This window comes from Nocardia sp. NPDC056564 (assembly GCF_042793755.1).
Taxonomy (GTDB): Bacteria; Actinomycetota; Actinomycetes; order Mycobacteriales; family Mycobacteriaceae; genus Nocardia.
The window spans coordinates 111,356-226,111 of the sequence record NZ_JBHTUR010000014.1; the positions used below are offsets into that span (position 1 = coordinate 111,356).

The window sequence follows — 114,756 nt, forward strand, 5'->3', positions numbered from 1 at the left end:
ATGTCCAGGCAGATCCGGGACACCACCGTGGTCAGCCAGCCGACCAGGTTGTCCGGCTCGTCGGCGTCCTGCCGGGCCAGCCGCAACCAGGCCTCCTGCACGGCATCGTCGGCCTCGCTGACCGAGCCGAGCATCCGGTACGCGACCGCCCGCAGGTGGCTGCGATGCGTTTCGAAACGCCGCGCCAGCAGGTCCTGAGCGGGCATCGGTCACCTTTCCGTTCGGTCATCCGTCACACGGTCGACCGAGCCGGCGCCGGTCTGCCATCACGATCGCAGACCGGCCAGCGCACACAACAGGAGGGTGTTGCCCATGTCCATCGCTTACCTCATCGTCACCATCGCCGCGGCGGCCGCCGTGCTGATCGCGTCCGGTATCGACGTGTTCCGCGCGCAATGGGTGCGGAACAATATGCGCAGTTACGGCATCCCGGACTGGACGCTGTATCCGTTGGCGGTGATCAAGGCGGCCGGAGCCGCGGGCCTGCTCGTCGGATTCGCCATCCCGCCACTGGGATTGGCCGCCGCGATCTGCCTGGTTCTCTACTTCCTCGGCGCGATCCTCACCATCGCCCGGGCCCGCGGCTACGGCGACCTGGCCTATCCCGTGCCCTATCTGGCCTTGGCCGCCGCGTCGCTGGTGTTGTTCGTCGCGTCCTGAACTACCCGTTCCGGATGAACTTGGCCGCCTGCTCGCCGATGAACACCGAGGGCGCGTGCGTGTGCCCGCGGATGAGCAGCGGCATCACCGAGGCGTCGGCTACTCGAAGACCCTGCACGCCACGCACTTCCAGGTGCGGCGTGACCACGCTGGCCACGTCCGTGCCCATCCGGCAGGTGCCGACCGGGTGGTACAGGGTGTGCGAGTAGCCGTTCAGGGTGAGTTCGAGGGTGGCCTCCAATTCCGCAGGGGCCTGCGGCGGGTAGATGATCGGTCCCAGTACGGCTTTCATCGCCGGGGCGGCGGCGATGTCGGTGCAGGTGCGCAGCCCGGACATGAGCGCGGCGCGGTCGATGCCCGCGCTGTCGGACAGGTAGCGCGGGTCGATCAGCGGTTTGGCGGCCGGATCGGCCGAGGCCAGGGTGATGCGGCCGCGGCTGTGCGGGCGCAGCAGCACGGTGGCCAGGATGACGCCGTGCTCGGTCGGATCGACCAGGCCCTCGTAGTAGAAAGGTGCCGGGGCGAAGATCAATTCGAGGTCGGGCAGGTCCAGATCGGGCCGGCTGCGCACGAATCCGTACGCCTCGCCGACGTTGGACGTGAGCATGCCGCGATGCCGGAGCAGGTAGTCGAGCAGCTGGCGCGGCTTCTCGGCGGCGAACAGCGAGTCCCCGGCCACGCCGTAGCCGACGCCGGTGACCAGATGGTCCTGCAGGTTCGCGCCGACCTCGGGCGCGTGCCGCAGCGCGCGAATTCCTTGACGCGCCAGCTCGTCCCGGTCGCCGATGCCCGACAGCATCAGCAACTGCGGGCTGTTGATCGCCCCGCCGCACAGCACCACCTCGCGGCGCGCGGTCACCGTGTGCGGGCCGCCGCCCTGGTGGTATTCGACGCCGACCGCGCGGGTGCCCTCGAACAGCACGCGGGTGGCCAGCGCCTCGCTGCGGACGGTCAGGTTCGGCCTGCGCAGCGCCGGGCGCAGGTATCCGTCCGCGGTGCTCCAGCGCCGGCCGCCGTGCTGGGTGACCATGGTTTCGCTGAAGCCCTCCGGCTCCGGGCGATTCGGCGGCTCGACGTCGAATCCCGCCTCCCGGACCGCGGCCAGGTACGCGGCGGTCAGCGCCCGGGGACTGCGCTGGCGGGAAATATGCAAAGGCCCGTTGGCGCCCTCGTCCGGATACTGTGCGTCCTCGACGCTTTCGATCCGCCGGAACTGCTCCACCGCGGCCGCGAAACCCCATTCGTCCCCGGCCAGCAACGCCCACTCGTCGTAGTCGGCGCGGAAACCGCGCACCCACATCATCGCGTTCATCGATGACGAGCCGCCGAACATCTTGCCCCGCGGCCAATAGATCTGCCGGTTCTTCAGTTCCGGCTGCGGTTCGGTCAGGTAGTCCCAATCCACTTCGGAGCGAAAGAGTTTCGCGAATCCGGCGGGAATGTGGGCGAATTTGTTCTTGTCCGCCGGCCCGGCCTCCAGCAAGACGACCGAGGTATTCGGATCGGCACTGAGTCGATTGGCCAGCACCGCGCCCGCGGATCCGGCGCCGACGATCACGTAGTCCGCGGTAAGCCCACCTGGTTGCACTATCCACTCCGATCTGCGCTGCCTACGGCAAAGATACGAGCAAGGGGTGGACCGGGGTTCGATTTCGGCGCATCGGGATAGAAGTCACCGAGTGTGGCGGTAGTGGAGCGGATAGAGTAGTGAGGCGCGTGAGGACAGTCACAAAACGATCGATCGGTCGTATTGATTGATAGTCTCGGTAGAGACCATGCGGTTCCCTTTGATCGAGAGGCTGTGATGGACATGTACGACGAAGAGCGCGAACGCAAGATCGGGATGATCGAGCAGTTCTACGAATTCGTCTCGACGGCGCGGTACGAGCAGATGTACGAGTTGTGCACCGACGACGTCCGGATGTCCATTCCGTACCAGCTGCCCGGATTCCCGAATCAGGGCGCGGGCAAGGACGATCTCCGGCAATTGAACGGGGCGATGGACAATTACTCGTCCACCGCGCAAACGGTGATCGATGTCGAACCCATGCTGAATCCCGACAGTTTCCTGGTCGAGGTCAAGGGCGACATGGTCGTTCGGGAAACCGGCAGGCCGTATCGCAACGACTATCTCAATGTCTTCCGCTTCCGCGACGGCAAGATCTGCGAATGGGTCAGTTACCACGACCCGGTGCGTCAGCTGGTCGCGTTCGGCTTCACCGAATTGCCGATTCCCGCCGAATCCTGATCGTCGGTCGCCGCGTACGCCACCCGGAACCGCGACGGCGACGTGCCATAGCGGTCGACGAAAGCCTGCCGCAGCGTTTCGGCCGAGCCGAATCCGCAGCGGGTGGCGATTCCGGCGATCGGCAGCCGCGTGCCCGCCAGCAGCTGGGCCGCGGCTTCGGTGCGGGACCGGCGGACGAAGCGACCGGGAGTCTGTCCGAGCTCGGCGGCGAACAATCGGGTGAGATGCCGTTCGCTGACCCCGATTTCGGCCGCCAGGACGCCGGCGGACAGTTCCTGGTCGAGGTGGCTGTTGATGAAGGAGACCGCGCGCCGGACCAGGTCGTGATCGGCGGGCGGCGGCGCGACGAACATGCTCATCTGCGCCTGATTGCCCGGGCGATGCAGGTAGGTGACCTGCGCCCGGGCGATCTGCCGGGCGAGCTCGGCGCCGTGGTCGTCCTCGATGAACGCCAGCGCGAGATCGAAGGCGCTGGTCACGCCCGCGGCCGTGGTCACGTTCTGCTGCCGGATGTAGATCGGGCCCGCGTCCACGGTGACCGCCGGATAGCGGGCCGCCAGCCAGTCCGCGAAGATCCAGTGCGTGGTGATCCGCTTGCCGTCGAGCAGCCCTGCGGCGGCCAGGATTTCGGCGCCGGTGCAGACCGAGGCGACCCGGGTGCTGGCGGCGGCGAGGCGGCGGACGTGGCCGACCGTGCGGGCGCTGTCCGCGGCGATCCGGCTGCCGAAGCCGCCGACCACGATCAGGGTGTCGAGTGGGCCGGTGAGGCGTTCGAGGCAGGCTTCGCCGCGCAACACCAGCCCGGATTGCGTGCTGATGTCGTGGCCGCCGGGCGTGGCCAGCCGCACCCGGTACTGCGGGTCGGCGCCGAGCCGGTTCGCCACGTCCATGCAGCTGGATACCGCGGAGATCTCGACCAGCTCGCTGTCGTGGTAACCGACGATGACGACTTCGTGCGCGCGCACCCGTCCAGCCTACGTCGAACGACCGGCATCCCAAGATTTCGGACATCCTCGGGCGATGCCGTTGTCCTGCGGTCCGGACGCGGGCACGGTGACGCCATGGTCTTCGAATCGACTACCGCCGCCCCGGTTCCCGCGTCGCCGGGCAATGCCCTGCGCGCCGTGGTGAGGCGACGCTGGCCGACGCTGCTCGGCCTCGCCATGGTTCTCGGCTTCGCCGTCGCGGCCCCGGACGCGTCCTGGATCGGTGTGCTGGTCCTGATCCTCGCCGCGCTGGCCTATCCGGCGTTCGGCCTGTACCGCAGGCACTTACACGGCAGCCGGGTGCTGCTGGTGCAGGCGGCGGCGCTGTTCGGCTTCCTCGGTCTGGCGACGGTCCTGCTGTTCGTCGAGGGCACGGCCGGTCGGCTCCTGCTCGCCGCGGGCTTTCTCGCGCACGCGGCCTGGGACTTCGCGCATCACCGCGCGGACCTGATGGTGCCGCGCTGGTACGCGGAGTTCTGCGCGGTGGTCGACGTGCTGGTCGCGGCGGCTCTGGTGCTGGGCGTCGTCACGGCAGGATGAGCAGCGCGGACTTCTCGATGCGGTCGGCGATCTCGGAGTAGGACGCGTAGCCCATGCCCGCGCGGACCAGGGCGCCCGCGTACAGCAACTCGAGTGACTCGACCACATCGGGATCGGCATTCTCGCCCAGCGCCCGGATGATCCGCTTGCGGATCTCGGCGCCGATGCGGCCGCGCAGGTGCACCACATCGGGGTCGCGGCCGAGCAGGGCGCTGGTCACCGCGCCGGAGAGTTCCTGCTCGTCGGCGACGAGCAGCGCGATATTGCGCAGTTCGGCGACCACCCGGACCGTCGGGTCCCGATCGTCGCTGGCCGGGGACGGGGTGGAAACCAAACGGCGCCAGAAGATCTCGGCGACCAGGTGTTCCTTCGAGGAGAAATAGGTGTAGGCGGTGGCCGCCCCGACGCCGGCCGCGGCGGCGACCATCCGGATCGTCATGCCCGCGAACCCTTCGCGGGCAAGCACTTCCACCGCCGACCGGGTGAGCTTGTCGACGGTGTCGGCCTGTTTCCCGGACAGCCTGCGGCGGGTCGCCTCGAGAATCACGGAATCGGGTTCGGACATGTGTCTGGATACTACTCCCGCCGGCGGTTCAGTTCTTCGCGGCGGCGACGCCGGCCCGGCGGCCGTAGAAGCTGCCGTCGCCCAACGACGCCCCGCTGACGTACCCGCCTGCGCAGAGCCCAGAGGTGCAGCGGCCGGCGGCGAACAGGCCGGGGATCGGCTCGCCGGAGACGTGCAGCACCCGGGAGTCCAGATCGGTGCGCAGTCCGCCGAGCGTGAAACCCGCCGTGAATCCGCGCATGTCGAACGCCGCCAGGGAACCGCGCAGGGGCCGAACCCATTCCGGCTTCTTGCCGAGCAGCGGGTCCTTGCCGTCGGCGGCGTGCAGGTTGTAGCAGTCGACGGTGGCCTGCAACGCCAGCGTGGGCAGGCCCATGTCGGCCTCCAGCTCGGCCACCGTTTCGGCCGCCCAGGTGGGCGGCTGCCGGAAGAACGGGGTGGAGGTCTCGGTGGCGAGTCCGGCCTCGTAGGACGCCTCGTCGATGACCAGGAACGCCTGGTTCTCCTGCTGGATCAGCGTCGCCTGGCCGATCCGGCCCGGGTAGGTGTCCTCGGCGATGAACCGCTGGCCGCGCCCGTTGACCAGGATGCCGCGCGCCATCAGCTGCGGGTCGCCGAAGAAGGCCACCTCGGTCGCGTCCATGTGCGCCAGCTCCGCGCCGAGCGCCTGCGCGACCCGGATGCCGATGCCGTCGTGTTCCTCGATCGCGGCGGCGGGCCTGCCGATCAGCCGCGGTGCGTAGCCCTCGATCATCTGCTGGTGATAGGCGAAGCTGCCGGTGGCCAGGACCAGGCCGCGGTCGGCGCGGATCGCCACCTCCTTGCCGTAGCGCTTGGCGACGACCCCGACGACCCGATCGTCGTCGTCCACGATCAGCCGACTCAGCCGCAGGTCGTATTCGACGCGGACGCCGAGCGATTCGGCGGTCTCGGCCAGCGGTTTCATCAGCATGTAGCCGCCGCTCTTGCGGCCGATCTTCTTGTCCGCCATCTGCGGAACATGGCCGCGCGGAGCGGGTTTCGCGATCGCGTTGAACGGCGCGGCGTTCTCGCCGCCGGAGTACATCAGGCCCTCGTCGTGCGGCGGCTCCCAGCCGGGCTCGCCCCAGAACGCCTCGCGGAACGGCACGCCGTTGGCGACCAGCCAGTTGTAGTGCTCGACGCTGCCGCGGGCGTAGTCGGCGATCTTGGCCCGGTCCACGCCGGGGCCGAGCGCCGCCAGCAGGAACGTCTCCATGTTCTCTGGGGTGTCCTCGAAGCCGAGTGCCCGCTGCAGCGGCGTGCCGCCGCCGAGGTAGATGAACCCGCCCGCCATCGCGGCCGCGCCGCCCCAGCCGCCGGTGCGCTCCAGGATCAGCACGTCGGCGCCCGCGCGGGCGGCCTCGATCGCCGCGCAGACCCCGGCGATGCCGTAACCGGCGACGACGACGTCGGCCTGCTGGTCCCACTCGGTGACGCTGCTCGCGCGCAGCGGTCGAAGGGTGTTGGCATCAGACATGTTTCGGGTCCTTCACTCGGTGCTTTCGGCGGTCTGCCGACGGGCGGCCTTCTTCTGTTGCGCCACAATGGTGCCCACCAGGAGGTCGAGTTTGGTGCCGTTCGGCCAACCTACGTAGTGGCAGAGGAACACGGCGATCTCGTGCAGCTGTTCCTCGGTCAGTTCCTCGTTGCGCAGCGCGGCGCCGATCTGGATGCCCGCGGTGTCGATCGCGCCCTGGGCGGTGAGCGCGCCGAGCAGGATCAGCCTGCGGTCACGGACGGACAGCTCGGGACGGGACCAGATGTCGGCGAACAGGTGGTCGGCGGTGACGGCGAAGTGGCTGCCGGGATAGTCCTGGAACTCGGTGCCGTACACCTCGGCCATCTTGGCCAGGCCGCGCTCGCGCACGGAATCGGCGGAACCGTTGTCGCTCATCAGGATTGCCTTTCGGAGGTGCCGACGCCGAGTCCGGGGCCGAGCCGGTCGAGGGCGAGTTCGGCGAGGGGGAGCGGGAGGTCGAGGCGGGCGGCCAGGTCGAGGGCGAGGCGGAGGTCCTTCTCGCCGAGCTCGCGCACGTGCTGAAAGATCGGCAGCCAGAAGTCGCCGTCCTCGATCGGTGCGGTGTTCTTGCGCAGCATGATGGCGCCGGGGCCGCCGGTGACGGCGTCGGAATGCCGGACGACCTCGCCGAGCACGGTGATATCGATGCCGGCGGTCTCGGCCAGGCGCAGCGCCTCGGCGGCGGCGGTGAAGGAGACGAAGTGGACCAGGTTGCGCGCCAGCTTCATTCGGGTTCCGGCGCCGACGGGACCGGCGTGCACGATCAGGTCGGCGAAGCAACCGAACGGTGCTCGCACCCGCTCGAACGCCGCCGCGCTGCCGCCGACCATCACCGCGAGCCTGCCCTTCGCCGCACCAGGGCGGCCACCGCTCACCGGTGCGTCCACGAATTCGACACCGTGCGTCGCGCATTCGCGGCCGAGGTCCTCGGCAGTCCGGTCACTGATGGTCGAGTGCACGGCCACCACGGTTCCCGGTGCGGCACTGCGCAATATCCCCGCTTGGCCGGTGACCACCTCGCGGACCTGCGCGTCGTCCACCACCGCCACCGAGATGATGGTCGCCCGGTCGGCGACCTCGGCCGGTGTGGCACCGGAACCGGCCCCGGCCTCGGTATACGGCCGCACCGCCTCCGCGCGCACATCGCAGACGGTCAGCCCACCCGGCCAGTCGAGCAGCCGCTTGGCCATCGACGCACCCATCGAGCCGAGCCCGATGAACCCGATCCTGGCATCTGTCATGATCGGAACACCTGTCCGCCATCGACATTGAAGATCTGGCCGGTGACCCAGCTCGCCTCGTCGGAGAGCAGGTAGAGGCATGCGCCGACGAGGTCGGCCGGTGTGCCCATCCGCTTGAGCGGCAGACGGTTCACCATGTCCTCGACGATGGCCGCGGGGGTGACCGTTTTGGTAGCGTCGGTGTCGATGGGGCCGGGGGCGATGGCGTTGATCCGGATGTTCGAGCCGCCGAGCTCGAACGCCAGCTGCTGGGTGAGGCCGTTGACGCCGACCTTGGCCAGGCCGTAGAAGCTGGAGTAAGTCCACGCGGCGGTAGAGGATTGGTTGACGATCGAGCCGCCCGCCTTGCGCATGTGCGGCCAGACCGCGCGCGTCATGTTCAGCGCGCCGTCCATGTTCACGCTCATGAACGTCTTGTAGTAGTCCCACGGCACGGTGAGCAGCAGGTTGAGTTTCATCTCGCCGTAGATGGCGGCGTTGTTGACCAGGTGATCGATGCCGCCGAACTCGGCGACCGTCCATTCGGCCAGGGCGGCGGCGGATTCGGGCTCGGCGACGTCGACCTGGCCGAACAGTGCGGTGCCGCCGTCGGCGGTGATCTTCGCCACGATCGCCCGGCCGCCCTCGGCATTCTTGTCGGCGACAACGACTTTCGCGCCCTCGGCGGCCAGCGCCGCGGCGTAGGCGGCCCCGATGCCCTGGGCGGCGCCGGTGACGATGACGGATCTTCCCGCGAAACGGGCCATGAAGTGTGCTCCTCTTATCCAGCGGTCGCGATCAGCTTGGTTTCCAGGTATTCCTCGAACCCGGCGATGCCCATCTCCCGGCCGATGCCGGACTGCTTGTACCCGCCGAACGGCGCGTCGGCGGAATACCAGACGCCGCCGTTGACGCTCAGCGTCCCGGTGCGAACACCGTTGGTGACGTGGCGAATTCGGTCCGGGTCGGTGCCCCAGACCGAGCCGGACAGGCCGTAGGGCGAATCGTTGGCCAGCCGGATGGCGTCGTCGTCGCCGTCGTGGGGAATGACGACGAGGACCGGGCCGAAGATCTCCTCGCGGGCCACGGTCGCGGTGTTGGGCACGTCGGCGATCAGCGTGGGTTGGATGAAGAAGCCGCGCTCCCGGTGCTTCGGGCGGCCGCCGCCGACCACGATGCGGCCGCCTTCGGCGCGGGCGATATCCAGGTAGCGCTCGACGCGGGCGCGTTGCCGTTCGGAGATCAGCGGCCCGCACACCGTGCGCGACTCGGCCGGATCCCCCGGCGCGATCCCGGCCATGGTCGCGGCCGCCGCCTGCACGGCCTCGTCGTAGGCGGCGCGCGGAACGAGCAGCCGGGTGGTGATCGCGCAGCCCTGCCCGGCGTGCACACACACCGAAAACGCCGCCACCGCACAGGCTCCCGCGATATTCGCGTCGTCGAGCACGATGAACGCCGACTTGCCGCCCAGTTCCAGGAACGCCTTCTTGAGGCTCGTCGCGGCACCGCGCATCACCGCGCGCCCGGTCTGCGTCGAGCCGGTGAAGCTGATCAGGTCGACCGCCGGGTGCTCGGTGAGCCGAGCACCGAGCCCGTGATCGGCGGAGGTCACGATATTCACCACACCGGCCGGGATATCGGTCTCCTCGGCGAGGATCGCGCCGACCGCCGCCGCGCACCACGGGGTGTCCGGAGCGGGCTTGAGCACCATCGTGTTTCCGGCCGCCAGCGCGGGACCGAGCTTGGCGAAGGTGATCTGGTGCGGGAAGTTCCACGGGGTGATCGCGCCGACCACGCCGACCGGCTCGCGGCGCAGCACCCTGCGGGTCTTGATGCCCATCGGTTCCGCGGTGCCGAGATCCGTTTCCCAGCTGTAGGTTTCGGCCAGCGAGGCGGAGTAGGCGAGGTCGGCGACCGGACCCTCCAGCTGCGGGCCGCGGGTGAACATGGCGGGCGCTCCCGCTTCGGCGATGGTCAGCGCGCGCAGTTCTTCGATGTGCGATTGCAGTGCGGTGCGCAGCTGTTCGAGGCAGTGTGCGCGGAAGGCGGGGTCGCGGGACCAGTCGGTCTCGTCGAAGGCGGTGCGGGCGGCGGTGACCGCGGCGTCCAGGTCGGCGGCGTTCGCGTTCGCGGCCTGGCCGAGCACCTCCTCGGTGGCCGGATTGATCGTGGCGAAGCCGCCGTCCCCGCCCTCGACGAGCTTGCCGCCGATCAGCAGGCGCGCACCGTCGCCGGGCAGAAGGCTGGTCATGCGATTCTCCGATGCTGTCTGGACAGGTGTACGGAATATAGTCTCCGGCGTCGATTTCAGGCAAGAACAGGTTCTAACTCTGCCATTCTGGACCACGACACCGGGCATCGTTGTCGAATCTCCGCGGTTCTCGGGCGAGTCGATGGGTTCGTGCGCAATGGTGTTGGTAAACCACCGGAAACGTTGTCGGAGGTGGCGACCGATGGTACCGTCCAGACACATGTCCAGCTATGTGTCTCCGTCCGATTCGGCCCGGGTCAACGGTCGGGAGAACGTGTTCTCGAATGGTGGGTGGGTGTCGTGACGGCCGCGTTGGAGCCCTTGACGTTCGACCCGTACGACTACCGATTCCACGAGGACCCCTACCCGACCTATCGCCGGTTGCGCACCGAGGCGCCGCTCTACTACAACGCCGAGCTGGATTTCTGGGCGCTGTCCCGGCATGCCGACGTGACCAACGGGTTCCGGGACAGCGCCAGGTTGTCGAGCGCGAACGGCGTCTCCCTCGATCCGGCCGCCTGGGGTCCGCACGCGCACCGGGTGATGTCGTTCCTGGCCATGGACGATCCGCGGCACCTGCGCCTGCGCCGACTGGTCTTCAAGGGATTCACACCGAAGCGGGTGGCCGAAATGCAGGGCCGGATCGAGGAATTGACGCTGTCCTATCTCGAACCCGCCATCGCCGCGGGGTCCTTCGACTGGATCGACGAGGTCGCGGGCAAGCTGCCGATGGATGTCATCTCCGAGCTGATGGGCGTGCCCGCGAGCGACCGAGTGGAGATCCGCAGGCTCGCCGACCTGGTCGTGCACCGCGACGACGGCGTGCTCGACATTCCGCCGGCGGCGGTCGAGGCCTCGATCACACTGCTCACCTACTACACCGAGATGGTGGCCGAGCGGAAACGCAGGCCGAGCGCGGATCTGACCTCGGCGCTGCTGGACGCCGATGTCGACGGTGACACCCTGTCCGACGAGGAGATCATCGGATTCCTCTTCCTGATGGTGGTCGCGGGCAACGAGACCACGACCAAGCTGCTGGGCAACGCGCTGTACTGGGGCGCGCGCAATCCGGGGGAGTACGCCAAGGTGGCGGCGGAACCCGCGCACGTGCCGGATTGGGTGGAGGAGACGCTGCGCTACGACACCTCCAGCCAGGTCATCGCGCGCTCCGCCACCGCGGATCTCGACTATCACGGCGGCACCATCCCGGCCGGTGCGAAGGTGCTGCTGCTGATCGGTTCGGCCAACCGCGATCCGGCCGTGTTCGACGACGGCGACAGCTATCGGATCGATCGGGCGGACCAGGCCGGGCTGGCGAGTTTCGGTGCGGGCGTGCACTACTGCCTCGGCGCGCATCTGGCCCGGCTGGAGGCCACGGTGGCGTTGCGCGAGTTCGCGTCCCGGGTGCGGTCGTACGGCGTCGTCGAAACCGGTGTCGTGCGCGTGCATTCGTCGAATGTGCGCGGCTTCGCCAAGCTCCCGATCGTCGTGGCGGCGCGCTGATGCCCCGATTCGAACCCCACCCGCAGCGCCGCCCGGTGCTGGTCGCCGGCGCGTCGTCCGGCATCGGCGCGGGCACCGCCGCCGCGCTGGCCGAACTCGGGTACCCGGTCGCGCTCGGCGCCCGCCGGGTCGAACAGTGCGCGGAACTGGCGGAGAAGATTCGCGCCGACGGTGGCGAGGCCTTTGCGCACCGCCTGGACGTCACCGACGCCGCGTCGATCGACGAATTCGTCACGGCAGCCGAGAATGCGCTGGGCCCCATCGAGATCCTGGTCGCCAGCGCAGGAGATATCGAGTTCTCGCCGGTGCACGAGATGGACCCGGAACGCTTCCTCGCGCAGGTCGACGTGCACCTGATCGGCGCGCACCGGTTGGTGCACCGGGTGCTGCCCGGCATGCTCGCGCGGCAGCGCGGCGACATCGTGTTGATCAGCTCGGACTGCGCCCCCGAACCACGCCCGCGCACCGGCGCCTACAGCGCCGCCAAGGCAGGCCTGGAGGCCATGGCGCAGCAGATGCGCATGGAATTGGAGGGCACCGGGATTCGCGCCTCCCTGGTGCGGCCCGGGCCGACGCTGACCGGCATGGGCATGAATTCCACGCCGGAGGTCGTCGGGCCGCTGCTCGAGGCGTGGCAGCACTGGGGCTTCGCCCGGCATCCGAACATGTTGCGGCCGAGCGACCTTGCCGCGGCGGTGGTGGCCGTGGTGGCCACCCCGCGCGGTGCGCATCTCGTACTCGTCGAGGTCCAGCCGGAAGCGAAGGTGAAACAGTGAGAGTCGTCGCCGATCTGGACCTGTGCCAGGGACACGCGGTCTGCCAGGACGAGGCGCCGGAGGCGTTCCGGGTGCCCAAGCACGGGCAGGTCGAAATCCTGGTGGACACAACGGAATCCGCCGGCCGCGCCGACATCGAGCGGGCCGTCAAGTACTGCCCGACGCAGGCGCTGTCGTTTGCTCCGACGGAAGGTGACCGGTGATGGTCGCGCGCGACGAACTGGACGAGATGGTCCGCCGCTGGCTGCTGGAGAACCGGCGCTGCGAGGAGATGGGCGACTGGAAGCCGCTGGCGCAGATGTACACCGAGGACGCCACCTACGGCTGGAACTACGGACCGGCCCAGGAATTCATGGCCGTCGGGCGGGACGAGATCCGCGACCTCGCCCTCGGTCAGGAGATGCAGGGACTCGAGGGTTGGACCTATCCGTATCAGGAGTTCGTCGTCGACGACCGCAGCGGCACCGTGATCGGTTTCTGGAAGCAGGTGTCGGAGGTGAAACGCCCGGACGGGCGGCCGTTTTCGCCGGAAGGCATCGGCGGCAGCTGGTTCCGCTACGGCGGTGACTACCAATGGTCGTGGCAGCGTGACTTCTTCGACTTCGGCAACGTATCCCACATGTTCCTGGAGATGATCACCGGCAAGGTGTTGCCCCCGGGCATGCAGAAGCGCATCGAACGGGCCGGCGCCGGACCGCTGCCCGGATGGTATCCGGTCGGCGAAGGGCCGGCCTCGCTGTGGTGAATGCCGTGCCGCAGAGCAACTTCGAGCAGCTGTCGCGGGCACAGCTCGCCACCCTGCTGCCCGAACTGCTGCTGTGCGGGCATCTGATCGACCGCTCCGGCATGGCCCACACCATCGCGGCGTTCGGCCGGGACGGGATGACCGCCGTCGCGATCGAGGAGTGGCAGCTGGCCAGTCCGATCTACACCCGGCGCATGCAGCGCGCGTTCGGGTTCACCGGCGACGACGTGGTCACCATCTTCAAAGGTTTGCAGCTGGATATCGGCGCGCCACCGCAATTCATGGACTTCCGGTTCCGGGTCGACGACCGGGACCACGGCGAGTTCTGGCTCGATCACTGCGGTGCGCTGCTGGACGTGGAGCCGATGGGGGACGACTTCGTCCTCGCCATGTGCCACGACATCGAGGATCCGACCTTCGACGCGACCGCGCTGGCCACCAATCCGCACGCGCGGGTCCGGCCGATCCACCGTCCGCCGCGCCGGCCCGCCGATCGAAAGCCGATGTGCGCGTGGACGGTCACCATCGACGCCGCGCACGCACCGCCGCAGGTGCCGCCGAACACCGCTCGGATCGCGAAATCCGCCGCCGCCCGGCTGGTGCTCGCCGACATCGATGCCGAGGACGAGGGGCGCTCCGACTACGCGGGGCCGCTGCTGAGCGACCTTCGCTTCGCGGACTTCTCCAAGTCGGCGCTGGTGCGGATGGCCGATGAGGTGTGCCTGCAACACCATCTGCTGACCCTCGGCTTCCTGATCGCGCTGCGCTCCCGGCTCGCTCCGGCGGCGGCGATCGAGCTGTGCCGCAAGCAGTTCGCGGGCATCGCCGGGCTCACCGCCGAGCGGCTGCGCAAGGCGCTGCACCTCGGCGCCGACGCGTCCGCGCTGGCGACCGTGCTCGCGCTGCATCCGGCGTGGAATCCGCTGCTCTACACCGGCATTCGCGTCACCGATGGCGACCACGTCCGAGTGATCGTTCCGCGCGCGAGCGACGCCGGGTCCGACGGCGCCTGGCCCGCCCTGATCGACGCCGCGCAGCTCGCGCCCATCGACGCGATGGCCCGCGCGGTGAACCCCCGATTCGTCGCGCGCACAGTCGATTCCACCGACCGGGAGCTGACCGTGGAGATCACCCTCGGGGAGCAGCCGACCCGGGAGTCGGCCGAGGTGGCGCTGACCCGGTTCAGCACCGGCGCCGCCTTCGTCTTCGCCGATCGCGGCATCCCGCTGCCGCTGACGGTGCTGTGAGATCCAGATCGAGAGAGTGAATCGCCGTGGCACGTAACTTCGCCGACCTGTTCGAGCACTCCGTCGACGCGATGCCCGATCGGGTGGCGCTGCTGGCCGGTGACCGCCGATTGACCTTCGCCGAGGTCGACGCGCGCGCCAACCGGCTGGCCGCGCACCTGACGGCCGCGGGCATCGGCGCGGGCACCCACGTCGGGTTCCAGATGCACAACGGCATCGAGACCATGGAGACGCTGCTCGCCTGCTTCAAGGTCCGCGCCGTGCCGATCAACATCAACTATCGGTACGGCGTCGAGGAACTGCGCTACGTCTACGCCAACGCCGACCTCCGCGCGCTGGTCTACCACTCCACCTACACCACCGCGGTGCACGCGGCCGCGGCGCAGGTGCGCTCGCTGCGCCACCGGATCGTGGTGCCCGACGACACCCTCGACACCGATCCGCCGGTCGACGCCGTGCATTACGAAGACGCGCTGGCGGGCGGCTGCGCCGAGCGCGATTTCCCCGAGCGCAGCGGTGACGACCTGTTCATGATGTACACCGGCGGCACCACGGGCCTGCCCAAAGGCGTGATGTGGCGGCAGGAAGACATGTGGCGGGTGCTCGGCGGCGGCATCGACTTCCACACCGGAGTCCCGGTCGCCGACGAATACGAGCAATCCCGGGTCGGTGCGCAAGGGGTGCAGAGCACCTGGTTCGTGCTGCCGCCGCTGATCCACGCGGCCGCCATGATGCCGACCTTCGCCGCGCTCTGGTCCGGCAACGCCGCGCTCTTCCAGCCACGATTCGACCCGAACCTGGTGTGGCAAACGGTCGTTCGACACCGGCCGCAGGTCATGGTCATCACCGGCGACGCGATGGCGCGGCCACTGCTCGACGCCTACCGCGCCGCGCCCGTCGACGCGTCCGGATTGCTGGCCATCGGCTCCGGCGCCGCGCTGCTGTCGCAGCCGGTGAAGAACGAACTCCTGGAACTGTTTCCGGCGCTGGTCGTCACCGATTCCATCGGCTCGTCGGAAACCGGTTTCGGTGGAATGGGTTTCGTGCAGAAGGACGACGATCCCGGGCGCGGGCCGCGGGTGCGGATCGGGCGTGGGTCGATCGTGGTCGACGACGACGGGCATCCCGTGCGACCCGGGGAGGAGGGGTGGCTGGCGAAGGGCGGCTCGATCCCGCTCGGCTACTACAAGGACCCGGTCAAGACCGACAAGCTGTTCAAGACGGTCGACGGGATCCGGATCGTGGTCACCGACGACCGCGCGCGGATCGAGGCGGACGGGTCGGTCACGCTGCTCGGCCGGGGCAACATGGTGGTCAATACCGGCGGCGAGAAGGTGTTCGTCGAAGAGGTCGAGGGCGTGGTCAAGGCGCACGACGGCATCTACGACGCGGTGGTCGTCGGCGTTCCGCACGAACGGTGGGGTCAGCAGGTCGCGGCGGTGATCGCGGTGACGGAACCGATCGATTTCGCGGAGCTGACCGCGCATGTGCGCAAACACCTGGCGGGATACAAGGTGCCCAAGCGGATCTGGCAGGCCGAGGTCATCGCGCGTGCCCCCAGCGGCAAGCCGGACTATCGCTGGGCCAGGGACTACACCGCGCGGCACGCGCCGGACTATCAGGCGGACTGAGCCGTGAGACTGCGCGAACGCCCACGCCGGACAATAGGAACGTGTTCTAATTCGGAGAGAGTACCGGCCCGATACCTCGCGGCGATTCCGCACGTCATGGAGAAGTCCCGATGACCACTGAGACCACCGACAGCCCGGCGGCGACGCTGCCCGCCCGGATCACCGGAGCGCTGATCGACCGGTTGACCGGCCTGGTCGTCGCCGACGGTACCGTCGCACCGTACTCGATGACGGAGGTGTACACCGGCGCCGCGGTCGGTGACCTCCCGCAGTCCAGCCCGGACGACGTCGTCGCCGCGGCCGCGGCCGCCCGTGCGGCACAACCGGAATGGGCCGCGCTGCCGGTGCGCCGCCGGCTCGAGGTGTTCGAGCGGATGCACGAACTGATCCTCACCGAGGTCGAGACCATCGCCGATCTCATCCAGATCGGGTGCGGCAAGACCCGCAGGATGGCCGTCGAGGAGTCGTGCGACGTGCCGATGGTGATCAGTCACTACCTGAAAACCGCACGGCGCGTGCTGCGTTCGCGGCGGCGCGGCGGCGCGATGCCGATCATCAGCACCTCGACCGAGGAACACCGGCCCAAGGGCGTGGTGGCGGTGATCGCCCCGTGGAACTTCCCGTTCGCCATCGCGCTGTCGGACGCGATGCCGGCGCTGATGGCAGGCAACGGGGTAATTCTGAAGCCGGACAACAAGACCGCGCTGTGCGTCCTGTTCGGCGTCGAACTGCTGCACCGGGCCGGCCTGCCGCGCGGGCTGGTGCAGGTGGTGTGCGGCGAGGGGCCGGATATCGGTCCGAGCCTGATCGGCGCCGTCGATTTCGTCATGTTCACCGGCTCGACCGCGACCGGACGGGTGGTCGGCGAGCAGGCCGGGCGCAACCTCATCGGTTGCAGCCTGGAGCTGGGCGGCAAGAATCCGATGCTGGTGCTCGCGGACGCGAACCTGGACGAGGCGATCGCCGGTGCCACCTTCGCGGTGTTCGCCAACTCGGGCCAGGCGTGTATGCACATCGAGCGGATCTATGTGCACCGCAGCCGATTCGACGAGTTCGTGCGTGGATTGGTCGCCGCCGCCGACGAATTGAACGGAAAGATCGGGGCGGCCTACGACTACACCCCGGAATTCGGTTCGCTGGTCTCGGCGCAGCACCGGGATCGGGTCGCCGAGCACGTCGAGGACGCCCGCGCCAAGGGGGCAACCGTGCTGACCGGCGGCAAGATTCGTCCCGACGTCGGTCCCGCGTTCTACGAGGCGACCGTGCTCACCGGCGTCACCCCGGAGATGACGCACGCGACGCTCGAGACCTTCGGCCCGGTGGTGAGCGTCTACCCGTTCGACGACGAGCAGGAGGCGATCCGGCTCGCCAACGACACCGACTACGGCTTGAACGCCAGCGTGTGGAGCCGCGACCTGGCCCGCGCTCATCGCATCGCCGCGCAGCTCCAGGCGGGCAATATCAACATCAACGACGGATTCGTGGCGACCTACGCGGCCAAGGCCACCCCGTCCGGCGGGGTGAAGCAGTCCGGCGTCGGCACCCGGCACGGCGATCAGGGTCTGCTCAAGTACACCGACACGGTGAACATCGGCGCGCTCAAACGGCAAGTGCTGTCCGCGCGTTCGGGCCAGCCGTACGAGAAGCAAGTGAAGACGACGCTGATGTCGCTGCGGCTGATGCGCCGGATGAGGCTGCGCTGAGCTCAATCGCTGCGCCGAGGGGCGCGGTTCGCAGGACCACCTGAGGAGGTAGCCGTGGCGACACCGTCGTTGCCGGCCGGATTCGACTTCACCGATCCGGCGCTGTGGGAGACGCGAAGGCCCATCGAGGAATTCGCCATGCTGCGCCGGACCGCTCCGGTCTGGTGGCAGCCGCAGGAGGACGACCGCTCCGGTGGCTTCCGCGACGGCGGCTACTGGGTGGTGAGCACACTGGCCGACGTCAAGGAGATCTCGCGCAACCCGGAGTTGTTCTCCTCCGAACGCAAAGGCTCGATCATCCGGCCGTCCGACACCACCACGCCGGAGCAGTCGGCCGCGGCGAGCGTGCTGCTGGTGAACATGGACCCGCCGAAGCACTCCAAGTTCCGCAAAATCATCACGAAGGGTTTCACGCCGCGCGCGGTGGAGGGCTTGCGGGCGGCGCTGACCGAGCGAGCGCATGCCATTGTGCACGAGGCGAAGAAAACGGGCGGCGGCAATTTCGTCGAACAGGTCGCGTGCGAGTTGCCGTTGCAGGCGATCGCCGAGTTGATCGGCGTGCCCCAGCAAGACCGGCGCAAGCTGTTCGACTGGTCGAATCAGATGCTCAGCTACGACGACCCGGATTACGGTGATCCCGCGCTCGCCTCCGCCGAAATCCTCGGTTATGCCTGGAACCTGGCCGAGCAGCGGCGCGGTGCCCCGGCGGGGGATATCGTGTCCGAACTCGTGCACGCCGACGTCGACGGCGAGTCGCTCGGCTCCGACGAATTCGGTTTCTTCGTGATCCTGCTTTCGGTGGCGGGCAACGAAACGACACGCAATGCCATTACGCACGGCATGAAGGCATTCGTGGACCATCCCGAGCAATGGGAGCTGTACCAGGAACGGCGGCCGCGCACGGCGCCGGACGAGATCGTCCGGTGGGCCACGCCGGTGACCGCGTTCCAGCGCACCGCCACCGCCGATACCGAGCTCGGTGGCACACCGATCCGGCAGGGTGAGCGGGTCGGACTGTTCTACGGTTCGGCCAACTTCGACGAGGACGCGTTCGACGATCCGTTCACCTTCGACATTCTTCGCGACCCGAATCCACATGTCGGGTTCGGCGGCACCGGCGCGCACTACTGCGTCGGCGCGAACCTGGCCAGGCTGGAAATCGACCTGATGTTCAACGCCATCGCCGACGCCATGCCCAAGATCACCGAGGTCGCCGATCCGGTACGGTTGCGGTCGGGGTGGATCAACGGAATCAAGAATTGGCAGGTCCGATACGAATGACTCTTCGAAACGTACCGCTACGGACGCTGAGCGGTGAACCAGCGACGCTGACCGAGCTGGTCGGCGACAATGTGGTGCTGCTGGTCAACGTGGCCTCCAAATGCGGGCTGACGCCGCAGTACAGCGGGCTGGTCGAATTGCAGAAGTCCTACGGCCCGCGCGGTTTCAGCGTGGTCGGCGTGCCCAGCAATCAGTTCATGGGGCAGGAGCCGGGTACCGCCGAGGAAATCCAGGAGTTCTGCTCGACCACCTATGGCGTCGACTTCCCGCTGCTGGAGAAGACCGATGTCAACGGGGAAAACCAGCACCCGCTGTATGAAACCCTGGTCGAGACCGCCGATGCCGACGGCACGGCCGGCGACGTCCAGTGGAACTTCGAGAAGTTCCTGATCGATCGCGACGGAAAGGTGGCCGGGCGTTTCCGCCCCACCGTCACCCCCGATGCGCCCGCGCTGGTGGCAGCGATCGAATCTCTGCTCTGAGTGCACAATTCGAGGCCCGTCCGATCGGACGGGCCTCGAATCATGTGGCGAAGTACCCGCCACCACCTCGGCCTCCGCGACGCCCGCAGCTAACCCCCACCGCCGCACCAGTTCTGACGGTTCGCACCGACAATTGTCGGTGCGGGGCGTCAGAAAGCGTGCGGCGGCAGGGCGACGTGGACGCGGTGCTCGGCGCCGTAGTGGATGCCGGTGCCGACGGCCAGGAAGCCCAGGCGGGCGGCGAGTTTGAGGCTGGGTTCGTTGTGGGTGTGGACGAGGGCCCAGATGGAGTTCACGCGTAGGTCGTCGAGGCCGTACCGGAGGATGGCGGTGGCGGCCTCGGTGGCGAGCCCGCGACCGCCGTAGGCAGGACTGAGGTACCAGCCGATCTCCGGTAGGTCGCCTGGAAGTTCCCAGGACGGGCGGAGATGGCCGAGTCCCACGACCTCGCCCTCATGCAGGATGACCCAGTGCCCCATCCTCGGTGGTCCGTCGTAGGCGAGCCGCCCCCGCACCATCTTTCGCGCGTTGTCGGCCACGCTGAAGTCGATATCGATGTAGGTGCTCATGCCCGGGTGCGCGAACACCGCGACGACGGCGTCGGTGTGCTCGGCGCGTAGCGGCACGAGCGTCAGTCTCTCGGTCTCCAATATGGTTTGCCCCATATGCCGATCGTGCACCCTCGCAGCGGTTTATGGGGGCTCGGAGTGGTCCCGGGTCTACTGGTCTACCGTGAAGATCACCGGGCGAGCGGTCCGGGCGGCGCGGGTGAAGAAGGTTCTGATGTCGATGAGATTGGACCAGGTGTAGTCGAAGTCGTCGGCATTGCGTGGGCCGTTGTAGTCATCGGCGTCCAGGTCGAAAAAGCGTTCCCGCAAGAATTGTTCGTCGAGCAGGGACAATGCGCGCGCTACATCATCGACCTGTCCGGCGGTGAGGTAGCTGACGAAGTAATCGTCTCCCGCGTCGAGGCGGGTACCGCCGAGGACAGCGTGAGACAGGGGATAGGTGCCGCCCGCGGGATCGAGGGTGCCGTCGGACAGGCATCGGTGAATGGCATCCCACGCTTTGTCACTGCTGACCTGGTCGGCCTCGTCGTCCAGCCCTTCTTCGATCTCTTCGATAAGCGTCAGGACCGTGTCGGGACTGTCCGCATCGAGAAGCGCGTCCGCCTGTTCCGGTGTCAAAGCGAAGTGAACGCCTAGCTGTCCCATGCACCTGCCCTTCGAGTTGTTTCCCGAAAGCATCTCGCGGGCTGGGACATTGCGCTACACATCAGTTCTGGGGGGGCTACGGCGCCGAGCGCCGCGTCCATATGGTGGGGTCAGCCGCGGCGGGTGAGGGGGTCGCGGAGGCCGAGATGGTGGCGCAGGGTTGTGCCGGTGTACTCGGTGCGGTAGACGCCTCGTTCCTGGAGTTCGGGGACGAGCCAGTCGACGATTTCGTCCAGGCCGGTGGGCACCAGGTAGGGGGAGATGTTGAATCCGTCGACCGCGCCCTGACGGACCCAGCGGGCGAGCTCGTCCGCGACCTGAGCGGGGGTGCCGGCGAAGCCGGAACGTTCGGTGGTAGCGATGACTGTCTCACGCAGAGAAAGGTTTTCGGCCTCCGCGCGGGCGCGCCATTCGCGGGCGATGGCGTGCGGATCCTGCCCGTGGCGTGGCGAGCCGCGGGTCTCGGAGATGGGCCGGTGTTCCGGGTCTTCCTTCGGGAGCGGGCCGTCGGGGTCGAGGTGGGACAGGTCGCGGCCCCAGACCTGACCGGCCAGGGAAAGCGCCGTCTGGCCGGTGTATTGGCCGTTCTTGACCCAGCGGACCTTCTCCTCGACCTCGGATTCCTTCTCCGCCAGCACGATCTGGGTACCGGGGAGAATCTTGATGTCGTCGGCCGGCCGGCCGGCCGCGCGCAGGCGGGCCCGGATGTCGTTCGCGAAGGCGAGGGCGTCGTCGAAATGCGTTCCGTGCCTGGAGAAGATCACGTCGGCGTTGGCCGCGGCGAAATCGCGGCCGGTGGGGGAGTCGCCGGCCTGGAAGATGACGGGATGTCCCTGGGCGCTGCGCGGGAGCGTCGGGGTGATCGACACCTGGAAGTGATCGGTGGATCGTTCGACCGGCGTGACCGCGTCGGCGCTCGCCCACGACGGACTCTGCGGCGAGGTGGCGATGGCGCCGTCGCGCCAGGCATCCCAGATGGCGCGGGCGGTCGCGAGGAACTCCCCGGCCCGCTCGTAGCGCAGCGCGTGGTCCAAATAGCCACCGCGGCGGAAGTTTTCGCCGGTCCAGGCGTTGTCGGTGGTGACAGCGTTCCAGCCGGCGCGGCCGCCGGAGATCAGGTCCAGGCCGCTCAATCGGCGGGCCAGGTCGGCGGGCTCGTTGTAGGTGGTGTTCTGGGTGGCGACCAGGCCGATGTGCCGGGTGACGCCCGCCAGCGCGGCCAGCTGGGCGATCGCGTCCGGGCGGCCCGCGATATCGAGTTCGAGAATCTTGCCGTCCTGCTCCCGCAGTCGCAGCCCCTCGCCGAGGAAGAACGCGTCGAACAGCCCGCGCTCGGCGGTCTGCGCGACCCGGCGGAAGGTCTCGAAGTCGATCTGCGAGCCGCTGGCCGGGTCGGACCAGATGGTGGTGTGGTTGACGCCCTGGAAGAACACACCGAAATGGACCTGGGCGTCCGGACGTGGATGAGCGGTCATGTCGTTGGCTCCTGTCAGTGCGACGCGGCGTAGCGATTGGCGGGGCGGGCCAGGCCGAGGTTGGCGCGCAGCGTGGAACCCGGCACCGGACGGTGCGCGATGCCGGTGCGCAGCAGCGCGGGCAGAACCTCGCGGGCGAGCACCGGAAGGTCCTCGTCGATGACCGCCGGGTGCAGGCGCACGCCGTCGAGATGGGCGCTGAGGTGGGTCAGCAGATCGACCAGCTCGGCCGCGGATCCGGAAAACGCCAGCCGGGCAGGGGAATTCGAGGGCGCCGCGCCGAGCCGTTCGCCGGCGGTCGCGCCGGGGGTGTCCAGGGTGACATCGATCTCGGCGAATGCCAGACCGGCGTGCGCCCGCTCGGCCGATTCGATGGCGGCGGCGACCGAGTCGGCCGCGACGAGCCGGACATCGACATCGCCGGTGGCGCCGAACACGACCGGTTGCCCCTGCGGCGGGCGGGGCACGATCGCCGGTCCCTTCACCGAGTAGGTCTCGCCGCGAAAGTCGATGTAGTGCAGCCGGTTCCGGTCCAGGAATCGTCCGTTGGGATAGTCGCGGAGCACCGCGTCGTCGTCCCACGAGTCCCACAGGCGGCGGGCCACCTCGATGGAATCGTCCTGTTCCCTGGCGAGTTCGTCGGCGGGTACCTGGGTGCGTCCCCAGGCGGCGGCCGCCCTCGGGTCGTCGATCGGCTCGGCGATCCACCCGGCCCGGCCGCGCGACGCGTAATCCAGCGTCGCGATCTGCGAGGACGTGTGGAACGGTTCGGCGTAGCTGGTGGCGACCGTCGGCACCAGGCCGATGGTGCTGGTCGTCGCGGCCACGAACGACGCGCGGGTCACCGCGTCGATGCGTCCGGCGACGGCCTCCGGCGGCAGGATGGAGTCGGCGAAGGTGACGAGGGTGAAGCCCGCGTTCTCCGCCGTGGCGACCCGGGCGCGCAGGGTGTCGCCGGTGAGCAAGCGGTCCGGCGCGTGCGCGGCACGCCGCCAGGCCTCGGGGTGGAAGCCTTCGCCGTCGAGTTCTAGGCCGAGCGCGAAAACGCCCATTCGACACCTTCTTCCGTGCGATCGAGGATTGCGGTGATGACGCCGTTGTCGGCGAGCAGGACCGGCCGGGTGTCGCCGGCCAGTCGTTCGGCGGCGGCCCCGCGGGATTCGCGGATGCCGACGACGAGAAGTGGGGGATCGAGGTGCGTGGTGACCGGATCGCCCTGCGGTGCGGCGGTCAGCGTGGCGCGGGCCGCGGAGCCGAGGATCTCGGCCACCACCACCTCGTCCGATCCGGGCCGATCCAGCACCACCGGCAGAGCCGTTGCCGCGCCCAGTATTTCGAGCGCCTCGGCGACCGTCGCGGTCGACGGCACGAACGCGACCGTGCCGGAGTAACTCTGCCCGGTTCCGACGGTGTCCGTCGCGGCGACCTCGAACCCGAGCCTGCCGACCCATTCGTCGTCGAAATACTTGCTCAGATAGGCCCGCCCGGAATCGGGCACGATCACCACCACCAGGTCCTGCGGCTCCAGCGTGGCCGCCACCCGCAGCGCCGCCGCGACGGAGACGCCGGCCGAACCGCCGACGAGCAGCCCTTCCTCCCGCGCCAACCGGGCGATCACCGCGAAAGCCTCTGCGTCACTGACCCGTTCGATCCGCGACAGCACGTCTCGGTGATACGACCGCGGCCATTCGTCCACGGCCGTCTCCGGATGCCGGAAGTGCCCGACCGCCTCGACGTAGTAGGCCCGGCCGTCGCCGCCGCCGTACACCGAATGCTCCGGATCCGCCCCGATGACCTGAACGCGGCCGTTCGACACCTCGCCGAGGTAGCGCCCCGCGCCGCTGACCGTCCCGCCGGTCCCGATCCCCGCCACGAAATGCGTGACGCGCCCGCCGGTCTGCGCCCAGATCTCCGGTCCGGTCGTGCGGTAGTGCGCCTCCGGATTCGCCGGATTGTCGTACTGACCGGCCAGCCATCCGCCGGGTATCTCGGCGGCGAGGCGGGTCGCGAGATTGCGCACATGCTCGGGATGATGCGTTGGCCGGCCGCCGGGAGTCACCCGGACATCCGCGCCGAGCGCCCGCAGAATCGCGATCTTCTCCCGGCTGGTCTTGTCCGGCACCACAACCACGGTCCGATACCCGAGCGCGGCGCCGACCAGCGCCAGCCCGATCCCGGTATTGCCCGACGTCCCTTCGACAATGGTGCCGCCGGGGCGCAGCTCCCCGCTCGCCTCGGCCGCCCGCACCATGGACGCGGCGACCCGATCCTTCACGCTGCCACCGGGATTGGTGAATTCGAGCTTGGCGTACACCGCCGCACCCCCGGCCGCAGGCACCCGATTCAACCGAACCAGCGGCGTGTGCCCGATCGCCTCGACGACGGACTCGAAGACCTGCGGCGCACCGACGAGACCGGCTCGCCCCACTGGCATTTTGACACCTCTCTGTCCGACGGGCGAAGCAGCCCTCGTCGAGCATGCGGTCCGGCGCGGGGGAGCGCGACGGTTTGCGTCGGGCTGATTCGAAGCCGGGCCCGCACGGCACGAGTCCCGGGTCCACCGCGGACCCGGGACTCGTGTGGTGCGGAACTACCGCGCGGCGCGGGCCGAAAGACCGGCCGCGACCAGCACCGTCACCCCCTCGGCAATGGCGGTGCCGCCGAGCGCGTGTGCCGCGGACAGTGCCGTACTGCCGGCCAGGCCGAGGAACAGCGTGCCGAACGACGCGATGCCGACCACGATGCCGAGCTGCACATTGGTCACCAGGATTCCGCTGGCGTCCGCGGCCAGGCTCATCGGCACCTTGGCCAGCGTCCGCGTCATCAGGGGACTGAACGCGAATCCGTTGCCCACACCGCAGAGCCCGAGCAGGACCAAAACCAGCGGGCCGACCTCCGCGCCGTCGCGCAGCAACAGACCGACGGTCACCATGCTCGCCGCGGCAAGCACGAGCCCGAGCGGAATCATCGTGGCGTGGAAGCGATGTGGTACACGCTCCCAGTTCAGGCCCGCGATGGCGAAGGTCGCGCCCATGGGGATGAACAGCAGGCCCGCGTGCAGCGCGCTGTAACCGAGCGTGCTCTGCAAGTGGATGGCCATCACGAACATCCAGCCGCCGAAGGTCGCCATCACCACGAACAGGGTCGCCGCGGCGAGCAGCAGTCCCGGCGCGGCCAGCACCCGGTGCGAGAACAACGGCTCGCCGTCGCGGGCCGCGACGGCCCGCTCGATCCCGACGAACGCCGCGAACGCGATCACGCACGCGCCCAACGAGATCCACGACCACAGCGGCCAATCGAGCTCGCGGCCGAGCACCAACGGCAGTACCAGCGCCAGCACCGCCGCGGTGAGCACGGTCAGCCCGGCCAGGTCGAGCTTGCGATCGAAGCGCTGGGTCACTGTCGGCAGCACCCGCGGCGCGACCACCAGCAGGACCAGGCCGATCGGCACGTTGACCAGGAACACGCCGCGCCAGCCGCTGCCCCACAGGTCGGCGCTGACGATGAGCCCGCCGAGCACCTGCCCGGCGACCATGCCGCCGGAAATGATCGCGGAATACACGCTGAGCGCCTTGGCCCGCGCGTTGCCGGTGAAGTTGCGCTGGATGAGCGTCATGATCTGCGGCACCATCGCCGCCGCGCCCACGCCCTGGGCGAAGCGGAAAACGATGAGCGAGGTTTCGTTCCACGCCAGCCCGCATACCAGCGAGGCGAGCGTGAACAGTGCCAATCCGGCGATGAACATCCGCCGCTGACTGAATCGGTCGCCGAGCCGGGCCCCGGTTACCAGCAGCACGGCATAGGCGATCACATATCCGGCGACGATCAGCTGCAACGCGGCGCCGGAGGTGTGCAGGGAACTGCGAATCGAGGGAATCGCGACATTGACGATGGAGGCGTCGAGCACGGCCATGAATTGACCGGTGAGAATCACGGCGAGGATGGCCAGGGTGCGCCGCGCACCGTACGCGGCGGGTGGTGCGGCCGGGGGCGCGGTAACCGGCTCTGCGGCTGCCGAATCCGGCGACAAGATCTGCGTCATGCACTGATCTTGCGGGCTGCGCGACACCAGTAACAGGAGCCCAATAGAACTGGTATTGGCAACACCTGGATAAGCGCGCGCTTCGCGAGGAATGTCCGCTCTGCGGCATATTATTCCGGTGAGATGTGGCGGAGACCACCTGATTCGCCGCCGGAACGCCGTCTACCCCGAAATACTTAGACAAGCTAACCTGTTTCAAAGATATAAGGCGTTTCCAACTTTCTCAGCGAGGGAGATCTGCCATGGCGGTTGGTGCACGCGACGAGCGACTACAGCGCCGAATCGCGCGATTGTTCGCCGACGACGAACAGGTGAAGGCCGCGCGGCCGATCGAGTCGGTGGCCGCGGCCATGCGCGAACCCGGGAAGCGGATGGGCGAGGTGGTCGCCACCGCGATGGCGGGTTATGCCGATCGGCCCGCGGTCGGTCAGCGGGCGTTCGAGGTGGTCACCGACGACGCGACCGGCGTCACGTCGGTGCGGCTGCTGCCCAGGTACGAGACCATCACCTACGGTGAACTGTGGCAGCGGGTCGGCGCGGTCGCGACCGCCTGGCAGAGCGATCCCGAAAAGCCGTTGCGCGCAGGTGATTTCATTGCACTGCTCGGCTTCACCAGCACCGACTACCTGACCCTCGACCTGGCCGTCATGCACATGGGCGCGGTCGCCGTGCCGTTGCAGGCGAGCGCGGCGGTCGCCCAGCTGACCTCGATCCTCAGCGAGACCGAGCCGCGGCTGCTCGCCTCGACGCCGGACCACCTCGACGCGGCGGTGGACTGCCTGCTCGCGGGCACCTCGCCGGAGCGGCTGCTGGTATTCGACTACCACCGAGCGGACGACGCGCAGCGCGCGACGGTCGAGGCCGCCCGCAGGCGACTGGCCGACGCGGGCAGCTCGGTGATCGTCGAAACGCTCGACGACGTGCTCGAACGGGGCGGCGCACTGCCGCAGGCTCCGCTGTTCGTCCCCGATCCGGACGACGACCCGATCGCCCTGCTCATCTACACCTCGGGCAGCACGGGCACGCCGAAGGGCGCGATCTACACCGAGCGGCTGGCGCGGGCGGGCTGGCAGGGGCTGGCCACCGGCGTCGGCATCAATCTGAACTACATGCCGATGAGTCACATCGCGGGCCGCCTGGCGCTGATCGGCGTGCTGGCCCGCGGCGGCACCGCGTACTTCGCCGCGAAGAGCGATATGTCGACGCTGTTCGAAGACATTTCGCTGGTGCGGCCCACCGAGATCTTCTTCGTTCCGCGGGTGTGCGACATGATCTTTCAGCGCTACCGCAGCGAGATCGACCGGCGCTCCGGCGCCGGCGTCGATCCGGCGGCGCTCGACGACGAGGTGAAAACCGAACTGCGGCAGAACTATCTGGGTGGCAGGCTGCTCGGCGCGATCGTCGGCAGCGCGCCGTTGTCCGCGCAGATGCGGGCGTTCATGGAATCCGTGCTCGATGTGCAACTGCACGACGGCTACGGCTCCACCGAGGCCGGTGCGGGCATCCTGATGGACAACCGGGTCCAGCGCCCGATGGTCACCGACTACAAGCTGGTCGACGTGCCGGAACTCGGCTACTTCCGCACCGATCAACCGTATCCCCGCGGTGAGTTCCTGGTGAAGGCGAAGACCCAGATCCCCGGGTACTACAAGCGCCCCGACATCACCGCGGAGATCTTCGACGAGGAGGGCTTCTACCGGACCGGTGACATCGTGGCCGAAATCGGTCCCGACGAGCTGGTGTACGTCGATCGCCGCAACAACGTGCTCAAGCTGTCCCAGGGCGAGTTCGTGACCGTCGCCAATCTGGAGGCGGTCTATGCCACCAGCCCGCTCATCCGGCAGATCTACATCTACGGCAGCAGCGAACGCTCCTATCTGGTCGCGGTGATCGTGCCCACCGAGGCCGCGCTGCGCGACACCGATACCGACACCTTGAAATCCGCACTGGCCGAATCGATTCAGCAGCTGGCCAAGGCCGCGGATCTTCAGTCCTATGAGATTCCACGCGAATTCCTGATCGAGACCGAGCCGTTCACCGTGGAGAACGGACTGCTTTCCGGCATCTCGAAGCTGTTGCGCCCCAAGCTGAAGGAACGCTACGGCGAACGCCTCGAGCAGATCTACACCGATCACGCGGCACGGCAGAGCGACGAAATGCTGGAGCTGCGTCGCGAGGCCGCGTCTCGTCCGGTACTGGACACGGTGAGTCATGCGGCGCGCGCCCTGCTCGGCATCGCGTCCACCGAGCTGCGGCCCGACGCGCACTTCACCGATCTGGGCGGCGATTCCCTTTCGGCGCTGTCGTTTTCGAACCTGCTGGACGAGACGTTCGGGGTGGAGGTGCCGGTCGGTGTCATCATCAGCCCGGCGAACAACCTCCGCGCGATCGCGAAATACATCGAGGCCGAACGGGATTCGGGCGCGAAGCGGCCGACGGTGACGTCCGTGCACGGCAGCGGAACGGAGATCCGCGCGGCGGACCTCACCCTGGACAAGTTCATCGACGCGCGAACCCTGGCCGCCGCCAACGCGATTCCGGCCGCGCCGGTGCCCGCGCAGACGGTCCTGCTTACCGGCGCGAACGGCTACCTCGGGCGCTTCCTCTGCCTGGAATGGCTGGAGCGACTGGATCGGACCGGCGGAAAGCTGATCTGCCTCGTGCGTGGCAGTGACGCGACCGCGGCCCGCGAACGCCTGGACGCGGCGTTCGACAGCGGCGATCCGGCACTCGTCGCGCACTACCAGGAACTGGCCGCCCGGAACCTCGAGGTGCTGCCCGGCGACATCGGGGACCCCGACCTCGGTCTGGACGACGCCACCTGGCAGCGGCTCGCCGAGACGGTCGACCTGATCGTCCACCCGGCCGCGCTGGTCAATCACGTTCTTCCCTATGGCCAGCTGTTCGGGCCGAATGTGGTCGGCACCGCGGAGATCATCCGCCTGGCCATCACCGCGCGGCGCAAGCCGGTCACCTACCTGTCGACCGTCGGTGTGGCGGATCAGGTCGATCCGGCGGTGTTCGAGGAGGACAGCGACATTCGTCAGATGAGCGCGGTCCGCGCCGTGCGCGAGGGGTATGCCAACGGTTACGGCAACAGCAAGTGGGCCGGTGAGGTGTTGCTGCGCGAGGCGCACGATCTGTGCGGGCTGCCGGTCGCGGTGTTCCGTTCGGACATGATCCTGGCCGACCGTCGCTACGCCGGACAACTCAACGTTCCCGACGTCTTCACCCGGCTCATCCTGAGCATTGCCGCCACCGGCATCGCGCCGTATTCCTTCTACACCACCGACGCCGACGGCAAACGCCGGCGCGCGCACTACGACGGGCTCCCCGCCGATTTCACCGCGGAGGCGATCACCACCCTCGGTGTCCAAGCCACCGAGGGCTTCCAGACCTACGACGCCTGGAATCCGCACGACGACGGCATCTCGCTGGACGAGTTCGTCGACTGGATGATCGATTCCGGCCGCCCCATCCAGCGGATCACCGATTACGCCGAGTGGTTCGCGCGTTTCGAAACGGCCATTCGCGCCTTGCCGGAGAGGCAGCGTCAGGCGTCGGTGCTGCCGCTGCTCGATGCGTACCGGCACCAGCGCGCGCCGGTACGCGGCTCGCTGCTGCCCGCCAAGAAGTTCCAGGCGGCGGTGCAGGCCGCCGGGATCGGGCCGGACAAGGACATTCCGCATCTGACAGAGTCGCTGATCCGCAAGTACCTCACCGATCTGCAACTGCTCCAACTGCTTTGAGCGGTTACGCTGCCGCGTGCACCTCGTCGGCGACGTCGAGGTCCGCGCGGCGGCGGAACAGGACGATGGTCGCGCCGATGAGAACGATGGCGTAGACGATGACGAAGCTGTTGATCAGCAGTTGCGCGCCCGGCCACCACGGCGGGAACAGGAACAGGCCGACGACGACATAGTTGGGGTCGTATTCCCAGGTCCATGCGCCGATCGAGACGAAAAGCAGTGCGGCGACCAGCCACCAGGCCCAATGGGATTGCGCTCGGTGCACCAGGTAGACGAACAGCGGGACGAACCAGACCCAGTGGTGGTCCCAGGAGAACGGCGAGACCGCGCACGCGGTGAGGCCGGCCAGGGTTACCGCGAGCAATCGTTCGCCGTGCCGGAAGAGGCCGACGGTGATGGCGAGGCTCACCAGGGTGACGGTGCCGGCGATGAGCAGCCACAGCCACACCGGTGCCGGGTGGTGCGTGAGATGGGCGATGACGCCGCGGATGGATTGGTTGGACGGGTGCATGTCGTCGGCGATGCGGTTGGATTGGAAGAAGGTCGAGGTCCAGTACTGCCGGGAGTCGGCGGGGAGCACGATCCAGGCCAGGACGATCGAGGCGACGAACGCGCCCACCGCGGTGGCGGCCGAGCGCCATTGGCGCAGCGCGAGGAACTGCACGACGAAGTAGGCGGGGACGAGTTTGATGCCCGCGGCGATGCCGACGCCGATGCCGCGCAGCCTGCTCCGATCCGCTCGGGAGAAGTCCCACAGCACCAGCAGCATCAGCATCAGGTTGATCTGACCGTAGAACAGCGTGGTGCGGACCGGCTCGATGAACGCGAGGGTGATCGCCAGCAGGCCACTGACGGCGGCGAGTTGGCCGTTGATCCGGTATCCGAGGATGCGCCAGCTCAGCAGCACGCAGCCGAAGAGCACCAGCAGGTTCAAGATCAACCAGGTGTCGGCGACCCACCGCCACGGAATCGCGACGATGGGGATGAAGGCGATGGTCGAGAACGGCGTGTAGGTGTACAGGAGCCCAGCAATGGTCGGCTCGGTGTAGAGCGGCAGTCCGTGCAGGATGCGCCAGGCGCCGTCCCGATATACATGCACGTCCAGCCCGCCGTCCAGGATGCCTGCCCGGTCCAGCCACGGGTCGACCGTGGTGAACAGCAGGATCACCGCCAGAGCGGCACTCGCGGCCAGTATGAAAAGTGTTGGGCCCGTGCGTGGAAACTCCAGCATCCGGGACTTGGGCACAAGTGATCAACTTACCGAATAACTCGAGCGCGAGCACGCCCCGAACTCCCTGGGGCCGGGGCGGTGCTCGAATCGTTACCGCTACCAGGGGATTTGTCGGGTGTGCGACATGCCACGCCGGTCTACGCCCGGGCCGGTCCGGGGAAGAACCGGTTGGTGCGCGCCTGGTAGTCGCGGTAGTCCGGGCGCTTCTGCATGCTGTAGTACTCGGCGGGAACGGCGCCGGTATAGAAGACCAGGCACCAGTACATGGTGACCGAGCAGCCGAGCAATCCGATGACGAGCCAGATCGCCGTGTACAGGTTTGTCCGGCCGAGATGGTCGACCAGTTCGGGCAGGCACATGACGGCCACGGCGTTCCACTGCATCCATTGGAAGAAGTAGTTCGGGTGCCGGCTGTACTTCCACAGCCCGGCATCGCAGCTGCGTTTGACGCCTTCGCGTTTCGCGGCCGCGCCGAAGCGCAGCTTCTGCATATCGGCGGTCGATTCCAGAACCCAGGAACCGGCCCAGACCACCAGGCCGACGAGGGTGAGCGCGCCGAAGGCCGGGCGGTCGGCGGAGACGGCGAGCGCGGCGGGCACCGCGAGCACCGTGCAGTTCGCCCAGCCCTGTACCAGAACCTCGGCGACCAGGTCGACGCGTTCGTCGCCGAGCGAGGTGCGTCGCCAGCGCAACCGCTGGAATCGATACCGGGGTAGTTCCCGGTCGAATTCGCCGGTGCGCCAGAGGGCTAGCGCGGCGAGGCCCATCCGTGCTCCGACGACCAGATAGAAGCAGGCGATCGCGCCGGCGAAGAGTGAGAAGTCGCCGAAGGCCAGCACTTCCGCACCCAGCACGACCAGACCCCACGGCCAGGCGATGTCGACATAGGTCATCCGCCGGGTGCGCCACGCCGGGACGCACGCGACGGCGATGAACAACACCAGCTGCGCTACCGCGTTGACGATCGCGAAGGCGCGGATGCTCTCGTCGACCAGCATCGCGACGAACAACGGGACGCAGAGCATGGAGGAGAGGAATCGCCGGATCGGGTGTCGGTTCGGTCTATCGGCCACTGCGCCTCCTGGTTCGGGTGCAGCAGAGGTTATTCCAAGTCGATCGACTTAACAAGTCGATCGACAGGTTTTGCTATGCTCGCCGGGTGAGCAGCGCGAAGCGGACCCAGGCCGAACGGCGAACCGGAACGGTCGCCGCACTGCTCGACGCGACCGTCGCCAGCCTGATCGAGGTCGGCTACGCCGGCACCTCCACCCGCGCCGTCGCCGAGCGGGCCGGGGTGAGCCAGGGCGCGCAGCAGTACTACTTTCCGTCCAAGGCGGCGCTGGTCGACGCGGCGATGGCCCGGCTCGGGGAGCAACTGTTCGGCGAGTTCGTCACGACACCCACCCCGGAGTCGAGCGAACGCGAGGTCGCCGCGGTGCTGCTGGACCGGCTGTGGCGACTGCACTGCCTGCCCATCGCTCCCGCGGTGCTCGAGCTGTTCAACGTCGCCCGGACGGACAGCGAGATCGCCCGCAGCGCAGTCGAACTGACCACCATCGGGATGGACAGTTTCCGCAGGCAAGCCAGGGCGGCGCTGCCCACCTACGCCGCGTCGCCAGGTTTCGAGAGCCTGCTGGACATGGCCGTGGCCACCGTTCGCGGCGTCGCGCTGGTGGCCGCGATTCCCGGCGCGGCACCGGAATGGTCGGACTGGGCCGCGATTCGCGAGCACATCCTGAGCAGCCTCGACGCGCTGGTCGAACCGGGGCGGGGAGGGGGCGCGCGCCAAAACGGGTACTAGCAGCACCTGGATACCGCTACCGATTTACGGCACGATCAGGGGATGACCGATGTGCTCGATGTGCGGGCGGTGCGCAAAGCGCGCCGCGCGGAACTGGGAACCTTCCTGAAGTCGCGGCGAGCCAAGATCTCCCCGGACGACGTCGGGCTGCCGCCCGGACCGCGCCGCCGCACACCGGGATTGCGCCGCGAAGAGGTCGCCCAGCTGTCCGGCATCGGCGTCACCTGGTACACCTGGCTCGAACAAGGCCGCCAGATCAACGTCAGCGTCCAGGTTTTGGACGCGGTCGCCCGGACGCTCGCCCTCGACGACGCCGAACGTGGACACCTCTACCGCCTCGCCGAGGTGCCGACCGTGCCGAGTCCGCACACGAACAGCGCACTGCCCGAGGAGATGCAGACCATCCTCGACCACCTGGCGCCACTGCCCGCGGCCGTGCTCAGCGCGCGATATGACGTGCTGGCCTTCAACGAGCCGTACGCCGCGCTGTGCCCGGGGTTCCTGATGGGGGAGCGCAACGTCGCCCGCCGCGTCTTCCTCACCCCGCAGTGCTGCAACACCTACAAGCACTGCTGGGATGACCTGCGCCGCATGGTCGCCTACCTGCGCGGCGCCTACGCGAAGAACCTCGACGACCCCACCTGGCAGGAGTTCATCGAGGAAATGTGCGCCGCCAGCACCGATTTCGCCACCCTGTGGGCGCGCAACGACGTCGCGATCCCGGCCAACCGGATCAAGCAGATCCGCAACCTCGCCGTCGGGCAACTGGAAATGGTCATCACCAGCATGTCGATCCCCGCGGTAGCCGGCGCCTGGGTCCAGATCTACACCCCGACCGACGAAACCCAATGGGACCGGCTCCGTGTACTACTCGCGATGACCCCCGAGGAACAGCACGAGCCCTGGGCCGAACACCGCAGGCAGTACCACTCGGTGCCGACCGCGGTATGACCTCGGGGCGGGGGAGTCGCCTGCGCTAGTGCGGTGCTCGGAAGCCGCCGATCCGCTGCTCCAGCAGTTCGGCCAAGCGCAGCGGGGTGCGGTCCTCGAACATCGGACCGATCAGCTGCACACCGACCGGCAGGCCCGCGGGGGACAGGCCGGTCGGGACGGCGGTGGCGGGCAGCCCGGGCATGGTGGCCAGGCCGGCCCAGGCGAACTGGTTGAGGAACGGGTAGTCGACGCCGTCGATGTCGATCTTCCGTTCGCCGACGCCCTGCTCGTGGTCGTGCGGGAACGCGGGGGTCGCGGTGATCGGGCAGACCACGGCGTCGAACTCGGCGAAGAGCTGCCGCCAGCCGTGGCGGTGCTGTTCGCGGCGATTGTTCGCCTGGGCCCAGTCCCGATGGCTGAACACCATGCCGCGCAACCACATCGTCGCGAGACTCCGATCGTCCGCACTCAGGCCGGCGGCGCGGGTCCGCAACAGCTCGTAGCGGTCCGCGGGGAAATTCGAGGCGAGGTTCGCGCCCAGCAACTGCACATAAAGCTGCGCGGCCTCGGTCAGATCGGGGAGCAGCGAGGTGTGCCGTTCAACCTTCGCTCCTGCATCGGTGAGCGCGGCGGACACCCGGTGCACGCCTGCCCGGACCGCCGACGAGGTCGGAATGACGGGATGCTCGTCGAGGACCAAGACCCGGAAGTCGCCTAGTTGTTCGTGCCGCGCGGGTGGCAGTGCCAAGTCGTAGGCGACACCGTGCGTCAACGGGTCGGGCCCGGCCATCACGTCCAGCAGGAGCGTGAGGTCGCGGGCGGTGCGGGCCATCGGGCCGACGACGGCCAGGTCGTGTCCGGTGGGCAGGGCGGGCACGGGCGGCGGGACCATGCCGCGGATCGCCACCAGACCGAGGGTCGGCTTGTGCGCGTAGACGCCGCAGAAGTGCGCGGGGGTGCGCAGTGAACCGGCGATGTCGGAGGCGATGGACAGTGCGCCGAACCCCGACGCGAGGGCCGCCGCCGAGCCGCCGGAGGATCCACCCGGCGTGCGACCGTGGTCCCACGGGTTGTTGGTGGTGCCGTAGATCTCGTTGTAGCTCTGGAGGTCTTGCAGCATGAGCGGCACATTGGTCTTGCCGAGGATCACCGCTCCGGCGGCCTTGATTCGCGCGACCTGCACCGCGTCCTCGGCCGGTACGTAGTCCTTGAACTGCGGCATGCCCCAGGTCGTCGGCAGCCCGGCCATGTTGTAGGACTCCTTGACCGTCACCGGAATACCCAGCAGCGGGCCGTCCTCGCCGCGAGCACGCGCCGCATCCGCCGCCCGTGCCGCGGCCCGAGCATTCTCGAAGTCCCGCACGCAGATCGCGTTGATCGCCTCATCGTCCCGCTCGATCCGAGCGATCGCCTCCTCGGTGAGTTCGACCGAGGTCACCGCACCAGCGCGCATCGCGGCCGAAAGCTCTTCGGCCGCACGAAAACTCCACTCCATTGCATCGACCATACCGGCGGATTCCGGGTGCCCGATTCCCTGCCGCGCGGAATCGGGCGGGGCGCCGGGCGTCGTCGTGGAACGCGTAGCCGCGCGAGCATTCCACCGGGGCTACAGTCCGACAGCGGCACGCGCTTGCTCGACCATCGACGTCGGCGCCCCGCAGGCCACGGCCTTCGGTGCGCCGACTTCGCGTAACCGCGAGCACGAATGGCCGTTGCCTACAACAGGACGGATATCGTGCTCGGCTCGGCCATTCAGCCTGCGGCGGGGGTCCTATTGATCTGCACGATCGGCAGCACGAGTGCGGCCGGGGCGTTCGCGGGCACTACCGGCTTGGCCGGCGCGACCGGGGCGATCTGCTGGTAGGCACTGCCGAGCGCGGGGCGGGTATCCACCTCGCCCTTGTTCGGCCAGTACGCCGCGGCGCGCTCCGCCTGGGCGGTGATGGTGAGCGACGGGTTCACACCGAGATTGGCCGAGACCGCCGCACCGTCGACGACGCTCAACGTCGGATAGCCGTATACGCGGTGGTAGCCGTCGATCACGCCGTGTTCGGCGTCGGCGCCGATCACCGCGCCGCCGAGGAAGTGGGCGGTGAGCGGGATGTTGAAGATCTCACCCCAACTACCGCCCGCGATGCCGCCGATCTTGGCGGCCACCCGGCGGGTCACGTCGTTGCCCACCGGAATCCAGGTCGGATTCGGTTCGCCGTGACCCTGTTTGCTGGTCAGCTTGCGGCCGAACAGTCCGCGCTTGGTGTAGGTGGTGATCGAGTTGTCCAGGTGTTGCATGACCAGCGAGATGATGGTCCGCTCGCTCCAGTCCTTGGTGCTCAGGAAGCTCAGCAGATCCATCGGGCGGCGCAGCAGGATGCCGAGGAAGCGCAACCAGCGCGGAATGCGACCGCCGCCGTCCACCATCAGCGTCTGCAACAGGCCCATCGCGTTGGAACCCTTGCCGTACCGGACCGGCTCGATGTGCGTGTCCGGCGTCGGATGGATCGACGAGGTGATCGCGACGCCCTTGGTGAAATCGACGCCCGGCGTGACCTTTTTGGTCGCCGCGCCGACGATCGATTCGGAGTTGGTGCGGGTCAGCTGGCCGAGCCGATCGGAGAGCTCCGGCAGGGCGCCCTTGTCCCGCATGGCGAACAGCAGCTGTTGCGTGCCCCGGGTGCCCGCCGCCAACACCACGTTCGCGGCACTGAACGTCTTGGGCTGCTTGCGGATCCAGGCGCCGGTGCGCGCGGTGGACACATCCCAGGTGCCGTCCGGATGCGGGCGCAGGTCGGTCACGGTGGTCATCGGGATGACCTCCGCCCCGGCCTTCTCCGCCAGGTAGAGGTAGTTCTTCACGAGCGTGTTCTTGGCGCCGAACTTGCAGCCGACCATGCAGTCACCGCATTCGACGCAGCCGGTCCGTTCGGGACCGACGCCACCGAAGTACGGGTCCGCCACGGTCTTTCCCGGTTCGCCGAAGAACACGCCGACCGGGGTCTGCACGAACGTGTCGCCGACCCCGAGGTCGTCGGCGACCTGCTTGAACACCTCGTCGGCCGGGGTCATGTGCGGGTTGCGCACCACGCCGAGCATCTTCTGCGCGCGCTCGTAGTACGGCGCGAGTTCGGTCTGCCAGTCGGTGATGTCGCGCCACTGCGCGTCCCGGAAGAACGGCTCCGGCGGCACGTACAGCGTGTTGGCGTAGTTCAGCGACCCGCCGCCGACCCCGGCGCCACCGAGGATGAGGACGTCGCGCAGCAGGTGAATGCGCTGGATGCCGTAGCAGCCGAGCTTCGGCGCCCAGAGGAACTTCTTCAGCTCCCAGCTGTTCTTCGGCAGCTCGTCGTCGGCGAACCGCTGGCCCGCCTCGAGCACGCCGACCTTGTAGCCCTTTTCGACCAGCCGGAGTGCGGTGACGCTGCCACCGAAGCCAGATCCGACGATGAGGACGTCGAAGTCCGTTGCTCGCTGGTCCATAGGAAGCTCCTCGATCGGGTCGCCAGTGACTCGGCTAACACTACTACTCAGTAGGTTGTGCGCAGAACCAGGGCGGGCGGCCCGGGTTTGGTTCGGCGGCACCCGCATTCCCGCGCTCAGCGCCGCGAATTCGAGTCGGTTCCAGAGCAGTGCTCACTGTTGTTGACAACGCTCTCTGGATATTGCACGGTGAATGGATGCCGACGACGCCGCGCGCCCGAGCCAGGGCTCAGACCATGAACGACATCGTCCGGATCGGTCGCGAACATCTGGCCACCGACGGTGCGGCGGCGCTCTCGCTCCGTGCGGTCGCGCGCGATCTCGGCGTCGTCTCGTCGGCTGTCTACCGCTACGTCAGTAGTCGCGACGAACTGCTCACCCTGCTCGTGGTCGACGGCTACAACGCGCTCGGCGACGCGGTCGACGCCGCGCTGGCCGACGCGCCCGACGATCCGATCGAGCGGATGCGCGTCCTCGCCCGCACCGTCCGCCGCTGGGCCCACGCCGAACCCGCCCACTACGGACTGCTTTTCGGCACCCCGGTGCCCGGCTACGACGCCCCCGCCGACCAGACCATGGCCCCCGGCACCCGAGTCATCATAACCCTGCAAACGCTCTTCGAGCGCGCCTACCACGCGAACCGGCTCCGGCCCCCCGCCACCGAGGTCCGCGTAACATCGCCCCTCGCAACAAGTTTCGCCCAGATCCGCGCCGAACTGAACATGGACATCCCCGACTGGCTCATCGTCCGCGGCGTAACCTTCTGGGCCGCCCTCTTCGGCACCGTGAGCGCCGACCTCTTCGACATGTACGGCGCCGACACCTTCGCCGACCGCGACGAACTCTTCGAACTCCAACTCGACGGCCTACTCGACATGCTTGGCCACCACCCAACCCCCTGACCCCCGCAAACCGTCGGCCGCGACGTCGCCGGAGAACACGCACGCCTTCTGACTTCCCGCACCACGACTTGCCGCGCAAACACGCGTGCGTGTGTCAAAACTGGTGCGGGGTCCGTGGTCAGTCTTCGCTGCTGCGGCGGTCGCCGACGAAACATAGGAGAGCGGGGTCGGCGGAGGTGAGCCGGTCGATCTCCTGGCCGCCGGTGCAGTCGAAGAGGCCGATGGTTATCCGATCGGGGCGGCGGGCGAGGACGCGCCAGAGGGCGCCGGAGTTCTGCCAGCGTTGGAGAACGGCGGTCGGGTCGGCGGTCATCGAGGAACGGTGACCGGGTCGAGGCAGCTGGCCGCGGCGTCGACGAAGGAGCAGGGCTGCGGGGCTCGGGTGGGGCGGTAGTCGGGTGGCACGCCGCCGGCCGCGGTGATCGCGGTGTAGGCGGGGACGGCGTCGGTGGGCTTGCGGGTGAGGGTGGGGTCGGTGAGCACGTCGACCGTGTAGAGGCCGAAACGTGGCGTGTAGGAACCCCATTCGTAGTTGTCGGTGAGGCTCCAGTAGTTGTAACCGATGACGTTCATGCCGTCGCCCTTGGCGCGTTGCAGCCAGTAGATGGTGTCCCGGAGGTTGTCGGCGCGGGTGTAACCGTCGGCTCGGGGTGCGCCGTTCTCGGTAGGCATGCCGTTTTCGACTAGGTAGAGCGGCTTTCCGGGGAACTGCCGGGCGTAGTGCTGGAGGGCGTAGTAGATGCCTTCGGGCTGAAGTGGCTGGGTCCACAGCCGTTCGAAGTCGGGTGGGCCGGCCAGCAGGGACTCGGGGGAGAGGCCGTAGTAGTAGTCGATGCCGATGTAGTCGAGCCGCCCGCCGATCTTGTCGAGCAGCGGTTTGTTGAGCAGGTCCTCGCCGGTGGGGATGTAGGCGACGTTGCTGGTGACCTGCGCGCCGGGTTGCACGGCGTGGATGTAGTCGTAGATGCCGTTGTGCGCCTGCGCGATTCGGTCGTGCATGGCGGGGATGTCGGTGGGCGAGACGCCGCCCTTCTGGAGCTCGTTGACGATATAGAAGGTGGGCTCGTTGAAGGTGACCCACAGCGGATCGGCCGAGGCGTATCGGTCGACCAGGGTGCGGGCGTTGGCGAGCCAGTCCTCGACGATGCCCGCGGTGCGCCAGCCGCCGCGGTCGACCTCCCAGCCGGGATAGACCCAGTGATCGATGGTGAGCATCGGCTGCATGCCCGCCGCGGTGATCGCGGCGATCACGTTGTCGTAGAAGCGGAGTCCGTCCTCGTCCCACTCGCCGGGCCGCGGTTGCACGCGGGCCCACTCGATACCGATGCGGTAGACCCGCACGCCGAGCTGCGCGGCCAGGGCGATGTCGGAGCGGTAGCGGGTGTAGAAGTCGATCGAATCACCATAAGGGTCATGGGTTTTACCGGCGGCGACGTAGCGCGACCAGTTGCTGTCGGGTGCGTGCCCTTCGGACTGGTATCCGGATGCGGCCACACCCCAGCGGAAGTCGGCGCCGAGCGGGGCGACCTGCGCGGGCGGTGCCGGCCGGGCGGCGCTGATGGCGGTGCTCCCGACGACGAGCGCGGCCGTGAGGATGGCCAAGACGTGGCGACGACGTGGTGATCGCATCGGACTCCTGTTCAACGGGGTGACCGGGGCCATGGACCTGGGGGACAGCGTAACTGGTCGTATGTCCGTTTCGGGGGGATGTGCGGCGGTGGGTTGTCGGAACGTGGGGGAGGCGTGAGGTAGGGAGGCCTTTCGGCAGGGCGCGGGGAGCGGTGGCATCTCAGCCGGGAGTTCGGTTGGGGGACAGTGGGTTCCGGAAACCCCATCTCCGGGGGCTCATCTCATAAGGGATCGGTATAACCCAGAATAATACATCTAGTTACGTAGATATGCGCATCTTCGCATGCTGCTCACTTAGCCTTACCGCAACCACGCATCACCACTACTGAAGCCACCTGACCCAGCACTCTCTCCAGCACAGACGAGAGGGGAGGGTCAGGCGCTGTTACTCAGCTGCCGCGAGTGCGTCGATAAGCTGTGCACCCGCCGTACGGGCGGCGGCGCGCATGACGAATCGGTCGAACCCCCAACGCTTCTGATGCCCCCGTACCTCGCTGACGAGTTCGTCGACCGTCCCGATCAGCACATACGGTGAGTCGAGCAACTCGGCCGCGCTGGTGGTCGGAATGTCCTCGGCAAACCGCGCACAGGCGCGCTCGGCGTCATCGGTGATCTCCACGTGCTGTACCAGCGCCTCGAACGCCGGCGCCCGCCCGGCCCGATCCGCGGCGTCTCGCGCGAGCTCGACCTGCGCGTCGATCTGATCGCGCCGCCACCGAGTCTCGTGATTACGGCCGTCGGGCAACGTCCGCCCGAGCCCGGAGAACCCGACGATCTCCGCGGTGGCCGCCGCGTAGCGAAGCACGCGGGTGCCGTTGCCGCCGACCAGGACCGGCACGGGCTCCTGTACCGGTCGCGGCAGCGCCAGCACCGCGTCGTCCAGCCGCACATGCGCACCCGCGAACGTCACCGTCTCTCCGGCGAGCAATCGCCGTGTGGTGTCGGTGACCTCGATCATCCGGGCCACCCGGTCCGCCGCCGACGGATGCGGCCGCCCCTGCATCGTCCATTCCGCGGGATTGTGCCCGGCCCCGATTCCGAACAGTGCCCGCCCACCGGACATCGCGTCGAGCGTGCCGACCTCGCCGGCGAGCAGCAGCGGCTCCCACATCCCGGCGTTGACCACGTTGGTGCCGAGCCGGATGGTCTCGGTGGCCGTCGCGGCCGCGGCGAGCGCGACGAACGGTGCGACGAATACGCCGGGATGGTCGGGCACCATCAGTGCGTCGAAGCCGTCCGCCTCGCACCCGCGGGCGAAGTCCGGCCAGGACCCGACCTCCATCACATTGGCGGTCATGGAGAATTTGATCGGAGCGTTCATGCTCGCCTCCCTTCGAGCCGCTCACGCTAATTCGGCTACCCCGATGCCGGAACCGATTCCGCTACGGGCGAATTCAGCGGTTGCCCGGCTCCGCGCCGACGATGGGCAGGCGCACGGTGACCGGGTCGGTGACGGGTGTGGTCTCGACCAGGTCGGTCATGCCACGGGTGCTGGGATGTTCGTCGTCGAGGACGGGTTCGCCGAGGCCGACGCGCTGCTGGAGTCGTTTCATCCAGGCCGGCGCCCACCAGCAGTCGTCGCCGAGCAGTTTCATGATGGCGGGGACCAGCAGCATGCGCAGGATGGTGGCGTCGATGAACAGCGCGGCGATCATGCCGTAGGCGATGTACTGCATCATCACCAGTTCGGAGAAGGCGAACGCGCCGGTGACGACGAGCAGGATCAGCGCGGCGGCGGTGATGATGCCGCCGGTGTGCGCGGTGCCGATGCGGACGGCCTCGGTGGTGGTCGCGCCCTTCGCGCGGGCTTCGACCATGCGCGACAGCAGGAAGACCTCGTAGTCGGTGGAGAGTCCGTAGATGATCGCGATGATCAGGATGAGCACGTTGGCCTGGATCGGCTGCGGGGTGAAGTTGAGCAGGTTCGAGCCGTGGCCGTCCACGAAGATCAGGGTGAGGATGCCCAGCGTGGATCCGAGGCCGAGCACGCTCATGAGGGCGGCCTTGATCGGCAGTACCAACGAGCCGAAGGTCAGGAACATGAGGATGGTGGTGAGTAGCAGCACCACGACGACCATGAACGGTACGCGGCCCAGCATGCCGTCGATGGAGTCCTTCTTGAACGCGGGCTGGCCGCCGACCAGCATGGTGACGTCGTCGGGGAGGTCCATCGAGCGCAGGTAGTCGATGGTTTCGTCGGCCGCGGCGGTGTCGGTGGAGTCGGCCAGTTGGGCTTCGGTGCGGTAGACGCCGGGGCGCAGGGTCGAGGCGGTGGGCGTGGCGAATTCGCCTGGTACGCCGGGTCTGAGGTCGGCGAGTCCGGGTGCTCGATTAGCGAGTTTGACCGCCGCGCCGATGGCGTTGCGGTGGGCCTGGCGGTTCTCGTCGGTGTCTTCGGTGACGAACACCAGCTGCACGGGGTCGGATTTGCGTTTGGGGAAGGTGGCGTCGAATTCCTGCTGTGCGGTCCTGGTGGGGTTGTCCGGTGGCAGATAGGTTTCGCTGAAGGTGCCGAAGGCGATGTTCTTGACCGGGATGATCAGCAGCAGCAGGCCGAGGATCAGCGGGATGGCGATCTTCTTGGGGTGCTGCATCACCCATCGGGTGCTGCGTCCCCAGAGGCCGTTCTCGACTTCCTCGGCGGATTTGGTGCGGCTGAAGCGTTTGATGCCGAGCAGGTCGACGCGCGGTCCGAGGATGCTGAGGATGGCGGGCAGGATGGTGATGGCCGAGAGCGCGGCGAGTGAGACGGTCGCGATGGAGCCGTAGGCCAGCGAGCGCAGGAATCCCTGTGGGAAGAACAGCATGCCGCCGAGGCTGATGACGATCATGGTGGCGGAGAAGACGACGGTGCGGCCCGCGGTCATCACGGTGCGGCGGACGGCGACGGGGGTTTCGTAGCCTTCGGCGACCTCTTCGCGGAAGCGGCTGACGATGAACAGGCCGTAGTCGATCGCGAGGCCGAGGCCGATCATCGTGACGACGCTGGAGACGAACGAGTTGACCTGGGTGAATTCGGTGATGAAGCGGACGATGCCGTTGGCGCTGATGATGGTGAGGCCGCCGAGGATCAGCGGCAGTGCCGCGGCGACGAGGCCGCCGAAGACGAAGAAGAGCAGGATCGCGACGGCGGGCAGGGCGAGCAGTTCCATGCGGTGCAGGTCGTCGGCGAGGGTGTCGGTGAGGGCGCCTGCGATGGGTTGCAGGCCGGCGACCTGGACGTCGACGCCGGGGATGTAGAAGGCGTCCTTGACGACGCGGAAGTTGTTGACGATGTCGGTGTCGTTGTCGCCTTTGATGGCGACGGAGGCGAACGCGCGGTTCTCCTCGGGTTTGCCGAAGAAGTTGGGGTTGCCGAGGGCCGCGTCGGTCTGCCAGTAGGCGCCGTTGATCTTGTCGATCTGGGGGTGTTTCTTCGGCAGGTTGTTCAGGCTGTCCACGATCGGGGCGCTGAATGCGGGGTCGTCGAGTTTCACCCCGGGTGGGGCGGTGTAGACCAGGAGTACGTCGGCGCTGTGGTCGCGCAGGAACGCGTCGTCGGCGATTCGGGCGGCGTGCGCTGATTCGGAGGTCGGGTCGTCGAATCCGCTGGCGCCCAAATGGTTTCCGAGGTCGTAGCCGTATCCGCCGAGCGCGAGCATGCTCGCGCCGACGAGGCCGATGACGAGGAAGCGGAACCGGTGGACGAGATCGCCCCAGCGCGCGAACATCAGGCGGCTCTTCGTGGGTGCGGGCAGGTCGGTCGGGTGGGGAGCGGCCTGGGGGCACCGATCATCAAGAGATTGCATCCTTCCGGTGGTCGCGCCCGATGTGCGCGCTTTCCAAAGTACCGGCGTGGCGGAGTGGTCTTCCTGAGAGTTCTGCTAGGAAATGTCGGGGCCGGCTGGTTGTTCGTGGAGCGTTGTCGGTCAACGACTTTGCGTGCTGCGATGTGACATGCCCCTCGGTCGCGGCCTGCCGCTGCGGGTTCGTCGGGCGGACGTGTCAGGATTCTGGCATGGTGTCGAATCCGCTGCCTCGGATTGCTCGCAGGTTGGCTCAACAGCGCTGGGTCATGCGTACGGCGCCCGTCGTTATTCCGGCCGAACGCGCGGTTCGGCGTTGGACCGACGGCCGGATGGGGGTGCTGGATCTGGTCGGGTTGCCCTCGATCGAGGTGACCGTCGCGGGGCGCAAGACCGGCATCGCGCGGACCACGTCGCTGCTGTATGTCCCGCGCGGGGAGGATTTCCTGGTCCTGGGTTCCAACTGGGGGAGTCCGAAACATCCGGTGTGGTCGTCGAATCTGCGGGCCGCGGGCACCGCTACGGTCCGGCACAGCGGGGAGCAGTTCACGGTGTCGGTCACCGAGTTGACCGGTGTGGAGCGCAAATCCGCGTGGGATATGGCCGTCGAATTCTGGCCGGGGTACGAGATGGAGTACGAGCTCTCCGGTGGTCGTCAGTTCCGGATCTTCGAGTTGCGTCGCGTCTGAGGTGGAGCCGAAAGGCGTTCTCGGCGTCGAGGAATCGCGTCTGAGCCGGATGCCGTCGAGGTGGCCGCCCGGTTGTCGGCGGGCCGGGTTACGGTGGGGCGGTGACCACGCATCTGACGCATTGGGGCGCCTTCGAGGCAGACAGCGACGGGGAGCGGCTGACCGCGGTCCGGCCGTGGCGCGATGATCCGGAGCCGACGCGGCTGATCGAGAATGTGGCCTCCGCACAGCATCATCCGACCAGGGTCGATCAACCGTATGTGCGGCGGGGCTGGTTGGCGCACGGGCCGGGAGCGCCCGGGCGTGGGGACGATCCGTTCGTGCCGGTGTCGTGGGACGAGGCACTGGATCTGCTGGCCGGTGAGCTGGGGCGGGTGTATCGCGAGTACGGGGCCGAGGCGGTGTACGGCGGGTCCTACGGGTGGGCGAGTGCGGGGCGGTTTCATCACGCGCAGAGCCAGTTGCATCGATTCCTGAACTGCCTCGGCGGGTATGTGCGGCATGTCAACAGTTACAGCCTCGGGGTGTCGCAGGTGCTGACGCCGCATCTGTTCGGGCATCTCGGGTTGCTGATCGAACACGCGACGGCGAAGTCGGTGCTGGCCGAGCACACGGAGCTGGTGGTGGCGTTCGGCGGGTTGTCGCCGAAGAACGCGGCGGTGGCGCCGGGCGGGGTGTCGCGGCACAACACGCGCGGGTGGATCGGTGCCGCGCGAGCGCGCGGCTGCCGGTTCGTGTCGATCACGCCGTTGCGCGACGACACGCCGGTCGAGGCGGAGGCGGAGTGGCTGGCGCCGCGACCGGGCAGTGATACGGCGCTGATGTTGGCGTTGGCGCAGGTGCTGGACGCGGAAGGGTTGGCGGATCGGGCGTTTCTGGACCGGTACACGGTGGGCTACGAGCGGTTCATCGGCTATGTGCGTGGCGCGGACGGGACGGTCAAGTCGCCGGAGTGGGCCGCGGCGCTCACCGGTCTGCCCGCCGAGCGCATTCGGGCGCTGGCGCGGGAGATGGCGGGGGCGCGGACGTTCGTGACGGTCAGTTGGTCGTTGCAGCGTGCGCAGTATGGCGAGCAGCCGTTGTGGCTGGGGTTGGTGCTCGCGGCGATGCTCGGTCAGATCGGGTTGCCCGGCGGCGGGTTCGGGCATGGCTACGGGTCGGCGGCGAGCGTGGGCGAGCCCGCGCGGGAGTTCTCGCCGCCGCGGCTGCCGCAGGGACTCAATCGTGTCGAGACGTTCATTCCGGTCGCGCGCATCGCCGACATGTTGCTGAATCCCGGGCAGCCCTTCGACTACGACGGGCAGCACCTGACCTACCCGGATATCCGGCTGGTCTACTGGGCGGGCGGGAATCCGTTTCATCACCACCAGGATCTGGCTCGGCTGCGCACCGCGTTCGCCCGGCCCGAGACGGTCGTCGTGCACGATCCGTTCTGGACCTCGACCGCGCGGCACGCCGACTTCGTCATCCCCTCGACGATGTCGATCGAACGCGACGACTACGGCGCCGGGGAGAACGACCGCGTCCTGTTTGCGATGAAGGCGATCACCCGCCCGCACGGTGAGGCGCGCGATGACTACGCGACCTTCAGCGAGCTGGCCGAACGTCTCGGTGCCGGTAAGGAATTCACCGAGGGCCGCACCGCGGGGGAATGGCTGCGTCATCTCTACGAGGAATGGCGGCTCCACCACGCCGGTCACGACCTGCCCGACTTCGACGCCTTCTGGGCCAGCGAGCACGTCGACCTGCCCGTCCGTGACCCGCGGCAGGTTCTGTGCGCCGACTTCCGCGCCGATCCCGAGCGTTTCCCGCTCGGCACGCCCAGTGGGAAGATCGAGATCTTCTCCGCGACGATCGACGGCTTCGGCTACGCCGATTGCCCGGGCCATCCGACCTGGCTCGAGCCCGAGGAGTGGCTGGGTGGTCCGGCCGCCGCCGAGTTCCCGCTGCAACTGGTCGCCAATCAGCCACGTACCAAATTGCACAGCCAACTCGACGTCGGCGGGTTCAGTCAATCCGTGAAGATCGGCGCCCGCGAACCGGTCCGGCTGCACCCCGGCGACGCCGCGGCCCGCGGTCTGCGCGACGGCGATCTGGTCCGCATCCGCAGCGCGCGCGGCAGCTGCCTGGCCGGGCTGGTCATCGATGACGCCGTCCGCGCGGGGGTGGCCCAACTGTCGACCGGCGCCTGGTATGACCCCGACCCGGCCGACCCGACCTTCTGCCGTCACGGCAACCCCAATGTGCTCACCCCTGACCGGCCCTCCTCGACTTTGAGTCAGGGGTGTGCGGGGCAGCTGTGCTTGGTCGAGATCGAACGATACGAGGGCACCGTCCCTGCGTTGGTCGTGAACCGGGCGCCGGCGGTGGCGCAGCGGCCTTCGTAGGCGCGGGGCACGTGGTGCGCGATCTGGCAGCGGATGCATCTCTGCATCCGCTGGTGCTCGGTTCGCGCTGTGTCGTCCGATTCAATTGCGGTGCATCGGGACTCGGGGCGCGGATAGGCTCGCCGGCATGATTCTTCGCCATGTCACGATCGACTGCGCCGATCCCTATCGGCTCGCGTCGTTCTGGAGTTCGGTCACCGGCTGGCCGATGTCGGACGACGATGAAGTGGACGATGACGAGACGCTGCTGGTGGCGCCGTCGCCGGTGCCCGGGCTGCTGTTCGTCCGGGTGCCGGAGGGGAAGACGGTGAAGAACCGGATCCACTTCGATTGGATGCCGACCGAGCGGACCCGGGACGAGGAAGTCGAGCGGCTGATCGGGATGGGCGCGGCACTGTATGCGGATCACCGTACCGCCGACGGTCGCGGGTGGGTCACCCTCGTCGACCCCGAAGGCAACGAATTCTGTGTCGAGCGAAGCACATCCGAGCGAGGAACCGAGGGCTGAGTCGGGCGCTTGAACCGGATGCGCGACACTCCGTAATGACCTGTGCGACCGGGTAATCGGCGTCGACCTCTACGATGCCCCGGTGACCTACGACGACCTCGAGCATCTCGACACCTCCCGCCTGCCGGAGCGCCAGCAGCGCATTCTGGCCAGCATCCGTGACTGGGTGGTGCGGGAGGGCTACGCGCCGAACTCCCGGCAGATCGGGGACGCGGTGGGGTTGCGGTCGTCGTCGTCGGTGTCCAAGCATCTGAACAGCCTCGAGGAGAAGGGTTTCCTGCGGCGCAGTGAGACGATGTCGCGGCCGATCGATGTGCGGATGTTCCTGCAGGGGTCGGCGCCGCGGGAGACCGACGCGGATTCGGTGGCGGTGCCGGTGGTCGGTGACATCGCGGCGGGTACGCCGATCCTGGCCGAGGAGCACACCGACGACATGGTGACGATGTCGCGTCAGCTGGTCGGGCGCGGCACGGTGTTCGGTTTGCGGGTGCGCGGGGATTCGATGATCGACGCGGCGATCTGCGACGGCGACATCGTGGTGGTGCGCCAGCAGAACGAGGCGCATTCGGGGGAGATCGTGGCCGCGATGATCGACGGCGAGGCGACGGTGAAGGTGTACCGGCGGCGCAACGGCCACGTGTATCTCGAGCCGCGCAACCCCGCATACGAGGTCATCGATGGGGACGAGGCGGCGGTGCTGGGCAAGGTCGTCTCGGTGATGCGGCGGGTCTGATCGGCGGCGTCGTACGCTGAAATGATGTCGGACATCGCGGAACCGGACCTGGGGCGTGCGGTCGAGTTGCTGGCCGGTCGGCGGGTGGTGGTGCTGACCGGTGCCGGGGTGTCGACCGACAGCGGGATACCGGACTATCGCGGTCCGGCCTCGCCGCCGCGCAACCCCATGACCTATCAGCAGTTCGTCGGTGACGCGGTGTTCCGGCAGCGGTATTGGGCGCGCAATCACATCGGCTGGCGGCGGATGGACGCGTCGCGGCCGAACCCAGGGCATCGCGCGCTGGCCCGGCTGGAGCGGATGGGTGTGGTCAGCGGGTTGATCACCCAGAATGTCGATCTGCTGCACACCAAGGCCGGGCATCGGCGGGTGATCGATCTGCACGGCACGTATGCGCGGGTGCGGTGTTTGGGTTGCTCGGCGTTGATGTCGCGGATGGCGTTGGCGGAGCTGCTGGAGGCGGAGAATCCCGGGTTCGCCGAGGGGGTGACCACGAACGGGGTGGAGGTCGCACCCGATGCCGATGCGGTGGTCGCGGACACCGACAGTTTCCGGATGGTCGATTGCGCGGCGTGCGGGGGAATGTTGAAGCCGGACATCGTGTATTTCGGGGAGAACGTGCCGAAGGATCGGGTGGCGGCGGCGTTCGAATTGGTCGATGCGGCGGATGCGCTGCTGGTGGCCGGCTCGTCGTTGACCGTCATGTCCGGGCTGCGGTTCGTGCGGCACGCGGCCAAACGCGGACGGCCCGTGGTCATCGTCAACCGAGGAAACACTCGTGGTGACGAGGTGGCTTCGCTGACCGTCGACGCGGGATGCTCGACGGTGCTGGTCGCGCTGGCCGACAGTCTCGGGGATGCGCGCGTGCCGGCCGAATCAGCGTCCGCGTAGCGCGCCGAATCATCGTCCGGTAAGCGGATTTGCGGCCCAACCGGGATGCCGTTGCAGTGACTGCGTTTCGGCATTCGATGCGGTCGACCGAGAGTCGGCGAGCGAAACTCTTCCCGTTTCAACGTATATCGCACAGGTGGGCTTGCGGCAAGGCCCCGTCGCTGCCGCATACTCGCAGGCCCGAGTCCGCGCGGCGGCCCGGGTCAGGCGGAATGGAGAAACAAATGGCCGAGGAAACAGTGCGGAACGTGGGTCCGTCGCGGATCGAGCTCGCCTATGAGCGTTTCGGCGACCCCGTGTCGCCGCCGGTGCTGCTGATCATGGGCGGGGGCGCGCAGATGATCAATTGGCCGGACGGATTCTGCGCCGAGCTGGTCGGCCGCGGACTGCATGTCGTGCGCTTCGACAGCCGGGATACCGGCCGGTCCACGCATATCTCCGATGCGCCGATCGTCGATATGCCTGCGGCACTGGCCGGTGACCTCACCACGGCGTCCTACACCCTGTCGGATATGGCGGCGGACACCGTCGGGTTGCTCGACGCTCTCGGTTTCGGCAGTGCACACCTGGTCGGGCTGTCGATGGGCGGAATGATCGCGCAGACCATGGCGATCCACTACCCCGAACGGGTTCGGTCATTGACCTCCATCAGTTCCCGAACCGGTGCACCGGGAGTGGGCGATGCCGATTTCGCCGCCATCGGGCCGCTGGGCCCGCAACCGCATGATCGGCAGAGTTATATCGATTGGCAGGTTCGCGTGGCACGGGCGATCCGGTCGCCCGGATTCGCGTTCGATGAGGCCGCCGTCGCCGAGACCGCCGCACGCGCCTGCGACCGGGGACGCGATCACGAGGCGATGATGCGTCATTTCGTGGCGGTCCTCGCCTCCGGCGATCGCACGGAGCGACTGAGAGCGCTGCGCGTACCGACCTTGGTTTTGCACGGCGCGAACGATCTCATGTGCGCTGTCAGCGGTGGCCGCGCCACCGCTGACGCCGTCCCCGGCGCGAAACTGGTGATCTTCGACGGGATGGGCCATCACCTGCCGCGCGAACTGTGGCCGGCCTTAGCCGACCACATCGCCGAACACGTTCACAGAGCGGCGGTTTCGAGCGCCTCGACCGGCTCCGGTGTGGCTTCGGCCGGTTGCTGATCCGGCCGCAACGCGATCAGCAGCACCGCCGCCCCGGCGAGCGCGATGAACATCGTCCACACCGCACCCACGTGCATCGCGTGGATGAACGCCGCGTCGGCGGCCCGCACCAGATCCGGCCGGTCGGTCACCGACGCGATATGCCTGGCCTGTTCGGCCGACACCCGCACCCGGTCCCGCACTTCGTCGGGCAGCCCCTGGGCCGAACCCTCGATCGCACGCCGGTAGACGATCGACATGATCGTCCCGCCGACCGCGATCCCGAGCACGCTGCCGGTCTGCCGCACGGTATTGGTGACCGCCGAGCCGGCGCCGGCGCGGGCCAACGGCAGCGTGCTCAGCAATGCCGCGGTGACGCTGCCCATCACGATCCCGATCGACAGGCCCTGCACCAGCAACACGATCTCGATCCAGACCAGCGGAGTATGCAGCCCGAAGATCGCCGAGCAGCCCATCGCCATCGCCGCCACGGTCAACGCCGTCGCGGTCACCGGACGCAGCGACCACCGGCGCACCAGCCGAATGCCGAGCGGCCCACCGACAATCGCGCCCAGCGCGGCCGGCGAACTGGCGAACCCGGCCGCCAACGGTGCGAAACCACGCGCGCCCTGCAGATAGAACGCGCTGTAGAAACCCGCGGCGGTCATCGCGAACAGCAGTAGCCCGATCGCCGCATTGCCACCCCCGAACGTCCGCTGCGCGAGCAGCCGGGGATCGAAACTGGGCTCCCGCAGGCGCAATTCGACGACCACGAACGCACCGAGCAGCAGCACCCCGGCCACGATCGGCATCCAGACGTCCAGCGGAGTCCAGGAGGCCACCTGCCCCGCGCGAATCAGCCCGTAGGCCAGCGCCGCGAGCCCGCTGATCGACAGCAGCAACCCGGCCGGGTCCAGCGGACGCGGGGTGGGGCTGCGGAAGTCGGGGATCAGCGTCACGATCCCCACCAGGCCGGCCAGCACGGCCGGGACGTTGATGAGAAAGACCGAACCCCACCAGAAATGGTCGAGCAGCACACCGGCGAGCAACGGACCCGCGGCGATCCCGACACCCGCGGAGGCCGACGAGATCCCGATCGCGGTCGCCCGGGCGGGCCCGGTGAACGTCCAGGTCAGGATCGCCATGGTGGCGGGCATGATCAGCGCGCTGCCCACCCCCATCACCGCCCGGGCGGCGATGAGCTGGTTCGCGTCGCCGACGTAGGCGGCCCAGACGGAGGCGGCCGCGAACGTCGCCATGCCGGTGGCGAGCACGCGCCGGTGGCCGAAGCGATCGCCGAGCGCGCCCGCGGTGAACATCAACGCGGCGAAGACCAGCGTGTAAGCGCCGGTGGCCCACTGCAACTGGGCCGGGGTGGCGCCGAGGCCGAGCACCGGATCGGCGAGGGTCCGGAACGCGAGGCCGAGGATGGTGTTGTCCATCCAGATCAGGAATGACGACAGCACCAGGACGGCGAGGATCAACCGTTGCCTGGACCGGGGCAACGTGGGAGACACGAGCATGGAAACCTTCGCTAAGATTGGCAAGAACCTGACGATCTAAACTCTGCATAATCGTCAGGAACCTGTCAATACCGAGGAGGTTTTTCGTTGGGTTCCTACCGGGACGAGGCCGGCTCACTGACCTTCATGATCCGCAAGGTCTGGCTGAACATGCGGTCGGCGATCGGCGAGGAGCTCAAGGCTTTCGGCCTGTCCACCTCGCAATACGCCACCCTGATGATGACCGCGAGCCATCCGGGGATGTCGGTTGCCGACATCGCCCGCGAGGTCGCCAGCTCTCGGCAGGCCGCCAACGAAATGCTCAACGGACTCGAGCACGAGGGCCTCATCGAACGCCACCCGCACCCCACCGACCGCCGCACCCACCAGATCTCCGTCACCGACGCCGGCCGCACCCGGCTGGCCGAGGCGCGCGTCGCTGTCGCGCGCCGGGAAGCCGAACTGGAGGCGTCGTTCACCCCCGCCCAGCGCGCGGCCATCCGGGACTGGCTCGAAGGCGTGTCCGACGCCTGCCGCTGACCCCTACCGCAGGTTCCCCGCCGCGGCGGGGGTGCCGGTTCCGGTGAGCCCGCTCAGCGCCGCCGGCAACGGGCCCTCGTGCAGTACGCCGAGGCGCTGGGTCGCGCGGGTGAGCGCGACATAGAGTTCGGCCGCCCCGCGCGGACCGTCGGCGAGGATCCGCTCCGGCTGCACGACCAGGACGGAGTCGAACTCCAAGCCCTTGGTCTCCGCGGCCGTCACCGTGCCCGGCACGCCCGGCGGGCCGATGACCACGCTGGTACCCTCCCGGCCTGCCTCGTCCCGGACGAATTCTCCTATGGCAGAAGCGAATTCGTCCGCCGAAACCTGTCTCGACCACGGCTGCACCCCGCACGCCCGGACCGACTCCGGCGGCGTGACCTCGGGTGCGAACTCGGCGAGCACCGCCGCGGCGACGGCCATGATCTCGGCCGGGGTGCGGTAGTTCACGGTCAGCGAGCGATAGACCCACCGGCCGGGCACGTACGGCGCCATCATCGTGTCCCACGAGGTCGCGCCGGCCGCCGACCGGCGCTGGGCCAGATCGCCGACGACCGTGAAGGACTTGCCCGGGCAGCGACGCATCAGGACCCGCCAGTCCATCTCGGACAGCTCCTGGGCCTCGTCGACCACCACGTGCCGGTAGGTCCAATCCCGGTCCGCCGCGGCGCGTTCGGCGAGGTCCCTGGTGTCGCGTTCGAGGAACCGATCGGCCAGGTCCTCGGCGTAGAGCAGGTCCTGGGCGAACAGGTGGTCCTCGTCGTCCATCATGTCCTCGCGGCCGACCATCACGTCCAGCACGCCCGCGGCGTATTCGGCCTCGGCCCTGCGTTCGCGCTCGGCGCTGCCGTCGACCGGCTTGTCGCGGCCGAGCAGGTCGATCAGTTCGTCGAGCAGCGGGACATCCGAGACCGTCCACGCCTCGGCGTCGGCGCGCAGCAACGCTTCGTCCGCGCCGGCCGCACGCAGCCGTTCCGGTGACGAATACAGCTGGGCCAGAAGCGTTTCCGGCGTCAGGATCGGCCACAGCTCGTCGAGTGCCGCGGTGAAGGCGTCGTGGTCGGCGAGTTCTTCGACCAGGTCCTCGCGCAGTTCCTCCCAGGCTTCGCGGTCGTCGCGGGTCAGCCAGTCCTTGCCGATCCGGGCGATCGCGCGTTCGGTGAGCACGTAGGTGATGATCTCGCGGAATACCGCGCGCGCCTCGTTGTGCGGGCGTCCGCTGCCGCGCGCCTCCTCCCGCGCCCACTCCGCGGTCGCGGCGTCGATGCGCACCGTGGTGTCGGTCAATTCGATCGTGACCGGTTCCTCGGGCAAGCGCTGACGGTCGGCGACCGCCGCGGCGAGTACGTCGAGCATCCGCAGGGAGCCCTTGAGCCGGGCGGCCTGCGGGGTGTCCTCGGCGGTGGTGCGCAGTCCTGGCACCAGCTCCCCGGCGGTCGTGAACACCACGTTGGTCTCGCCCAGCGACGGCAGCACGTGCGCGATGTGGTTCAGGAACGCCGGGTTCGGCCCGACGACGAGCACACCCTGGCGTTCCATCCGCTCACGCTGCGTGTAGAGCAGGTAGGCGACGCGGTGCAGGGCAACCACGGTCTTGCCGGTGCCTGGCCCGCCCTCGATCACCAGCACGCCCGGATGGTCGAGGCGAATGATCTCGTCCTGCTCGGCCTGGATCGTCGCGACGATATCGCGCATGCCCTCCCCACGCGGTGCGTTCACCGCCGCGAGCAGCGCCGCGTCGCCGCGTTCGCCGCCATCCGGACGGCCGAGCACCTCGTCGGTGAAATCGACGACCTGACGTCCCCGAGTGTGGAACTGGCGGCGCCTGCGCATGTTCTCCGGAGTCGCCGCGGTGGCCACGTAGAACGCGCGCGCCGCCGGCGCCCGCCAATCGAGCAGCAGCGGCTCGAACTCGTTCGCCTCGTCGTAGAGACCGATCCGGCCGATATAGGACCGCTCACCCGAGACGGTGTCCAGCCGGCCGAAGCACAGGCCGTTGTCGGCGACCTCGAGTCGCTGCACCGCTTTGCTCAATGCGCGCACCTGGTCCTCGCGCTCCATGGCGGACACGTCATGGCCGCGCAGCGCCTCGCTGTAGCGGCGCTTCGCCTGCGCGCGTTCGGCGTCGAGGCGGGTGTAGAGCCCGGCCACGTAGCCGCGCTCGGACTGTAGTTCCGCGTCGTACCCCTGAGTCGGCATGTGCCCCAATTCGTGACTCCCACTTCCACCCGTTCTGGCCTCGGCCAGCGAGTATGCGCCTCGACCCCGGCCTTGCCGCAAGCCCGGGGATGCGGTATATATTTGATTACGGAAAGGGATTCACCGCCCTTTCCTTTCTTTTTGCCCGCGATCTACGGGCAACCTCCCCGCAACGGCCGCCGGTATCGCCGCGTCGAAGTGCGCGAACACCGATCTCCCCCGTGTGCTCCGCCCGGCTCGGCATGCCGGACAACATGATTCGGCTCCCTCGTGTCCTGTGAGGTGGATCATGCGGAGGCCACGTTGACTATGCCGCGACGGCGAACGATGTCCTGGGTTCCGCCCCGCCCGTCAACCAGGAGGATCGACATGGCATTGCCCGAATTCATCTCGGTGGAGGACTTTTTCACCCCACCCCGGAATGCGTCGCCGGACATTTCTCCCGACGGCACCAAGATCGCCTACCTCGCCCCGCACAAGGACCGGCTGAACGTGTGGGTCCACGACCTCGGCTCGGGCGCGACCCGCCGCGTGACCGCGGACGAGAACCGCAACGTCTACCACTTCCGCTGGACCGACGATCCCCGCTGGCTGCTCTACACCCAGGACAACGACGGCGACGAGCGCTGGCACCTCTACCGCGTCGACCTCGACCACCCGGACGCCCCGGCGATCGACCTGACACCGTTCCCCGCCGCGACGGTCATCCAGTTCGAGCTGCCCCCGGGACGGCCGGGCAAGGCGCTGCTGCACCTGAACAACCGCACGATCGAACTGTTCGACCTGTGCGAACTCGACATCGCCACCGGCGAACTCACCGTGCTCGCCGAGAATCCCGGGCACGTCGCCGCCTGGATGTGCGGCCCCGGCGGCGACGTGTTCGCCCGGGGACTGACCGCCGCCGGCGATATCGAGTTCTCGCGCTGGGCGGCCGGGACCTTGCATCCGGTCGCGCTGTTCGACGGCGCGGACTACCCGATGGGCGTGTGGCCGGTGCACCCCACCCCGGACGGGACCGGCGCCTGGGTCGGTTCCAACCGCGGCACCGACCGAACCCGGCTGGTCCGGCTCGACCTGAGCACCGGGGTCGAAACCGAGGTCGACAGCCACCCCATTTTCGACCTCGACGCGCGCGGCGCCGTCGCCCCGGTCCTGCCGCCGGCGCTGATCCTCGACCGGCGGACCGGCGAGTTGATCGGCGCCCGCTACCTCGGCGAAGGACAGGTGATCCACGCGCTTGAGCCACGTTTCGCCGACGTACTGGACAACCTCGGGAAACTCTCCGACGGGGACCTGGGCGCGTTGTCCGCCGATGACAGCGGACAACGCTGGGTCGTCACCTTCACCCATGATCGCGATCCCGACGTCGCCTACTTCTACGACCACGCCACCGGGCAGAGCCGTCAGTTGTTCCGGCCCTACCCCCATCTGGATCCCGCGTCGATGGCACCGATGAGCCCGGTATCGATCCCCGCGCGCGATGGACTCACCCTCCCGGCCTATCTCACCGTGCCCGTCGGCATCGATCCGATCGGCTTGCCCATGGTGCTGCTGGTGCACGGCGGCCCGTGGCACCGCGACAGCTGGGGATTCGACCCCGCCGTCCAACTGCTCGCCAACCGCGGATACGCGGTGCTGCAGGTCAACTTCCGCGGATCGACCGGCTACGGCAAGGCCCACACCAAAGCCGCGATCGGCGAATTCGCCGGCGCGATGCACGACGACCTCATCGACGCCGTGCGCTGGGCCGTCGGCCGGGGCTACGCCGATCCCCACCGCGTCGCGATCTTCGGCGGCTCCTACGGCGGCTACGCCGCCCTCGTCGGCGTCACCTTCACCCCCGACGTCTTTGCCGCCGCCATCGACTACGTCGGCATCTCCAACCTGGCCAACTTCCTGCGCACCATCCCGCCGTTCGCCAAACCCCACACCGCCAACAACTGGCACCTGTTCGTCGGCGACCCCGACGACCCGCGCCAAGAGGCCGACATGCTCGCCCGCTCACCGATCACCCGCGTCGACCGGATCCGCACACCGCTGCTGGTCGTGCAGGGCGCCAACGACGTCCGGGTGGTCCGCGCCGAATCCGACAACCTCGTCCGCGCGCTGCGGGAGCGGGGGATCGAGGTCGAATACCTGATCAAGGACGACGAGGGGCACGGATTCGTGAACCCGGAGAACCAGATCGAACTGTTCCACACCATCGAACGCTTCCTGGCCCGGCACCTGGGTGGACGAGAAGACCAGCGGCAGAAAGCGATTGGCTGATCCGGGGAGGGCTCTCGAGCGGGAAGGCACAGTTTTCGAACTAGCGCAATGCCAACCCTACGGAACCCGCAGCGCTGCAACAGGTTTCGTCAGCGCCACCGCTGTGTGCCGAGCGTGCCCGCCCAATCTAGTCGACCGGAGGTGGCTGGATGAACACGACCGAGTCCGGAACGGCACCCACCCGCGGTGGAGTCCGCTGCTCCGACTTCTGCGCATCCGTCTCCGGTTCGGCGCTGATGACCGGGTCGTTCTCGTCGGCAGCTGGATCAGTACTCATCGGAGTCACTTTCGCTGGTAGATCCGTTCCCTGCGACAAGTATCGCAGTGCGATGGGCCGCAGCGGAGTGACTTCGATCGGTGTTCACCCACTGAGCTTGCGTATTCGGATCCATGAGCAATCCGGATGGGACGGCATTGCCGATGCCATACTGTCCCCATGTTCGAACCGCTGGGTCAGTGCATACCCAGCCCCGGGGCCAGCCGCCCCGGGGCTTCGCCGTGCACATGCCCCCGTAGCTCAGCCGGTTAGAGCAGGACGCTTATAACGTCAAGGTCGTGGGTTCAAGCCCCGCCGGGGGTACTCAGGATCGAGCAGATCGACTCGAGGACCACGGTTACCGGAATCCTTCGCCCACAGCTGGTTTGCCCACCGAATAGACTTGCTCGGTGATCGTCGGTCCCGTCGAAGGTGTTCCTGGTGGCCTGACCGCACGAGCGCGCTCGTACGTCAGCACCCACGGCGTCAAGGTTGAGGTCGAACCGGTGGCGAACCATCGCCGATGGTGGCTCGATCGAGGCATTCCCGCGGGGCTGATCGACCGCATGACGGCCTACCAGAAGACCTGGGGTGGCTTGCAATTGCCGCCCGCGCCGCAATACGACGGCGGTCCACGCTGTTTCGATCCCGATTCGCCCGAAACAGATACTGCGGGATGGTGGTTCGAAGCCGGCACGCAACGGACCGCGGTGCCCTTCACGTTCATGATCGGCCCGTCCGGCGAGTTCGGCATCCACGCAGAGCAGGCTGGGTGGGTGCCACTGCATTCGACCGTCGCGGGCTGGGTGGAATCACTCGCCCTGGCCCATCACGCCTCGATGTGGGCGCGCCAGATCACCAAGCTCAGTGGTGATGAGCTCGACGGCATCGACTGGGACGCCTACACACCGGTGCGCGAGGTGATGGGACTCGCGGATACCTGGTGGCGCGGTCCGGACTCGCTGGTGGCGCTGTACACCGGCGAGTCCGCGGGCTTCGATTCCCCCAGGGCACGTGTCGCGCAGATCTATTCGGGCCTCGACAGTTGGGGCCTTCACGGCGGCGTCACTGCCGAGCAGATCGCATGAACCATCACGACGCCTTTCCGCATGACGAGCCGGATGAGCACCCGCGCTTCGCGGCCTACCTCAGTGAACTGGAACAGATCAACGAAGCTGAGGAGATCGCTCTCGCCATGAAGGTTCTCGCCGATCCGGACCAGGCAATGGCCCAATCCGCAGTCCTTCGGCACATCGACCGTCGGGCCGCCAACCTTCACCCCAGACCAGCTTATGAACCATGGGCCGAGTCGATGACCCGAGCCACAAGCCGCTTCCCGATCCTGGCCCGGCGCCTACAGGAATGGACACTCTTCCGAGCCATCACGCTCAGCCGGCCCTGGCACCCAGATGCATTGCTCGAGTCATCCGACTGGCTCCAACATAAAACCGCTGCTGGGTCGAACACTGACGCCCTCGCGATCCTCGCCGAGCGCGGTCGCACCAAACGGATCCGTAACACCGCCCGAGCCAACCCAAAGCATCCGCGCTCGCACTGAGCCACACCAACTCGCCCAGGTCGGCGAACCGGAGAACTTCGTTACCGTACGTAACGTGGTGGGCGGCCTGGCGATACACCGCTCGGGTCCTGGCCGCAGGCCGTGGTCCCGCTGATCGAATACGGGAGGTACGACCCGGCGACATCGACGGGTCGGCTGCGCGCAAACGCGCAGTGATAGAAGGGGTTTGGCTCGTGACGAGTAACGTGAAGTCGAAGGCTGTTCTGGCCGGTGCCGTCGGGGTGGGGCTCATCTTGTCCGGCTGTACCACCGCCGAGGACAAGGACGCGGGCGCGAGGACCACGACGGGATCGGTGACGGTTTCCGTTGCAGCCACCAGCGAGGCGCCGAACTCCGTTGGCGGACAGCAAGAACCGGTCCCGAGCACCGAAAAGCCCGCGCCCGCACCGCAAGCGCCCTGGACCGCACCGACCACGGCGCAGTCGCGGACCTCGACACCGGCGATGTGGAATCCGTGCGGGATCGCCGACGCCGACATCGCGCATCAGGGGCTGCGACCCGAGAGCAAGCAGGCCGTCGACGGATCCGACAGCGAGCCGGGTTGCCGCTGGCGCTCGGCCACCGACGCCTTCGAGGTGACCATCTCCTCCACTCGCCAGAGTTTGCAGGAGGTCAAGCAGTCCGGCCGCTACACCGATTTCGCCGCAGTGCGCGCAGCCGGACACGACGCCACCCAATACCGTGCGGCCCAGGACACGAACAAGATCGGCTGCTATGTGAGCATCACGGTGGCGGGCGGGCAAACGGTGTTCGTGACCAGGAACCTCAAATCCGACGCCCTCGAACCCTGCAGTGTCACCCAGCGTGTGGTCGAAGGGCTGACCAGCTACCTGAACTGACACGCCGACCGGGGTCTCGCGGCTATTTGCACACCATATAGCGCAGATGCAGGACACCGGGATCTTCCAGCGTGCGCACCAGTTCGAGTTCTATGTGCTCGGTCGGGAGCCCGTCGAACAGTCGTCGGCCCTGGCCGAGCAGCACCGGCCGGAGCTGGATTTCGATAATGTCGAGCACGCCGGCCTTCAGCGCCTGCTGACCCGTGTAGGCGCCGTGCATCATCACGTTCCGGCCGCCCGCAGCCTGTTTTGCCTGTTCGACACAGGAGGCGATGCCGTCGGTGACGTAGTGCACCCGCGCGTACGGGTTCTCCGCCGGTGGCTGGTGTGTCGGCACGAAGATCGGGACGCCGTCGTGGTGATCCCCGCCCCAGTAGCCAGCGAAATCTCCGGTCCGCTTTCCTGTGATCACGGCCCCGGTCGCCATGGCCTCGTCGAACACGAGCCGGCTGTTCGGATACGTCGGGCGGAATGCGTGGGGCACCTCCGCGTCGGACGCGCCGCCGCCGCTGAGCCAGTCCATCAGTCGCATCCCGTTGGTACCCGCGGGGTTCTCGGCGTTGTCGTCCGGACCGGTGATGAACCCATCGAGCGACATGGCCATGGTCAGGAATACCTCAGGCATACGACTTCATCCTTCATATCTGGCTGGCGAATACGGGTAAGGACGAGCCGGCCGTCGGAAACTCATCGCGCTCGCGCGGGCCGATCGAACATCAATGCAGAGTTGCATCCGATGCTATTTCGGCACTTTCGCTTCGTGCGGTGACTTGTCCTGGCGCAGACCGCGCCAACTCGGATGCCGTAACCCGTCGGCGCCGGCCTCGCGGAACTCGATATCGGCGACCAGGATCGGCTCGACCCAGCGGGCGACCGTAGCGACGGCTCGTGGGGGCGGGACGTCGAAAGGGCTTTCCGAGCTGGCGATATCGTCGAAACGGGCCTGGAGCGCCTTGCGGTCGCGCGTGGTCCAGCCGGTGCCGACATTGCCGATGTGCACCAGGCGGTCGGCCTCGTCGTACGCGCCCATCACCACGGAACCGAAACTGCCGGAGTAGCGGCCGTTGCCCGGGAGCCAGCCCGCGACCACGATCTCGGTGGTCCGGCGGAGCGGAGTTTTGATCCAGGCGGGGGAGCGGCGCCCCGGTTGATAGGTGGAGTCGAGGCGTTTCGAGACGATGCCTTCCAAGCCGTGGGCGCGGGCGACATCCAGCATGGTGGTGGCGTCTATGTCGGCGTAGTACGGCGGCGTCCGCGCGAGCGGAAGATCGATTTCCAGTTCATCCAGCCGGGCGCGTCGCTCGGTGTAGGGGCGCGTCAGCAGGGACTCCCCGCTGTCTTCGAGCAAATCGAACACCAGGTATTGCACCGGCACTTCCCGCACGAGTTCGGCACTGGGTTTCACCACATGCATCCGGCGCTGCAACCGGCGGAACGAAGGCACCCCCGTACCCGGCTCCGGAGCGACGATCTCCCCGTCGACAAGCACCTCCCGCTCACCGAGCAGGTCGGCAAAGGCAGTGGTCAACTCCGGAAACGAGCCACTCAAATCCCGATTGTTCCGACTGAAGAACCGGCACTCCCCACCGGCCACCCGCCCGATCGCCCGAATCCCGTCCCACTTCATCTCGATCGCCCACAGACCGACATCCCCCGGCGGCCGCCCGGAGACGGCCAGCATCGGCGCCGGCACAGACTGCACAAGATCAGCATATCCACAGCAACCGTATTCATTCGCAGATGATCGGATGTCAACCGCGCGTGGCGCAGCCCCGACAGATCGAACATTCCCGCACGCCCTACCCCCGAAATTGCGGCCGCAAAGCGTATGCGAGCGAATTCAGGTTCCAAAATGACCAGTTAATTTCTCCCGCAAGCACTTTCAACAAATGCGAGTAGGGAATGCTTCACAATAGATTGCCGAAATCTGCCCGAAAGTGTCAGTCCCGCAATGTAATCTGCCTCGCCGTGCCCCCTAAATACATCCATGAGGGTTTGGTGGAGCTGTTCCGCGGTCGGCCTGACCTGGCAGCGAGTTTTCTGCGCGAGGTGTTCGGGCTGCTCATGCCCAACTTCACGCAAACCCGCACTGAGCCATGCGATTTCACCGACATGGGCCCGAAGGAGTTTCGGGGCGATGTCGCCTTCTCGATGACCGATGCGGACGGAAAGAACCTCGCCGGGATCGCGGTCGAGGTGCAGCTGGCCCGGGACGAGACACGCAAGTGGAGCTGGCCCGTGTATCTCGCCACCCTCCGCGCGCGGCTGAAATGCCCGGCGTATCTACTCGTGGTGACACCGGATTCCGGTGTTGCGGAATGGGCGCGGCGGCCGATCGAACTCGGACACCCCGGAATGACCCTGTGCCCGCTGGTCCTCGGTCCAGAACTCATGCCCGCCGTGACCGACAAGGACGAAGCCATGGCGTGGCCCGAACGGGCCGTGCTGTCGGCCATCGCCCACGCAGACGGTCCGCAGGCCGACGAAGTCTTATCGGCCCTGCTCGCAGCCCTGGACAAGACCGACGACGAGCGGTCGAAAATGTACTATGACATCGTGCTCGCGACTATGTCCGAGTCCGCGAAACGCCACCTGGAGGAGCTGATGACGACGGGATACGAGTACCAGAGCGACTTCGCCCGGAAGTATGTGGCGGAAGGTGAGGTGGCGGGAGTGGCACGGATGGTCCTGGACGTCCTCGATATCCGGGGCATTGCGGTCAGCAACGAGATTCGTGAGCGGATCACGGACTGCAATGATGTCGACCAGCTCGCGATCTGGCATCGTCGCGCCATGCTCGCTGACACTGCTGACGATCTGTTCTCCTGACTGCGGTCGAGAGAAGAACGTAGCGGTCGCTGCGGCAGTGCGACCGGTTCAGCGCCATGCTCGATGACCTGCCGACACCGCCGTACACGGTGGTCGACGAGGTCGAGATGAACGGACGTATGCCGGTCAGCGGGTGTGGCGGGGTACGATCCGCCCCACCCGCGACCGGTGAATTGTTGCGGGCCTGGGCTATTCGCGCTCGCGCCGCACTGGCGCCTGCCCCTCCGCCGGCAGTTGGAAGCCGCCGATCTTCTGCTCGAGCAGTTCCGCCAGGCGCAGCGGGGTGCGGTCCTCGAACATCGGGCCGATGAGTTGCACGCCCACCGGTAGACCCTCGGCGGACAGGCCGGTGGGGATGGCGGTGGCGGGCAGGCCGGGCATGGTCGCTACACCGGCCCACACGAGTTGGTCGAAGTACGGGTACTCGACGCCGTCGATATCGATGTGGCGGTTGTCGAGGTCTCCGTCGTGGGTGTGCGGGAAGGCGGGGGTCGGCGTGATGGGGCAGACCACGGCATCGAACTCGGCGAACAGTTGCCGCCAGCCGTGGCGGTGGAGTTCGCGACGGTTGTTCGCATCCACCCAGCCGCGGTGGCTGAGCGCAATGGCGCGCAGTCGCGTCGCGTCGAGGCCCTGGTCGTCCGCGCCCAGCGCGGCGGCCTGGGTGCGGACCTGTTCGTATACCTCGACGGGAAGGGTTGCCGCGGCGTTCGACAGCATCAGCAGGAAGTAGAGCCTGGCGGCCTCGGTCAGATCCGGCAGCAGCGCACTGTCCCGTTCGACGCGCACACCCTCCTCGGCGAGCGCCTCGGCGACCCGGCGCACGCCCGCCCGGACTGCGGACGAGGTCGGGATGAGCCGATGGTCCTCGAGGACGAGAACGCGGAAGTCCGACAGCCGCTCGTGACGCGCGGGCGGCAGCGCCACCTCGTAGGCGACCCCGTGCGTCAACGGGTCCGGCCCGGCCATCACATCCAGCAGCAGCGTCAGGTCGCGGGCGGTGCGGGCCATCGGGCCGACGACGGCCAGGTCGAGGTCCATCGGCAAGGCCGGCGCGGACGGTGCGACCATGCCGCGAGTAGGCGCCAGGCCGAGGCTCGGCTTGTGCGCGTAGATACCGCAGAAGTGCGCGGGCGTGCGCAGCGATCCCGCGAGGTCGGAGCCGATGGACAGCGCGCCGAACCCGCACGCCAGTGCGGCCGAGGAACCGCCGGACGATCCGCCCGACGTGCGCTCGTGATCCCACGGATTGTTGGTGGTGCCGTAGATCTCGTTGTAGCTCTGGATATCTCGCAGTGTCGCCGGCACGTTGGTTTTCCCGAGGATCACCGCGCCTGCCGCCTTCAACCGGGACACCTGTACCGCGTCCTCGGCCGGTACGTAGTCCTTGAACTGCGGCATGCCCCAGGTCGTCGGCAGCCCGGCCATGTCGTAGGACTCCTTGACCGTCACCGGGAGACCCAGCAGCGGCCGATCCGCACCACGCGCCCGCGCCGCATCCGCCGCCCGTGCCGCGGCACGCGCATTCTCGAAGTCCCGCACGCAGATCGCGTTGATCGCCTCATCGTCCCGCTCGATCCGAGCGATCGCCTCCTCGGTCAGTTCCACAGAAGTCACTTCACCTGCACGCAATGCGGCCATCAGCGTTTCGGCCGAAAGAAAGCTCCGTTCCATGGATCCGAAGTTATCCACCTGTCCCAAAAGACATAAAATACCGCCGCATACAACCGGAAAGTCGACCTCGCCGTCCCGTTCGGTGCGATCACGCCCCTATCGAACCATCACGCCAGTTCACGGCACTGAAAGCGGGTCGGACGCCTCCGCGCAAGCCATGAAATGGTGGTGCGCGCAATGGGACGGATGTCTCACTCCGCGCTGCAAATCAGGAGAGGTGAAATCGCGAAAACACACTTATCCCAACGAATCCGTCAGAGCCCGAGTTTGGTGACCGCATTGTCTTCCAACGGATTAGCGGTCCGGATATAACCGTGCACAGTGCGCGGATTGGACCACCGTCCCTGGCGCATGATCTCGCGGTCGCTGGCCCCGCCGAGGGCGGCTTGCGTCGCGAACCCCGCACGCAGCGAGTGCCCGGAGAACAGATCCGGGTCGAGGCCGGCACGCGCGGCATAGCGCTTGACCAGTTCGGCGACCGCGCGACCCGACATCGGCGTGCCACCAACCGTACCGTGACGATTTATGGTGGGGCACAGGGGAAGGTCCGGCTGCTCGGCCAGAGCCGTTCCGGTGAATCCGTGACACCGGTGGATGGCCGGGTCGGTGACCTCCTCGGTCAACCATGCACGCACACCCGATGCGCCTGCGGCAGTGTGTATTTCGAGCAGTCGAACCCAATCGGCGAACGCGCAGACCGGACAGGTGCGGGGGCGTTGACCGCGCGGCAACGCGACCCGCTGCTCGGCGACACCGGTCGGGTCGGTCTTCGTCGACGGCAACCGCACCAGCAGCACCGGCTCACCCGTCGCGTGATCGAGTTGGACATCCACATCGGCGATCCGCAGCCCGGCGAGCTCACTGCGCCGCAGCGCACCCGCGAACCCGATCAGCAACACGAGCGCATCGCGGCGCCGAGCGGGTTCGGTCGGCCAGCCGGGTTCGGGTAGCCCCGCCAGCAACTGGTCGAGCGTGTGCAACAGCACCGGCCGCTTACGTTTCGGCTGCGTACGCCGAGTGCGCCGGATACCGCGCAGAGTCAGCCGGACAACGTCGGAACGCGTAGGCGAGGGCAACCCGTTCGCCGCGTGCACCGCAGCGATCGCCGCCGACTTCCGCTCGAGCGTGGCCGCACTGAACGCCCACTCTCCGGTATCTCGCCGCGCGTCGGCGGCAGCTGCCAGATACACGGCGACGTCGAGCGGATCGGCCGGCATCGCCTGCCGACTCTCCGCCACACACCACGCCGACCACGCAATCCAATCGGTCCGGTACGCCCGCAACGTATTCGCCGACTGCGACGCCTCGAGATACCGGCGCAACGACCCCGCCTGATCATCATCGAATCGCTCCCGCACCAACCGCAGCGCCGCCGCGTCCACCAACACGCTCCGCACCCCACGCCGCAACTCGGTCCGCACTGATTCCGGCACCGCGACCACGGCGGCGACGCGCTCCTCCATCGATCAACTCCCTGTCCCTAGACCACCCCCATTCTCCATCTGCCCCAGTCCAATTCACCGCATCGAGAGTTCCCGCGCGCGTCGGATCAATGCCGCGCGGCGAGCGGCAACTGCCCGGCCCGGCGCGCGACGGCCGGAGCATTCCGCGCAGCAGTCGGTGCTGAAGCTGATGCCGCTGGCCCGCGCTGAACCGTTACCTAGCTCCGCGTGATCGGCTCACCCATCAGGCGACGGGCAGCTCCATGGGGCCGTGAGTGCCACAGCGGGGAAAGCGCCGACCGTGCCGGCGGTGCCGTTTACGACTCCGCGCGCCGCAGTCCGAGCTCTGCGGTCCGCGCTCAGAGTGCGGGAGTTCGGTTGGGGCGGAAGCGCATTGGGGGTTCGGCGTATTCCTCGAGGGTGTGGGCCGTCCAGCCGATGGTGCGGGCGAGGGCGAAGATGGCCTCGCCGGCGTCGGGGCGCATCCGGTAGGCGTGCATGAGAACGGCCAGGGCCAGGTCGATGTTGGGAACGGCGGTGTGTGGGGCGCCCAGGTGGGTGGTGATGGTGTCGATGGCGGTGAGGGCGGGTTGGGCGGCGGGGATGGGGCGGAGTTCGGCGAGCAGGAGTTCGGCGCGGGGGTCGGTGGTTCGGTAGACGAGGTGGCCGAAGCCGGGCAGGCTACCGCCGAGGCGCAGGCGGTCGGCGGCGGCCGCGAGCGGGTCGGTGATGGCTTCGGCGAGGAAGCGGTAGGCGACTGTGCTTGCGGCGCCGTGGTATTGGCTGTCGAGGGCGCCGAGCCCGGCGGAGATGATGCCGTAGGGATGGACGCGGGCGCTGGCCGCGACCCGGGCGGCGACGGTGGAGATGGCCAGGCCGTGGTCGGCCAGCAGGGTCAGGGCCGAGTCGAGGAGGCCGGCGGGCATCGGGTGGTCGGTCAGGGCGGGGCCCAGCCGGTCGGCGAGGGTTCCGGAATCGCGGGACGGGTTGCCGAGGGAGTCGACCTCGACGGCGAGCAGGATTCGCGCGGTGCGCAGGACACCCTGCGCGGACAGGTCGAAGCGGAGCGGATCGCCGGCGCCGGCCACGGTGACCGCGACGCGCATGCGATCGGTGAGCCGCGCACCCTCGGGCAGGGCGGCCACCGCGGCGCGGCAGGTGCTCAGGATCTCGGCGGGAGCGGTGAATTGTTCTGGTGGCGAGGCCAGTTCGCCGGTCCAGAGCAGGTTGGCCACTGCTTCGACGGGGTGCGCAGGAACCAGGTCCGCGACATTCCGGCCGCGGTAGTACAGCCGGTCGTCCTCGATGCGGGAGATCGCGCTGGCGATGTCTTCCATCGTGGCCCGGCGATCACCGCCGTGTCGGCGGCCGTGCGCGAGCCGCGCGACCTCATCCTCCCGGAACAGGCTGCCGCGGCGGCCCGATGCCGGGAGCTTGGTCAGCAGCCCGCGGCTGACATAGGCGTAGACGGTCTCCGGCTTGATCCCCAGTCGGCTCGCCACCTCCGCGGTGGTCAGGTGGCGTGCGTCACCTTTCGCGTCCATGACCTGCCTCTCCGCCCTTACATTGACTTGATCAATATTGACTCTAGTTGATCGCGATCGCACAGTTCAGTCGAGGAGGTTCAACGATGACTATCAACGGTGTCGAACTCGACGAGCTGATCGACGTAGCCGCAGGCCTGCGCAATGTGGTGGCGGCCGAGACCCGGCTCAGCGACGTGCGCGGGCAGGAAGGCTTCTACCACTACCGCCAGTACTCGGCGATCGAGCTGGCGACGGCATGCACGTTCGAAGAGGTCTGGTTTCTGCTGTTCGAGGGACATCTGCCCGATCGAGCCGAGCTGAGCGCGTTCACCGCCGAGGTGGCGCGTGCCCGAACGCTGCCGGCCGAACTGCTTCCGGTCCTGCCCGCGCTGGCCAGCGGAGATCCGTTCCGCCCGATGGTCGGCTTACGGACCGCGCTGTCGATGCTGGCCGGGGTGCGCGATCTGCGGCCGGTGTGGGACGCGGATTCCGCGGCGCGCAAAGCCGACGCGCTGCTGATCTGCGCGGTGACGCCGACGATTCTGGCCGCACTGCATCGGCTCGATCGCGGCCTGGCGCCGGTCGCGCCCCGGGCGGATCTGTCGACGGCCGCGAACTGGCTGTACATGCTGTCCGGAGAAACGCCGCGCGCGCAGGCCGTCCGGGCGATCGAGCAGTACTTGATCGCGACGATCGATCACGGATTCAACGCGTCCACGTTCACCGCGCGGGTGGTGGCCTCGACCGGTGCCGACGTCGCCTCGGCGGTGATCGGCGCGATCGGCGCGTTCACGGGCCCGCTGCACGGCGGCGCACCGGACCGGGCGCTGGACGGGTTGGACGAGATCGGCAGCCCCGACCGCATCGACGGCTGGGTCCGCGACAAGATCACCAGCGGCGACCGGATCATGGGCTTCGGCCACGCCGTCTACCGCACCGCGGATCCACGCTCGGTTCTGTTGCGCGCCATCGGAATCGAACTCGGCGGTGAGCTGGTGCAGTTCGCGACGACCGTGGAACGACGAGTCACCGAGCTGCTCGCCGAGCTCAAACCCGGCCGAGATCTGTACGCCAACGTCGAGTTCTACGCCGGAGTCGTGATGGAGCTCTGCGGAATCCCGCGATCCATGTTCACCCCGACCTTCGCCACCAGCCGAGTCGTCGGATGGACGGCCAACGTGCTCGAGCAAGCCGACACCGCGAAGGTGATCCGGCCTGCCGCACGGTACATCGGTCCACGCGCCCCACAACCGGTGCCGCAGCGCGCCTAGCGCAGATCGAGAACGTCGAACCGGTAGTCGGACCAGATCCGGCGTGAACGTTCCTCAAGGTAGGGCCGGGTGATCGGCTCGTCGATGTAGACGCGGGTCGACCGGCTGCCCGGATCGTAAGGCGACCAACCTGGATGACCCGTGGTCGCGAAATCCAGCCAGTCAGAACGCATATGGTCGCCGACACGAAGGGCCTCCTCGGCGTCGGCGGATTGGTCACGGACATCGTCGAGGCTCAGCGTGCCGAACACGAGCAGCACGTCGAGGCTGTGCGAAGCGCCGTGGTCCGGGTGGTAGCTCCAGCACAGCTCGTAGTTCCACGCGCGGCCGCCGCCGGCCTGGTGGGCATCGGCGAGGTGCAGGCTCGGCATCCGGAACAGCCAGTCGCAATTGACGAGTTCGTGCAGCTCGCCCGGAGTGGCCTCGGGATAGAGGGCGCGGTAACCGGCGCTGCCGTTGGGCGTGGGTGCGAAACGATCGAGCGTTTCCGCCAGCTGCGCGTCGGTCACCTCGGTACCGAACAGTGGATTGAACAGCCGGTATTCGTCACGGGTGTGCCCGACGAGCAGATCGATATCCCGCGCGGCCCCGGCGGCGAGTGAGCGCCACGGTGAATCGGCGAGAACATCACCATCGACCACGGGTGAGAACGGAGTCGGGGTGAGCGCCATCGGCCCCCACGATTCGACCCGGTCCGGCATCTTCCGGAGCACCGCCTCCGTTGCCTCGATCAGTGCACGTGGGTGGATGCCGGCCAACTCGCCGATCGTCGCGTGCACCCCGAGTTCTTCGGCGATCGTCGCCGAGATCGCGGCCGCGAGCCCTTCGGAAAAGTAGGTGCCGGGGACACTCTGCGCGATCGCACGACGAAACAGGCCCTTCGCCAACGGCATGGTGAGCAGCGCCGCGATGCAACCCGCGCCCGCGGATTGACCGAACACGGTGACGTTGCCCGGATCGCCGCCGAACGCGGCAACGTTTTCCCGCACCCACCGCAACGCGACGACCTGGTCGAGGATCCCGCGATTGTTCGGCGCCCCCGCGACGTAGGCGAACCCCTCGACGCCGACGCGATAGTTCATGCTGACCACGACCGTGCCGGTACCGGCGAGCAGCGCACCGTCCTGGTGCGGGTTGCCCGAGGTCCCCTCCAGATACCTGCCCCCGTGGATCCACACCAGCACCGGCAGGCCGACGGCACCCGGATCGGGCGACCAGACGTTGAGGGTCAAGCAGTTTCCGGCGTCACCGGTCCACGGGCTGCCGGGCTGGGAAACCGACGGACCGAACTCCAGCACAGCACGCACCCCCGTCCACGACCGCGCCGCGACGGGAGCGGCGAACCGTCGCGCGCCGACCGGCGACTCGGCGTAGGGGATACCACGGAAAACCGCGACCCCACCCTCCCACCGCCCACGCACGACTCCGGCGGCGGTGCGGATCTCAGCGTCGGTGTTCATTCGGAAGCCTGCTTTCCGTCGGTGGCGGGAGGGTCTGATCATGCGCGGACGATGGACGCCTTGCCACTCGACCGCGCGTGCCGGCATTCCGTAGCGCACAGTGGAATCAGGTTCTGGCCCTTCAGGAATCGAGGAAGTCGGTGAGCAGGGGGGTCAGGGTCGCGGGGCGGTCGAGGGGGATGATGTGGCCGCAGTCCTCTATCTGGTGGCCGGTCAGGGTGTCGGTGATGGGGCGGAGTTGGTGTTCGAGTGCGGTGCCGACCGGGTGTGCGCCGATGGTCATGGTCGGCACCGTGAGTCGGGCGGTCTCGGCGGCTTGCCGGATCTGCTCGGCGCTGGTGGGCATCGCTCGGTAGTGGGAGAAGGCGCAGCGTAGGGAATCCGGGCCGGTGTAGGCGGCGATGAAGGCGTCGCGGATTTGCGCGGGTATGCCGCGGCCCTGGGTGCCGGTGGACAGGAACCAGTCGAAGTAGTCGGATTCGTTTCCGGCGAGGACCTTTTCGGCGAGACCGGGTACGGCGTGAAAACCGAACCACCAGGGTGGGCCTGCGGCGAGGAAGGTTTCGGCACCAGGCAGGGTGCCCATGAGCGATTCCATGAGTACCAGCCGGTCGACGCGCTCGGGCCGCCGCATCGCCAGCAGGAAGGCCGGGGGAGCACCGGCATCGATCGCGACGACAGAGGCACTAGTTTCTCCCAGGGCGTCGAGCAATCCCTCCGCGTCGGCCGCAAGCGTCGCCGCGTCGTAGCCGTCCGGTGCTCGCGTGCTGGCGCCGAGGCCGCGCAGGTCGGGCGCGATCACCCGATGTCGTTGCGCGAGTGGGCCCATCACCGCGCGCCACAGCTGCCAGGTGTGCGGGAAGCCGTGCAGCAGCAGGACCGCAGGCCCGCTGCCTGCGATCGCCACGTTCGCCTCGATGCCGTTGGTGGCCACCGTCCGCACGGTCAGATCGGGCAGTTCGTGATGCATCAAATCCTCCGGACCGGCGGTTACCAATGGTTACTAGCTGACCGTAGGTAACGTCCGGTAGTCTGCCAAGACGGCACTTTCGAGACAGGTGGTGAGCTCCAGGTGACTACCCGACCCAGCACCGGCCGGCGCGGGGATCTGTTCGCTCCGGCCTGCCCGACCCGCCGGCTACTGGATCGGCTCGGCACCAAGTGGGTGTCCATGGTGGTGAAACTGCTCGCCGAAGCCGCGCCCGGCGAGGTCCGGTTCGCCGAACTCCAGCGCCGGATGCCGGGCGTCTCGCAGAAGATGCTGTCGGTGACCCTGCAAAACCTGACCCGCGACGGGCTGGTCGCTCGCCGCGTCGAACCCACCGTGCCGCCGCGCGTGCACTATCGCCTCACCGATCTCGGTCTCTCCCTGGAAAATCCGCTCGCCGCACTGCGCGCATGGGCGGAGGAGCACATGGCCGTGATCGATGCCGCGAACGTCGCGGACCGCAGTTCAACTGTCACGAACTGATCCCCGCGGCGCGGTCTCGATTCTCGCGAATCTCGTTGTGGTGCTCGGCGGCCCAGCCGATCAGCGAGTTGACGATCCGGTGCAGTCCACGGCCGAGCGGGGTGAGGGAGTACTCGACGCGCGGGGGTACCTCGGCGTAGGCGGCGCGGTCCAGCAACCCGTCCTGTTGGAGCTGGCGCAGGGTCAGGGTGAGCATGCGCTGGGAGATGCCGGGGATCTCGCGTTGCATGTCGGTATAGCGCAACGGTCCCGATTCCAGCACCGCGATCACCAGCAGGCTCCACTTGTCCCCGATGCGGTCGAGCACTTGGCGGATGAATTGCATCTGGTCGGCGGGGATACCGGCGCACGGGCCGCGGCCGGCCATGGTGCCCGATTGTGCTGTGGCCTCCATGGCGCACATTCCTCTCCGTCACACACACCGATGTGCCTTTTGTACCGCTTCCGATTCTGCTCCATCATGTGGTTACGCACAAATCATATGAATTGAAGGGTGCCTGTCGATTTCGCGCCAACTCAGCCGATCGCGACAGCCCTTCGGGAAAGGCTCGTCAACCATGTCGTACCTTCTGCACATCGACGCCTCCGCACTCGGCGAGGCCTCCGTCTCCCGCCAGGTGGCCGGCTCCTTCCGCGCCGCGTGGCAGGGCCCGGTCGTCCATCGTGATCTCGCGGCCTCGCCCGTGCCGCACCTCAGCGCGGCGGGCATCACCGCCCGGATGACCGACCCCGCCCGGCACACCGCCGAACAAGCCGAGGCCGCCCGGATCCAGGACGAACTCATCACCGAATTCCTCCGCGCCGGCGCCTACCTGTTCACCGTCCCGATGTACAACCTGACGATGCCCTCGGTGTTCAAGGCATGGCTGGACCAGATCATGATCGAGGGCCGCACCCTCGGCCTCACCCAGGCCGCACCCACCGCCGGTCGCCCCGCGGTGGTGGTCTCCGCCCGCGGTGGCGGCTACGGACCCGGCGCGCCCAACGAGGGCCGCGACCACCTGATCCCCACCTTGGAAACCGTTCTGGGCTGGTCCCACACCCTCGGGCTCGACGTGACCACGGTGATTCCCGAACTGACCATGGCCCCTGTCGTCCCGGCGATGGCCGACCTCATCCCGCTGTACGAGAGGTCCCTCGCCTCCGCACACGAACAGGCCCGGCAACTGGCTGCCGCCCTCGACCGGCGAGCCGCCTGACCCGCGGATCGAACAGTCAGGAATCTGCTGCCGGGTGAGGAAGCCGCCGAACCAGCCGGATGCCTTGCGCAGCAACGTGATACCGGTTCGCGCGGGGTCGGAAGCATGTGCGGCATGCCTGTGCCAGACTCGGCGCATACTGTCGCAACGAGCCAGTGGAGCTTTACCGTGGGTCGAGTACTACGCCATTCCGAGAAACTGATCAAACCGGTGCCCGCACCGTCGGGTGAATGGTCGCTGCGCTACGACGCCGACGACCGCGCGGTGATCGCTGACCGCGACGGCACCGTCACCTGGTCGGCGGGTGCCGTCGGCACGCTCCGCCTCGGCGCGGACGGGATTTTCGCGGTCTACCAGGGCAACGAGGTCTCGTGGCTGGTCGACCTGCCCGAACTCAGCTGGTCGACCCTCCATGTCACCGACGATGGGGACGGAATCATCTCCGAGGCCGGGATGCCCGTCTACAGCCTGCTGCACGGCCCGATCGTGCCGGAGTCACTGGGCGACCGGGCGCCGGTGGACTGGATTCGCGGGAACCGCGTTCTGATGTCGGACGACGGTATGTACACCGTGAATCGCAGCGCCGACGATGAGTCCCTGGTGTACACGAGCAAGCGGACCAGGGGATATTGGCCCATCGAACCGGTTGAGGCTCGGTCGCTCGACCAGCCCGGCACCTGGTTGACCTGGCGGTTCCCGCGGCGCGGCCCGGAAGGCTCGGAGCTGGTCCTGGTCGACCACCGTGGTGAGGTGCGCTGGGAATTCGGCCTCGGCCACGTCGAGCGGCCTGCCGCTGCGGTATCGGCCACCGTCGAGGAGGCCGAGGAGAGCGGCAATCCGCATCCGTGGATGGACGCGGGCCTGGGGGACATGGATGGCGGCTACTGCCTGACCGTGATCCACGACATCGGTCCGGATGAGGCTCTGCGTCGCGTCGGCGCCGACGACAGCCAGATCGCCTCCGCTACCTGGGCCGAGCTCCAGCAGCGGGTCAGTGACGAGAACGCCTATGACAGCCGGATCGTCGCTGCGTTCGTCCTCGGCCCGCATGCCCTGCTGGTCGAGGACGGAGGCAACCAGGGAGCGACAAGCCCGGAACTGTCCCGCGGCACCTTCGCGGTCTCCTGCCACTTCAGCATCAACGCCGACCAGACGTTCCTGGTCAGCCGGGATGGCGAGACGTTGGCGACGTTCAACGACGGTGCGCCGAGCCAGGTGTGGGGGGCCGAACCGGACGTGATCGAGGAGGCGTTGGCCGCGATGGGCATCGATGCCCCGGACGCGTTCGACGACAGCCTCGACGACATCGAGTTGCTGTGCCAGGTCGCCGGCGTCCGTCCGACGATCGAGGACCTCACGGGACCCGCCCGCGTCCTGCTGCTCGACAGGTGAACGGCCACGGCGTACCTGCGCTTTGCCGCGGTGTGAGCCGCGTTCGGTTCTCGCCAATCGGCTGCCGCATTCCGTCGGATCTGACACTTTCGCCAAACTGGTACGGACGTACATGGGTGCACAGTTTTCGAGGGATTGCGTAGCGGTTTCGTTTCGTTTGATGCAACCAAACGTAAACGTAATAGATGCAACGGTTTCGGGGGAGTCTGCGGAAGTCTGTTCGAGTCTGACCGCCGATAATGTTCACTTATCGGCGGTCAGACTTGGGCGTCAGGAAATGAGTCCGTTTGCGACACGGAACATTTCGTTTCGTCTCAATACGTCACGAATGACGAAACCAACGCTACGATTTTCCGGTGTCCAACGTCTGCAACTACCCGGGCTGCTCCCGACCGATCACGCGCGGCGGGGGACCCGGCCGCCCCTCCGAATACTGTGATCACCCGGACCACACGAGATGGCGCGCGTGGCGGGAACGTCAACGCCAACAACAGGAGTCGGAGGTACCCGTCGCTTCCGTCACTGTGACGCCGCAGGGCCCGGTCACCATGGCCCGGCTCCGGGCAGATGAGCTGCTCACCCAATTCCGCGGACTCGCAGACCAACTGGGCAACACGCTCAACGCCGCCGTCGCCGAACTGTCCACCCTCGGCGACCCCTCCGTCGCCGAAGCCCAGGTCCAGGCCGTTCAGGCCGACGCCGCCCGCCGGATCGCCGAGGCCGAAATGGCCACGGTCGCCGCCGAGCAGGCGCGCCGCGAAGCCGAGGAAGCCCGCGCCCGCGCGGAGGAGGCCGCCGACGACGCGGCCGGCGCGGCCGAACGCGCGGAGGCCGCCGTCGCCGACGCCCACAGCACCCGCGACGACGCACTGCGCGAAATGGAGCGCGCCACCCGGCAAGCCGCCGACGACGTGTTCGCCGCCCGCAGCGAGGCCGAGGCCGACGTCCGCACCGCCCGCCGCGAGGCCGCCGAGGAGATCGAACGAATCCGCGCGGAGGCCGCCGAACAGGTGGAACGCGCCGAACGCCGCGTCGCCACCGAAATCGCGCACGCCCAACGCGAATCCGCGGCCCAGGTCGCGGCCGCGCATGCCGAACGCGACCTCGCCGTCCAACGCGCCGCCGACGCCGAACGAGCCACCGAACGCGCCGAGCAAGCCGCCATGGAACGCATCGAGGCCGCCAACGAAGCACGCGAGGAATGGCGCAGAGTCCGCGCCGAACTCGACGCCACCCGCACCGAACTCGCCGACATCCGCCGCACCGCCGCGGCCGAAATCGCCGCCGCCCGAGCCGAATCCGCCGCTAGCATCGACAAGGCCCGCGCCGAAGCCGCCCACCGCATCGAGGCCCTCGACCAGGCCCGCACCCAAACCCTGGCCCGAGCCGAACGCGCCGAAGCCCAACTGGACGAACTCCTCGCCGACGCCCGCCGCAAACCGCCCGCCAGCGCCGAGGCGAGCAGTCGCGCGGGAGCGTGAGCGGGCCGACGCGACCAGCGACGCGCTGAGCTGACCGCCGCCGTATCGCGGTCACAGATTCGGATAGCCGCACGGCTTCTGATTTCCCGCACCGGGATTTGCATGCGATTCCAGGTGCGGGAACTCAGAAGGCGTGCGGCTGCGTGCTATTGCGGCAGCGAGTCGCGTTGCGGGCGACGCGACTCGTCGGGTGGTGCGGCAGCTGTGGTCGTTCGGCGTCCGGATCCCGCTGATCGCGTCGAACGGCTCCCCGCAGCCCTTACCGCTCGCGCCAGTAGATCGAACTCGTCCGGCCCACAGGGGGAACTGGCCGTAGCGCGTCGCGGACAACCTGCTCGCCCCGCGACTACTCCGCCAAATAGTCGCGGGCGCGCCGCCACAACGGCTTCTTCGGCGCGGGCGCGGATCGGGCGGGCAGTGTGAGGGTGACCCGTCCCCGGCTGTAGCGCGACATCGCCGACGCCACCTTCACCCAGGTCGAACGGTCCGATTCGGTGAAGCCGACCAGCTTGTGCCCGCCTATCCGAGCCGACCAGAAATCGGTCGATGCCTCGGCAGGCAGACCCCAGACATACAGTGCGAGCTCGGTATCCTCGGCGGTCGACGTGAACGCCACCTCGGTGACCTGGGACCACCGGCAGTCGATCTTGCTGAGCCGGCCGGGCAGGGCGGTCATGTTGCCGAACCGCAAGGTGCTGCCCCCACTCGAATACACCTGGAAGATGAAGCCCATCGGGTCGAACGAGAAGTCACCCCCGGCCACTGCGATGGTGTGCGCGCCACTTCCGGTTGGGGTACCCATGCTCGCTCCAAGCGTTGCTGTAGGGGGACACGCTCCGTCACGAAAACACCGGATCAAGAATATCGCGGCCGAGGGTCGGCATGCTGGAGATCGCCGAGCTCGCTGCCGCCGAAAACGAGGCGGCGACAACGGGATCGGTACGGTCGGCGCATCCAGGTCCCATAAACTCGGAGCACAGCGCCGCCGCGGCGCGGAAGCAGGAGGAGTCCGAGCATGGCCGTCATCCACGAGACCACGATGGTGCCCACCAAAGTGGAGTTGTTGGCGTCGTGGTTGCCGACCAGGTCGTGGTATCGCGGTGGCGCCGTGCCGGTCCTGGATCGGGTCGGGGGATTTCGGCTCGACGATCCGGACGGGGAGGTCGGGATCGAGTTCCTGGCGGTGACCGACAGCTCCGGCGACGAGCCCGTCACCTACCAGGTGCCGTTCGCCTATCGCGGGGCGCCGCTCGACGGAGCCGAGGATGCGCTCGTCGGCACCTCGATGCACGGTGTGCTCGGGCAGCGGTGGCTCTACGACGGGACGCGCGATCCGGTGGTGGTGGCGCAGATTCTGGCGTTGCTCGAGGGCACGGCGCGGCCCCAAGCGCAGCACGACAGCGGAAAGACCGACGCGTCGGTCGCGGTGGTGACCCCGGAGATCGCGGTTCCCGCACTCGGTTCCGAGCCGGTGTCGGCGGAGGACGGATCGGCGCGCACCGACATCATGGTCGGCGCGCGGGTGCCGGGCAGCACGGCGATCGTCCGCATCAATCGCGTCCTGCGACCCGGTGACGAGCGGTCCGAACGGGCCGGCGCGGGTCACGTCACCGCGCCGTGGCGACTGCCGGACGGTTCGTCGGTTCGCGGGGTGTTCCTGAGTTTCGCCGGGCACGCGGAGGATTAGCCGACGAACGAAACCTGCACGGCCGCAGGAACGTTCGAGCGAGTTGGCGAGACACGCGCCCGGCCGCCTGCGATCATGTCCGTATCGGAGTGAACGGATAGCGCAGCGGGGGATGGCCTGCTCCGACGACGAAAGGAGCTGATTCCTGTGTCGAAACGGACTGAGCGGTACGCACGGATCGCCCTCTGCGCCGCGGTGCTCGGCGCCGCCGGATGCGCGGACACCCCGGCATCGAACGACGCCTCGCCAAGCATCGGCAGCAAGCAGCTGTCCCCCTGCGCTCCCGGCCGGCTCGTGCTCAGCGCGACCGAGGTCTCACCCGCCGCGACCCATCGCGGCGTGCAGATCACCATCGGCCTGATCAACGGCACTCCGGCGTGCGAACTTTCGGGCTACCCCGAGGTCGAGGCCGACGCGGGCGGGCCGGCCATCCGCGCCGATCACACACCTCGCGGCTACCTGGGCGGGCTCCCGCCCGATCGCGACGCACCCCCGCCGGTCACCGTGACCGACAGCAACGTCCCCGCCGCCGGTGCCGCCTCGGCCATCGTCGAGGGAATGGCCGTCGACGCCGCAGGCAACCCGTGCCCCACCTACACCCGGTTACTCGTCACCCCGCCGAACCTCCCCGCCCCCCACCCGGTCGCGGCCACCATCACTGCCTGCACCCTGGAGGTCCACCCGCTACTCGGCGCGGACATGCATCCCTGATCCGGCCGCCGGAATCTCGCCGGCTACGTGACCGTCTTAGCCCGACCTCCCCGCTCGACGCGGCCTGAGCACATCCATATCGGCCGCCGCACCGAGTGAAAGCAAACACGCGGCTAACCGAATGATCCGGCCATATCATGTAGCTATGCCCGAAAGCGAGCTGGAAGGGCGTACGGAACCACTGTCCGGGAGTGCTCGGCAGGCGATAGTGGTGGCCGGTGCCTGCTCGATGATCGTGGGTGTGGTCGTAGCGGTGTGGCCACACAAGTCGATACCGACCGCAGAGCTGTTGTTCGGCCTGTATCTGCTGCTCAACGGCGCGTTGCAGATGGTGATCGCGGTCGGCGCGAGATTCGCGCCCGCCTTGCGGATCCTCGTCTTCGCCAGCGGCCTGGTGTCGATGTTGCTGGCCGTGCTGTGTTTCGCGGGCGGGAATTCGGCGCTGCTGCTGTCGTTCTGGATCGGGCTGGCCTGGGCGGTGCGCGGGATCTGCCATGCCACGGTCGCGGTCTGGGCGAACGGTCTGACCGGCGCCGGTCGGCAGGAGGTGTTCGGGCTGGCGACGATGGTGCTCGGCATCGTGATCGGCGTGCTGCCGTTCGACTCGGTGGACGTGCTCGGCTTGGTGGTCGGTCTGTTCCTCATCGTGATCGGGACGATGGAGGTGCTCAGCGTCGCGGCGGTGCGGCACGGCGTGGTGGACCTGCCTGGCGTGTCGCGCATGCGTGCGGTTCGCTGAGGCGGGCGATGCGGATATGCGGCCGTCGCGTAACCCATTACGGCAGTGCCAGGTCCACGCACGCGGTTGACTTGAACGATGGCACCGCAGCATTCCGCGGCCCGCTCGCCGGCGGAACTGATCGTGGTCACCCACGGTCCCGACACCTCGCTCACACCGACCGCGCTGAGCGATAGCCGCAGCGCCGAGGAACGGCTGACCGCGCTGCTGCCCGCGGGCGGCCGGCTCGCGCGCATCTTCGGCCCGCCGAATCGGCTGCACCAGCGCGTCGCGGGAACCCCGCACGAAACCATCGCCGCGGAGTACCTGAAGTTCTTCTCCGTCCGCGGCATCACCGACGGACTCGCCGACCTCGCCGCCCGGCTGCGCGAAGCCGACCTGGTCGACGGCGCGTACCTCAAACCGCCCTCGGAACCACCGATCGCCCCGGACTACACCGCCGAGGCCGCGGCCGCCGACGCGCCGCCGGTCACCCCGAACTTCGAAGCGCGCCAGGGCTACCTGGACGCGGCACCGCAGGGTGTCGACGCGCGCTGGGCCTGGACCGTGCCCGGCGGACGCGGACAAGGCGTGCGGGTGATCGACGTCGAGGGCGCGTGGCGGTTCACCCACGAGGACCTGCTCGGCAACCAGGGCGGAGTGATCGGCGGCGATCCCTCCCCGGATCAGGGGTGGCGTGATCACGGCACCGCGGTCGCCGGCGAGATCAGCGGTGACGTGAACGCGTTCGGCATCACCGGCATCGCACCCGAGGCCCTGATCCGCGCGGTCTCGATCTTCGGGCCGGGATCGGCCGCCGCGATCCGCACCGCCGCCGACGCGCTCGGTGCGGGCGATGTCATCCTGCTCGAACTGCACCGTCCCGGGCCACGATTCAACTACGCTGGCCGCCCGGACCAGGCAGGTTACATCGCGATCGAATGGTGGCCGGACGATCTCGCCGCCATCCGATATGCGGTCGGGCGCGGAGTGATCGTGGTGGAAGCCGGCGGAAACGGCGCGGAAGACCTCGACGCCGCCCGCTACGACACTCGCCCAGCGGGCTTTCCCGCCGCGTGGCGCAACCCGTTCCGCGGTGGCGCGGCCGACTCCGGCGCGATCATCGTCGGCGCGGGCGCACCACCGGCCGGCTTCCACGGTCGCGACCACGGACCCGGCCGCTCTCGACTGGCGTTCTCCAACTTCGGTTCCCGGGTCGATACCCAAGCGTGGGGACGCGAGGTCACCACGACTGGCTATGGCGATCTGCAAGGCGGCTCCGACGAGGACCTCTGGTACACCGACGTATTCAGCGGAACGTCCAGCGCCTCACCGATCATCACCGGGACCGTCGCCAGCTATCAGGGAATCAGCACGGCGGCCGGTCGCCGCAGAACCCCCGCCGAGGTGCGTGCTCGCTTGCGTGCCACCGGATCGCCACAGACGAGCGCGCCCGGCCGACCGGCAAGTCAGCGCATCGGCAACCTTCCCGACCTGAAGGCGATGGCAGCGCCCCAGTGAGTTTCCCGGCAGCGGTCGATCCGCGCAGGCCCGGATTGTCCGTCGGCACAGCACGCATCCCGGCACGGCATGTGTGCACCGGGCGGCGCTGCAGCGTCCCCTGGGCGCTTCGCTACCTGCGCGGCGATCAAGTGGTGAACCGTCGATACCGCGGTTCCGTGTAGCAGGCAGCGGCTGAAGCCTGCGTCACTACTCGCCGGGCCCTGTCGGTGTTCGCGACAGCAACCACCGGTGTCGAGTAGCTGGTCACGGGGTATTCGAGTAGCCGGGCACTCGTGGCACAGCCGCCGGAAGTTGGCACTGTGAGGGTGGCAAGGAAGGAGCTCACAATGAGTGCAATTCATATTCGCGCCCCCGGACACCACCAGCCCGGACTGGCAGGCGGTGCAGGTCTGCACAACATGGTCGTTTTCGGCACCGGCGTGGACTGCTACGTCTCGTACCAGCCGACGTTCCAGGCGCCGCACAACTTCCAGATCCTGCTCGCCGTCGAACTGGACGAGCGCGGCAGCCGGGCCCTCGGCGCGGACCGGCGCATCGGCTACACCGACATCCACACCTTCGACCCCGAGGATTTCCCCGTCGCCGAACTGGATCCGAATCGCCCGCGCCCGCGCCGGTCCTTCCACGGCACCCTGATCCGCGGCCGGCGCGAACGCGGCGGCATCGCCATCGCCACCGGGGTGCGCGCGACCGTGCGCGAGGTCGTCCACTTCGCCGAACTCCAACCGGAACGCGAACGCGGCCGCGGCCTGCTCACCCACATCTGCTTCGGCAGGCCCGACCGGATGTATCTGGCGCACCACATCACCCGCCAACCCAGTTTCGATCAGATCGTCACCGCCCGGCTCATTCCCGGCACCGTGACCGACCTGCTCGGCGAGCCACTCGCCGACGAGGTCGCCGCGGCGGGCTTCGCGCAGGCGCAGCCGATCATTCTCGGGCAGCGCGAATTCACCGGTTCCCGGTTGCGCGCGGGGGAGTTGGCGGTCGCCGCGTTCCCGGCCACCGCCGGTGGCGCACACGGGTTTCTGGCCGAGATCGTGGTCGATCGGCAGATCTATCTGGAGGTCGCGGACCTCGCGTGAGCGATGTCAATACGCCGTAGGTCGCGGTCGCCGCAGCCATACGTCGGGGCACGGGTCAGCCCGTCGACCGACGCGCCGGCCCGGCCCACGGCGTTAGTTTCGACCCATGTCCGAATCGGTTCTCCCCGTCACCGCGGTGGGTCGACGGATCGCCGAGGTCGATATCCTGCGCGGGTTCGCGCTGTTCGGCATCCTCATCACCAATGTCATGGTCGCCACCACGCTGTGGTCGTTCGGCGGAACCGCCGAGGAACCGAAGCTGCGTTTCGACGGGCCGGTCGACCACTTCGTCAGCGCGGTGGTCAGCGGGCTGTTCGAGGGCCGGTTCTATCTGCTGTTCGCGTTCCTGTTCGGTTACTCGTTCACGTTGCAGATCGCGGCGGCGCAGCGGGCGGGAGCCTCGGCGAACGCGCGGTTGCTGCGGCGCTGCCTGGCACTGCTGGCGATCGGGCTCGCACACGTTTTCCTGCTGTGGATCGGCGACATCCTCACCCTCTACGCCGTCCTGTGCCTGATTCTCATCCCGCTGAAGAAGCTGAAGCCGCGCACCGCCGTGCTCACCGGCGCGATCCTGTACGTGCTCTGGTGCGGCTGGGCATTCCTGCCCAGTGACACCCCCGACGACGGAATGAAGGCGCTGGCCAGCCTCTTCGACCTGGGCCGGATCCACGACGGATACAACGGCAGCCTCGCCGACACCTTCGCCGACCAGATGTGGCTCGCACCGATCTTCATCGCGCTGATCTGGTTCACCCAGGGCGTGACCAGTTTCGCCATGTTCCTGCTCGGCATGGCGGCCGGCAAACGCGAGCTGCTCACCGATCGAGAGACGTTGCGGCGCTGGGCGCCCCGGGTCCTCGCCGGCGGCCTGACGATCGGCCTGCCGGTCTCGGCCGTGACCTTCGCCGCAACCATGCAATGGTTCACCCCGCCCACCTACTGGGCCGGCGTGCAACAACTCGTCAACCCGCTGATGACCTTCGCCTACATGGCAGGCATCATCTGCCTCGCCCAATCACCGCGCACCGCACCGTTTCTCCGCCGTCTCGCGCCCGCCGGGCGAATGGCGGCCTCCAACTACATCACCCAGTCCATCGTGCTCATGGTGATCTACACCGGCTACGGATTCGCCCTGGCCGACAAGATCCCACCCGCCGGCGTCATCGCCATCGCCCTGCTCACCTACGCCGCCCAACTCACGCTCAGCACCTGGTGGCTACGCACCCACCGCTACGGCCCGGTGGAGTGGGCCCTGCGCGCGGCGACCTACCTGTCCGTCCCGGAGTGGAGACGTCGCCCGGAACGAGTTCCGGCACAGACGGATTGAGCGCGGGTCAGTCTGCCTGCGCCTGATCTCGACCGGAGTTGATCGGATCGACATCACATTTTGTTAGTAGTTAGTAACTGGTAACTTAGCGCTCATGGCGGAACGGATGAGCGGGGTTGAGCGACGTGGTCAGGTGCTGGCTATTGCGGCGAAGGAGTTCGCGGAGCATGGCTTGCACGGGGCGTCCACGGAGGCGATCGCGCGGGAGGCGGGGATAACGCAGGCGTACATCTTCCGGATGTTCGGGACGAAGAAGGCACTGTTCCTGGAACTGGTGGCGGCGGCGTTCGAGCGGGTCAGCGACGGGATGCGGGCGGCGGGTGCGGGGAAGACCGGGCTGGACGCGCTGGCGGTGATGGGCGGGCAATACTTCGATCTGCTGGCTGATCGGACCGGATTGTTGTTGCAGCTCCAGGGTTTTGCCGCGTGCGGGGATCCGGAGGTGCGGGATACGGTGCGGGCGTGTTTCGCCGGGATGTGGGGAACGGCGGCTGACGGCACGGGGCTCGAGCCGGTGACGGTGAAGACGTTTCTGGCCTTCGGGATGTTGCTGAACGCGGGGGCCGCGATGGATATCGAGCAGGTCGACGAGGCGTGGGCGGCGGGGGTTCGCACGCGGATCCAGTCGGGTCTGTTCGCGCACATCACCGCCGAGACGAACCGGTGACCACCCGCGGCGATGTCCAGCAGACCGGAAGGCTGGGCGTCGCACTGGTATCCACGGCATTGGCGGGAGCGGTGGTCGGCAGCGTCGGCGCACCGCTCATCACGCCGGTCGCCACCGGGATGCACGTGTCGCTGAATGCGGCGCAGTGGACCTTGACCATCACCCTGTTCAGCGGAGCGATCGCGGGCCCGGTGCTCGGCCGGCTCGGTGGCGGACCGTATCGGCGGGTCACGATCCTGGTCACGCTCGCGCTGGTCTCGATGGGCGGGCTGCTGACCGTGCTGCCACTTCCGTTCGCGGCGTTGCTGATCGGACGCGGATTTCAAGGGCTCGCGGTCGCGGTCGGGGCGCTATTGATGAGCGTCGCGCGCACCCACCTGCCGCCGGAGCGTTCGGGCTCCACGATCGCCGCGATATCGGTCGCATCGACGGTCGGCATCGGGGTCGGCTACCCGGTGATCAGCCTGCTCGACCAACTCGCCGGGTTGCGCGCCGCGTACGGGCTCGGGCTGCTGCTGTCGGTGGCCGCGCTGGTCATCGCCTGGCGGACCCTGCCGGTCGAGGCACCCGGTGAACTGCCCCGGATCGATGTCCCGGGGGCACTACTCCTGGCCGTCGGCACGCTCGGAATCCTGCTGGTCGTCGCCGAACCCTCGATGTGGTCGACCGGGTGGCCGGCCGGCGGCATCCTTGCCGGTGCCGTCGCGGTCCTGGCCGGGTGGGCACTGGTCGAATCGCGCAGCGCCGCACCACTGGTGAACGTGCGGCTCCTCGCCCGCGCGCCCGTGCTGCGCGCGAACCTCGCGATCCTCGTGGCAGGCTGCGGCCTGTATCTGCTGTTCAGTCTGTTCACCCGCTATGTGCAGACGCCGACCGGGACGCATTACGGATTCGGCCTCCCCGGTGTCGCCGCGGGTGCGGCGCTGATCCCGTTCTCGGTGCTCGGATTCGTCGCCGGAAAAGCGGTCCCGCGGCTCATCGCTCGCATCGCCGAACGCCGGACGTACACGCTCGCAGCCGGGATCGCTGTCGCGAGCGCGGTGCTGTTCACCCTCGCCAGCGGATCACTGCTCGCTGTCCTCGCCGCGCTCGCCCTGCTCGGCTTCGCCGTCGGCGGCGTCTTCGCGGTGATGCCCAAGCTCGTCCTCGCCGGTGTGCCGCCCGAAGAGACCGCCAGCGTGCTCTCGATCAATCAGATCGCCCGCAGTATCGGCATGAGCGTCGGCAGCGCGATCGCGGGTTTCCTGCTCGCCGCCGGCACACCGGTCGGCGCGATGTTCCCCGATCAGGACGGATACGTCGCCGCCGCCCTGTGGGCACTGCCTCCGCTCGCGGTCAGTGCACTCATCGTCGCCGCGAATCGGCCGGCTCGGGCCCGCTGACCGATGCGCCTCCGTGTCGGGCTCGTGCGCTGGGACCCAGGCGGGCGGTCGCCGTTGGGCTGTGCCAGTCGGTCGGTTCGCTTGCGCATTGAGCTCGGGCAAGCGGGTGGGCTCGGTGATGCAGTGGAATCTGCTGCTGACCGAGTCCGACGCCATGAGGCGCTGGCTGCTCATCAGCGCGATCTGTGGCCCGACCGGACGTAGCCGAAGGTCCGGCGACGGCCGCGCTGCGAGTCCGATCGGCGACGCGAGCGAACCTTGGACATGATTGGGAAAGCGGCACCGGCCGATTCGGCGGCGGCTAGTGTGCTCGCGCCGTGAGCAATAGGTCCAATAGCTGGGCGGCGAATTCGGTGGGTGCTTCGGTGAAACCGCTGTGGCCGCCGGGGAATTCGGTCAGGGGGAGATTCAGGTGGTCGGCGAGGGTGGCGGCCGGGCGGTGGGGGAGGTGGCCGCGGGTTTGTTCGCCCGCGGCGATGACGAGGCGGTCGGCGCGGGTGGCGAGGGTGGGTTCGTCGGGAAGGTAGGCGGTGATGGGGCGGAGTTCGTGGGCCAGCATGCGGGCGGCGTTGGCGTACAGGCGCTGGATCATTTCGTCGGTGCGGGGTGGCAGGTCGGCGGGGTTCGGCATGGCTTTCATGGTTCCGCCGATGCCTTCCAGGAAACGGGCGCCCGCGGCGGCCACCCCCGCCGTGCGGAACAGGGTATAGACCTCGTCGATGAAGGCCTGCTGCTCGGCGGCGTCGGGAAGGATCGCGAAGCAAGGTGGTTCGTGCGCGATGACCAGGCGCAGGCGCTCGGGGTGATGGGCGAGGAGGTCGAGGGCGATGACGGCGCCACCGCTCCCGCCGAATACGTAGGCGTCTTCGCCTGCGGGGGTGAGGGTTTCGAGTAGACGGTAAGCGTCCTCGCGCTGTGCCGCAATCAGCTGACCGACCGGCTCGGTCGATCGGTGGTCGCGCTGCGCCGCGCTCGGCGGAACGATCGGCTCGGTGGATCGGTAGGCGTCCTCCCGTTGCACCGCGGCCGGCCGATCAACTTCCTCGGCGGAGTCGAGGGTGCTGCGCGAGTAGCCGCGCGGGTCGAGGGTGACGACGGTGAACTGTGCGGCGAGGGTGTCGGCGATCGGGTCGAAGACCGCCGCGTCACCGCCGCTGCCCGGCAGGAGCAGTAGGACGGGTCCATTGCCGCGCACCTCGTAGTAGAGCGTCGCGCCGGGGACCTTCAGGGTGTCGGATCTCATTGCTGTTCCTTGTCATTGACCGGCCACTGCTCGAGCGTGACGTGCAGGGCGTCGATGATGCGCGCCCAGGAGGCGGAGGTATCGCGCGCGTGCCCGAAGCCGCCGGCCGCCTCGAGCGCGGCGTAACCGTGAAAAGTGCTGCGCAGCAACCGAACCGCGTCGGTGAGGTCGGGTTCGGCGAGGCCGTAGGCGCGCAGCATGCTGTAGGTGAGTTCGATGCCGCGCAGCGCGCCCGGGTCGACGTCGACGATGCCGGGCGCCGTCGGTGTCTGCGTCGCGGCGTAGCGACCCGGGTACCGCAACGCGTACGCACGCCAGGCGTCGGCGAACGCGGCGAGCGCGTCGCGGCCTGCCCGTCCGGCGACGGCACTCGCGATCAGATCGGTCTTCTCCACCGCGGCCAGCATGGTGACGCGCGCGCGGAGTTCCTGGAGGTTCTTGACATGGGAGTAGAGACTCGCGTCTTTGACCCCGAACTTCTTGGCCAATGCCGACATCGTCACGTTGTCGAACCCGATCTCATCGGCGAGATCGGCCGCGGCGCGGGTGATCCGCTCGGCGGTCAGCCCGGCTCGTGCCATCATGTGCGCCTCCATAACCTAGTGTCCCTAGTTTATAAACTAGGGACACTAGGTTTGGCAACCTCAGCGGGCGGCGCCGAACCACTTCGCCAGCGTGCCGTCCAGCTCTCGCTGATCCGCACCGACCCACGCCACGTACCCGTCCGGCCGCAACAGCACCGCGGGCGCAGTCAATTCCTCGCTCACGTCGACCACACAGTCGACCCGATCCGCCCAGCCGGCCGCCGAAAGCTGACCCGTCTGATCGAGCAGCAACCCCCGGCCATCCCGCATCAGCTCGAACAACCGCCCCCGCTTCAACCCCACGTCCCGCAGCCGCCGCCCGAGCAGCTCATGTCCTTCGCCGAGGTCGTACCGGACCCCGACCGCGATGATCATCTCGGTGAGGAACCGGCTCACCTCCTCGAAGTCCATCAGTCGCGCCACCAGCCGCCGCACCGCCTGCGCGCCCGGCTCGAGCGACAGCAACTCCATCTGCGCCCGCGTGTTGTCGAGAACGTCGGCCGCCACCGGATGTCGTTCGTTCTGGTAGCTGTCGAGCAACCCCGCCGGCGCCCAGCCGTTGAGCTGCGCGGCCAGCTTCCAGCCGAGGTTGAACGCGTCCTGAATACCGAGATTGAGCCCCTGCCCACCCATCGGCGGATGCACATGCGCCGCGTCGCCGGCCAGCAGCACCCGATCGACCCGATAACGCTCGGCCTGCCGGGTGGCGTCGCCGAAGCGGGACAACCAGCGCGGTGAATGCGCCCCGAAATCGGTACCCGCGGTCGCGATCAACTGCTGCTTCATCTCCGCCAGCGTCGGCGGCACCCGGCGGTCCTCGGCCACCTCCGCGGCCGGCGCGACGACCCGGAACACCCCGTCGCCCAGCGGCATCGCGCCGAACCGCAGCTGCGTCTTGCGCACCTCGGCGTTCACCTCGTTGATCGTGTCCAGCGACGCGGTCAGCTCCATCTCGCCCAGCAACGTGTCGACCCGGCTCGGCTCGCCGGGAAAGCCGACGCCGAGCAACTTGCGCACCGTGCTGCGCCCGCCGTCGCAACCGACCAGATAGCGCGACCGCAACCGCGTGCCGTCGGCCACCTCGACGCGCACCCCGTCCGCGTCCTGGCTCAACCCGACCACTTCGCTGCCCCGCCGGATCTCGACGCCGAGCTCGAGCGCATGCTCGGTCAGCAGTCGCTCGGTGAGCGGTTGCGCGATGCTGAGCACATACGGATGCGCGGTATCCAGCGGCCCGGTCGGCTTGCGGATACCGGCGAAGAAACCGTTCAGCGGATGCTTGGTGCCGAGCTCGAGGAACCGTTCCAGCAGACCGCGCTGATCCATGATCTCGATGCTGCGCGCATGCAGGCCCAGCGCGCGGACCACCGCGGTCGGCGTCGGTTCCTTCTCCAGCACGAGGACGTCCACCCCGCCCAGCCGCAACTCGGCGGCCAGCATCATTCCGGTCGGTCCGCCACCGGCAATGATCACGTCATGCATGAAATCTCCCATACGAGGTTGCGTCCGACCCACATTGCATAGTTCGACGACATCCGCGCGCTCGCGTCGAATACCGCACCGCGGGCTCTTGCCCGCACGACCGCACACACCCGCGTTTGCGCAGGTTGTGGCGTCGGCCGACCATTGTGCGGCACCACAGGGGCCTTGCCGCAAGCCCCCGTGTGCGATATATATTGAAAGGGACAGGGAGACATCTCCCTGTCTTTGTTGTTTTCCGGCCGCCGATGAATTCCGCCCGCGGCCACCGTCGAAAGTCATGAGCACGTAGCTCCATCGCAGAGGAGAACTCATGACCCAGACCGCGTCCGTCGCCACCCACACGCTCGACGTTCCCGGCGCCCGCCTGCACTACGAGCTGCGCGGCAGCGGACCGCTGATCGCCATGGTCGGCGCCCCGATGTCCGCCGCGGCCTTCGCCCCGGCCGCCGAACTGCTCGCCACCGACCACACCGTGCTCACCATGGACCCGCGCGGACACCACGGCAGCGTCCTCGACGACCCCGAGCAGGACTCCACCCCGGAACTGCGCGCCGACGACCTGGCTCGAATCCTGATCCGCCTCGACGCGGGCCCGGCGGTGGTCTTTGGTTCCAGCGGCGGCGCGGTCACCACGCTGGCGCTGGTCCAGGCGCACCCGGAGCTGCTCGACACCGCCATCGCCCACGAGCCGCCGCTCCACCGCGTGCTCGACAACCACGCCGAATTGCGTGCAGGCACAGACGATCTCATCGCCACCTATGCCCGTGGTGAGGTGCTGGGCGCGTGGCGCAAGTTCTTCGCCAACGCGGGCATGCAGATGCCGGAGCCGATGCTCGAGCAGATGTTCGGCGGCGATCGCGCCGCCGCGGACGTGGCCAGCGAACGCTTCTGGTACTTGCACGAGCTCGACGGAACCAGTTGGTGGACACCGGATCTCGCGGCATTGCGGGCGACCCCGGTCCGGGTGGTGGCCGGTATCGGTGCGGCGTCGGCGAACGGATTCTGCGACCGGACGACCCGGGCGCTGGCCGCGCGGATCGGCGTCGAGCCGACGCTGTTCCCGGGCGGGCACACCGGATTCGTCGAGGACCCCGCCGCGTTCGTGACCCGGCTGCGCGCGGTGCTCGGTTGATCCGCCGGTGACGTTCCGGACGGCGGCGCTGCCCTCACCGCCGTCCGGAACGCGGACCGGGCGACCCTGATGAGCGAGGACGTCCGGCGTCACCGCCCGCGTGGTCCGGCACGCGGGCACTGACGTTTCTAGGTGAGGCCCCGGATGAATTCGGCCAGGTACTGCCCGCTGTAGTCCGGCTTGCCGTTGTTCTGCACCGCGGCCGCGCCGATCGTATCGATGTGGGTGTAGCCCGGCAGGGTCTCCACCTGCGCGGTCGGCGGGGTCGGCACCCAGGTGCCCACGCCGTACTGCACCACGCTGTCACCGGCGAAGGCGACGAAGTTCGGCTTGGTGCGACTCATATTGTGGTAGCGCAGGTCGACCATGTTGCCGCTGCGCGCACCGGTGAGGCCGGCGCCGAGATCGAGGATGATGCGCAGCGGGAAATAGGTCTCCCAGTACGCCGTCGGCGCGCCGGTGCCCAATTGCCTTGCCACCTCGTGGATGTCGGCGGTCTCCCGGTTCGGGGCGGTCCACGGGACGCCGACCACGTCGTTGTAGTTGCGCCAGGTGTAGAGCGCGTTCCGGTCGGTCGGCGCGACGCGCGTCTGCGGGCCCGCGCTGATCCGCAAGTAGTTGCCCAGCACCGGAATCTGCGTCGCCCCACCGCCGTTCGGGAACGTCTTCTCCTGGACCGGGCCGCCGGACAGCGCGCCCACGCCCTGTTGCAGCAGCGCGAAATTGCCGGAGTTGTTGTCGATGAACGTGCCGAGCAACGCCGCGTTGGTGAACCGGTAGTCGCGGATGGTGCCCGCGCCGTCGGCGCCGCCGGTCGCGACCGCCGCCCAGGTCTGGCCGAACATGGTGGTGAGCGTCGCCTCGACCTCGGGGTCGTGCAGGTGCGCGAGCAGTTGGCTCTCCTCGTCGGGCGCGAGATGCGCCGCGAGCCCGGCCAATCGGTAGAGCACCATCGCCTTGGTGCCGATCACCGGCGCCGGGCCGAGGGTGCGCAGCGGCAGCACGCCGCTGTCGAAACCGGCCTTCAGCACGCCGTTCGCCGGGCTCATGAGCGCGTCGGTGATGTCGTGGAAGAACGGCGTGTTCTGGATCGCCGCCGGATCCGAGGACACCATCGTGTCCTGGGCGGCGAACGCCGCGCACTGGTTGTAGCCTGCGTCGGCCTGCGTGGCCGGGTTGCCGTCGAAGTCCCAGTCCGAGAACAGCCCGGTGACCATGCCGCCCATCGAGATGCCGGTGCAGACGTATTTGCGTTGCCGCTCGGCCTGATCCGGCAGCTCGTGCAGCATGATCTCGTACTGGTCCCGGATCACCCGCTCCACGCCGATCGAATCGAGAATCGGCAGGTCCTGCGAGGTCTTGAAGCCGGGGAAGGTGCGGCCATCGATCGGCTTGCCGTTGAAGTAGTAGTCGACCGCGTCCAGGTAGTTCCCGGTCTGCAAGGCGTAGTCGAAGCCCGCTGTCTCATCCAAGCAGGACCCGCGCCGGGCCAGCGACCAGAACTCGATGTTGCGCCCGAGCGACTTCGCCGAGCGCACCGTATTGCCCGCCACGCCCTCGGAATTGACTGCGCCACCGGCCAATCCCTGCTGTTGCACGACCACCGCGTCCGCGTCCCGCGCATTCTCCGGCCCGCCGACCGGCCGATACCGCAGATACCCGGTGCGGTCGCAGGCCTCCGGATGCGCAGGCGCGTTCGCCGGCAACGGCAGCCGGAAACTCACGTAGGACACCGCGATTCCGTCACGCGTCGCGATCGGCTGCTCCTGCCGATCCGTGGCCACCGACACGGGCGGCACGTCGGCCGCCGCCGCCAATCCCGGCGGCACCAGACCGGCGGCCACCACCGACATCACCACCGTTGCCGCCCAACCATTTCGGCGCTCCCCGCGCCCCCACCCATGTTGTACCGACCGTCCGAGACGCCGCGCCGCAATTCTCACGGTCAGTGACGTTGCCACGCACAGCCAGCCACGTCACTGGGCGATTTGTCAGCAGATACCGACGCAGTTCATGCAATTCGCCAAGATCCACCTCCACCGCCGAGCCGAGAAACCTCCCCCGGCTGAGACGGTCCCCGCCGCCACGCCCCACCGATGCCAACCGCCGAACGGGACATCACATCGCAGTTGCCGGCGTGTCGGCTCAACCAGGTCCCGTTCATCGGCAACCCGACCGGTGACCGGGACCTGGCGGAGCGGTCATTCGAGCTACTCGCTGCTGTGTCCCGTTCGGGTATTGGGACATGGTCTGCCGGCGAGTCACGTTCGGTGAAGGGACGCACGTCGATCGGCCATGACAGCAGCGAAACGCGAGTGAGCCTGCCGCCAAATCCAGCTCGGGCAACCGAGCGGATGCCGAACGGGACATACCGGTGGCGAAACGCGAGTTTTACTGTCCCCATGTCCCGTTCGGGGAGTTTCTGCCGCCGGACGGGACATGGCAGCGGTGAACAGCGGGTGGGTTTCTGGCACATGGTCTGCCGTCGAGCCACATTCGATGAGGGGGTGCACGTCGATCGGCTACGACAGCAGCGAACGCCAGTGAGCGTGCCGCCAGGTCCAGCTCAGGCAACCGAGCCGATGCCGAACGGGACATACGGGTGGCGAAACGCGAGTTTTACTGCCCCCATGTCCCGCTCGGCGAACATCTGCCGCCGGAGGGGACTTGGCAGCGGTGACGAGCGGGTGGGTTTATCGTCATGTCCCGTCGGACGGCAGGTGCACATCGAGTGGGCTAGACAGCAGCTAGTTCCATCCGTCGAGTCCGGCACGGATGCAGCGAGGCTTCCGGATGGCCCGTCGCCATGACCCAATCCGGCGAATAGATGGTGACCCTAGTGAGGCGTCGTGGCGGCGGGACATGACCGCCACGCCGAAGAGCGGCACCGAGGCCGCGATAACGGCCCGGCCCTCATGTCCCGCCCGGCCAAGCGGCGGAATCCGGACGGGACACTACCGCGGCAAACAGCGAGTGAGCTTGCCGTCATGTCCCGTTCGGCGGTCAGGTGGATGCCGAGTGGGACATGGTGGCGGGGATGAGCGAGTGGCAATGTCTTCATGTCCCGTCGGGCGGGTAGGTGTCGGGAGGGAGCCATGGGCGGCGAAAGCGAGCGGGCTTGTCATCACGTCCCAGTCGCCGGACAGGTGGATGCCGAGCGGGACAAGGTAGCGGGGAAGAACGAGTGGCACTGCCTGATGTCCCAGTCGGCGGATAGGTGAATGCCGAACGGGACATGGTGGCGGGGAAGAACGAGTGGCGCTGTCCTCATGTCCCGTCGGGCGGGTAAATGTCGTGAGGGGAACAAGGGGGTGGCGAAAGCGAGTGGGATTGCCGCCATGTCCCGTTCGGCGGATAGGTGAATGCCGAGTGGGACATGGTGGCGGGGATGAGCGAGTGGCACTGTCCTCCTGTCCCTTCGGGCTGTCCTCATGTCCCGTCGGACGGGTAAGTGTCGTGAGGGGGACATGGGGGCGGAGAAGTGCGAGTGGGCTTGCCGTCATGTCCCAGTCGGCGGACAGGCCTATGCCGAGCGGGACATGGCGGCGGGGAAGAGCGAGTGGGCTTGTCGGGATGTCCCGGTGGGCGCGAGGGTGGTGGGGGTGTGGCCTCGTGTAGTGGGTGACGGTGTGGTGTTTGATGCCGGATCGGTGGTGGGATACGGGTGCATTTGCCCGGTGCGACAGCTTGGTTGGGCTCAGCTGTGCGGGGGTTGGGTTGCGACAGCTTGGTTGGGCTCAGCTGTGCGGGGGTTGGGTGTGGTGGTTGTCTTGCTGGCATGTGGTTTTGGTGAGGGGTGGGTGGGGCCGGACTGATGGTGTGGTGAGGAAGGTGGGGTGAGTGGCTCTAGGTAGGTGTTTACGGTTCGGCGCGTCGGGTTGGGTGAGGGGTCGGGGGGATCGGGGGCTCGGATACAGTCGGCGCATGTTCCGCGTATGCGTGTTCGCGCTGGTCACTGCGGTGACGACGACGTGGGTTCCGGCCGAGGCGGCGGCGGAGGAGGTGGCGGGGCAGGGGGTGATCGCGCAGATGTTCGGGTGGAATTGGCGGTCTATCGGACGGGAGTGTCAGGCGACGCTGGGGCCGTTGGGGTATAGCGCGGTGCAGACTTCGCCGCCGGAGGAGCATTCGGTGTGGCCGGAGAAGGGGTTTCCGTGGTGGCAGGGGTACTCCGCGGTGTCCTACAAGCTGGACAGTCGGTTCGGTACGCGGGATGAGCTGGCGGCGATGGTGCGCAGCTGTCACGAATCGGGTGTGCAGGTCTATATCGACGCGGTGATCAACAACATGTCCGCGTTGGATGGGTGCGGTGTCGGCAGCGGGCTCACGCCGTACTGCCACGAGCTGTATCCGGCGGTGCCGTACACCGAGCGCGACTTTCACCATTGCGGCACGCCGGGCAACACCGTCGCGAACCTCGCGGACCGCTACCAGGTCTTCAACTGCCAGTCGTTCAACGGCGCAGACCTCGCGACCGGCGACGACTCCGTCCGCGACCGGATCGCCGGCTACCTCAACGATCTGCTGTCCCTCGGCGTCGACGGCTTCCGCGTCGACTCGGCCAAATACATTGCGCCAGAAGACCTCGCGGCGATCGAACAGCGCCTGACCCGACCGGCCTACGTCTACCAGGAGGTCATCTACGGCTGGCAGGAAGCCGTGCAACCCGAGGAGTACCTGGCCACCGGCGACGTCATGGACCTCCGCTACGCAGGCACCCTGAGCGCCATCTTCCGCCAAGGCCGCCTCGCGAGCCTGCGGACCTTCGGCTCCGCGCTGCCCTCCGACAAATCCGTGGTCTTCGTCGCCAACCACGACACCGAGCACCAGGGCACCACCCTCACCTACGCCGACGGCGACCGCTACACCCTGGCCAACGCATTCATGCTCGCCTGGCCCTACGGCCGACCAAAAGTGTTGAGCGGCTACGCATTCAACTCCTATGACGAGGCACCCCCGTCCGACCCGCTCGGCCGCGCCACCGACGCCCACTGCGGCGACGGCCATTGGCAGTGCGAACACGCCTGGCCCGGCATCGGCCCCATGGTCGCCTTCCACCACCAGGTGCAAGGTCAACCAGTAACCAACTGGTCCGACAACGGCGCCAACCGCATCGCCTTCGGCCGAGGCACCGAGGGATACCTCATCCTCAACGGCGAAGACTCCCCAGCCACCGACACCTACCGAACCTCCCTCCCCGCAGGCCATTACTGCGACGTCATGCACGGCACCCTCGAAGCCGGAACCTGCACGGGCCCGACCTACCGAATCGACAACACCGGCCTACTCCACGCCGAAGTAGCCCCACAGTCCGGACTCGCACTCCACACCGGTGCCGTCATCTCCGAGTAGCCGGCCACCCAACCCCCTTGAGTCACACCCAACGGGACACACCGATGGCCTCACCCGCCTTTCGGCGCGGCCCTGTCCCGTTCGGTGACTCGCACCCCGGCGAGCGGGACATGACGGCGGGCTCACCTGCGATCTGCCTCGACTAGGTCCCGCTCGCGGATCCGGTCGGGGTGCGGTCCTGCTGTCTGGACGCGGAGGACGAACTCTGAGTCGCGACAACCGTTGGTCGACGGCACGCGCGCATCACGGCTGAGCGCGCAGCGCGCTACCAGCACCCTCCGACGTCGGGCCGACGATGGCCTGGCCGGGATGGCAAGCTAGTGGGCATGGTGATCACAGAATGAGTCGTGGTGTGTTGGTGACGGGGGCTTCGCGGGGGATCGGGCGGGCAATTGCGCTGGCGTTCGCGGAGATCGGGGATCGGGTGGCGGTGCACTACTCCTCGAGTCGCGAGGACGGGGAGAAGACGTTGGGTGGGTTGCCCGGTGCGGGGCATGTGCTCGTCAATGGCGATATCGGTTCGCCGGAGGCCGTCGCCGGGATCGTGGACGCGGCGATCGACGGGCTCGGCGCCGTCGATGTCCTGGTGAACAACGCGGCGGTCAACATCGCCCATCCCGTGACCGGCACCGACTATGCCGATTGGCAGCGAGCCTGGCAGAAGACGTTGGACGTCAACGTGTTCGGCACCGCCAACATGTCCTACTGCGTCGCCCGGCACATGATCGACAAGGGCATCGCGGGCCGGATCGTGAATATCGGCTCGCGCGGCGCGTTCCGCGGCGAGCCCGAATACTCGGCCTACGGCGCCAGCAAAGCCGCGGTGCACGCGCTGGGTCAGTCGCTCGCGGTCGAGTTGGCGCCGCACGGGATCGCCGTCGCCTCGGTCGCCCCCGGATTCGTCGCGACCGACCGCGTCGCCCACCGCGTCACCGACGACGTCCGCGCCCAGAGCCCCTTCGGCCGAGTCGCGGCACCCGAGGAAATCGCCTCGGCCGTCCGCTACCTCGCCTCACCGGAAGCGACCTGGACCTCCGGCTCCGTCCTCAACGTCAACGGTGCCTCCTACCTGCACTGACGAGAACCGACCACCTCCCCTTCGACACCGCAGATTCTCACTGGGTGAAGCTGGTGACCGGTGTTGGTCTGCGGATGTCCATCCGGTGCCGACCAGCGGTGGACTTCCGCGCCGTTCCCGGTTCGATGGCGCGGCGCTCGGGATCGCCGGATCCGCCAGGTGCTTGTCTCCGACGCCGGTGATCCGTTCCCTGCCAACGGTTTACCGACACCAGCGTGGAATGATGGAAGCCATGGTGGCACCCCGGCGGGTCGCATTGGTGACGGGGAGTTCGCGCGGGCTGGGGAGTGCGATCGCGCGGCGGCTCGCCGCGGACGGGTCAGCTGTCGTCGTCAATGGTTTGCACGACGACGAGAAGGCGCTCGCCGTGGTTCGCGCGATCCGGGACGGCGGCGGGGTCGCCGAGGCGATCGCGGCCGATGTCACCGACGAGGATCAGGTGTGCGAGCTCGTCGCCACGATCACCGACCGTCTCGGCCCGGTCGATGTGCTGGTCCTCAACGCGACCGGACCGCAACCCGAGGCGCCGCTCACCGAGGTCACCTGGTCGGATCACCTCGCGCAACTGGACTTCTTCGTGAAAAGCCCGATCCTGCTCGGCCGCCGCATAATCCCCGGCATGCGGGAACGCCGCTACGGCCGGATCGTGCACATCGACTCCGAGGTAGCCGACCGCCCGCCACCGGGCCGCTCCGCGTACGCGACGGCCAAGCAGGCCCAGATCGGCGTGACCCGCAGCTGGGCCCGCGAACTCGCCCCCTTCGGCATCACGGTCAACACGGTCGCCCCCGGCTTCATCCCGGTCGAACGCCACGCCGACGTCCGCCACTCCGTCCGCGACGCCTACCTCGCCACCGTCCCCGCGGCCCGCATGGGCACCCCCGACGACGTCGCCGCGGCCGTCAGCTTCTTCGCCGCCCCCACCACATCGTTCATCACCGGCCAACGACTCCTCGTCGACGGCGGCCGCGCACTGGGCTGAGATCGGGCACCGCGAAGCACCGCACCCACCGGACGTGCACCGAAACAGATCTGCCGCACACCCGAAACCAGGTGTGCGGCAGACGTATCGCGATACCTACCTCACCGAACGAACGTCGACGCCCGATCCGCCAGGTCCAGCAGCAGCTGCGGGAAGATGCCGAGGATCAGGGTGGCGCCCGCGCCGAAGGTGACGACGGTGGTGGTCAGGAAGGGGGAGACCACGATCGGGGCGTCGGCGGGCGGGTCGGTGAAGAACATCAGGACGATGACCCGGATGTAGAAGAACGCGGCGATCGCACTGCAGATCACGCCGACGATCACCAAGAAGGTGGCATCGCCGGCGGCCGCTGCCTCGAACACCGCGAACTTGCTGACGAATCCGCTCGTCAGCGGAAGACCGGCGAACGACAGCAGGAACAGGGCGAACACGCTGGCCAGCCATGGTGAGCGACGACCGAGCCCGGCCCACTGGGACAACGCACCGGCCTCTTCCCCGGAGGCATCGCGCACGAGGCTGACGACCGCGAACGCACCGACCGTCCCCAATCCGTAAGCCACCAGATAGAACAGGATCGCCGAGACACCCTTGTCATTGGCCGCGACCAAACCGGTCAGGATGAAACCGGCATGCGCCACCGACGAATACGCGAGCATCCGCTTCACATCGGTCTGCGTGATCGCCATGACCGCGCCCACCGCCATGGTGGCGACCGCGATCGCGGCGAGCACCGGCCGCCAGTCGTCCTTCAGCCCGGGCACCGCGACTTGCAGCACCCGCAACAACGCACCGACTGCCGCGATCTTCGTCGCCGCCGCCATGAACGCCGTAACCGGTGTCGGCGCACCCTGATACACGTCCGGCACCCACGACTGGAAGGGCACCGTGCCGATCTTGAACAGCAGTCCCACCGCCAGCAACGCCACCCCGAGCAGCGCGAGCAAGGCGTTGTCCGGATGCAGCGCGATGGCATCGGCGATTCCGGTCAACCGAACCGTCCCGGCCTGCCCGTACAGCAGCGCCACCCCGTAGAGGAAGAAGGCCGACGAGAACGCCCCCAGCAGGAAGTATTTCAGCGCCGCTTCCTGCGACAGCAACCGCTTGCGCCGGGCCAGCCCGCACAGCAGATACAGCGGCAGCGACAACACCTCGAGCGCGACGAACATGGTGAGCAGATCATTCGACGCCGGGAACAGCAGCAACCCGCCGGCCGCGATCAGCGTCAACGGGAACACCTCGGTGGTCGCGATCCCCGCCTTCAGCGCGGTCCGCTCCATCGCACTGCCCGGCACCGAAGACGCCTGCGGGGTAAACGCATCCACCCCGCGCCCCAGCGTCGCCGCGGCCGCACTCCAGGTACCCGGCCCGCTGCGCGCCTCGACCCGGGGCTCGGCCCCGCGCTCGCCCATGAACAGCACGCCGAGGATGGCGACCACCAGAATGGTGCCCTGCAGGAACAGCGTCACCCCGTCGACCGCCACCGCACCGCCCATCGCGGTGGCCTCGGTCCCCGCCAGCAGAATCACCGCGACCAACGCGGCGATCAATCCGGCCAGGCTCAGCAGCAGCTGCGCGCCGAACCGGAACCGCCGCCCCATGAACGCCTCGACCAGCACGCTGACCACGCCGGCTCCGAGCACGATCAACATCGGCGACAGGTATCCGTATTCGACGCTCGGCGCCGGAATCGCCGCGGCGAGCGTGTTTCCGTAGTCCAAGGAAGTCACTTAGCTCCTCCGGAATGTTCGGCCTTACCGGCCTCGGGCAGCGCGGGCACGGCCGGTGCCGGGTCGTGCTTGCCGATGGTCGTCAACGTCTGGCTCACTGCGGGATTGATGAAGTCCAGGATCGGTTTCGGGTAGACGCCGAGGAACAGCAGCGCCGCGATCAACGGCACCACCACCGCGAGCTCGCGGGGCACCAGATCGTAGATGCGTTCGTTGCCCTCCTTGACCGGACCGGTCATCATCCGCTGATACATCCACAGCACGTACAGCGCCGCGAGCACCAGCGCACCGGTCGCGATCACCGCGGCCACCTGGTAGCGGGCGAAGGTGCCGACCAGCACCAGGAATTCGCTGATGAACGGCGCGAGACCGGGCAGCGAGAGCGTGGCCAGACCGGAGATGAAGAACGTCCCGGCCAGGATCGGTGCGACCTTCTGCACGCCGCCGAAGTCGGCGATGAGCCGAGTCCCGCGCCGCGACACCAGGAATCCGGCGATCAGGAACAGTGCGGCGGTGGAGATGCCGTGGTTGACCATGTACAGCGTGGCGCCGGTCTGTCCCTGACTGGTCATCGCGAAGATGCCCAGGATGATGAACCCGAAGTGCGAGATCGAGGTGTAGGCGATCAGCCGCATCACGTCGGTCTGCCCGATGGCCAGCAGCGCGCCGTAGATGATGCCGATCACGGCGAGCGTGATCACCAGCGGCGCATAGGTACTCGACGCGTCCGGGAACAGCATCAGGCAGTAGCGCAGCATGCCGAAGGTGCCGACCTTGTCCACCACCGCCATCATCAGCACCGCGCTCGACGGCGTCGCGGCCACCGCCGCGTCCGGCAACCAGGTGTGCAACGGCCACAGCGGCGCCTTCACCGCGAACGCGAACATGAACCCGAGGAACAGCGCGTTGAGCACCGCGGGCGCCGCCGTGAGCTGTCCGGAGTTGGCCGCGGCGACCACCGCGCGGAAGTCGAAGGTGCCCGCCGAGTCCGCGCCGAGCCCGTCGCGCGCGGTGACCACGTACAACCCGATCACCGCGGCCAGCATGATCAGCCCGCCGAACAGGTTGTACAGCAGGAACTTCACCGCGGCCCGCGACCGCTGCTGGCGCGACTCGGGGTTCGCCGACCGTGGCCCGAACCCGCCGATGAGGAAGTACATCGGGATCAACATGGCTTCGAAGAACACGTAGAACAGCAGAATGTCGAGCGAGACAAAGGAAATCAGCACCATCGCCTCGACCAGCAGGGTCAGCGCGACGTAGGTGTGCGACACGCGCCGTCCGCTGCCCACCTCCCGCTCGTCGTGCCAGCCGGCCAGGATCAGCAACGGCACCAGCACCGCGGTGAGCAGCACCAGTACCAGCGCGATCCCGTCGACCCCGACGGTGTACCCGGCGCCGAACGCCGGGATCCACTCGTGGTCCTCGACGAACTGATACTGCGCCCCACCGGGTTCGAAGCGCACCGCCAGCACGACGGCGAACACCAGCACTGCCACCGACACCGCCAGCGCCGAACAGCGCGCGAGCACTCGTTGCGACGCGGGCAGCACCAGCACGATGACCGCGCCGATCGCCGGCGCCAACCACAACGTGGTCAACCAGGGAAAGTCCGTCACCACAACCTCACTGCCAGCAGGGCTGCGGCCACCAGGGTCGCGCCGGTGAACATGGACATGCGGGACGCGCGCAGCAATGGCAATGGGCGCGACCAGGCGGGCAACCAGGGATACACGCTCACCACAGCCGCACCGCCAACAGCGCGGCGGCGACCAGAGCGGCGCCGGTGAACATGGACAGCGCGTAGGACCGCACGAATCCGGTCTGCACACGCCGGATGCGGCCGGACAGGCCGCCGATCAGCGCGGCCGTCCCGTTCACGATTCCGTCGATGCCGCGGTTGTCGAGGAACACCAGCGCGCGGGTCAGGTAGCTGCCCGGGCGCATGAAGGCCGCCTCGTTGAGCGCGTCACCGTAGAGGTCCTTGCGCGCCGCGATGGTCAGCGCGGACACCGATTCCGGTGCGGTCTCGGGGATTTCGCGCTGTGCGTACTGGTAGTAGGCGAAGCCGACGCCGATCGCGACGACCACCAGCGCGAGCGCGGTGACCACACCCGCGGGGACGGTTTCCGCGCCGTGATGCGCGCCGACGACCGGTTCCAGCCAGTTCTGCAACGAGGAACCGAAGGCGAACAGCGCACCCGCCGCGACCGACCCGATGGCCAGCAGGATCATCGGCCCGGTCATCACCGCGGGGGATTCGTGCGGGTGCGTATCGGGCCGCCAGCGGCGCTCGCCGAAGAACGTCATCATCATGACCCTGGTCATGTAGAAGGCGGTGAGTCCGGCGCCGATCAGCGTCACCGTGCCGAGCGTCAAACCGCTTGCGCCGCCCTGGTTGAACGCCACCTCGATGATCTTGTCCTTGGAGAAGAACCCGGCGAACGGCGGCACCCCGATGATCGCGAGGTAGCCGAGCCCGAAGGTGACGTAGGTGATCGGCAGCAGCTTGCGCAGCCCGCCGTAGCGGCGCATGTCGGTCTCGTCGTCCATCGCGTGCATCACCGAGCCCGCGCCGAGGAACAGTCCGGCCTTGAAGAACCCGTGGGTGAGCAGATGCATGATGGCGAAGGCGTAGCCGGCCGGACCGAGGCCGGCGGCCAGCATCATGTAACCGATCTGGCTCATGGTGGACGCGGCGAGGGCCTTCTTGATGTCGTCCTTGGCGCAGCCGACGATCGCACCGAAGAGCAGGGTCACCGCGCCGACCAGCACCACTCCGAGTCGCGCGTCCGGCGCCAGGTCGAAGATCGGACCCGAGCGCGCGATCAGGTACACACCCGCGGTGACCATGGTGGCCGCGTGGATGAGCGCGGAAACCGGGGTGGGGCCTTCCATCGCGTCCCCGAGCCAGGATTGCAGCGGCACCTGCGCGGACTTACCGCACGCGGCGAGCAAGAGCAGCAATCCGATCGCGGTGAGCGTCCCTTCCCCGGCCTGCGGCGCACCCGCGAACACGGCGGTGAAATTGATCGACCCGAAGGTGGCGAACATGACGAACATGGCGATCGCCAGCCCCATGTCGCCGACCCGGTTGACCACGAACGCCTTCTTGGCCGCGGTGGCCGCGGTCGGCTTGTGGTACCAGAACCCGATCAGCAGGTAGGACGCCAGGCCGACGCCTTCCCAGCCGAGGTAGAGCACCAGGTAGTTGTTCGCCAGCACCAGCAGCAGCATGGCCGCGAGGAACAGGTTGAGGTAGGCGAAGAATCGCCGCCGTCCCGGGTCGTGGCTCATGTAGCCGATGGAGTAGATGTGGATCAGCGAGCCGACGCCGGTGATCAGCAGCGCGAAACACATGGACAGCTGGTCCAATTGGAGGCTGAAGTCGGCTTGCAGGCCGGCCACCGGAACCCAGCTGAACAGGTCGGTGTGGATGCCGCGCTGGGCGTCGTCGCGGCCGACCATGTCGAAGAACCCGAGGCCGGCGATCACGAAGGCGGCCAGCGCCATCGTGGTGCCGAGCAGGTGCCCCCACCTGTCGCTGAACCGACCGGAGAGCAGCAGGATGACAGCGCCTGCCAGGGGCAGGGCGGGCAGCAGCCAGAGCGTCGCCGTATCCATGTCAGAACTTCAACAGGTTGGCGTCGTCGACCGAGGTCGAGCGACGGGCGCGGAAGATGGTCATGATGATGGCCAGGCCGACCACGACCTCGGCCGCGGCGACCACCATGGTGAAGAACGCGAACACCTGGCCGTCCAGGTTCGAGTGCAGCCTGGCGAAGGTGACGAACGCGAGGTTCACCGCGTTGAGCATCAGCTCGATGCACATGAACACCACGATGGCGTTGCGCCGCAACAGCACCCCGGCCGCGCCGATGGTGAACAACAGGGCGGACAGGAACAGATAGTTCTCGGGATTCACCGCTTGCCTTCCTCGTCGCTCTGGCTCTGGTTCGCGGCCGTAGCCACGGGCGCCGGGTCCGGCGCCGCGACCGAGATGACGGCTGCCTCGGTCAGTGCCCGGGTGCGTCGGTGCCGCAGGATGGTGCTGACCGAGAGTTCCTCGAAGGAGCCGTCGGGCAGCCTGGCCGGAATGTCGACCGCGTTGTGCCTGGCGTAGACGCCGGGGGTGGGCAGCGGGGTGGCCCGGTGGCCTGCCTCGCGGAACCGCCGCACCGACATCTCCCGCTGGCCCATTCGCGGGCCGAACTGCTCGCGGTGCGCGAGCACCATCGCGCCGATGGTGGCGGTGATGAGCAGCGCCCCGGTGAGCTCGAACGCCCACACGTAGCGGACGAAGATCAGCTCGGCGAGCTCGCCGATCACGTCCCGCCCGGCGAAACCCTTGGCCGGGAACGTGATTCCGGATTCCCGGATGCCGCGGGCGATGCCGCTGATCAGCAGCAGGCCGAAGCCGAGACCGACCGCCGCCGCGGCGAGCTGTTGCCCGCGCAGGTTCTCCTTCAGCGATTCGGCCGAGTCGACGCCGACCAGCATGAGCACGAACAGGAACAGCATCATGACCGCGCCGGTGTAGACGACGATCTGCACCACGCCGAGGAACAGCGCGTCCTGGGCCATGTAGAACACCGCGAGGATGATCATGGTGGCGGCCAGGCAGATCGCCGAATGCACTGCCTTGCGGGCGAATACCATGCCGAGCGCGCCGGCCGTGGCCACCGGCGCGAGCACCCAGAAGTTCACCGCTTCACCGGTGCCGGTCCGGGTGAGCGGCTCGGCGGCGAGGATGAGTTCGTTCATCGCGCGCCTCCTTCCACACCCGCGACCGCGGGTTCCTTCGGACTGTCCGGCGCGCCGTTTCCGTTGCCGCCGTCGGGTTCCCGGATGCTGCCGAGCACGTTGCCGAGGTAGTAGTCGCTCTCGTCGGTGCCGGGCTGCATGGCGTGCGGCGGGGCGGTCATGCCCGGCTGCAGCGGGGCGAGCAGCCGGTCCTTCTCGTAGATGAGCCCGGCGCGGTTGTCGTCGGTCATCTCGTAGTCGTTGGTCATGGTCAGCGCCCGGGTCGGGCACGCCTCGATGCACAGCCCGCAGCCGATGCAGCGCAGGTAGTTGATCTGATAGACCTGCCCGTACCGTTCACCCGGCGAGAAGCGTTGCGTCTCGGTGTTGTCCGCGCCTTCGACGTAGATCGCGTCGGCGGGGCAGGCCCAGGCGCACAGCTCGCAGCCGATGCACTTCTCCAGGCCGTCCGGGTACCGGTTGAGCTGATGCCGCCCGTGGTAGCGCGGGGCGGTCGGCACCTTCTGCTCCGGATAGAACTCGGTGTTCGGCTTCTTGAACATGGTCGCCGCGGTGACCGCGAAACCGGCCAGCGGATCGAACAGGCCCGACTTGGCCACCGGGCGCGGGTGTTCGGGCAGCGGCGGTGTCGGGAAACCGAGGAAGACCGACCCATCCGCGGGCGCTGCCGCGGGTTCCGGCTCGGCCGGCGGTGCGGCGCCGCCGCGGCGGCCCGCCCGCAGGAACACCCCGATCATCAGCGCGGAGATCACCAGACCGCCGATGACCAGCAGCGGGGTCTGCACGTGGTAGCCCTCGGCCTGCAACACCCTGGCGCCGCCGACCAGCATGACCCACAGCAGCGAGGTCGGGATCAGCAGCTTCCAGCCGAGATTCATGAACTGGTCGTAGCGCAGGCGCGGCAGCGTGCCGCGCAGCCAGATGAACACGAACAGGAACGTGCACACCTTGGCGGTGAACCACAGCACCGGCCACCAGTTCTGGTTGGCGCCCGCCCACAGGCTCAACGGCCACGGTGCGTGCCAGCCGCCGAGGAACAGGGTGGTGGCGAGCGCGGAAACCGTGGCCATGTTGATGTATTCGGCCATCATGAACATGGCGAACTTGAGCGAGGAGTACTCGGTGTGGAAGCCGCCGACCAGCTCGCCCTCGGCCTCGGGGAGGTCGAACGGCGCGCGGTTGGTCTCACCGACCATGGACACGCAGTAGATGAGGAACGACGGCAGCAGCAGGAAGACATACCAGGTGTCGTGCTGGGCGGACACGATGCCCGAGGTGGACATGGTGCCGCCGAGCAGGAACACGGTGGCGAAGCACAGTGCCATCGCGATCTCGTAGGAGATCACCTGCGCGGTCGAGCGCAGCCCGCCGAGCAGCGGGTAGGTCGAGCCGGACGACCAGCCGGCCAGCACGATGCCGTACACGCCGATCGAGGTGATGGCCAGGATGTACAGCACCGCGACCGGCATGTCGGTCAGTTGCAGCGCGGTGTGGTGGCCGAAAACGGACACCTCGGGGCCGAACGGGATCACCGCGAACGCCATCACGGCCGGGATCAGCGAGATGATCGGCGCCATGATGAAGATCGGCTTGTCCACGATGGCCGGGACGATGTCTTCCTTGAGCGCCATCTTGACGCCGTCGGCGATGCTCTGCAGCATGCCGAACGGACCGATCCGGTTCGGGCCGATCCGCATCTGCATGCGGGCCACGATCTTTCGTTCCGCGACCACCGCGATCATCGGGATGAGCAGCAGAAAGACGAAGATGGCGAGGGATTTCCCGATCACCAGCCACAGGGGGTCGTGGCCGAACAAACTGAGGTCACTCATGCCTGTGCTCCTTCATCCTCTCGTCGGCGCGCCGCAGTTGCACGATGCCGCCGGGGTGGGTGGCCAACTGTTCGGCGATCGAGCTGCCCGGTGAGTGCTGCGGCAGCCAGACCACCCGGTCGGGCAGGTCGGTGATCACCAGCGGCAGCGTGACGGTGCCGTGTTCGCCGGCGACGGTCACCAGATCGTCGGTGGCGGCGCCGATTTCGGCGGCGGTCGCGGGGGAGAGCCGGGCGACCGGCGGCCGGGCGATGCCGGCCAGGTTGGGTTCGCCGTCTTGCAGGCGACCCAGGTCGAGCAGCATCCGCCAGCTGGCCAGCACCGCGGTGCCGGGTCCGGGCTGGGTCAGCGGGTGCGGACGGTGCGCGGGCGGGGCGACGGGCGCACCGTCCCAGGCGCCGAGCTCGGCCAGTTCGGCGCGGGCCGCCTCGGTGTCCGGCAGGCCGAGACGCACCTTCATCTCGTCGGCGATCGCTTGCAGCACCCGCTGATCCGAGAGCGGGGCGGACTGGCGGCGCACCATGTCGTCACCCAGCGCGGCCGCGAACTGACGCGCCCGTCCCTCCCAGTTGCGGAAGGTGCCGGACTTCTCCATCGCGGTGGCCACCGGGAAGACCACGTCGGCGCGCTCGGTGACCGCGCTGTGCCGCTGTTCCAGGCTGACCACGAACCGGGCGGCGTCGATGGCGGCGAGTGCGCCCCTCGGGTCCGGCAGGTCGGCGACGTCGACGCCGCCGATCACCAGCGCACCCAGTCCGGGTGCGGCGTCCAGGATGGCCGCGGTGTCCCGGCCGGTGGTGACCGGCAGGTCCGGCACGTTCCAGATCTCCCGAACCTGCTGGCGCGCAGCGGGATCCGCGACCGGTCGACCACCGGGCAGCAGACCCGGCAGCGCCCCGGCCTCGACCGCGCCGCGCTCACCGGCTCGCCGCGGCACCCACGCGAGCGCCGCGCCGGTCTCGTCGGCCAGCCGCACCGCGGCCGACAGCGCACCGGGAATCCCGGCCATCCGCTCGCCGACCATGATCACCGCGCCGGGTTCGCGCAGCAGTCGGCCCACGTCCGCGATCTGTGTGGGATCGGCTCCCGCCGTAGCGGTTTCGCCGTTGCGCACCGCGTCGAGCAGGTGCGGCTCGGCGCCGGGCATCGCCTGCATCAGCTTGCCCGACATCCGATCCAGGCCGCGCGAGGAGTACGGCGCGAGCGAGTAGATCGGCAGGCGACGCTTGCGGGCGGCCTTGCGCAGCCGCAGGTAGACGATCGGCGACTCTTCCTCCGGCTCGAAGCCGACGAGCAGCACGATCGGCGCGGCCTCCAGGTTGTCGTAGCTGACCGCCATGCCCTGACCGGCGACCCGCGCGGCGAGGAAGTCCGCCTCCTCCGCCGAGTGCACCCGTGCGCGGAAGTCGACGTCGTTGGTGCCCAACGCGATTCGGGCGAACTTGGCGTAGGTGTAGGCGTCCTCCTCGGTGACTCGGCCACCGACGAGGACACCCGCGCTGCCGAACGCGGCAGCCAGACCTTCCGCGGCCGCGGCCAGCGCCTCCGACCAGGAGGCCGGCGCGAGGTTGCCGTCCCAGCCGCGCACCAGCGGCGTGCTGAGCCGGTCGCGCTCGGTGGCGTAGGCGAACGCCCAGCGCCCCTTGTCGCAGTTCCATTCCTCGTTGACCTGCGGGTCGTCACCGGCCAATCGGCGCAGCACCTTGCCGCGGCGGTGATCGGTGCGCTGCGCACAGCCGGACGCGCAGTGCTCGCACACGTTCGGGCTCGACACCAGGTCGAACGGCCGTGCGCGGAACCGGTAGCTGGTGCCGGTCAGCGCGCCCACCGGGCAGACCTGCACGGTGTTGCCGGAGAAGTAGGAGTCCAGCGGTTCGGCCTGCGCCGTGCCGACCTGTTGCAGCGCACCGCGTTCCAGCAGTTCGATGAACGGGTCGCCGGCCACCTGCTGGGAGAACCGGGTGCAGCGCGCGCACAGCACGCAGCGTTCCCGGTCCAGCAGCACCGCGGTGGACAGCGGAATCGGCTTGGGGTACGTGCGCTTTTCGCCCTCGAACCGGGATTCGGTGCGTCCGGTGGACATCGCCTGGTTCTGCAACGGGCATTCCCCGCCCTTGTCGCAGACGGGGCAGTCGAGCGGGTGATTGATGAGCAGCAGCTCCATCACGCCCTCCTGCGCCTTGTCCGCCACCGGCGAGGTGAGCTGGGTGCGCACCACCATGCCGTCGGTGACGGTCATGGTGCAGGAGGCGACCGGCTTGCGCTGGCCCTCGACCTCGACGATGCACTGGCGGCAGGCGCCGACCGGGTCGAGCAGCGGGTGGTCACAGAAGCGCGGGATCTGGATGCCGATCAGCTCGGCGGCCCGGATCACCAGCGTGCCCGCGGGCACGCTGACCGTGGTGTCGTCGATGGTGACGGTCACCAGATCCGCGGGTACCACCCCGCTGGTATCGGCGTTCACGGTGGCGGTCATCGCACTCCTTCCGTATCGCGCGAGTGCGGCTGGGCCCCCACGCCGTTCGCCCACGCGGTGGACCGCGCCGGATCGAACGGGCAACCGCCGCCGGTGATGTGGTCGACGTACTCGTCGCGGAAGTACTTCAGCGAGGAGATGATCGGGCTGGCCGCGCCGTCGCCGAGCGCACAGAACGACTTGCCGTTGATCGTGTCGCTGATGTCGAGCAGCTTGTCCAGGTCGGACGCGGTGCCCCGGCCGGACTCGATCCGTTGCAGCAGTTGCACGAGCCAGTAGGTGCCCTCGCGGCACGGGGTGCATTTACCGCAGGACTCGTGCATGTAGAACTCGGTCCAGCGCAGCACCGCGCGCACCACGCAGGTGGTGTCGTCGAAGATCTGCAGGGCCTTGGTGCCCAGCATGGATCCGGCCGTCGCGACGCCCTCGTAGTCCAGCGGCACGTCCAGGTGCTTGTCGGTGAACAGCGGGGTGGACGAACCACCGGGGGTCCAGAATTTCACCGTGTGCCCGGTGCGCACGCCGCCGGCGTAGCCGAGCAGTTCGCGCAGGGTGACACCGAGCGGCGCCTCGTACTGGCCGGGCCGGTTCACGTGTCCCGACAGCGAGTACAGGGTGAAGCCGGGGGACTTCTCGGTGCCCATCGAGCGGAACCAGGCGGTGCCGTTGAGGATGATCGGCGGCACGCTGGCAATGGATTCCACGTTGTTCACCACGGTCGGGCAGGCGTAGAGACCCGCGACCGCCGGGAACGGCGGGCGCAGCCGCGGCTGCCCGCGCCGGCCCTCCAGCGAATCGAGCAGCGCCGTTTCCTCGCCGCAGATGTAGGCGCCCGCGCCGGCGTGCACGATGAGTTCGAGGTCGTAGCCGGAGCCGAGGATGTTGCGGCCGAGGAACCCGGCCGCGTAGGCCTGCGCGACCGCGGCCTGCAGCCTGCGCAGCACCGGCACCACTTCGCCGCGCACGTAGATGAACGCGTGCGCGGCGCGGATGGCGTAGGAGCCGATGACGATGCCCTCGATCAACGCGTGCGGGCTGGACAGCATCAGCGGAATGTCTTTGCACGTACCGGGTTCGGACTCGTCGGCGTTGACCACCAGGTAGTGCGGCTTGCTCACCCCGTCGGGGCCGGCGCCCTGCGGGATGAAACTCCACTTCATGCCGGTCGGGAAGCCCGCGCCGCCGCGGCCGCGCAGGCCAGCGTCCTTGACCGTCTGGATGACCTGGTCCGGGTCCATCGCCAGCGCCGTGCGCAGCGCCCGGTAGCCGTCGTGGCGGCGGTAGGTGTCCATCGTCCACGACTGCGGGTCGTCCCAGTAGGTGCTGAGTACGGGGGTCAGCGTCATTCGGTGCCCTCCGAATTCTGTTGCGGCCCCGGTGCGTTCATGTTCTGCTCGCGCGCGGCGTGCAGCCCGGCCAGGGTGGCCGGGCCGGCCGCGTGGTCGAGCACGCCGGGGCGCTCGTCGGGGAATCCGGCCAGGATGCGCGCGGTCTGCTTGAACGTGCACAGCGGCGCGCCCCGGGTCGGCGTCACCTGCTGACCCGCGCGCAGCGAATCCACCAGGGCCTGAGCCGATTCCGGGGTCTGGTTGTCGAAGAACTCCCAGTTGACCATCACCACCGGCGCGAAATCGCAGGCCGCGTTGCATTCGACGTGCTCGAGCGTGATCTTGCCGTCGGCGGTGGTGTCGCCGTGGCCGATGCCGAGGTGCCGTTCCAGCGTGGCGAGGATGGCGTCGCCGCCCATCACCGCGCACAGCGTGTTGGTGCACACGCCGACGTGGTAATCGCCGGTCGGGGTCCGCCGGTACATCGAGTAGAACGTGGCCACCGCGGTGACCTCGGCGCCGGTCAATCCCAGCTGATCGGCGCAGAAGTCGATGCCGGTGCCGGTGACGCAGCCCTCCTCGGCCTGCACCAGATGCAGCAGCGGCAGCAGTGCCGACCGCGGCTCCGGGTACCGGCCGATGATCTCCTTGGCATCCAGTTCGAGGCGTTCGCGCACGAACGGCTGGAACGGTTCCGGACGGGTACTGAGCTTCAACATGATCTCGGGCCCACCCGTCACCCGGCCACCGCCCCTCATGGAATCGCTACGCGATGCATCACTCATCGGTCTACTCCGCCCATGACGGGGTCGATGCTGGCGACCGCGGCGATCACGTCGGCGACCATGCCGCCCTCGCAGGTCGCCGCCACCGCTTGCAGATTGGTGAACGAAGGGTCGCGGTAGTGCACCCGGTACGGGCGGGTGCCGCCGTCGCTGACCATGTGCACGCCCAGCTCGCCACGCGGCGACTCGACCGCGGAGTACACCTGGCCCGCAGGCACCCGGATGCCCTCGGTGACCAGCTTGAAGTGGTGGATGAGGCCCTCCATGGACGTGCCCATGATCTTGCCGATGTGCTTGGGCGAGTTGCCGAGTCCGTCCGGGCCGATCTGCAGGTCGGCGGGCCAGGCGATCTTCTTGTCGTCGACCATCACCGGCCCTGGACGCAGCTTGTCCAGGCACTGCTCGATGATCTTGAGCGATTCCTTCATCTCGTCCACCCGGATCACGTAGCGGCCGTAGCAGTCACAGCCCGTGGTGGTGGGGATGTCGAATTCGTAGTTCTCGTAGCCGCAGTACGGCTGGGCCTTGCGCAGGTCGTGCGGCAGGCCGGTGGCGCGCAGCACCGGACCGGTGACCCCGAGGGCCATGCAGCCCTGCAGGTTCAGGTAGCCGATGTCCTGGGTGCGGGCCTTCCAGATCGGGTTCGCGGTGAGCAGTTGCTCCATGTCCTTGAGCCGCTTGGGCATCAGGGACAGCAGCTCGCGGACCTTCGCGACGCCGTCGTCGGGCAGGTCCTGGGCCAGGCCGCCCGGGCGGATGTAAGCGTGGTTCATCCGCAGGCCGGTGATGGTCTCGAACACGTCGAGGATCAGTTCGCGTTCGCGGAACCCGAACAGCATCGGGGTGAGCGCGCCGAGCTCCATGCCGCCGGTGGCCAGCGCGACCAGGTGCGAGGAGATCCGGTTCAGCTCCATGAGCATCACCCGGATGATGCTGACCCGCTCCGGGATCGCCTCGGTGATGTCGAGCAGCTTCTCCACGCCGAGGCAGTACGCGGTCTCGTTGAAGAACGGCGAGAGGTAGTCCATCCGCGTGACGAAGGTGACGCCCTGGGTCCAGTTGCGGAACTCCAGGTTCTTCTCGATTCCGGTGTGCAGGTAGCCGATTCCGCAGCGCGCCTCGGTGACCGTCTCGCCCTCGATCTCCAGGATCAGCCGCAGCACGCCGTGCGTGGACGGGTGCTGGGGACCCATGTTGACCACGATGCGTTCCTCGCCGGCGCCGCGCAGCGAATCGGAGACCTCTTCCCAGTCCTGGCCCGCGACGGTGACAACAGTGGGTTCCGGCCCAGCGTCGCCTTCGACGTCGGGCCGGGTATCGGTGTCGTTCATTAGTTGTAAGCCCTCCGCTCGTCGGGCGGCGGTATCCGCGCGCCCTTGTACTCGACCGGGATCCCGCCGAGCGGGTAGTCCTTGCGCTGGGGGTGGCCGCGCCAGTCGTCGGGCATCAGGATTCGAGTGAGCGAGGGGTGCCCGTCGAAGATGATGCCGAAGAAGTCGTAGGTCTCCCGCTCGTGCCAGTCGGTGGTCGGGTACACCTCGTACAGCGACGGAATGTGCGGGTCGGCGTCGGGCGCGGACACCTCGACGCGCAGCCTGCGGTTGTGCGTGATCGACATGAGCGGATACACCGCGTGCAGTTCGCGACCCGCGTCCTCGGGGTAGTGCACGCCGCTCACGCCGAGGCTCAGCTCGAAACGCAGTGCGGGATGGTCGCGCAACACCTGTGCGAGCGCGACCAGGTGCTCGCGGTGCGCGTGCAGGGTCAGTTCGCCGCGGAACACGACGATCTTCTCCAGCACCGTCTCGAGCGCGCTGCCCGCCTCGGCGAGCGCGGTGCGCAGCGCGTCGACGATCTCGTCGAAGTAGCCGCCGTAGGGCGCGGGCGTGCTGCCGGGCAGGCTGACCGGGCGGACCAGGCCGCCGTAGCCGGAGGTGTCGCCGGAGCCGGTGACGCCGAACATGCCGTGCCGCACGCCGATCACCTCGGCGCCGGCGGCCTGCTGCTCGTCCGGGCCGGGCAGGCTGCCTTCCGGTCCCGCCGTCGCGGTCGCGTCGATCTCGTCGTGCGCGGTGACGGTGCTGTTGTCGGAGGAATCGAACGTCATCGCAGCAGACCCTCCATCCGGATGGTCGGGGTCGAAGCCAGCGCCGCCGCCTCCGCGGCCCGGATGGCCTCTTCCCGATTGACGCCGAGTGGCATCTCCTGAATCTTGGCGTGCAGTGCCAGAATCGCGTTCAACAGCATCTCCGGCCGCGGCGGGCAGCCGGGCAGGTAGATGTCGACCGGCACGACGTGGTCGACGCCCTGCACGATGGCGTAGTTGTTGAACATGCCGCCCGAGGACGCGCACACGCCCATGGCGAGCACCCATTTCGGTTCGGTCATCTGGTCGTAGACCTGGCGCAGCACCGGGGCCATCTTCTGGCTGACCCGGCCCGCGACGATCATCAGATCGGCCTGCCGCGGCGAGGCGCGGAATGCCTCCATGCCGAACCGGGCGATGTCGAAACGTCCACCGCCCGTTGCCATCATCTCGATGGCGCAGCAGGCGAGGCCGAAGGTGGCGGGCCACAACGAGCCCTTACGCATGAACCCGGCGAAGTCCTCGACAGTGCTCAGCAGGAACCCGCTGGGCAGTTTTTCCTCTAACCCCATATCCGACTAACCTTCACTTCCACTCGTCGCCCGAACATGTTGCGCGGCAATCAGTCCCAACTGAGCCCACCGCGTCGCCATTCGTAGGCGTAGGCCACGGAGACGTTGAAGATGAACAGCGCCATCGCGGCGAGACCGAAGAGACCGAGCGCATCGAAGTGGACTGCCCACGGGTAGAGGAACACGATCTCGATGTCGAAGATGATGAACAGCATCGCGGTGAGGTAGTACTTCACCGGAAAGCGTTGGCCGGTCACGTTTCCCGGGCCGCCGGCGATGGCGTGCGGTGTCGGTTCGATACCGCATTCGTACGCCTCGAGCTTGGCCCGGTTGTTGCGCTTCGGCCCGACCAGGGCCGCCATGATGACGGAGAACACCGCGAACGCCGCGGCGATCGCGCCTAATACCAGAGTGGGCATCTCGATATTCACGACTGCGCTCCCTCTAATCTGCGCTAGCCCCTCCGTGCGAGCTCGGGGCCTGCGGGTGGGTCGTCCGTTGCCGGACAGCAGCTTCCGAGGCGGGCTGACGTCGTTGTCCGCCTCGGCCAGACACGCCCCATGGCCTGCTCGACGCGGGTAGGGCTGGTACCCGCGCCGGTGTGAGCTAGGGCACAGCCTACAACTGATCGCTCTGAGTGCCGCACGTTTGGCTGCTGCGTTTGATCGAATTCGCGACGCCGATTCATGACTGAAACGGTGGTAATCCGGGGTCTTGTCACGTGACGTTGGTTGACCGGTCAGTCTGCGCTGCGGAAATACCGGCCTTGCTGTGCTTTTCGGGGCGTCATCGTGGCGTTCGCGGGAACCGGGTCGAGACTTCGAACGGTTAACTTACGGCTTCCGCCCGGATCGATCCCGGGGCGGAACGGTGGGTTTGTCCGGATTCGCGGCAGTGCGTCACGTGCAGGTCAGACGCGATTGATTAATGCACACTCGGCATAACCGAGCAGATGGAACCGGACTTTTCAGGCTGCCGAACGGTTGCGCAGCAGCCCGACGACGGCCTCGGTGAGCCTGATCGGATCGATCGGATGCGACACTGCCGCCTCCGCGCGCGACCAGTTGGCCAGCCAGGCGTCGTCGGGACGTCCGGTGAGCACGAGCACCGGTGGGCAGTGCGCGATCTCGTCCTTGAGTTGCTTGGCGATGCCGAGCCCGCCGGTCGGCGCCGACTCCCCGTCGAGGATGACCAGGTCGATGCCGCCCGCGTCCATCCGCTCGATCACCACGGGGCCGGTGGCCACCTCGAGGTAGTCGAGTTCGGGTAGTTCGGGGTGCGGGTGTTTGCCCAGGGCCAGGATCACCTGGCGCCGGGTATCGGCGTCATTGCTGTACACGAGGACCCGCAGAGGGGTGGAACGAATCGAGTCGGCCACCAGCGCATGCTACTTCCGCGAGGGGCAGGCGCGTGGCAGGTTGGGCCAGATCGATCTCCGCGCGTCGCGCACCGCGCGTCACCGGGAGTGCTTGGCGCCGAAGGAAGATCGCAAGTTATCCGTAAGAACGGGCCGGTAGAGTCCCGGAAATGCGGGGCGATCTAACCCAGGCGCTCGTCGATACCGACGTGTGGACCGATGAAATGCTGAACAGCACCGGGATTCCGGTGATCGATGTGCCGTTCGTGACGATCGGCAGTGGGATCGGGTCGTTCGTCACCTATGACACGCTACGGATCTTCGGGGTGCCCGCCCAGTCGATGGCGGTGCTCGGGCCCCAGGAACACCCGTGGTCGTCCTATGAGTACCTGACCCGGGTGTCGCAGATTCCGCGCGGCGAGCGATTGCGCAGCGACTCGGCGTCCGAGCCGGACAACATGTGGGGCTTTCCCTCCTACGCGGTGCGCGAGGCGTTCGCGGACAAGTCACTCAAACCGCTGTGGAACGTGTTCGTGGAGCCGATCTTCGCCAACTACTACACGCCGCGGGCCGGGCAGGCGTTCGTCGGGATGGAACGCGAGTTCAAGCGGATCGACTACGCGAGTTCGTTGCATCGCGGGCAGGTACGCATGGTGCGCAAGCGTCAGGGCGGCGGATACTTCACCATCCTCACGCCCGCCGCGGGATCGACGCCGACCAAGCGGATCGCCTTTCGCAGCACGTATGTGCATGTGGCCGTGGGATATCCGGGGCTGAAGTTGCTGCCCGATCTTCAGGAGTATCGCGAGACCCATCGCGATCCGACGCGGGTGGTGAACGCGTACGAGCCGCACGAGCACGTCTATCAGGCGTTGCAGCGGCGGCCGGGGACGGTGCTGATTCGCGGGAGCGGGATCGTGGCGAGCCGGGTGTTGCAGCGGCTCATCGATGACCGGGACCGGTTGCAGTTGAACACGCAGATCCTGCATCTGTTCCGCACCTACGTCGCCAAGGCGCACGGCAAGAATGTGTTCAACCGGCGCAAGGGGGCTGACGGCTGGGCGTATCAGGGTTTCAACTACCCGAAGTCGGTGTGGGGCGGGCAGCTCAAGCAGAAAATGCGTTCGCTGCAAGGCGCGCAGCGGGCCGAGGCGTACCAGGAGATCTCCGGCACCAACACGCCGATCCGATACTCCTGGCAGGAGCAGCTGCGGCGCGGGCGCAAGCAGGGGTGGTATCAGGTGATGGCCGGGACCATGCGCGCGCCACGGCCCGCCGCGGGACGACAGGGCGTGGTGGCCACCATCATTCCGGACACCAGTGCGGAACTGCCGACTCCGCCGCCGACCCAGCCGTTCGACACGACCGTGGATTACATCATCGACTGCACCGGGCTCGAGGCCGACATCCGGGAGCATCGGCTACTCGCGGATCTGCTGGATCACGCTGGGGCCGGGCGTAATCCGGTCGGCCGGCTCGATGTCGACACCACCTTCGAGCTGATCGGCACCCGAAGTGGCACCGGACGCATCTACGCATCCGGTAGCGCGACGCTCGGCGGGCCGTTCGTCGGCGTCGACACCTTCCTCGGGTTGCAGATCGCCGCGCAGGAGATCGCCGACGATCTCGCCGCGCTGGGTTTCTGCCGCCGGATGGGCCCGCTGCGCTCGACGAGCCAGTGGTGGTCCTGGATGACGAACAAGAAGATCTGAGCTGATGCTGCCAACATTGAACGGGCGAATCCAGACCCGTGTCCTCGCGCTGGGCGTGATCGGGTTCTTCGTCGCGCTGATCATCACTCCGCTGCTGCCCACCGGATCGCTGAGTCTCGGGCAGGCCTACCGGGTGACCCTGTCGGTCCTGCTCGCCACAGTTCTGGTCGGGGTGCTGTGGGAGTTGCTTTACCATTTCTTACAACAGTTCCGCTGGGAAAAGGACTGGCCGACCCTGTTCGGCTTCCTGACCATGGTCAACGAGGGGGCGCTCATGTGGG

Annotated in this window: 99 protein-coding genes, 1 tRNA gene and 1 pseudogene (2 of these 101 only partly in view); 48 read left to right on the plus strand and 53 right to left on the minus strand. The window is 68.1% G+C overall.

Annotation, left to right across the window (positions count from 1 at the left end):
- On the minus strand, positions 1-206 hold the 5' portion of the coding sequence (locus ACFQ9K_RS30110; protein WP_378719185.1) for a sigma-70 family RNA polymerase sigma factor. The gene continues 673 nt to the left of window position 1, outside the view; the window shows 206 of its 879 coding nt (coding positions 1-206); it begins with the start codon at positions 204-206; its stop codon lies beyond the left edge, outside the window.
- A gap of 106 nt (positions 207-312) precedes the next feature.
- On the opposite strand from ACFQ9K_RS30110, the gene ACFQ9K_RS30115 reads away from it, so the two are divergent.
- Positions 313-660: a DoxX family protein gene (locus tag ACFQ9K_RS30115; RefSeq protein ID WP_378719183.1), complete on the plus strand. Its 348-nt coding sequence runs from the start codon at positions 313-315 to the stop codon at positions 658-660.
- 1 nt (position 661) lies between these two features.
- Here ACFQ9K_RS30115 and ACFQ9K_RS30120 read toward each other — a convergent pair whose 3' ends face one another.
- Entirely contained in the window at positions 662-2,248 is a 1,587-nt protein-coding gene (locus tag ACFQ9K_RS30120) for a GMC family oxidoreductase (RefSeq protein ID WP_378719181.1), read from the minus strand.
- A 222-nt stretch (positions 2,249-2,470) separates the two neighbouring features.
- Between ACFQ9K_RS30120 and ACFQ9K_RS30125 the strand changes: the two genes are divergently transcribed.
- Complete coding sequence (locus ACFQ9K_RS30125) at positions 2,471-2,908, plus strand: nuclear transport factor 2 family protein (RefSeq protein WP_378983881.1); 438 nt, start codon at positions 2,471-2,473, stop codon at positions 2,906-2,908.
- On the opposite strand, the gene ACFQ9K_RS30130 is transcribed toward ACFQ9K_RS30125, so the two are convergent.
- The gene (locus ACFQ9K_RS30130; protein WP_378719179.1) at positions 2,857-3,873 is read right to left on the minus strand and encodes a GlxA family transcriptional regulator; all 1,017 of its coding nucleotides are present in this window, start codon (positions 3,871-3,873) and stop codon (positions 2,857-2,859) included. The two genes, ACFQ9K_RS30125 and ACFQ9K_RS30130, sit on opposite strands and share 52 nt — an antisense overlap.
- A gap of 96 nt (positions 3,874-3,969) precedes the next feature.
- Between ACFQ9K_RS30130 and ACFQ9K_RS30135 the strand changes: the two genes are divergently transcribed.
- The gene (locus ACFQ9K_RS30135) at positions 3,970-4,434 is read left to right on the plus strand and encodes a hypothetical protein (protein ID WP_378719177.1); all 465 of its coding nucleotides are present in this window, start codon (positions 3,970-3,972) and stop codon (positions 4,432-4,434) included.
- Here ACFQ9K_RS30135 and ACFQ9K_RS30140 read toward each other — a convergent pair.
- From ACFQ9K_RS30140 to ACFQ9K_RS30165, 6 genes are read right to left on the minus strand one after another with little or no spacing between them, the layout of a single operon-like run.
- Positions 4,421-4,999, minus strand: coding sequence for a TetR/AcrR family transcriptional regulator (locus ACFQ9K_RS30140; RefSeq protein ID WP_378719176.1), 579 nt, complete (start codon positions 4,997-4,999; stop codon positions 4,421-4,423). The genes ACFQ9K_RS30135 and ACFQ9K_RS30140 overlap by 14 nt on opposite strands.
- A 28-nt stretch (positions 5,000-5,027) precedes the next feature.
- Positions 5,028-6,497 (minus strand): FAD-dependent oxidoreductase, encoded by a 1,470-nt coding sequence (locus ACFQ9K_RS30145; protein ID WP_378983884.1) that lies wholly within the window; start codon positions 6,495-6,497, stop codon positions 5,028-5,030.
- Between the two features lie 12 nt (positions 6,498-6,509).
- A complete protein-coding gene (locus ACFQ9K_RS30150) occupies positions 6,510-6,914 on the minus strand; it encodes a carboxymuconolactone decarboxylase family protein (RefSeq protein WP_378724929.1) in 405 nt (134 codons plus the stop codon).
- Positions 6,914-7,780, minus strand: a complete 867-nt coding sequence (locus ACFQ9K_RS30155) for an NAD(P)-dependent oxidoreductase (protein ID WP_378724927.1) — start codon at positions 7,778-7,780, stop codon at positions 6,914-6,916. Before ACFQ9K_RS30155 ends, ACFQ9K_RS30150 begins: the two co-directional genes overlap by 1 nt.
- On the minus strand, positions 7,777-8,526 hold the full coding sequence (locus tag ACFQ9K_RS30160; RefSeq protein WP_378724925.1) for an SDR family oxidoreductase: 750 nt from the start codon (positions 8,524-8,526) through the stop codon (positions 7,777-7,779). The genes ACFQ9K_RS30155 and ACFQ9K_RS30160 overlap by 4 nt, the downstream gene beginning before the upstream one ends.
- A gap of 14 nt (positions 8,527-8,540) precedes the next feature.
- Positions 8,541-10,010 (minus strand): aldehyde dehydrogenase, encoded by a 1,470-nt coding sequence (locus ACFQ9K_RS30165; protein WP_378724923.1) that lies wholly within the window; start codon positions 10,008-10,010, stop codon positions 8,541-8,543.
- A 300-nt stretch (positions 10,011-10,310) separates the two neighbouring features.
- On the opposite strand from ACFQ9K_RS30165, the gene ACFQ9K_RS30170 reads away from it, so the two are divergent.
- The 9 genes from ACFQ9K_RS30170 (at position 10,311) to ACFQ9K_RS30210 (ending at position 19,378) form a co-directional block, all read left to right on the plus strand.
- Positions 10,311-11,513, plus strand: coding sequence for a cytochrome P450 (locus ACFQ9K_RS30170; RefSeq protein WP_378724921.1), 1,203 nt, complete (start codon positions 10,311-10,313; stop codon positions 11,511-11,513).
- A complete protein-coding gene (locus ACFQ9K_RS30175; protein ID WP_378724919.1) occupies positions 11,513-12,289 on the plus strand; it encodes an SDR family oxidoreductase in 777 nt (258 codons plus the stop codon). Before ACFQ9K_RS30170 ends, ACFQ9K_RS30175 begins: the two co-directional genes overlap by 1 nt.
- A complete protein-coding gene (locus ACFQ9K_RS30180) occupies positions 12,286-12,492 on the plus strand; it encodes a ferredoxin (RefSeq protein ID WP_378724917.1) in 207 nt (68 codons plus the stop codon). The genes ACFQ9K_RS30175 and ACFQ9K_RS30180 overlap by 4 nt, the downstream gene beginning before the upstream one ends.
- Positions 12,492-13,034, plus strand: coding sequence for a nuclear transport factor 2 family protein (locus ACFQ9K_RS30185; protein WP_378724915.1), 543 nt, complete (start codon positions 12,492-12,494; stop codon positions 13,032-13,034). The genes ACFQ9K_RS30180 and ACFQ9K_RS30185 overlap by 1 nt, the downstream gene beginning before the upstream one ends.
- Positions 12,995-14,281 (plus strand): hypothetical protein, encoded by a 1,287-nt coding sequence (locus tag ACFQ9K_RS30190; protein WP_378724914.1) that lies wholly within the window; start codon positions 12,995-12,997, stop codon positions 14,279-14,281. Before ACFQ9K_RS30185 ends, ACFQ9K_RS30190 begins: the two co-directional genes overlap by 40 nt.
- A 26-nt stretch (positions 14,282-14,307) precedes the next feature.
- On the plus strand, positions 14,308-15,912 hold the full coding sequence (locus ACFQ9K_RS30195) for an acyl-CoA synthetase (protein ID WP_378724912.1): 1,605 nt from the start codon (positions 14,308-14,310) through the stop codon (positions 15,910-15,912).
- Between the two features lie 110 nt (positions 15,913-16,022).
- The gene (locus tag ACFQ9K_RS30200) at positions 16,023-17,615 is read left to right on the plus strand and encodes a succinic semialdehyde dehydrogenase (protein WP_378724910.1); all 1,593 of its coding nucleotides are present in this window, start codon (positions 16,023-16,025) and stop codon (positions 17,613-17,615) included.
- Positions 17,616-17,669: 54 nt separating this feature from the next.
- Positions 17,670-18,896 carry a cytochrome P450 gene (locus ACFQ9K_RS30205; protein ID WP_378724908.1) on the plus strand — a complete coding sequence of 409 codons (1,227 nt, stop codon included), beginning with the start codon at positions 17,670-17,672 and terminating at the stop codon, positions 18,894-18,896.
- Entirely contained in the window at positions 18,893-19,378 is a 486-nt protein-coding gene (locus ACFQ9K_RS30210) for a glutathione peroxidase (RefSeq protein ID WP_378724906.1), read from the plus strand. The genes ACFQ9K_RS30205 and ACFQ9K_RS30210 overlap by 4 nt, the downstream gene beginning before the upstream one ends.
- Before the next feature lie 149 nt (positions 19,379-19,527).
- Here the strand turns inward: ACFQ9K_RS30210 and ACFQ9K_RS30215 are convergent, their stop codons facing one another.
- The 6 genes from ACFQ9K_RS30215 to ACFQ9K_RS30240 all read right to left on the minus strand — a co-directional run bounded on the left by ACFQ9K_RS30215 (position 19,528) and on the right by ACFQ9K_RS30240 (position 26,109).
- Positions 19,528-20,043, minus strand: a complete 516-nt coding sequence (locus tag ACFQ9K_RS30215; protein WP_378726777.1) for a GNAT family N-acetyltransferase — start codon at positions 20,041-20,043, stop codon at positions 19,528-19,530.
- Between the two features lie 54 nt (positions 20,044-20,097).
- Positions 20,098-20,592, minus strand: a complete 495-nt coding sequence (locus tag ACFQ9K_RS30220) for a YfbM family protein (protein ID WP_378726775.1) — start codon at positions 20,590-20,592, stop codon at positions 20,098-20,100.
- Positions 20,593-20,702: 110 nt separating this feature from the next.
- Positions 20,703-22,067, minus strand: a complete 1,365-nt coding sequence (locus ACFQ9K_RS30225) for an NtaA/DmoA family FMN-dependent monooxygenase (RefSeq protein ID WP_378726773.1) — start codon at positions 22,065-22,067, stop codon at positions 20,703-20,705.
- A gap of 14 nt (positions 22,068-22,081) precedes the next feature.
- Positions 22,082-23,119, minus strand: coding sequence for an LLM class flavin-dependent oxidoreductase (locus ACFQ9K_RS30230; RefSeq protein ID WP_378726771.1), 1,038 nt, complete (start codon positions 23,117-23,119; stop codon positions 22,082-22,084).
- Positions 23,095-24,501 (minus strand): PLP-dependent cysteine synthase family protein, encoded by a 1,407-nt coding sequence (locus ACFQ9K_RS30235; protein WP_378726769.1) that lies wholly within the window; start codon positions 24,499-24,501, stop codon positions 23,095-23,097. Before ACFQ9K_RS30235 ends, ACFQ9K_RS30230 begins: the two co-directional genes overlap by 25 nt.
- 156 nt (positions 24,502-24,657) lie before the next feature.
- A complete protein-coding gene (locus ACFQ9K_RS30240; protein WP_378725559.1) occupies positions 24,658-26,109 on the minus strand; it encodes an MFS transporter in 1,452 nt (483 codons plus the stop codon).
- A 242-nt stretch (positions 26,110-26,351) separates the two neighbouring features.
- On the opposite strand from ACFQ9K_RS30240, the gene car reads away from it, so the two are divergent.
- Positions 26,352-29,858, plus strand: coding sequence for a carboxylic acid reductase (gene car, locus ACFQ9K_RS30245; RefSeq protein ID WP_378725557.1), 3,507 nt, complete (start codon positions 26,352-26,354; stop codon positions 29,856-29,858).
- Positions 29,859-29,862: 4 nt separating this feature from the next.
- Here car and ACFQ9K_RS30250 read toward each other — a convergent pair whose 3' ends face one another.
- Both ACFQ9K_RS30250 and ACFQ9K_RS30255 read right to left on the minus strand, forming a co-directional pair.
- Positions 29,863-31,026 carry a glycosyltransferase 87 family protein gene (locus ACFQ9K_RS30250; RefSeq protein ID WP_378725555.1) on the minus strand — a complete coding sequence of 388 codons (1,164 nt, stop codon included), beginning with the start codon at positions 31,024-31,026 and terminating at the stop codon, positions 29,863-29,865.
- A gap of 200 nt (positions 31,027-31,226) precedes the next feature.
- Complete coding sequence (locus tag ACFQ9K_RS30255; protein ID WP_378725553.1) at positions 31,227-32,162, minus strand: DUF1295 domain-containing protein; 936 nt, start codon at positions 32,160-32,162, stop codon at positions 31,227-31,229.
- Positions 32,163-32,248: 86 nt separating this feature from the next.
- Here ACFQ9K_RS30255 and ACFQ9K_RS30260 point away from each other — a divergent pair, with 86 nt between their 5' ends.
- A complete protein-coding gene (locus tag ACFQ9K_RS30260; protein ID WP_378725551.1) occupies positions 32,249-32,890 on the plus strand; it encodes a TetR/AcrR family transcriptional regulator in 642 nt (213 codons plus the stop codon).
- Between the two features lie 42 nt (positions 32,891-32,932).
- The gene (locus ACFQ9K_RS30265; RefSeq protein WP_378725549.1) at positions 32,933-33,841 is read left to right on the plus strand and encodes a helix-turn-helix transcriptional regulator; all 909 of its coding nucleotides are present in this window, start codon (positions 32,933-32,935) and stop codon (positions 33,839-33,841) included.
- A 25-nt stretch (positions 33,842-33,866) separates the two neighbouring features.
- Here ACFQ9K_RS30265 and ACFQ9K_RS30270 read toward each other — a convergent pair whose 3' ends face one another.
- A complete protein-coding gene (locus tag ACFQ9K_RS30270; protein WP_378983887.1) occupies positions 33,867-35,318 on the minus strand; it encodes an amidase in 1,452 nt (483 codons plus the stop codon).
- A 257-nt stretch (positions 35,319-35,575) separates the two neighbouring features.
- Positions 35,576-37,297, minus strand: a complete 1,722-nt coding sequence (locus ACFQ9K_RS30275) for a GMC oxidoreductase (protein ID WP_378724140.1) — start codon at positions 37,295-37,297, stop codon at positions 35,576-35,578.
- Positions 37,298-37,494: 197 nt separating this feature from the next.
- Here ACFQ9K_RS30275 and ACFQ9K_RS30280 point away from each other — a divergent pair, with 197 nt between their 5' ends.
- A complete protein-coding gene (locus ACFQ9K_RS30280) occupies positions 37,495-38,199 on the plus strand; it encodes a TetR/AcrR family transcriptional regulator (RefSeq protein ID WP_378724137.1) in 705 nt (234 codons plus the stop codon).
- 118 nt (positions 38,200-38,317) lie between these two features.
- Here the strand turns inward: ACFQ9K_RS30280 and ACFQ9K_RS30285 are convergent, their stop codons facing one another.
- The 4 genes and pseudogenes from ACFQ9K_RS30285 to ACFQ9K_RS30300 form a co-directional block, all read right to left on the minus strand.
- A complete protein-coding gene (locus ACFQ9K_RS30285) occupies positions 38,318-38,512 on the minus strand; it encodes a hypothetical protein (protein ID WP_378724134.1) in 195 nt (64 codons plus the stop codon).
- Entirely contained in the window at positions 38,509-39,828 is a 1,320-nt protein-coding gene (locus ACFQ9K_RS30290) for a family 1 glycosylhydrolase (protein ID WP_378724131.1), read from the minus strand. The genes ACFQ9K_RS30285 and ACFQ9K_RS30290 overlap by 4 nt, the downstream gene beginning before the upstream one ends.
- 385 nt (positions 39,829-40,213) lie before the next feature.
- Positions 40,214-41,149: a TIGR03621 family F420-dependent LLM class oxidoreductase gene (locus ACFQ9K_RS30295; protein WP_378724128.1), complete on the minus strand. Its 936-nt coding sequence runs from the start codon at positions 41,147-41,149 to the stop codon at positions 40,214-40,216.
- Between the two features lie 97 nt (positions 41,150-41,246).
- Positions 41,247-43,538: pseudogene (locus ACFQ9K_RS30300) on the minus strand (MMPL family transporter); the annotation flags it as partial.
- Between the two features lie 344 nt (positions 43,539-43,882).
- On the opposite strand from ACFQ9K_RS30300, the gene ACFQ9K_RS30305 reads away from it, so the two are divergent.
- The 6 genes from ACFQ9K_RS30305 (at position 43,883) to ACFQ9K_RS30330 (ending at position 49,975) form a co-directional block, all read left to right on the plus strand.
- Positions 43,883-44,302: a nitroreductase family deazaflavin-dependent oxidoreductase gene (locus ACFQ9K_RS30305; RefSeq protein ID WP_378724125.1), complete on the plus strand. Its 420-nt coding sequence runs from the start codon at positions 43,883-43,885 to the stop codon at positions 44,300-44,302.
- Between the two features lie 101 nt (positions 44,303-44,403).
- On the plus strand, positions 44,404-46,689 hold the full coding sequence (locus ACFQ9K_RS30310; RefSeq protein WP_378724122.1) for a molybdopterin guanine dinucleotide-containing S/N-oxide reductase: 2,286 nt from the start codon (positions 44,404-44,406) through the stop codon (positions 46,687-46,689).
- Positions 46,690-46,816: 127 nt separating this feature from the next.
- On the plus strand, positions 46,817-47,197 hold the full coding sequence (locus ACFQ9K_RS30315; RefSeq protein ID WP_378724119.1) for a VOC family protein: 381 nt from the start codon (positions 46,817-46,819) through the stop codon (positions 47,195-47,197).
- A gap of 82 nt (positions 47,198-47,279) precedes the next feature.
- On the plus strand, positions 47,280-47,930 hold the full coding sequence (gene lexA / locus ACFQ9K_RS30320) for a transcriptional repressor LexA (RefSeq protein WP_378724116.1): 651 nt from the start codon (positions 47,280-47,282) through the stop codon (positions 47,928-47,930).
- A 24-nt stretch (positions 47,931-47,954) separates the two neighbouring features.
- Positions 47,955-48,821, plus strand: coding sequence for an NAD-dependent protein deacetylase (locus ACFQ9K_RS30325; protein ID WP_378724113.1), 867 nt, complete (start codon positions 47,955-47,957; stop codon positions 48,819-48,821).
- Between the two features lie 224 nt (positions 48,822-49,045).
- Positions 49,046-49,975: an alpha/beta fold hydrolase gene (locus ACFQ9K_RS30330; RefSeq protein WP_378724111.1), complete on the plus strand. Its 930-nt coding sequence runs from the start codon at positions 49,046-49,048 to the stop codon at positions 49,973-49,975.
- Here ACFQ9K_RS30330 and ACFQ9K_RS30335 read toward each other — a convergent pair.
- Entirely contained in the window at positions 49,915-51,471 is a 1,557-nt protein-coding gene (locus tag ACFQ9K_RS30335; RefSeq protein ID WP_378724108.1) for an MFS transporter, read from the minus strand. The two genes, ACFQ9K_RS30330 and ACFQ9K_RS30335, sit on opposite strands and share 61 nt — an antisense overlap.
- A 93-nt stretch (positions 51,472-51,564) precedes the next feature.
- Between ACFQ9K_RS30335 and ACFQ9K_RS30340 the strand changes: the two genes are divergently transcribed.
- Positions 51,565-51,996, plus strand: coding sequence for a MarR family winged helix-turn-helix transcriptional regulator (locus ACFQ9K_RS30340; protein ID WP_378983890.1), 432 nt, complete (start codon positions 51,565-51,567; stop codon positions 51,994-51,996).
- Positions 51,997-51,999: 3 nt separating this feature from the next.
- On the opposite strand, the gene helR is transcribed toward ACFQ9K_RS30340, so the two are convergent.
- Complete coding sequence (gene helR, locus ACFQ9K_RS30345) at positions 52,000-54,195, minus strand: RNA polymerase recycling motor ATPase HelR (protein ID WP_378722696.1); 2,196 nt, start codon at positions 54,193-54,195, stop codon at positions 52,000-52,002.
- 369 nt (positions 54,196-54,564) lie between these two features.
- Here helR and ACFQ9K_RS30350 point away from each other — a divergent pair, with 369 nt between their 5' ends.
- Complete coding sequence (locus ACFQ9K_RS30350; protein ID WP_378722697.1) at positions 54,565-56,463, plus strand: S9 family peptidase; 1,899 nt, start codon at positions 54,565-54,567, stop codon at positions 56,461-56,463.
- 127 nt (positions 56,464-56,590) lie between these two features.
- Here the strand turns inward: ACFQ9K_RS30350 and ACFQ9K_RS30355 are convergent, their stop codons facing one another.
- Complete coding sequence (locus ACFQ9K_RS30355) at positions 56,591-56,740, minus strand: hypothetical protein (RefSeq protein ID WP_378722699.1); 150 nt, start codon at positions 56,738-56,740, stop codon at positions 56,591-56,593.
- A gap of 229 nt (positions 56,741-56,969) precedes the next feature.
- Here ACFQ9K_RS30355 and ACFQ9K_RS30360 point away from each other — a divergent pair.
- From ACFQ9K_RS30360 to ACFQ9K_RS30375, 4 genes are all read left to right on the plus strand, one after another.
- A tRNA-Ile gene (locus tag ACFQ9K_RS30360) sits at positions 56,970-57,043 on the plus strand.
- Between the two features lie 86 nt (positions 57,044-57,129).
- Positions 57,130-57,807 carry a hypothetical protein gene (locus tag ACFQ9K_RS30365; protein WP_378722700.1) on the plus strand — a complete coding sequence of 226 codons (678 nt, stop codon included), beginning with the start codon at positions 57,130-57,132 and terminating at the stop codon, positions 57,805-57,807.
- Positions 57,804-58,277, plus strand: a complete 474-nt coding sequence (locus ACFQ9K_RS30370; protein WP_378722701.1) for a hypothetical protein — start codon at positions 57,804-57,806, stop codon at positions 58,275-58,277. Before ACFQ9K_RS30365 ends, ACFQ9K_RS30370 begins: the two co-directional genes overlap by 4 nt.
- Positions 58,278-58,471: 194 nt before the next feature.
- Positions 58,472-59,137 carry a DUF3558 family protein gene (locus tag ACFQ9K_RS30375; protein WP_378722703.1) on the plus strand — a complete coding sequence of 222 codons (666 nt, stop codon included), beginning with the start codon at positions 58,472-58,474 and terminating at the stop codon, positions 59,135-59,137.
- A 22-nt stretch (positions 59,138-59,159) separates the two neighbouring features.
- Here the strand turns inward: ACFQ9K_RS30375 and ACFQ9K_RS30380 are convergent, their stop codons facing one another.
- Together ACFQ9K_RS30380 and ligD are read right to left on the minus strand one after the other, a co-directional pair.
- Positions 59,160-59,762, minus strand: coding sequence for a dihydrofolate reductase family protein (locus tag ACFQ9K_RS30380; protein ID WP_378722704.1), 603 nt, complete (start codon positions 59,760-59,762; stop codon positions 59,160-59,162).
- Positions 59,763-59,876: 114 nt separating this feature from the next.
- Entirely contained in the window at positions 59,877-60,818 is a 942-nt protein-coding gene (ligD, locus tag ACFQ9K_RS30385) for a non-homologous end-joining DNA ligase (protein ID WP_378722716.1), read from the minus strand.
- A gap of 317 nt (positions 60,819-61,135) precedes the next feature.
- On the opposite strand from ligD, the gene ACFQ9K_RS30390 reads away from it, so the two are divergent.
- The gene (locus ACFQ9K_RS30390) at positions 61,136-61,966 is read left to right on the plus strand and encodes a hypothetical protein (protein WP_378722705.1); all 831 of its coding nucleotides are present in this window, start codon (positions 61,136-61,138) and stop codon (positions 61,964-61,966) included.
- A 189-nt stretch (positions 61,967-62,155) separates the two neighbouring features.
- On the opposite strand, the gene ACFQ9K_RS30395 is transcribed toward ACFQ9K_RS30390, so the two are convergent.
- The 3 genes from ACFQ9K_RS30395 to ACFQ9K_RS30405 all read right to left on the minus strand — a co-directional run bounded on the left by ACFQ9K_RS30395 (position 62,156) and on the right by ACFQ9K_RS30405 (position 66,626).
- On the minus strand, positions 62,156-63,640 hold the full coding sequence (locus tag ACFQ9K_RS30395) for an amidase (protein WP_378722706.1): 1,485 nt from the start codon (positions 63,638-63,640) through the stop codon (positions 62,156-62,158).
- Between the two features lie 254 nt (positions 63,641-63,894).
- On the minus strand, positions 63,895-65,103 hold the full coding sequence (locus tag ACFQ9K_RS30400) for a site-specific integrase (RefSeq protein ID WP_378722707.1): 1,209 nt from the start codon (positions 65,101-65,103) through the stop codon (positions 63,895-63,897).
- A gap of 338 nt (positions 65,104-65,441) precedes the next feature.
- The gene (locus ACFQ9K_RS30405; RefSeq protein ID WP_378722708.1) at positions 65,442-66,626 is read right to left on the minus strand and encodes a citrate synthase; all 1,185 of its coding nucleotides are present in this window, start codon (positions 66,624-66,626) and stop codon (positions 65,442-65,444) included.
- Positions 66,627-66,712: 86 nt separating this feature from the next.
- Here ACFQ9K_RS30405 and ACFQ9K_RS30410 point away from each other — a divergent pair, with 86 nt between their 5' ends.
- Positions 66,713-67,879 carry a citrate/2-methylcitrate synthase gene (locus tag ACFQ9K_RS30410; protein WP_378722709.1) on the plus strand — a complete coding sequence of 389 codons (1,167 nt, stop codon included), beginning with the start codon at positions 66,713-66,715 and terminating at the stop codon, positions 67,877-67,879.
- On the opposite strand, the gene ACFQ9K_RS30415 is transcribed toward ACFQ9K_RS30410, so the two are convergent.
- Together ACFQ9K_RS30415 and ACFQ9K_RS30420 are read right to left on the minus strand one after the other, a co-directional pair.
- Positions 67,876-69,339, minus strand: a complete 1,464-nt coding sequence (locus tag ACFQ9K_RS30415) for a carboxylesterase/lipase family protein (RefSeq protein WP_378722710.1) — start codon at positions 69,337-69,339, stop codon at positions 67,876-67,878. The two genes, ACFQ9K_RS30410 and ACFQ9K_RS30415, sit on opposite strands and share 4 nt — an antisense overlap.
- 121 nt (positions 69,340-69,460) lie before the next feature.
- The gene (locus ACFQ9K_RS30420) at positions 69,461-70,309 is read right to left on the minus strand and encodes an alpha/beta fold hydrolase (protein WP_378722711.1); all 849 of its coding nucleotides are present in this window, start codon (positions 70,307-70,309) and stop codon (positions 69,461-69,463) included.
- A 102-nt stretch (positions 70,310-70,411) separates the two neighbouring features.
- Between ACFQ9K_RS30420 and ACFQ9K_RS30425 the strand changes: the two genes are divergently transcribed.
- Positions 70,412-70,810 (plus strand): winged helix-turn-helix transcriptional regulator, encoded by a 399-nt coding sequence (locus tag ACFQ9K_RS30425; protein ID WP_378722712.1) that lies wholly within the window; start codon positions 70,412-70,414, stop codon positions 70,808-70,810.
- Here ACFQ9K_RS30425 and ACFQ9K_RS30430 read toward each other — a convergent pair.
- Positions 70,800-71,177, minus strand: coding sequence for a winged helix-turn-helix transcriptional regulator (locus tag ACFQ9K_RS30430; protein WP_378722717.1), 378 nt, complete (start codon positions 71,175-71,177; stop codon positions 70,800-70,802). The two genes, ACFQ9K_RS30425 and ACFQ9K_RS30430, sit on opposite strands and share 11 nt — an antisense overlap.
- Before the next feature lie 190 nt (positions 71,178-71,367).
- Here ACFQ9K_RS30430 and ACFQ9K_RS30435 point away from each other — a divergent pair, with 190 nt between their 5' ends.
- The 3 genes from ACFQ9K_RS30435 (at position 71,368) to ACFQ9K_RS30445 (ending at position 74,882) form a co-directional block, all read left to right on the plus strand.
- Positions 71,368-72,009, plus strand: a complete 642-nt coding sequence (locus ACFQ9K_RS30435; protein ID WP_378722713.1) for an FMN-dependent NADH-azoreductase — start codon at positions 71,368-71,370, stop codon at positions 72,007-72,009.
- 168 nt (positions 72,010-72,177) lie between these two features.
- Entirely contained in the window at positions 72,178-73,401 is a 1,224-nt protein-coding gene (locus ACFQ9K_RS30440; RefSeq protein WP_378722714.1) for a DUF6461 domain-containing protein, read from the plus strand.
- Positions 73,402-73,925: 524 nt separating this feature from the next.
- Entirely contained in the window at positions 73,926-74,882 is a 957-nt protein-coding gene (locus ACFQ9K_RS30445) for a hypothetical protein (protein WP_378983893.1), read from the plus strand.
- Between the two features lie 346 nt (positions 74,883-75,228).
- Here ACFQ9K_RS30445 and ACFQ9K_RS30450 read toward each other — a convergent pair whose 3' ends face one another.
- A complete protein-coding gene (locus ACFQ9K_RS30450; RefSeq protein ID WP_378721222.1) occupies positions 75,229-75,684 on the minus strand; it encodes a hypothetical protein in 456 nt (151 codons plus the stop codon).
- A gap of 213 nt (positions 75,685-75,897) precedes the next feature.
- Between ACFQ9K_RS30450 and ACFQ9K_RS30455 the strand changes: the two genes are divergently transcribed.
- The 8 genes from ACFQ9K_RS30455 (at position 75,898) to ACFQ9K_RS30490 (ending at position 83,983) form a co-directional block, all read left to right on the plus strand.
- Positions 75,898-76,569 carry a 1,4-alpha-glucan branching protein gene (locus tag ACFQ9K_RS30455; RefSeq protein ID WP_378721221.1) on the plus strand — a complete coding sequence of 224 codons (672 nt, stop codon included), beginning with the start codon at positions 75,898-75,900 and terminating at the stop codon, positions 76,567-76,569.
- Between the two features lie 147 nt (positions 76,570-76,716).
- A complete protein-coding gene (locus ACFQ9K_RS30460; RefSeq protein ID WP_378721220.1) occupies positions 76,717-77,280 on the plus strand; it encodes a DUF4232 domain-containing protein in 564 nt (187 codons plus the stop codon).
- A gap of 145 nt (positions 77,281-77,425) precedes the next feature.
- Entirely contained in the window at positions 77,426-78,019 is a 594-nt protein-coding gene (locus ACFQ9K_RS30465; RefSeq protein ID WP_378721219.1) for a DUF308 domain-containing protein, read from the plus strand.
- Between the two features lie 78 nt (positions 78,020-78,097).
- Entirely contained in the window at positions 78,098-79,519 is a 1,422-nt protein-coding gene (locus ACFQ9K_RS30470) for a S8 family serine peptidase (protein WP_378721218.1), read from the plus strand.
- Between the two features lie 329 nt (positions 79,520-79,848).
- Positions 79,849-80,607, plus strand: a complete 759-nt coding sequence (locus ACFQ9K_RS30475; protein WP_378721217.1) for a hypothetical protein — start codon at positions 79,849-79,851, stop codon at positions 80,605-80,607.
- Positions 80,608-80,713: 106 nt separating this feature from the next.
- Positions 80,714-81,934: a DUF418 domain-containing protein gene (locus ACFQ9K_RS30480; protein ID WP_378721215.1), complete on the plus strand. Its 1,221-nt coding sequence runs from the start codon at positions 80,714-80,716 to the stop codon at positions 81,932-81,934.
- 106 nt (positions 81,935-82,040) lie between these two features.
- The gene (locus tag ACFQ9K_RS30485) at positions 82,041-82,601 is read left to right on the plus strand and encodes a TetR/AcrR family transcriptional regulator (protein WP_378721214.1); all 561 of its coding nucleotides are present in this window, start codon (positions 82,041-82,043) and stop codon (positions 82,599-82,601) included.
- Positions 82,598-83,983 (plus strand): MFS transporter, encoded by a 1,386-nt coding sequence (locus ACFQ9K_RS30490; protein WP_378721213.1) that lies wholly within the window; start codon positions 82,598-82,600, stop codon positions 83,981-83,983. Before ACFQ9K_RS30485 ends, ACFQ9K_RS30490 begins: the two co-directional genes overlap by 4 nt.
- 301 nt (positions 83,984-84,284) lie before the next feature.
- On the opposite strand, the gene ACFQ9K_RS30495 is transcribed toward ACFQ9K_RS30490, so the two are convergent.
- From ACFQ9K_RS30495 to rox, 3 genes are read right to left on the minus strand one after another with little or no spacing between them, the layout of a single operon-like run.
- Entirely contained in the window at positions 84,285-85,226 is a 942-nt protein-coding gene (locus tag ACFQ9K_RS30495; protein ID WP_378721209.1) for an alpha/beta fold hydrolase, read from the minus strand.
- Positions 85,223-85,810 carry a TetR/AcrR family transcriptional regulator gene (locus ACFQ9K_RS30500; RefSeq protein ID WP_378721207.1) on the minus strand — a complete coding sequence of 196 codons (588 nt, stop codon included), beginning with the start codon at positions 85,808-85,810 and terminating at the stop codon, positions 85,223-85,225. The genes ACFQ9K_RS30495 and ACFQ9K_RS30500 overlap by 4 nt, the downstream gene beginning before the upstream one ends.
- Before the next feature lie 60 nt (positions 85,811-85,870).
- Complete coding sequence (rox, locus tag ACFQ9K_RS30505; protein ID WP_378721201.1) at positions 85,871-87,292, minus strand: rifampin monooxygenase; 1,422 nt, start codon at positions 87,290-87,292, stop codon at positions 85,871-85,873.
- Positions 87,293-87,602: 310 nt separating this feature from the next.
- Between rox and ACFQ9K_RS30510 the strand changes: the two genes are divergently transcribed.
- Positions 87,603-88,424: an alpha/beta fold hydrolase gene (locus ACFQ9K_RS30510; RefSeq protein ID WP_378721200.1), complete on the plus strand. Its 822-nt coding sequence runs from the start codon at positions 87,603-87,605 to the stop codon at positions 88,422-88,424.
- A gap of 128 nt (positions 88,425-88,552) precedes the next feature.
- On the opposite strand, the gene ACFQ9K_RS30515 is transcribed toward ACFQ9K_RS30510, so the two are convergent.
- Positions 88,553-90,277 carry a hypothetical protein gene (locus tag ACFQ9K_RS30515; RefSeq protein WP_378721223.1) on the minus strand — a complete coding sequence of 575 codons (1,725 nt, stop codon included), beginning with the start codon at positions 90,275-90,277 and terminating at the stop codon, positions 88,553-88,555.
- 2,071 nt (positions 90,278-92,348) lie between these two features.
- On the opposite strand from ACFQ9K_RS30515, the gene ACFQ9K_RS30520 reads away from it, so the two are divergent.
- The 3 genes from ACFQ9K_RS30520 to ACFQ9K_RS30530 all read left to right on the plus strand — a co-directional run bounded on the left by ACFQ9K_RS30520 (position 92,349) and on the right by ACFQ9K_RS30530 (position 95,836).
- Complete coding sequence (locus ACFQ9K_RS30520) at positions 92,349-93,776, plus strand: alpha-amylase family protein (protein ID WP_378721199.1); 1,428 nt, start codon at positions 92,349-92,351, stop codon at positions 93,774-93,776.
- 358 nt (positions 93,777-94,134) lie between these two features.
- A complete protein-coding gene (locus ACFQ9K_RS30525) occupies positions 94,135-94,854 on the plus strand; it encodes an SDR family NAD(P)-dependent oxidoreductase (protein WP_378721198.1) in 720 nt (239 codons plus the stop codon).
- Between the two features lie 232 nt (positions 94,855-95,086).
- Positions 95,087-95,836 carry an SDR family NAD(P)-dependent oxidoreductase gene (locus ACFQ9K_RS30530; RefSeq protein ID WP_378721196.1) on the plus strand — a complete coding sequence of 250 codons (750 nt, stop codon included), beginning with the start codon at positions 95,087-95,089 and terminating at the stop codon, positions 95,834-95,836.
- Between the two features lie 101 nt (positions 95,837-95,937).
- On the opposite strand, the gene nuoN is transcribed toward ACFQ9K_RS30530, so the two are convergent.
- From nuoN to ACFQ9K_RS30600, 14 genes are all read right to left on the minus strand, one after another.
- Positions 95,938-97,563: an NADH-quinone oxidoreductase subunit NuoN gene (nuoN, locus tag ACFQ9K_RS30535; protein WP_378721192.1), complete on the minus strand. Its 1,626-nt coding sequence runs from the start codon at positions 97,561-97,563 to the stop codon at positions 95,938-95,940.
- On the minus strand, positions 97,560-99,182 hold the full coding sequence (locus ACFQ9K_RS30540) for an NADH-quinone oxidoreductase subunit M (protein WP_378721191.1): 1,623 nt from the start codon (positions 99,180-99,182) through the stop codon (positions 97,560-97,562). Before ACFQ9K_RS30540 ends, nuoN begins: the two co-directional genes overlap by 4 nt.
- A 118-nt stretch (positions 99,183-99,300) precedes the next feature.
- A complete protein-coding gene (gene nuoL / locus ACFQ9K_RS30545; RefSeq protein WP_378721190.1) occupies positions 99,301-101,187 on the minus strand; it encodes an NADH-quinone oxidoreductase subunit L in 1,887 nt (628 codons plus the stop codon).
- Between the two features lies 1 nt (position 101,188).
- Positions 101,189-101,488, minus strand: coding sequence for an NADH-quinone oxidoreductase subunit NuoK (gene nuoK / locus ACFQ9K_RS30550; RefSeq protein WP_194813637.1), 300 nt, complete (start codon positions 101,486-101,488; stop codon positions 101,189-101,191).
- Entirely contained in the window at positions 101,485-102,327 is an 843-nt protein-coding gene (locus tag ACFQ9K_RS30555) for an NADH-quinone oxidoreductase subunit J (RefSeq protein ID WP_378721189.1), read from the minus strand. The genes nuoK and ACFQ9K_RS30555 overlap by 4 nt, the downstream gene beginning before the upstream one ends.
- Positions 102,324-104,159, minus strand: a complete 1,836-nt coding sequence (nuoH, locus tag ACFQ9K_RS30560) for an NADH-quinone oxidoreductase subunit NuoH (protein ID WP_378721188.1) — start codon at positions 104,157-104,159, stop codon at positions 102,324-102,326. Before nuoH ends, ACFQ9K_RS30555 begins: the two co-directional genes overlap by 4 nt.
- Positions 104,152-106,635: an NADH-quinone oxidoreductase subunit G gene (locus ACFQ9K_RS30565; protein WP_378721187.1), complete on the minus strand. Its 2,484-nt coding sequence runs from the start codon at positions 106,633-106,635 to the stop codon at positions 104,152-104,154. Before ACFQ9K_RS30565 ends, nuoH begins: the two co-directional genes overlap by 8 nt.
- A complete protein-coding gene (gene nuoF, locus ACFQ9K_RS30570; protein WP_378983898.1) occupies positions 106,632-107,981 on the minus strand; it encodes an NADH-quinone oxidoreductase subunit NuoF in 1,350 nt (449 codons plus the stop codon). The genes ACFQ9K_RS30565 and nuoF overlap by 4 nt, the downstream gene beginning before the upstream one ends.
- Positions 107,978-108,682 (minus strand): NADH-quinone oxidoreductase subunit NuoE, encoded by a 705-nt coding sequence (gene nuoE, locus ACFQ9K_RS30575; protein ID WP_378727128.1) that lies wholly within the window; start codon positions 108,680-108,682, stop codon positions 107,978-107,980. Before nuoE ends, nuoF begins: the two co-directional genes overlap by 4 nt.
- Positions 108,683-108,744: 62 nt before the next feature.
- Entirely contained in the window at positions 108,745-110,079 is a 1,335-nt protein-coding gene (gene nuoD / locus ACFQ9K_RS30580) for an NADH dehydrogenase (quinone) subunit D (protein WP_378727131.1), read from the minus strand.
- Complete coding sequence (locus tag ACFQ9K_RS30585) at positions 110,079-110,855, minus strand: NADH-quinone oxidoreductase subunit C (protein WP_378983902.1); 777 nt, start codon at positions 110,853-110,855, stop codon at positions 110,079-110,081. The genes nuoD and ACFQ9K_RS30585 overlap by 1 nt, the downstream gene beginning before the upstream one ends.
- Positions 110,852-111,406, minus strand: a complete 555-nt coding sequence (locus ACFQ9K_RS30590; RefSeq protein ID WP_364733399.1) for an NADH-quinone oxidoreductase subunit B family protein — start codon at positions 111,404-111,406, stop codon at positions 110,852-110,854. Before ACFQ9K_RS30590 ends, ACFQ9K_RS30585 begins: the two co-directional genes overlap by 4 nt.
- Positions 111,407-111,456: 50 nt before the next feature.
- Entirely contained in the window at positions 111,457-111,825 is a 369-nt protein-coding gene (locus tag ACFQ9K_RS30595; RefSeq protein ID WP_378726665.1) for an NADH-quinone oxidoreductase subunit A, read from the minus strand.
- Between the two features lie 548 nt (positions 111,826-112,373).
- Positions 112,374-112,784: a hypothetical protein gene (locus tag ACFQ9K_RS30600; protein ID WP_378726659.1), complete on the minus strand. Its 411-nt coding sequence runs from the start codon at positions 112,782-112,784 to the stop codon at positions 112,374-112,376.
- Positions 112,785-112,933: 149 nt separating this feature from the next.
- On the opposite strand from ACFQ9K_RS30600, the gene ACFQ9K_RS30605 reads away from it, so the two are divergent.
- Positions 112,934-114,475: a hypothetical protein gene (locus ACFQ9K_RS30605; RefSeq protein ID WP_378726661.1), complete on the plus strand. Its 1,542-nt coding sequence runs from the start codon at positions 112,934-112,936 to the stop codon at positions 114,473-114,475.
- 4 nt (positions 114,476-114,479) lie between these two features.
- On the plus strand, positions 114,480-114,756 hold the 5' portion of the coding sequence (locus tag ACFQ9K_RS30610) for a hypothetical protein (protein WP_378726663.1). It continues 167 nt past the right edge of the window; only the first 277 of its 444 coding nucleotides appear in the window; it begins with the start codon at positions 114,480-114,482; its stop codon lies off the right edge, out of view.

Bases quoted from the DNA above. Each gene is read 5' to 3' on its own strand.
- ACFQ9K_RS30225 (WP_378726773.1), bottom strand. From the start codon at position 22,067: ATGACCGCTCATCCACGTCCGGACGCCCAGGTCCATTTCGGTGTGTTC.
- ACFQ9K_RS30530 (WP_378721196.1), top strand. From the start codon at position 95,087: ATGGTGGCACCCCGGCGGGTCGCATTGGTGACGGGGAGTTCGCGCGGG.
- ACFQ9K_RS30515 (WP_378721223.1), bottom strand. From the start codon at position 90,277: ATGTCGGTGGTGGCCGCCGGTCTGGTGCCGCCGGGATTGGCGGCGGCG.
- ACFQ9K_RS30230 (WP_378726771.1), bottom strand. From the start codon at position 23,119: ATGGGCGTTTTCGCGCTCGGCCTAGAACTCGACGGCGAAGGCTTCCAC.
- ACFQ9K_RS30315 (WP_378724119.1), top strand. From the start codon at position 46,817: ATGATTCTTCGCCATGTCACGATCGACTGCGCCGATCCCTATCGGCTC.
- ACFQ9K_RS30380 (WP_378722704.1), bottom strand. From the start codon at position 59,762: ATGCCTGAGGTATTCCTGACCATGGCCATGTCGCTCGATGGGTTCATC.
- ACFQ9K_RS30585 (WP_378983902.1), bottom strand. From the start codon at position 110,855: ATGACGTTCGATTCCTCCGACAACAGCACCGTCACCGCGCACGACGAG.
- ACFQ9K_RS30325 (WP_378724113.1), top strand. From the start codon at position 47,955: ATGTCGGACATCGCGGAACCGGACCTGGGGCGTGCGGTCGAGTTGCTG.
- ligD (WP_378722716.1), bottom strand. From the start codon at position 60,818: ATGCTGGCCGTCTCCGGGCGGCCGCCGGGGGATGTCGGTCTGTGGGCG.
- ACFQ9K_RS30220 (WP_378726775.1), bottom strand. From the start codon at position 20,592: ATGGGACAGCTAGGCGTTCACTTCGCTTTGACACCGGAACAGGCGGAC.
- ACFQ9K_RS30480 (WP_378721215.1), top strand. From the start codon at position 80,714: ATGTCCGAATCGGTTCTCCCCGTCACCGCGGTGGGTCGACGGATCGCC.
- ACFQ9K_RS30400 (WP_378722707.1), bottom strand. From the start codon at position 65,103: ATGGAGGAGCGCGTCGCCGCCGTGGTCGCGGTGCCGGAATCAGTGCGG.
- rox (WP_378721201.1), bottom strand. From the start codon at position 87,292: ATGCATGACGTGATCATTGCCGGTGGCGGACCGACCGGAATGATGCTG.
- ACFQ9K_RS30475 (WP_378721217.1), top strand. From the start codon at position 79,849: ATGAGTGCAATTCATATTCGCGCCCCCGGACACCACCAGCCCGGACTG.
- ACFQ9K_RS30140 (WP_378719176.1), bottom strand. From the start codon at position 4,999: ATGTCCGAACCCGATTCCGTGATTCTCGAGGCGACCCGCCGCAGGCTG.
- ACFQ9K_RS30175 (WP_378724919.1), top strand. From the start codon at position 11,513: ATGCCCCGATTCGAACCCCACCCGCAGCGCCGCCCGGTGCTGGTCGCC.
- ACFQ9K_RS30145 (WP_378983884.1), bottom strand. From the start codon at position 6,497: ATGTCTGATGCCAACACCCTTCGACCGCTGCGCGCGAGCAGCGTCACC.
- nuoL (WP_378721190.1), bottom strand. From the start codon at position 101,187: ATGGATACGGCGACGCTCTGGCTGCTGCCCGCCCTGCCCCTGGCAGGC.
- ACFQ9K_RS30330 (WP_378724111.1), top strand. From the start codon at position 49,046: ATGGCCGAGGAAACAGTGCGGAACGTGGGTCCGTCGCGGATCGAGCTC.
- ACFQ9K_RS30455 (WP_378721221.1), top strand. From the start codon at position 75,898: ATGGCCGTCATCCACGAGACCACGATGGTGCCCACCAAAGTGGAGTTG.
- ACFQ9K_RS30350 (WP_378722697.1), top strand. From the start codon at position 54,565: ATGGCATTGCCCGAATTCATCTCGGTGGAGGACTTTTTCACCCCACCC.
- ACFQ9K_RS30285 (WP_378724134.1), bottom strand. From the start codon at position 38,512: ATGACCGCCGACCCGACCGCCGTTCTCCAACGCTGGCAGAACTCCGGC.
- ACFQ9K_RS30590 (WP_364733399.1), bottom strand. From the start codon at position 111,406: ATGGGGTTAGAGGAAAAACTGCCCAGCGGGTTCCTGCTGAGCACTGTC.
- ACFQ9K_RS30215 (WP_378726777.1), bottom strand. From the start codon at position 20,043: ATGGGGCAAACCATATTGGAGACCGAGAGACTGACGCTCGTGCCGCTA.
- ACFQ9K_RS30430 (WP_378722717.1), bottom strand. From the start codon at position 71,177: ATGGCCGGCCGCGGCCCGTGCGCCGGTATCCCCGCCGACCAGATGCAA.
- nuoH (WP_378721188.1), bottom strand. From the start codon at position 104,159: ATGAGTGACCTCAGTTTGTTCGGCCACGACCCCCTGTGGCTGGTGATC.
- ACFQ9K_RS30405 (WP_378722708.1), bottom strand. From the start codon at position 66,626: ATGGACGCGAAAGGTGACGCACGCCACCTGACCACCGCGGAGGTGGCG.
- ACFQ9K_RS30265 (WP_378725549.1), top strand. From the start codon at position 32,933: ATGACCGATGTGCTCGATGTGCGGGCGGTGCGCAAAGCGCGCCGCGCG.
- ACFQ9K_RS30295 (WP_378724128.1), bottom strand. From the start codon at position 41,149: ATGAACGCTCCGATCAAATTCTCCATGACCGCCAATGTGATGGAGGTC.
- ACFQ9K_RS30160 (WP_378724925.1), bottom strand. From the start codon at position 8,526: ATGGCCCGTTTCGCGGGAAGATCCGTCATCGTCACCGGCGCCGCCCAG.
- ACFQ9K_RS30520 (WP_378721199.1), top strand. From the start codon at position 92,349: ATGTTCCGCGTATGCGTGTTCGCGCTGGTCACTGCGGTGACGACGACG.
- ACFQ9K_RS30355 (WP_378722699.1), bottom strand. From the start codon at position 56,740: ATGAGTACTGATCCAGCTGCCGACGAGAACGACCCGGTCATCAGCGCC.
- ACFQ9K_RS30115 (WP_378719183.1), top strand. From the start codon at position 313: ATGTCCATCGCTTACCTCATCGTCACCATCGCCGCGGCGGCCGCCGTG.
- ACFQ9K_RS30235 (WP_378726769.1), bottom strand. From the start codon at position 24,501: ATGCCAGTGGGGCGAGCCGGTCTCGTCGGTGCGCCGCAGGTCTTCGAG.
- ACFQ9K_RS30465 (WP_378721219.1), top strand. From the start codon at position 77,426: ATGCCCGAAAGCGAGCTGGAAGGGCGTACGGAACCACTGTCCGGGAGT.
- ACFQ9K_RS30150 (WP_378724929.1), bottom strand. From the start codon at position 6,914: ATGAGCGACAACGGTTCCGCCGATTCCGTGCGCGAGCGCGGCCTGGCC.
- ACFQ9K_RS30605 (WP_378726661.1), top strand. From the start codon at position 112,934: ATGCGGGGCGATCTAACCCAGGCGCTCGTCGATACCGACGTGTGGACC.
- nuoF (WP_378983898.1), bottom strand. From the start codon at position 107,981: ATGACGCTGACCCCCGTACTCAGCACCTACTGGGACGACCCGCAGTCG.
- ACFQ9K_RS30240 (WP_378725559.1), bottom strand. From the start codon at position 26,109: ATGACGCAGATCTTGTCGCCGGATTCGGCAGCCGCAGAGCCGGTTACC.
- helR (WP_378722696.1), bottom strand. From the start codon at position 54,195: ATGCCGACTCAGGGGTACGACGCGGAACTACAGTCCGAGCGCGGCTAC.
- ACFQ9K_RS30185 (WP_378724915.1), top strand. From the start codon at position 12,492: ATGGTCGCGCGCGACGAACTGGACGAGATGGTCCGCCGCTGGCTGCTG.
- ACFQ9K_RS30595 (WP_378726665.1), bottom strand. From the start codon at position 111,825: ATGCCCACTCTGGTATTAGGCGCGATCGCCGCGGCGTTCGCGGTGTTC.
- ACFQ9K_RS30450 (WP_378721222.1), bottom strand. From the start codon at position 75,684: ATGGGTACCCCAACCGGAAGTGGCGCGCACACCATCGCAGTGGCCGGG.
- ACFQ9K_RS30370 (WP_378722701.1), top strand. From the start codon at position 57,804: ATGAACCATCACGACGCCTTTCCGCATGACGAGCCGGATGAGCACCCG.
- ACFQ9K_RS30510 (WP_378721200.1), top strand. From the start codon at position 87,603: ATGACCCAGACCGCGTCCGTCGCCACCCACACGCTCGACGTTCCCGGC.
- ACFQ9K_RS30485 (WP_378721214.1), top strand. From the start codon at position 82,041: ATGAGCGGGGTTGAGCGACGTGGTCAGGTGCTGGCTATTGCGGCGAAG.
- ACFQ9K_RS30125 (WP_378983881.1), top strand. From the start codon at position 2,471: ATGTACGACGAAGAGCGCGAACGCAAGATCGGGATGATCGAGCAGTTC.
- ACFQ9K_RS30155 (WP_378724927.1), bottom strand. From the start codon at position 7,780: ATGACAGATGCCAGGATCGGGTTCATCGGGCTCGGCTCGATGGGTGCG.
- ACFQ9K_RS30410 (WP_378722709.1), top strand. From the start codon at position 66,713: ATGACTATCAACGGTGTCGAACTCGACGAGCTGATCGACGTAGCCGCA.
- nuoD (WP_378727131.1), bottom strand. From the start codon at position 110,079: ATGAACGACACCGATACCCGGCCCGACGTCGAAGGCGACGCTGGGCCG.
- ACFQ9K_RS30190 (WP_378724914.1), top strand. From the start codon at position 12,995: ATGGTATCCGGTCGGCGAAGGGCCGGCCTCGCTGTGGTGAATGCCGTG.
- ACFQ9K_RS30165 (WP_378724923.1), bottom strand. From the start codon at position 10,010: ATGACCAGCCTTCTGCCCGGCGACGGTGCGCGCCTGCTGATCGGCGGC.
- ACFQ9K_RS30210 (WP_378724906.1), top strand. From the start codon at position 18,893: ATGACTCTTCGAAACGTACCGCTACGGACGCTGAGCGGTGAACCAGCG.
- ACFQ9K_RS30135 (WP_378719177.1), top strand. From the start codon at position 3,970: ATGGTCTTCGAATCGACTACCGCCGCCCCGGTTCCCGCGTCGCCGGGC.
- ACFQ9K_RS30305 (WP_378724125.1), top strand. From the start codon at position 43,883: ATGCGTACGGCGCCCGTCGTTATTCCGGCCGAACGCGCGGTTCGGCGT.
- ACFQ9K_RS30200 (WP_378724910.1), top strand. From the start codon at position 16,023: ATGACCACTGAGACCACCGACAGCCCGGCGGCGACGCTGCCCGCCCGG.
- ACFQ9K_RS30415 (WP_378722710.1), bottom strand. From the start codon at position 69,339: ATGAACACCGACGCTGAGATCCGCACCGCCGCCGGAGTCGTGCGTGGG.
- car (WP_378725557.1), top strand. From the start codon at position 26,352: ATGGCGGTTGGTGCACGCGACGAGCGACTACAGCGCCGAATCGCGCGA.
- ACFQ9K_RS30275 (WP_378724140.1), bottom strand. From the start codon at position 37,297: ATGGACCAGCGAGCAACGGACTTCGACGTCCTCATCGTCGGATCTGGC.
- ACFQ9K_RS30565 (WP_378721187.1), bottom strand. From the start codon at position 106,635: ATGACCGCCACCGTGAACGCCGATACCAGCGGGGTGGTACCCGCGGAT.
- nuoE (WP_378727128.1), bottom strand. From the start codon at position 108,682: ATGTTGAAGCTCAGTACCCGTCCGGAACCGTTCCAGCCGTTCGTGCGC.
- ACFQ9K_RS30290 (WP_378724131.1), bottom strand. From the start codon at position 39,828: ATGCGATCACCACGTCGTCGCCACGTCTTGGCCATCCTCACGGCCGCG.
- ACFQ9K_RS30420 (WP_378722711.1), bottom strand. From the start codon at position 70,309: ATGCATCACGAACTGCCCGATCTGACCGTGCGGACGGTGGCCACCAAC.
- ACFQ9K_RS30435 (WP_378722713.1), top strand. From the start codon at position 71,368: ATGTCGTACCTTCTGCACATCGACGCCTCCGCACTCGGCGAGGCCTCC.
- ACFQ9K_RS30495 (WP_378721209.1), bottom strand. From the start codon at position 85,226: ATGAGATCCGACACCCTGAAGGTCCCCGGCGCGACGCTCTACTACGAG.
- ACFQ9K_RS30555 (WP_378721189.1), bottom strand. From the start codon at position 102,327: ATGAACGAACTCATCCTCGCCGCCGAGCCGCTCACCCGGACCGGCACC.
- ACFQ9K_RS30395 (WP_378722706.1), bottom strand. From the start codon at position 63,640: ATGGAACGGAGCTTTCTTTCGGCCGAAACGCTGATGGCCGCATTGCGT.
- ACFQ9K_RS30500 (WP_378721207.1), bottom strand. From the start codon at position 85,810: ATGATGGCACGAGCCGGGCTGACCGCCGAGCGGATCACCCGCGCCGCG.
- ACFQ9K_RS30470 (WP_378721218.1), top strand. From the start codon at position 78,098: ATGGCACCGCAGCATTCCGCGGCCCGCTCGCCGGCGGAACTGATCGTG.
- ACFQ9K_RS30270 (WP_378983887.1), bottom strand. From the start codon at position 35,318: ATGGAGTGGAGTTTTCGTGCGGCCGAAGAGCTTTCGGCCGCGATGCGC.
- ACFQ9K_RS30280 (WP_378724137.1), top strand. From the start codon at position 37,495: ATGCCGACGACGCCGCGCGCCCGAGCCAGGGCTCAGACCATGAACGAC.